General features: G+C 73.4%; 71 protein-coding genes (1 of these 71 cut by a window edge). 45 read left to right on the plus strand and 26 right to left on the minus strand.

Going from position 1 to position 81,731, the window contains the following annotated elements; all coding sequences use genetic code 11:
* The 5 genes from ABT403_RS07315 to ABT403_RS07335 all read left to right on the plus strand — a co-directional run.
* On the plus strand, nt 1-39 hold the 3' portion of the coding sequence (locus ABT403_RS07315; RefSeq protein ID WP_344163541.1) for an NAD(P)H-hydrate dehydratase. The gene continues 1,377 nt to the left of window position 1, outside the view; 39 of the gene's 1,416 nt are visible here — the last part of the coding sequence; its start codon lies off the left edge, out of view; the stop codon is at nt 37-39.
* 103 nt (nt 40-142) lie between these two features.
* Nucleotides 143-1,279, plus strand: a complete 1,137-nt coding sequence (alr, locus tag ABT403_RS07320; protein WP_344163544.1) for an alanine racemase — start codon at nt 143-145, stop codon at nt 1,277-1,279.
* Nucleotides 1,280-1,318: 39 nt separating this feature from the next.
* The gene (locus tag ABT403_RS07325) at nt 1,319-2,497 is read left to right on the plus strand and encodes an alpha/beta fold hydrolase (protein ID WP_344163547.1); all 1,179 of its coding nucleotides are present in this window, start codon (nt 1,319-1,321) and stop codon (nt 2,495-2,497) included.
* Nucleotides 2,454-3,017: a tRNA (adenosine(37)-N6)-threonylcarbamoyltransferase complex ATPase subunit type 1 TsaE gene (tsaE, locus tag ABT403_RS07330; protein ID WP_344163550.1), complete on the plus strand. Its 564-nt coding sequence runs from the start codon at nt 2,454-2,456 to the stop codon at nt 3,015-3,017. Before ABT403_RS07325 ends, tsaE begins: the two co-directional genes overlap by 44 nt.
* A gap of 167 nt (nt 3,018-3,184) precedes the next feature.
* Entirely contained in the window at nt 3,185-3,367 is a 183-nt protein-coding gene (locus ABT403_RS07335) for a hypothetical protein (protein WP_344163553.1), read from the plus strand.
* A gap of 75 nt (nt 3,368-3,442) precedes the next feature.
* On the opposite strand, the gene ABT403_RS07340 is transcribed toward ABT403_RS07335, so the two are convergent.
* Complete coding sequence (locus tag ABT403_RS07340; RefSeq protein WP_344163556.1) at nt 3,443-4,003, minus strand: hypothetical protein; 561 nt, start codon at nt 4,001-4,003, stop codon at nt 3,443-3,445.
* A 158-nt stretch (nt 4,004-4,161) separates the two neighbouring features.
* On the opposite strand from ABT403_RS07340, the gene tsaB reads away from it, so the two are divergent.
* Genes tsaB through ABT403_RS07365 form a run of 5 tightly spaced genes read left to right on the plus strand, consistent with a single transcriptional unit; the run spans nt 4,162 to nt 7,598 of the window.
* On the plus strand, nt 4,162-4,839 hold the full coding sequence (gene tsaB, locus ABT403_RS07345; protein ID WP_344163559.1) for a tRNA (adenosine(37)-N6)-threonylcarbamoyltransferase complex dimerization subunit type 1 TsaB: 678 nt from the start codon (nt 4,162-4,164) through the stop codon (nt 4,837-4,839).
* Nucleotides 4,836-5,408, plus strand: a complete 573-nt coding sequence (rimI, locus tag ABT403_RS07350) for a ribosomal protein S18-alanine N-acetyltransferase (RefSeq protein WP_344163562.1) — start codon at nt 4,836-4,838, stop codon at nt 5,406-5,408. Before tsaB ends, rimI begins: the two co-directional genes overlap by 4 nt.
* A complete protein-coding gene (gene tsaD / locus ABT403_RS07355; protein WP_344163565.1) occupies nt 5,401-6,570 on the plus strand; it encodes a tRNA (adenosine(37)-N6)-threonylcarbamoyltransferase complex transferase subunit TsaD in 1,170 nt (389 codons plus the stop codon). The genes rimI and tsaD overlap by 8 nt, the downstream gene beginning before the upstream one ends.
* 17 nt (nt 6,571-6,587) lie before the next feature.
* Entirely contained in the window at nt 6,588-6,848 is a 261-nt protein-coding gene (locus ABT403_RS07360) for a hypothetical protein (protein ID WP_344165779.1), read from the plus strand.
* Nucleotides 6,849-6,905: 57 nt separating this feature from the next.
* Complete coding sequence (locus ABT403_RS07365; RefSeq protein ID WP_344163568.1) at nt 6,906-7,598, plus strand: hypothetical protein; 693 nt, start codon at nt 6,906-6,908, stop codon at nt 7,596-7,598.
* A 183-nt stretch (nt 7,599-7,781) separates the two neighbouring features.
* Here ABT403_RS07365 and ABT403_RS07370 read toward each other — a convergent pair whose 3' ends face one another.
* On the minus strand, nt 7,782-8,954 hold the full coding sequence (locus ABT403_RS07370; protein ID WP_425580241.1) for a THUMP-like domain-containing protein: 1,173 nt from the start codon (nt 8,952-8,954) through the stop codon (nt 7,782-7,784).
* 90 nt (nt 8,955-9,044) lie between these two features.
* Between ABT403_RS07370 and ABT403_RS07375 the strand changes: the two genes are divergently transcribed.
* Nucleotides 9,045-9,998, plus strand: a complete 954-nt coding sequence (locus ABT403_RS07375; RefSeq protein WP_425580242.1) for a polysaccharide deacetylase family protein — start codon at nt 9,045-9,047, stop codon at nt 9,996-9,998.
* Nucleotides 9,995-10,882 (plus strand): polysaccharide deacetylase family protein, encoded by an 888-nt coding sequence (locus ABT403_RS07380; protein ID WP_344163574.1) that lies wholly within the window; start codon nt 9,995-9,997, stop codon nt 10,880-10,882. The genes ABT403_RS07375 and ABT403_RS07380 overlap by 4 nt, the downstream gene beginning before the upstream one ends.
* 555 nt (nt 10,883-11,437) lie before the next feature.
* Here the strand turns inward: ABT403_RS07380 and ABT403_RS07385 are convergent.
* Nucleotides 11,438-12,184 carry a DUF2071 domain-containing protein gene (locus tag ABT403_RS07385; protein WP_344163577.1) on the minus strand — a complete coding sequence of 249 codons (747 nt, stop codon included), beginning with the start codon at nt 12,182-12,184 and terminating at the stop codon, nt 11,438-11,440.
* Nucleotides 12,181-12,513, minus strand: a complete 333-nt coding sequence (locus ABT403_RS07390) for a metalloregulator ArsR/SmtB family transcription factor (protein ID WP_344163580.1) — start codon at nt 12,511-12,513, stop codon at nt 12,181-12,183. Before ABT403_RS07390 ends, ABT403_RS07385 begins: the two co-directional genes overlap by 4 nt.
* Nucleotides 12,514-12,709: 196 nt before the next feature.
* Between ABT403_RS07390 and ABT403_RS07395 the strand changes: the two genes are divergently transcribed.
* Complete coding sequence (locus ABT403_RS07395; RefSeq protein WP_344165917.1) at nt 12,710-12,898, plus strand: hypothetical protein; 189 nt, start codon at nt 12,710-12,712, stop codon at nt 12,896-12,898.
* Nucleotides 12,899-13,457: 559 nt separating this feature from the next.
* On the opposite strand, the gene ABT403_RS07400 is transcribed toward ABT403_RS07395, so the two are convergent.
* Genes ABT403_RS07400 through ABT403_RS07415 form a run of 4 tightly spaced genes read right to left on the minus strand, consistent with a single transcriptional unit; the run spans nt 13,458 to nt 18,234 of the window.
* Nucleotides 13,458-14,858 carry an FtsW/RodA/SpoVE family cell cycle protein gene (locus ABT403_RS07400; RefSeq protein WP_344163583.1) on the minus strand — a complete coding sequence of 467 codons (1,401 nt, stop codon included), beginning with the start codon at nt 14,856-14,858 and terminating at the stop codon, nt 13,458-13,460.
* Nucleotides 14,846-16,120: an LCP family protein gene (locus tag ABT403_RS07405; RefSeq protein ID WP_344163586.1), complete on the minus strand. Its 1,275-nt coding sequence runs from the start codon at nt 16,118-16,120 to the stop codon at nt 14,846-14,848. The genes ABT403_RS07400 and ABT403_RS07405 overlap by 13 nt, the downstream gene beginning before the upstream one ends.
* Nucleotides 16,121-16,171: 51 nt before the next feature.
* Nucleotides 16,172-17,545, minus strand: coding sequence for a sensor histidine kinase (locus ABT403_RS07410; RefSeq protein WP_344163589.1), 1,374 nt, complete (start codon nt 17,543-17,545; stop codon nt 16,172-16,174).
* A 2-nt stretch (nt 17,546-17,547) separates the two neighbouring features.
* Nucleotides 17,548-18,234 (minus strand): response regulator transcription factor, encoded by a 687-nt coding sequence (locus ABT403_RS07415; RefSeq protein ID WP_344163592.1) that lies wholly within the window; start codon nt 18,232-18,234, stop codon nt 17,548-17,550.
* Between the two features lie 268 nt (nt 18,235-18,502).
* Here ABT403_RS07415 and groES point away from each other — a divergent pair, with 268 nt between their 5' ends.
* Together groES and groL are read left to right on the plus strand one after the other, a co-directional pair.
* A complete protein-coding gene (gene groES / locus ABT403_RS07420; RefSeq protein ID WP_030230757.1) occupies nt 18,503-18,811 on the plus strand; it encodes a co-chaperone GroES in 309 nt (102 codons plus the stop codon).
* A 111-nt stretch (nt 18,812-18,922) separates the two neighbouring features.
* Nucleotides 18,923-20,551: a chaperonin GroEL gene (groL, locus tag ABT403_RS07425; protein ID WP_344163596.1), complete on the plus strand. Its 1,629-nt coding sequence runs from the start codon at nt 18,923-18,925 to the stop codon at nt 20,549-20,551.
* Nucleotides 20,552-20,637: 86 nt separating this feature from the next.
* Here groL and ABT403_RS07430 read toward each other — a convergent pair whose 3' ends face one another.
* Together ABT403_RS07430 and ABT403_RS07435 are read right to left on the minus strand one after the other, a co-directional pair.
* Nucleotides 20,638-21,336 (minus strand): ester cyclase, encoded by a 699-nt coding sequence (locus tag ABT403_RS07430; protein WP_344163599.1) that lies wholly within the window; start codon nt 21,334-21,336, stop codon nt 20,638-20,640.
* 64 nt (nt 21,337-21,400) lie between these two features.
* The gene (locus tag ABT403_RS07435; RefSeq protein WP_344163602.1) at nt 21,401-22,174 is read right to left on the minus strand and encodes an SDR family NAD(P)-dependent oxidoreductase; all 774 of its coding nucleotides are present in this window, start codon (nt 22,172-22,174) and stop codon (nt 21,401-21,403) included.
* 109 nt (nt 22,175-22,283) lie between these two features.
* Here ABT403_RS07435 and ABT403_RS07440 point away from each other — a divergent pair, with 109 nt between their 5' ends.
* Entirely contained in the window at nt 22,284-23,180 is an 897-nt protein-coding gene (locus tag ABT403_RS07440) for a LysR family transcriptional regulator (RefSeq protein WP_344163605.1), read from the plus strand.
* Nucleotides 23,181-23,206: 26 nt separating this feature from the next.
* Here the strand turns inward: ABT403_RS07440 and ABT403_RS07445 are convergent, their stop codons facing one another.
* Nucleotides 23,207-23,533, minus strand: a complete 327-nt coding sequence (locus tag ABT403_RS07445; protein WP_344163607.1) for a WhiB family transcriptional regulator — start codon at nt 23,531-23,533, stop codon at nt 23,207-23,209.
* Between the two features lie 379 nt (nt 23,534-23,912).
* Between ABT403_RS07445 and ABT403_RS07450 the strand changes: the two genes are divergently transcribed.
* From ABT403_RS07450 to ABT403_RS07465, 4 genes are all read left to right on the plus strand, one after another.
* Complete coding sequence (locus ABT403_RS07450) at nt 23,913-24,524, plus strand: response regulator transcription factor (RefSeq protein WP_003948568.1); 612 nt, start codon at nt 23,913-23,915, stop codon at nt 24,522-24,524.
* Between the two features lie 343 nt (nt 24,525-24,867).
* Nucleotides 24,868-25,497: a sigma-70 family RNA polymerase sigma factor gene (locus ABT403_RS07455; RefSeq protein ID WP_344163610.1), complete on the plus strand. Its 630-nt coding sequence runs from the start codon at nt 24,868-24,870 to the stop codon at nt 25,495-25,497.
* Nucleotides 25,498-25,620: 123 nt separating this feature from the next.
* Complete coding sequence (gene guaB / locus ABT403_RS07460; RefSeq protein ID WP_344163613.1) at nt 25,621-27,120, plus strand: IMP dehydrogenase; 1,500 nt, start codon at nt 25,621-25,623, stop codon at nt 27,118-27,120.
* 156 nt (nt 27,121-27,276) lie between these two features.
* A complete protein-coding gene (locus ABT403_RS07465; RefSeq protein ID WP_344163616.1) occupies nt 27,277-28,401 on the plus strand; it encodes a GuaB3 family IMP dehydrogenase-related protein in 1,125 nt (374 codons plus the stop codon).
* A 70-nt stretch (nt 28,402-28,471) separates the two neighbouring features.
* Here the strand turns inward: ABT403_RS07465 and ABT403_RS07470 are convergent, their stop codons facing one another.
* Together ABT403_RS07470 and ABT403_RS07475 are read right to left on the minus strand one after the other, a co-directional pair.
* Entirely contained in the window at nt 28,472-28,948 is a 477-nt protein-coding gene (locus tag ABT403_RS07470) for a hypothetical protein (RefSeq protein ID WP_344163619.1), read from the minus strand.
* Nucleotides 28,949-29,107: 159 nt separating this feature from the next.
* The gene (locus ABT403_RS07475; RefSeq protein WP_344163622.1) at nt 29,108-30,337 is read right to left on the minus strand and encodes a nucleotide sugar dehydrogenase; all 1,230 of its coding nucleotides are present in this window, start codon (nt 30,335-30,337) and stop codon (nt 29,108-29,110) included.
* Nucleotides 30,338-30,591: 254 nt separating this feature from the next.
* Here ABT403_RS07475 and ABT403_RS07480 point away from each other — a divergent pair, with 254 nt between their 5' ends.
* The 7 genes from ABT403_RS07480 (at nt 30,592) to ABT403_RS07510 (ending at nt 44,738) form a co-directional block, all read left to right on the plus strand.
* Nucleotides 30,592-32,298, plus strand: coding sequence for a glycerol-3-phosphate dehydrogenase/oxidase (locus ABT403_RS07480; RefSeq protein WP_344163625.1), 1,707 nt, complete (start codon nt 30,592-30,594; stop codon nt 32,296-32,298).
* Between the two features lie 150 nt (nt 32,299-32,448).
* Nucleotides 32,449-34,806: a serine/threonine-protein kinase gene (locus ABT403_RS07485; RefSeq protein ID WP_344163628.1), complete on the plus strand. Its 2,358-nt coding sequence runs from the start codon at nt 32,449-32,451 to the stop codon at nt 34,804-34,806.
* Between the two features lie 92 nt (nt 34,807-34,898).
* Complete coding sequence (locus ABT403_RS07490; protein WP_344163631.1) at nt 34,899-37,586, plus strand: serine/threonine kinase C-terminal domain-containing protein; 2,688 nt, start codon at nt 34,899-34,901, stop codon at nt 37,584-37,586.
* 114 nt (nt 37,587-37,700) lie between these two features.
* Nucleotides 37,701-39,314 (plus strand): serine/threonine-protein kinase, encoded by a 1,614-nt coding sequence (locus ABT403_RS07495; protein ID WP_344163634.1) that lies wholly within the window; start codon nt 37,701-37,703, stop codon nt 39,312-39,314.
* Between the two features lie 92 nt (nt 39,315-39,406).
* On the plus strand, nt 39,407-41,032 hold the full coding sequence (locus ABT403_RS07500; RefSeq protein ID WP_344163637.1) for a succinic semialdehyde dehydrogenase: 1,626 nt from the start codon (nt 39,407-39,409) through the stop codon (nt 41,030-41,032).
* A gap of 81 nt (nt 41,033-41,113) precedes the next feature.
* Nucleotides 41,114-42,907, plus strand: coding sequence for a GMC oxidoreductase (locus ABT403_RS07505; protein WP_344163640.1), 1,794 nt, complete (start codon nt 41,114-41,116; stop codon nt 42,905-42,907).
* A 181-nt stretch (nt 42,908-43,088) separates the two neighbouring features.
* Nucleotides 43,089-44,738: a COG1361 family protein gene (locus ABT403_RS07510; RefSeq protein WP_344163643.1), complete on the plus strand. Its 1,650-nt coding sequence runs from the start codon at nt 43,089-43,091 to the stop codon at nt 44,736-44,738.
* Nucleotides 44,739-44,984: 246 nt separating this feature from the next.
* Here ABT403_RS07510 and ABT403_RS07515 read toward each other — a convergent pair whose 3' ends face one another.
* Nucleotides 44,985-45,257 (minus strand): chorismate mutase, encoded by a 273-nt coding sequence (locus ABT403_RS07515; RefSeq protein WP_344163646.1) that lies wholly within the window; start codon nt 45,255-45,257, stop codon nt 44,985-44,987.
* Nucleotides 45,258-45,586: 329 nt separating this feature from the next.
* Here ABT403_RS07515 and guaA point away from each other — a divergent pair, with 329 nt between their 5' ends.
* From guaA to ABT403_RS07535, 4 genes are all read left to right on the plus strand, one after another.
* Nucleotides 45,587-47,179: a glutamine-hydrolyzing GMP synthase gene (guaA, locus tag ABT403_RS07520; protein WP_344163649.1), complete on the plus strand. Its 1,593-nt coding sequence runs from the start codon at nt 45,587-45,589 to the stop codon at nt 47,177-47,179.
* 128 nt (nt 47,180-47,307) lie between these two features.
* Nucleotides 47,308-48,090 carry a class II aldolase/adducin family protein gene (locus ABT403_RS07525; RefSeq protein ID WP_344163652.1) on the plus strand — a complete coding sequence of 261 codons (783 nt, stop codon included), beginning with the start codon at nt 47,308-47,310 and terminating at the stop codon, nt 48,088-48,090.
* Nucleotides 48,091-48,192: 102 nt separating this feature from the next.
* Entirely contained in the window at nt 48,193-49,449 is a 1,257-nt protein-coding gene (locus ABT403_RS07530) for a hypothetical protein (protein ID WP_344163655.1), read from the plus strand.
* A gap of 19 nt (nt 49,450-49,468) precedes the next feature.
* Nucleotides 49,469-49,975: a DoxX family protein gene (locus ABT403_RS07535; protein ID WP_344163658.1), complete on the plus strand. Its 507-nt coding sequence runs from the start codon at nt 49,469-49,471 to the stop codon at nt 49,973-49,975.
* Here the strand turns inward: ABT403_RS07535 and ABT403_RS07540 are convergent.
* Together ABT403_RS07540 and ABT403_RS07545 are read right to left on the minus strand one after the other, a co-directional pair.
* On the minus strand, nt 49,921-50,145 hold the full coding sequence (locus ABT403_RS07540) for a hypothetical protein (RefSeq protein ID WP_344163661.1): 225 nt from the start codon (nt 50,143-50,145) through the stop codon (nt 49,921-49,923). The genes ABT403_RS07535 and ABT403_RS07540 overlap by 55 nt on opposite strands.
* Entirely contained in the window at nt 50,132-51,430 is a 1,299-nt protein-coding gene (locus ABT403_RS07545; protein ID WP_344163664.1) for a PspC domain-containing protein, read from the minus strand. The genes ABT403_RS07540 and ABT403_RS07545 overlap by 14 nt, the downstream gene beginning before the upstream one ends.
* A gap of 131 nt (nt 51,431-51,561) precedes the next feature.
* On the opposite strand from ABT403_RS07545, the gene ABT403_RS07550 reads away from it, so the two are divergent.
* The 3 genes from ABT403_RS07550 to ABT403_RS07560 all read left to right on the plus strand — a co-directional run bounded on the left by ABT403_RS07550 (nt 51,562) and on the right by ABT403_RS07560 (nt 54,787).
* Nucleotides 51,562-52,857, plus strand: a complete 1,296-nt coding sequence (locus tag ABT403_RS07550) for a PspC domain-containing protein (protein WP_344163667.1) — start codon at nt 51,562-51,564, stop codon at nt 52,855-52,857.
* Nucleotides 52,854-53,564: a LuxR C-terminal-related transcriptional regulator gene (locus ABT403_RS07555; protein WP_344163670.1), complete on the plus strand. Its 711-nt coding sequence runs from the start codon at nt 52,854-52,856 to the stop codon at nt 53,562-53,564. Before ABT403_RS07550 ends, ABT403_RS07555 begins: the two co-directional genes overlap by 4 nt.
* Nucleotides 53,565-53,674: 110 nt before the next feature.
* A complete protein-coding gene (locus ABT403_RS07560; RefSeq protein ID WP_344163673.1) occupies nt 53,675-54,787 on the plus strand; it encodes an alpha/beta hydrolase in 1,113 nt (370 codons plus the stop codon).
* Between the two features lie 36 nt (nt 54,788-54,823).
* Here the strand turns inward: ABT403_RS07560 and ABT403_RS07565 are convergent, their stop codons facing one another.
* On the minus strand, nt 54,824-55,894 hold the full coding sequence (locus ABT403_RS07565) for a C40 family peptidase (RefSeq protein WP_344163676.1): 1,071 nt from the start codon (nt 55,892-55,894) through the stop codon (nt 54,824-54,826).
* 118 nt (nt 55,895-56,012) lie between these two features.
* On the minus strand, nt 56,013-56,369 hold the full coding sequence (locus tag ABT403_RS07570; RefSeq protein WP_344163679.1) for a hypothetical protein: 357 nt from the start codon (nt 56,367-56,369) through the stop codon (nt 56,013-56,015).
* 95 nt (nt 56,370-56,464) lie between these two features.
* On the opposite strand from ABT403_RS07570, the gene pcrA reads away from it, so the two are divergent.
* Nucleotides 56,465-58,954: a DNA helicase PcrA gene (pcrA, locus tag ABT403_RS07575; RefSeq protein WP_344163682.1), complete on the plus strand. Its 2,490-nt coding sequence runs from the start codon at nt 56,465-56,467 to the stop codon at nt 58,952-58,954.
* 63 nt (nt 58,955-59,017) lie between these two features.
* Here the strand turns inward: pcrA and ABT403_RS07580 are convergent, their stop codons facing one another.
* The 3 genes from ABT403_RS07580 to ABT403_RS07590 all read right to left on the minus strand — a co-directional run bounded on the left by ABT403_RS07580 (nt 59,018) and on the right by ABT403_RS07590 (nt 61,984).
* Nucleotides 59,018-60,514, minus strand: a complete 1,497-nt coding sequence (locus tag ABT403_RS07580) for a M23 family metallopeptidase (RefSeq protein ID WP_425580243.1) — start codon at nt 60,512-60,514, stop codon at nt 59,018-59,020.
* A gap of 212 nt (nt 60,515-60,726) precedes the next feature.
* The gene (locus ABT403_RS07585; protein ID WP_344163685.1) at nt 60,727-61,098 is read right to left on the minus strand and encodes a hypothetical protein; all 372 of its coding nucleotides are present in this window, start codon (nt 61,096-61,098) and stop codon (nt 60,727-60,729) included.
* Nucleotides 61,099-61,129: 31 nt separating this feature from the next.
* Nucleotides 61,130-61,984, minus strand: a complete 855-nt coding sequence (locus ABT403_RS07590) for an alpha/beta fold hydrolase (RefSeq protein WP_344163688.1) — start codon at nt 61,982-61,984, stop codon at nt 61,130-61,132.
* Nucleotides 61,985-62,196: 212 nt separating this feature from the next.
* On the opposite strand from ABT403_RS07590, the gene icmB reads away from it, so the two are divergent.
* Complete coding sequence (gene icmB, locus ABT403_RS07595; RefSeq protein ID WP_344163691.1) at nt 62,197-62,601, plus strand: coenzyme B12-dependent isobutyryl CoA mutase small subunit; 405 nt, start codon at nt 62,197-62,199, stop codon at nt 62,599-62,601.
* Between the two features lie 100 nt (nt 62,602-62,701).
* Here icmB and ABT403_RS07600 read toward each other — a convergent pair whose 3' ends face one another.
* Entirely contained in the window at nt 62,702-64,267 is a 1,566-nt protein-coding gene (locus tag ABT403_RS07600; RefSeq protein ID WP_344163694.1) for a DUF5691 domain-containing protein, read from the minus strand.
* A gap of 276 nt (nt 64,268-64,543) precedes the next feature.
* Nucleotides 64,544-65,884: an SWIM zinc finger family protein gene (locus tag ABT403_RS07605; RefSeq protein ID WP_344163697.1), complete on the minus strand. Its 1,341-nt coding sequence runs from the start codon at nt 65,882-65,884 to the stop codon at nt 64,544-64,546.
* A 134-nt stretch (nt 65,885-66,018) separates the two neighbouring features.
* Here ABT403_RS07605 and ABT403_RS07610 point away from each other — a divergent pair, with 134 nt between their 5' ends.
* The 5 genes from ABT403_RS07610 (at nt 66,019) to sucD (ending at nt 73,005) form a co-directional block, all read left to right on the plus strand.
* Entirely contained in the window at nt 66,019-67,125 is a 1,107-nt protein-coding gene (locus ABT403_RS07610) for an ATP-binding protein (protein WP_344163700.1), read from the plus strand.
* Nucleotides 67,122-69,416: a DUF5682 family protein gene (locus ABT403_RS07615; protein WP_344163703.1), complete on the plus strand. Its 2,295-nt coding sequence runs from the start codon at nt 67,122-67,124 to the stop codon at nt 69,414-69,416. Before ABT403_RS07610 ends, ABT403_RS07615 begins: the two co-directional genes overlap by 4 nt.
* A gap of 92 nt (nt 69,417-69,508) precedes the next feature.
* Nucleotides 69,509-70,648 (plus strand): VWA domain-containing protein, encoded by a 1,140-nt coding sequence (locus ABT403_RS07620; protein ID WP_344163706.1) that lies wholly within the window; start codon nt 69,509-69,511, stop codon nt 70,646-70,648.
* 266 nt (nt 70,649-70,914) lie between these two features.
* Nucleotides 70,915-72,093: an ADP-forming succinate--CoA ligase subunit beta gene (sucC, locus tag ABT403_RS07625; RefSeq protein WP_344163709.1), complete on the plus strand. Its 1,179-nt coding sequence runs from the start codon at nt 70,915-70,917 to the stop codon at nt 72,091-72,093.
* 21 nt (nt 72,094-72,114) lie between these two features.
* Nucleotides 72,115-73,005, plus strand: coding sequence for a succinate--CoA ligase subunit alpha (gene sucD, locus ABT403_RS07630; RefSeq protein ID WP_045952187.1), 891 nt, complete (start codon nt 72,115-72,117; stop codon nt 73,003-73,005).
* Nucleotides 73,006-73,098: 93 nt separating this feature from the next.
* Here sucD and ABT403_RS07635 read toward each other — a convergent pair whose 3' ends face one another.
* Nucleotides 73,099-74,805, minus strand: a complete 1,707-nt coding sequence (locus ABT403_RS07635; protein ID WP_344163728.1) for a helix-turn-helix domain-containing protein — start codon at nt 74,803-74,805, stop codon at nt 73,099-73,101.
* Between the two features lie 124 nt (nt 74,806-74,929).
* On the opposite strand from ABT403_RS07635, the gene ABT403_RS07640 reads away from it, so the two are divergent.
* Nucleotides 74,930-76,507, plus strand: a complete 1,578-nt coding sequence (locus tag ABT403_RS07640) for a cell division protein PerM (RefSeq protein ID WP_344163731.1) — start codon at nt 74,930-74,932, stop codon at nt 76,505-76,507.
* Nucleotides 76,508-76,620: 113 nt separating this feature from the next.
* Here the strand turns inward: ABT403_RS07640 and ABT403_RS07645 are convergent, their stop codons facing one another.
* Entirely contained in the window at nt 76,621-77,232 is a 612-nt protein-coding gene (locus ABT403_RS07645) for a hypothetical protein (RefSeq protein WP_344163734.1), read from the minus strand.
* A 249-nt stretch (nt 77,233-77,481) separates the two neighbouring features.
* On the opposite strand from ABT403_RS07645, the gene purN reads away from it, so the two are divergent.
* Both purN and purH read left to right on the plus strand, forming a co-directional pair.
* Complete coding sequence (gene purN, locus ABT403_RS07650; protein ID WP_344163737.1) at nt 77,482-78,105, plus strand: phosphoribosylglycinamide formyltransferase; 624 nt, start codon at nt 77,482-77,484, stop codon at nt 78,103-78,105.
* On the plus strand, nt 78,102-79,682 hold the full coding sequence (purH, locus tag ABT403_RS07655; protein ID WP_344163740.1) for a bifunctional phosphoribosylaminoimidazolecarboxamide formyltransferase/IMP cyclohydrolase: 1,581 nt from the start codon (nt 78,102-78,104) through the stop codon (nt 79,680-79,682). The genes purN and purH overlap by 4 nt, the downstream gene beginning before the upstream one ends.
* Nucleotides 79,683-79,775: 93 nt before the next feature.
* On the opposite strand, the gene ABT403_RS07660 is transcribed toward purH, so the two are convergent.
* A complete protein-coding gene (locus tag ABT403_RS07660) occupies nt 79,776-80,507 on the minus strand; it encodes an RDD family protein (RefSeq protein ID WP_344163743.1) in 732 nt (243 codons plus the stop codon).
* Nucleotides 80,508-80,759: 252 nt separating this feature from the next.
* Between ABT403_RS07660 and ABT403_RS07665 the strand changes: the two genes are divergently transcribed.
* A complete protein-coding gene (locus ABT403_RS07665; RefSeq protein WP_344163746.1) occupies nt 80,760-81,620 on the plus strand; it encodes a bifunctional methylenetetrahydrofolate dehydrogenase/methenyltetrahydrofolate cyclohydrolase in 861 nt (286 codons plus the stop codon).
* Nucleotides 81,621-81,731 lie beyond the last annotated feature (111 nt).

Here is an 81,731-nt window from a genome sequence, read left to right on the forward strand (position 1 = left end):
GCCGCACTGCCGCGGGCCTGGCGGTCGGTGCGGGACTAGCCCGTCGGGGTGGGGGCGCCGCCCGCTGCCGCCAGGGGTGCCACCGGCCGCCTCGGACGCCGCCGGGGCGGCAACCGGCACGGGTTCTGAGAGACTGTGGGCGATGAACGAGACACCGACGCGCGTGTACGCCGAGATCGATCTTGACGCGGTACGGGCGAACGTGCGCGCACTGCGCGCACGGGCGCCGCGGTCCGCGCTGATGGCCGTCGTCAAGTCGAACGCCTACGGGCACGGCGCCGTCCCGTGCGCCCGCGCGGCCCAGGAGGCCGGGGCCGCCTGGCTGGGCACCGCCACCCCCGAGGAAGCGCTGGAGCTGCGCGCCGCCGGGATCCAGGGGCGGATCATGTGCTGGCTGTGGACCCCCGGCGGGCCCTGGCGGGAGGCCATCGAGGCCGACATCGACGTCTCCGTCAGCGGGATGTGGGCGCTGGAGGAGGTCCGCGCGGCCGCCCGCGCGGCCGGCCGTACCGCCCGGATCCAGCTCAAGGCCGACACCGGCCTCGGCCGCAACGGCTGCCAGCCCGCCGACTGGGCCGAGCTCGTCGGCGCGGCCGTCGCCGCGCAGGCCGAGGGCACCGTCCAGGTCACCGGCGTCTGGTCGCACTTCGCCTGCGCCGACGAGCCGGGCCACCCCTCCATCCGGCTCCAGCTCGACGCCTTCCGCGACATGCTGGCCTACGCGGAGAAGGAGGGCGTCGACCCCGAGGTCCGGCACATCGCCAACTCGCCCGCGACCCTCACCCTCCCCGAAACCCACTTCGACCTGGTCCGCACCGGCCTGGCCGTCTACGGCGTCTCGCCGTCGCCCGAGCTCGGCACCCCCGCCCAGCTCGGCCTGCGGCCCGCGATGACCCTCAGGGCCTCCCTCGCGCTGGTCAAGACCGTCCCCGCCGGCCACGGCGTGAGCTACGGCCACCACTACGTCACCGAGTCCGAGACGCACCTCGCGCTCGTGCCCGCCGGCTACGCCGACGGCATCCCGCGCAACGCCTCCGGCCGCGGGCCCGTGCTCGTCGCCGGGAAGATCCGGCGGGCCGCCGGGCGGATCGCCATGGACCAGTTCGTCGTGGACCTCGGCGAGGACCTCGCCGAGGCGGGCGACGAGGCCGTCATCCTCGGCGACGCCGAGCGAGGCGAGCCGACCGCCGAGGACTGGGCTCAAGCGGCGCATACGATCGCGTATGAGATCGTCACCCGTATCGGAGGTCGGGTGCCCCGGGTCTACCTCGGCGGCTGAGCTGAGTGAGGACGGCGACGTCGTGAGCGGGAACGGGTCGTGAGCGAGAACTGGCGCAAGGCCGGCTGGGCCGGCGCCGCCATCGGCGTCATAGCGGCGGGCGCCGCGGCCGGTGTCGCCGTCGAACGGATCACCGTGGGCCGGGGCATCCGCCGCAAGGCCCGCCTCGCGCTGGACGCCGCCGGGGACTACGGCTCCCTGCGCGGCACCGAGGGCACCTGCCGGGCCGAGGACGGCACCGAGCTCTACTACGAGGTCGACGACCTCGACCCGCCCTCCCCGGGCGGCAAGCGCAGACCGCGCCGCAAGGGCCCCGCCCCGGCCACCGTCGTCTTCTGCCACGGCTACTGCCTCAGCCAGGACTCCTGGCACTTCCAGCGCGCGGCCCTGCGCGGAGTCGTCCGCTCCGTCTACTGGGACCAGCGCAGCCACGGCCGCAGCGCCCGGGGCCTGGCCCAGGCCGACGGCGAGCCCGTCACCATCGACCAGCTCGGCCGCGACCTCAAGGCCGTCATCGACGCCGCCGCGCCCGAGGGCCCGCTCGTCCTCGTCGGCCACTCCATGGGCGGCATGACCGTCATGGCCCTCGCCGAGCAGTTCCCGGAGCTGGTGCGCGAGCGCGTGCTCGGGGTGGCCCTGGTCGGCACGTCCAGCGGGCGGCTCGACGAGGTCACGTACGGGCTGCCGTCCATCGGTCAGGGCGCCGTGCGCCGCCTGCTGCCGGGCGTGCTCAAGGCCCTCGGCTCCCAGGTGGAGCTGGTGGAGAGGGGCCGCCGTGCCACCGCCGACCTCTTCGCCGGCATGATCAAGCTCTACTCGTTCGGCTCCCGCGAGGTGGACCCGGGCGTCGCGCGCTTCGCCGAGCGGCTGATCGAGGCCACCCCGATCGACGTGGTCGCCGAGTTCTACCCGGCCTTCCAGACCCACGACAAGAGCGCCGCCCTCCAGCGGTTCGCGGAGCTGCCGGTCACCGTCGTCGCCGGGGACCGCGACATGATCACCCCGGCCGCCCACAGCGTGGCGATCAAGGAGGAACTCCCGGCCGCCGAGCTGGTGGTCCTGGAGGAGACCGGGCACCTGATGATGCTGGAGCGCCCCGAGATCGTGACGGGGCTGCTCACCGGCCTGCTGGCCCGCGCCGGAGCCGTCCCCGCACCGACTAACGTTGGGGCGCATGGAAGACGTACAGCGGGAAGCGCCGCGCAGCCCGGCCGCTGAGGCCCTGGCCGAGGCCGCCGCCGAGACCCTGATCACCGTCGACTCGCCCGCCTCCATGCAGGAGCTGGGCCGCCGGATCGCCGGACTGCTGCGCCCCGGCGACCTGGTCCTGCTGACCGGTGAGCTCGGCGCGGGCAAGACCACCCTGACCCGGGGGCTGGGGGAGGGGCTGGGCGTGCGCGGGGCCGTGACCTCGCCGACCTTCGTGATCGCCCGGGTGCACCCGTCCCTGGGCGACGGGCCGCCGCTGGTGCACGTGGACGCGTACCGGCTCGGCGGCGGGCTGGACGAGATGGAGGACCTGGACCTCGACGTCTCGCTGCCCGAGTCCGTCGTCGTCGTGGAGTGGGGCGACGGCAAGGTGGAGGAGCTCTCCGACGACCGGCTGCACGTGGTCATCGGCCGGGCCGTCGGCCACGAGGAGGTCCTGGACGACGTCCGCGAGGTCGCGCTGCGCGGCGTCGGCGCGCGGTGGGCGCAGGCCGGGCCGGAGCTGGCACGGCTGTCAGCGGGCGCGTAACGGCCGCGGGCGCGTAACGGCCGCGGTGCGCGGCAGGTCCGGCCGCCACGAGGTACCGACAACTCGTCGGGAAACCGTTGCGCCGGTGCGGGCCCGCGTGATGACATGGTACCGAGCGCTGGTTAGGTGTGCCTAAGTACGGCGTCCCGGGGTCTCAGGAGGCAGCCATGTCGGCAGCAGGAGCAGAGCGAGCGCCCGTCGTGTCCATGCGGGCCCTGCTCGCGGCGGGCGTGGCCGCCACCGCGGTGTCCACACCGCCCGTACGTTCGGAGCCGGGCCCGCGGGATCCCGCGGCCGAGGACGCGGCGGACACGGAACAGGCCGCCTCCGCTGAGCCGGAAGCGGCCTGACGCCCTGCGGGACCCCGCGCGCCGTCCTCCGTACGGATGAAGGACCCGACCGGACGGCCCGGTCCCCCGGACGGCCTACGGGACGACGACGACCTTCGAGTTGTAGAGCGCGAACGCCCACATGGCGTCCCCGTCCGCACGCGACATCCGGATGCCGCCCGTCTTCTTCGCCGGGTCCGGCTGCGGCAGCGCGCCGTCCGCGCGGGCGCTGAACCCGATCGCGATGCCCTCGGCGCTGCTGGCGAACCGGACGACGTGCTCGATCGGCACCCCGTCCGAGCCGGTGACCGTACCCGCCCGCGAGTTGACGAGGTAACTGCCGGGCGCCGGGTGCACCGTGCTCGGCACCACCGTGAACGTCTTCGGCTCCTTGCCGTCCTCCGCGACCAGCCACACCCGCTTCTGCGACACCGAGTACACCACCCGCTGCCCGCTGCCCGACTCCGCCGGCAGCACCGCCGGCTTCGCCGCGTCCTGCTGCGCCGGAGCCTGGTTCTGCGGGTTCGCCGGGGCCTGCGCGGCCGGCTTCGCGGGGTGCGCGGGAGCGGTCGCGTGCGCCTGGTAGCCGAGGAAGCCGATGGCGGCGATCGCCGCGACGGTGAGCCCGGCCACGATTCCCGAGCTGCTGCGTGCCACCTTGCTCCACCTCTCCGCGCCTGCGCGTTCCGGATCCCGCTGCCTCGCCGCGCCGTTGCTGCCCGCCGCCGCGTCGTACTCCCGGTCGAAAGGTAGCAGCCGGGCCCCGCTGCGACCGGCCGCAAGGCCCGGGGGCCCGGGAGTCGTAGGCTGTTCGCGTGCTCTTGCTCGCCGTAGATACCGCCACGCCCGCCGTCACCGTCGCCCTGCACGACGGGGAGTCCGTCCTGGCCCGGTCCCACCAGGTCGACGCCCGCCGCCACGGGGAGCTGCTGCTCCCGTCCGTGGACCGGGTCCTCGCCGAGGCCGGGGTGAAGCTCGAAGCCGTCACCGGCATCGTCGTCGGCGTCGGGCCCGGCCCGTACACGGGGCTGCGCGTCGGCCTCGTCACCGCCGCCTCCTTCGCCGCCGTCCTCGGCGTCCCCGTGCACGGCCTGTGCACCCTCGACGGGCTCGCGTACGCCGCGGGCGCCGCCGGGATCGAGGGCCCCTTCACCGTCGCCACCGACGCGCGGCGCAAGGAGGTCTACTGGGCCCGCTACGAGGACCCGCGCACCCGCGTCGGCGAGCCCGCCGTCGACCGCCCGGCCGACATCGCCGAGCAGGTCGCCGGCCTTCCCGCGGTCGGCCAGGGCGCCCGGCTCTACCCCGAGGTCTTCCCCGACGCCCGCGACCCCGAGCACCAGTCGGCCGCCGCCCTGGCCGCCCTGGCCGCGGAACGCCTCGCGGCGGGCATCCCGTTCGAGAACGCCGACGGCGTGCCCCCGGCCCCCCTCTACCTGCGCCGGCCCGACGCCCAGGTGCCGAAGAACTACAAGGTGGTCACCCCGCAGTGACGGCCCCGACCGCAGTGCTCCGCGAGATGCGCTGGTGGGACATCGCACCGGTGCTGGAACTGGAGCACGAGCTCTTCCCCGAGGACGCCTGGTCGGCCGGGATGTTCTGGTCGGAACTCGCCCACGCGCGCGGCCCGCACGCCAGCCGCCGCTACGTCGTCGCCGAGCTTCCTCCCGACAGCGGCTCCGCCCCGGGCGCCTCCGGCCGCCTGGTCGGCTACGCGGGGCTCGCGGCCTCCGGCGACCTGGGCGACGTACAGACCATCGCGGCGGCCAAGGACCAGTGGGGCACCGGACTCGGCGCCCGGCTGCTCACCGAGCTGCTGCGCGCCGCGACCGACTTCGAATGCGCGGAGGTGCTGCTGGAGGTCCGGGTCGACAACACCCGCGCCCAGCGGCTCTACGAGCGCTTCGGCTTCGAGCCGATCGGCTTCCGGCGCGGCTACTACCAGCCGGGGAACGTCGACGCGCTGGTGATGCGCCTGACGGACCCGGCCCGGACGGCCGCCCCCGCCACCCCGACCACAGAGAACCCCGAACACCCTGAGAGCAGTGAGACCCATGGCTGACGAACCGCTCGTCCTCGGCATCGAGACCTCCTGCGACGAGACCGGCGTCGGCATCGTCCGCGGCACCACCCTGCTCGCCGACGCGGTCGCCTCCAGTGTCGACGAGCACGCCCGCTTCGGCGGCGTCGTCCCCGAGGTCGCCTCCCGGGCCCACCTGGAGGCGATGGTCCCGACCATCGAGCGCGCCCTGAAGGAAGCCGGCGTCAGCGCCCGCGACCTCGACGGCATCGCCGTCACCGCCGGACCCGGCCTCGCGGGCGCGCTGCTCGTCGGCGTCTCGGCGGCCAAGGCGTACGCCTACGCGCTGGGCAAGCCGCTCTACGGGGTCAACCACCTCGCCTCGCACATCTGCGTCGACCAGCTGGAACACGGCCCGCTGCCCGAGCCGACCATGGCCCTGCTGGTCTCCGGCGGCCACTCCTCGCTGCTCCTCGCCCCCGACATCACCAGCGACGTACGGCCGCTCGGCGCGACCATCGACGACGCGGCCGGCGAGGCCTTCGACAAGATCGCCCGTGTGCTCCAGCTGGGCTTCCCCGGCGGCCCGGTCATCGACCGGCTGGCGAGGGAGGGCGACCCCAAGGCCATCCACTTCCCGCGCGGGCTCACCGGCTCGCGCGACCCGGCGTACGACTTCTCCTTCTCCGGCCTCAAGACGGCCGTGGCCCGCTGGATCGAGGCGAAGCGGAACGCGGGCGAGGAGGTGCCGGTGCGCGATGTGGCGGCGTCCTTCCAGGAGGCCGTGGTGGACGTGCTGACGCGCAAGGCGATCCGCGCCTGCAAGGACGAGGGCGTGGACCACCTGATGATCGGCGGCGGCGTGGCGGCCAACTCCCGGCTGCGCTCGCTGGCGCAGGAGCGGTGCGACGACGCGGGCATCATCCTGCGCGTGCCCCGGCCCAAGCTGTGCACCGACAACGGCGCCATGGTCGCGGCCCTCGGCGCGGAGATGGTCAAGCGGAACCGTCCGGCTTCGGACTGGGACCTCTCGGCGGACTCCTCCCTCCCGGTCACGGACCCCCACGTCCCGGGTACGTCCCAGGGCCACGGCGAGGGAGAGGGGCACGGCGAGGGCCACGCCCACTCCCACTCCCACGGGCACGCGCACACGCACTCGCACGACCACGTGCACGAGCTGAGCAAGGACAACCTCTACTCGTGAGCACCGTCGTCGCGCTGATGTGGGAGGCCCGGGCCGTCGAAGGCCGGGGCAACGAACTGCTGGAGTGGGCGCGCGCCCAGGTCCTGGCCCGCGAGCCGCTGCGCCGCGAGGTGCTGCGGGCCGCGCAGGACCGGGTGCTCGTGATCACCTGGTGGCAGACCCCGGAGGGCGGCCCTGCGGCGGACCTGCCCGAGCTGCCGGAGCCGGCGGCGGACCTGATCACCCGGGCCGTGCACCGCTGGCGTTTCGAGTCCGTCGAGGTCACGCCGGGCGGCTGAGCGAGGGTCGAGGAGCGCTGCGGTGATGCTCCACGGGCCGCCGCTAGGGTCATGCGCATGCCTAGCCGCCGTGACCTGCCGCCCCCGCCGCCGCCCGCGCACCTGCGCGAGTGGCTGGACGAGAGCGCCGTACGGGCCGACCGCGCGCGCTTCCTCGCGGACCTGAGCCGCCGCACCCTGGGCCTGGGGCGGCTGGTCCTGCTCTGGCTGACCGCGGCGGTCTTCGCGCTCGGCTGGACCTTCGTCAGCACGGCTGTGATGACCTTCGAGTCCGGCGAGGGCGTGGAGTACCTCTTCGGGGCCGTCTTCGCCCTGATGGGGCTCGCGGTGCTGGTACCGGCCGGGCGGTACTTCGTCCGGGGCGCCCGGCAGGAGCGCCGGGTGCACCGGCTGCTGTGCGCGTGGGCCGTCGAGGACCGGGACCCCGGGGCGGACACGGGGCTGCGGGCCCCGGTACGCAGCCTGGTCTGGCTGGTGGCCTCGCTGGCCCTGGGCGCCCTCGGCCTCTGGACGGCCTTCACCTCGGCGGCGGGGGCCCGTCCGGGCACGGAGACGGTGGGGCAGATCGCCTACTTCATGGGCCTCGGCATGATCCTGTGGATCACCGCCCTCCTGGGCCTGGCCAAGGCCGCCACCCACTACAGCTGGTCCCTCCGGGCGCGCAGGCCCCACCCGAAGCGGGCCCAGGCCGTCGCCACCACCACCCCGATCCACTCCCGCCCGGCGAAATCCAGCCTCGCCGGCGTGTGAGGTGCGAGGGCGTGGCACTTGGCCGCCGAGGCCGGCCAGAATCCAGCCCCGCCGGCGTTTGAGGCGCGGGGTCCGGGGCGGAGCCCCGGAAGCCCGGGCGCAGCCCGGGGCCGCTCGCGCGACGGCGCCACCCTGCACCCTGCCCACCCCGCAGGGTGCGGGGCGGCGGCGCCCCGCACCCCCTCAGGCCGCCGGCGAGCCGATCAGCATCGCCGGCGCCCCCGCGACCCGGGTGAGGAACACCGTCGCGGAATTCGGCCCCGACGGCTTCACCTTCCGCCGCAGCTCCTCCGGCTCGATCGCCGACCCCCGCTTCTTCACCGTCAGCACCCCCACCTCCCGCTCGCGCAGCAGCGCCTTCAGCTTCTTCAGCCCGAACGGCAGCACGTCCGTGATCTCGTAGGCCGTCGCGTACGGGGTGTCCCGCAGCTCGTCGGCCGTGATGTACGCGATCGTCGGGTCGATCAGCCGCCCGTCCAGCCGCTCCGCCACCTCCGCGACCAGGTGCGCCCGGATCACCGCCCCGTCCGGCTCGTACAGCCAGCGCCCCACCGGCCCCGCCTGCGGATCCGGCAGCGGCTCGGCGGTGTGCAGCCCGACCGGCCCCGGCAGCAGGGTGGCCCGTACCGTCCCGGGGGCGGTGCCGAACCACAGCACGGCCTCCTTCACGTCCCCGTGGTCCGAGATCCACTCCGCCTCGGCCTCCGCCGGCACCGCCTCGTGCGGGATCCCCGGCGCGATCTTGATGGCCGCGTACTTCGCCGTCCGCGCAGCCCCCACCGCCCACGACAGCGGCGGCGAGTACGACTCCGGGTCGAAGATCCGCCCGCGCCCGCCGCGTCGCGCCGGGTCGATGAAGACGGCCTCGTACGAGGAGACGTCGACGGTCGTCACGTCCGCCTCCCGGACCTCGATCAGGTCCGCCAGCCCCAGCGCCTGCGCGTTGGCCCGCGCGACGGCCACCGTCAGCGGGTCGAGGTCCACCGCCAGCACCCGGATCCCGCGCCGCGCCAGCGCCAGGGCGTCGCCGCCGATGCCGCAGCACAGGTCCGCGACGCTCCGTACGCCCAGGCCGGCGAGGCGCTCGGCCCGGTACGAGGCCACGGACGCGCGGGTGGCCATCTCCCCGCCGCCGGGGGTGAAGAACATCCGGAACGCGTCCTCGGCCCCGAACTTCGCCACCGCCCGCTGCCGCAGCCGGGCCTGCCCCAGCGCCGCCGACACCAGAGCGGCGGGGTGCTCGCGGCGCAGCCGGGTGGCCACGGCCAGCTCCTGGGCGGGGTCGTAGTCGCGGAGCGAGTCGAGGAGCGCGCGGCCCTCGGGGGTGAGGAGCGCGGCGAAGTCTTCGGGAGTCACGGCTCCATTGTCGGCCAGTCGGTGGAAGGGAGGGCTCCGGCCGTGGTGTCGACCGGGGCGCCGGGCTGGGTGGTGCAAAGATCCGCTGCTATGCAGCTAGTACGACAAAAGGGAAATCCCACGCAGTTTGGTCACCGGTCCGCGGCACGCCCGCGCGGCCGGTACGGGGTGGCCGCGGCCGCGCTGCTGGTCGCCGCCCTGGGTACGGGGTGCGGCGCCGCGGATTCGGCCGCGCCGGTCAAGGGCAAGCCGGACCGTCCCGCCGCCGAGGCCGGCCCCGGCGCGGCCGGCGCCCTCGCCAACTCCGCCGAGAAGCTCAAGGCCGCCCAGGCGGCACGCGCCGTCATGGCGAAGAAGTGGGGACTGGCCAAGACCCCGCTGATGGCCCCGGCCGGGCCCAGGACCAAGCCCGAGATCACCACCCGCGAGGGCTTCGAGGTCGAGGGCCAGGACGAGCTGCCCCCGGTCTTCACCACCGTCCCCACCGAGGACAAGGTGGTCTTCCTGACCGTCGACGACGGCGCCGAGAAGGACCCCGAGTTCATCCGGATGATGCAGGAGCTGAAGATCCCGTACACGGCGTTCCTCAGCGACTACCTGGTACGGGACAACTACCCGTACTTCAAGGAGATGCAGGCCGCCGGCGTCACCCTGAACAACCACACCCTCAACCACCGCTACATGCCCGGCCTCAACTACGAGCAGCAGCGCGAGGAGATCTGCGGGCAGCAGGACACCATCCAGAAGCAGTTCGGCGCGCGGCCCCGGCTCTTCCGGCCCCCGTACGGCAACTACAACCAGGACACCCTGCGCGCGGCGAAGTCCTGCGGCATCAAGGCGGTCCCCCTGTGGAACGCGGAGGCCTTCCCGAACCGGATGGACTACCGTGAATGGGACAGGGACCTGCACCCCGGGGACATCATCCTCACGCACTTCCGGGGTCGCGAGGACTGGAAGGGCACCATGCCTGACATGATCCGTCATGTCATGAAGACCGTCACGGACAAGGGGTATGCCGTGGCCCGCCTGGAGGATTACCTGTGAAGTACGCGCGTCGGCTGGTAGCCGGGACGCTGACGGCCGGCGCGCTCGCGCTGTCCCTGTCGGGATGCGGGAACAGCGTGGATCCCATCGAGCGGCTGGGCCGCAAGGCCGGACAGTCGGGGAGCCCGTCGGCCTCCCCGTCCGCCCGGCCCTCCGCGGCCCCCTCCGCGCAGGCGGGCACCCCGGGCGACGAGGCGTACCGCAAGTGGGGGCTGACCGCCCCGCTCCAGTACGCCCCGAAGCCCGCGCAGAAGCCCCAGCTCCCCAAGGCGGCGGGGCCGGGCAAGCCGGTGGTGGTGGACCGAATACCCGTGGCCCCGAACGACAAGGTCGTCTTCCTGACCTTCGACGACGGCGCGGAGAAGGACCCCGAGTTCCTGAAGATGGCGGCCGACCTCAAGCTGCCGATCAGCATGTTCCTGACGGACAACGTGGCGTCGTCGGACTACGGCTACTTCGAGAAGCTCCGCGACAACGGCTCCAACAGCACGGTGAACAACCACACGCTGACGCACCCCAACATGCGCACGCTGGCGTTCGCGGCGCAGAAGCAGGAGATATGCGGCCAGCAGGAGCGCCTGGAGAAGCGCTTCGGCAAGCGGCCCGTTCTGTTCCGCCCGCCGTTCGGCAACTACAACGACGACACCCTGAAGGCCGCCTCGGAGTGCGGCATCAACACGGTCGTGCTGTGGCGGGCGTCGATGCAGATAAACGACTTCCAGTACGCCGAGGGCTCGGCCCTCAAGCCCGGCGACATCATCCTGGCCCACTTCCGCGGCCCGTCGGAACTCAAGGGCGCGACGGAGATCCACATGGTGACCCGGATGCTCCAGCACATACAGGAGCAGGGGTACAAGGTGGGCCGGCTGGAGGACTACCTGTAGGGGTAGGGGGCCCGGGGCCTGGGGCCCGGGGGAGGGCGGGGTCTCGGCCGGGCGGTCTCAGGGAGGGTTGGGGGTTTCCCGTCAGTCTCATCGTCCTTCCGCGTCGGGCCGGCCTGTCAAGGGCGCTCCCTTCGGTCGCGTCGCTTCGCGATGTCGCTGCGCTCCACCCTTGACAGACCGCCCCGCCACGAAAAGCCGAAGACTGCCGGGAACCCCCCAAAGGAACGGGACGGACGTTCCTTGGACATGAGCCGGGATCAGCGCCCAGCCGGGCAGACCGGGACACGGCAGACCAGCCATCCGGCCCCGTCAACCAGCAAGCCATGCCACCCCACGCACCAGATCACTACGCGCTCCTCATTTCTCAGCGTCCGGCCGCCGTCCGGGGCCGCTACCCGCCCCAAAAGCCGACGAGATCGGCATCCGGGACCGGCGGGCGCATCAGATCGCTACGCGCTGCCCACATTTCAGCGTCTCGCCGCCGTCTTGGGTTGCTACCCGCACCCCATGACGAACAGGGCCCCATCGGGCGCGTGAGGACGGTGGTCGGGGTCGTCAACCGGCGAGTCGGGCGTCCTGCCGGGAAGCCATGACAGGCAGTGGCTGCCAGGTGGCGGGGACGTTGCGCATGACCAGGGCACAGTCCAGGGTGGCCGTTCCCGGCGGGAAGAGGTCCGGGTCATCGAAGAACGACGAGGTGGCGGAGACGGCGCGGCCCGCTTCCACCCGCCAGGCGTTCGTGCTCAGTCGCATGCCCTCCAGGTGGCGGCCGTTGCTGGTGGGGGAGAGGCCCTTCGACCCCTGCTGGAAGAAGCGGGAGGCCTCGGCGAGGTCGGCGAACAGCTCGCTGCCCCGCAGTTCGTCGGACAGGTCGACGGTCACGTCGACCTGGGTGTCGCCGTCGCGTGTCGCCAGTGCGACGCGCACCCGGTCGGGGGTCTCGTCCACCTCGAAGTCCGCGCGGCCGTGTTCACCGGGGAAGAGGCGGCCCCCGGCCCAGGCGTTGAGCCGGGAGGCGGTGTCGCGCCGGGGGATGTAGACACCGGTTTCGACGCCTTCCGGTCCGTCCCATTCGACGGCGATGCGGTGTGCCACGTTCTCGCTGCGCATGCCGACCGCCGCGGGTGCCCAGGTGGGCCGGACGCTGCCCAGGCGCAGCAGGCAGATGCCCGCGACGGCGTAGCCGTTCACCAGCTGCGGGCGCAGCGGCTCGGGCAGCAGACGGGCCGCCGCCTCCGGTGCGACCCGGTAGTTCACCAGGAGGCGCCGCTCGATGACGCTGGACATGGCCGGCTGCTTCATGATCCCTCGCTCTGCGCCCCGGGGCGCCATTTGGTGTGGCGGAGCACGATCTGTTCAGGGCATACGGCGCTCAGGAACCGGCCGATCGAGGTGGCCAGCCGGTCCTCGGCGAGCGAGTAGAGGATCCGGTTCCCCTCCCGCCGCTCGGTGACCAGCCCGGCGCCCTTGAGCACGCCGAGATGCCGTGAGATGGAGGGCGCGCTGATCGAGAACCTGGCCGCGATCTCCCCGGCGGCGAGCTCGCCGCCCCTGAGGTCCTCCAGGATCTGTCGCCTCGTCGGATCGGCGAGGGCGCGGAAGGCCCCCGCCTCGTCATGAGCTTCCGTCATGCTCGCAACTTAGCTCATTAGCTAAACAGCTAACAAGGTTGAGGTCGGGTCTCGTTCTGTGACTAGGCTGCCCGCATGTCGATTCGCGCTGTGGTCTTCGACGTGGGCGAGTGCCTGGTGGACGAGACGCGCGACTCGCCATCGCTCGATCGTGCCCGGCCGGTGGGGTGAACCCGAGGGCCTCGACGATCCGGGGGTGACGCCGGCTATCCCGGCACACCACCGGGGTCGCGTCCGCGACATCGCCTGCGGCGTCTCGGACACCGGCATTGAGCACTGGACGGAGCTGGCCTACATCCGGAACGCGTCCGGCCGGGAATTCACCACCGCCGTCGCCAACGTCCACCCCGCCTATGACCAGCCCCAGACGGCCGCGAGACGCTGAGATGAGAGAAGCGCGTAGCGATCTGATGCGCCCGCCGGTCCCGGATGCCGATCTCGTCGGCTTTTGGGGCGGGTAGCGGCCCCGGACGGCGGCCGGACGCTGAGGCGGGAGGAGCGCGTAGCGATCTGATGCGTGGGGTGGCGCCGATTGCCTATTGCGGGGGCCGGACGTGTGGTCTGCCGTGGCCCGGTCTGCCCGGCTGGGCGCTGATTCCGGCTCATGTCCAAGGAACGTCCGTCCCGTTCCTTTGGGGGGTTCCCGGCAGTCTTCGGCTTTTCGTGGCGGGGCGGGCTGTCAAGAGTGGAGCGCAGCGACATCGCGTAGCGACGCGACGAAGGAGCGCTCTTGACTGGCCGGCCCGACGCGGAAGGACGATGGGACTGACGGGAAACCCCCAGCCCTCCCTGAGACCGCCCGGCTCAGGCCCCGCCCTCCCCCGGCCCCGCCGCACCGTGCCACCCCCGCCCCGCCCACACCCCGGTCGGGCGGGTGGGCAGCCACCGCCCGGCCCCCGGCGCCTCGCGGGGGTGATGGCTGGCCCCCACCGAGCCCCGTGCCCCTACCGCACCGCCCCCACCACCGGGGTGATCGTCGTCTCCACCGGGCCCCGGGCGTCCGCCTCCCGCTGGCGTTCCGCGCTGTCGCTGATGCGGAGCAGCAGGGCGATCATGATCCAGTTGGCCAGCAGGGACGAGCCGCCCTTCGCCAGGAAGGGGAGGGCCTTGCCGGTGAGGGGGATCAGGCCCGTGACGCCGCCCGCGACCACGAAGACCTGGAGGGCCAGCGCCGACGCCAGGCCCACCGCCAGCAGCTTGCCGAACGGGTCCCGCGCGGCCAGTGCCATCCGCAGGCCCCGCTGCACGAGGAGGGCGTAGAGCAGCAGTACGGCCATGACCCCGGCCAGGCCGAGCTCCTCGCCCACCGTCGTCAGGATGAAGTCGCTGCGCCCCGCGAACTTGATCAGCTCGGGGTGGCCCATCCCCAGGCCCGTACCCGAGACGCCGCCCGTGCCGAAGCTGAACAGGGCCTGTGCCGACTGGTCGGAGGTGACGCCGGGCGGGCGGTTCTCCCAGTAGTAGGACAGCGGGTTGAGCCAGGCCGCGACGCGCGCCTTGACGTGCGGCTCGGTCGAGCCGACCACGAAGGCGCCGCCCGCCGCCATGACCAGGCCGCAGGCGATCCAGCTGGTGCGCTCGGTGGCCACGTACAGCATCACCACGAACACGCCGAAGAAGATCAGCGAGGTGCCCAGGTCGCGCTCGAAGACCAGCACCAGCAGCGAGATGATCCACACCGTGATGATCGGCCCGAGCTGGCGCATCGGCGGCAGCCGCATGCCCAGGAACTTCCGGCCGGTCAGTGCCAGCGAGTCGCGGTGGATGACCAGGTATCCCGCGAAGAAGATCGCGATCATGATCTTCACGAACTCGCCGGGCTGGAGCGAGAACCCGAACAGGATGATCCAGCGCTTCGCGCCGTAGGTGTCCGCGCCGAAGAACGCCGGCGCGATCAGCAGCACCAGCGCGACGGCCATCGTGATGTAGATGAACCGCTGGAGCAGCCGGTGGTCCCGCAGCAGTGCCACCACCAGCAGGCAGGCGGCGACCCCGACCACCGTCCACATCAGCTGGCCGGGCGCGTTCGCGTCGGAGCCGTAGCGCTCGATGTACCCCTGGTCGAGCCGGTGGATCAGGACCAGTCCCAGCCCCGTCAGCAGCATGGCGAGCGGGAAGATCAGCGGGTCCGCGTATGCCGCGAAGCGGCGGATGCCCAGGTGTCCCACCAGCGAGAGCAGGGTCATGCTGATCACGAAGCTGGTCAGGTGCTGCGGCAGCTCGCCGTTCATGGCCAGGCCCGCGCTCACGTGTCCGAACACGGCGATGCCGACGACGAAGACCAGCAGGAGCGCTTCGGTACGGCGGCGGGCCCCCGCCGCCGTCAGCGGCCTCAGTCCACGCACGGAACGCCGCCGCCGTCGATGGTGTCCGGCTCGGACTCGGGCGACGGCTGCGCCCCCGGCGGCGACGGCGGAGGGGCTGACGGCGATGAGGGGAGGGAGGAAGGAGATGCGGCGCCCGGTGCACTCGGGGTCGCAGCGGCGGTCTGGGGACCGATCTGCTCGGCAATGAGGCGCTTTATCTTCATATCATCTACGACGTTGATGTCCTCCCCATGGTTCCTTGCGAAGCCCTCGATGGGGAGTGTCGAAAATTGCACTTTTCCGCCGGACAGGTTTTTCGCCTGCTTCACGAACGACAGCAGATCCCACCCGGCGTCCGTCACGACGTCCTGTTTCGCCGTGTCGATCAGCTTGATCAGCTTTACCGGATCGGTGAAGGTCCCGGCCGAATTCAGCTTCTGCGTGGCCCCCGCCAGGAATGCCTGCTGCCGCTTCGTCCGGTCCAGGTCGCCCCCGTCCAGGCCGTGCCGCTGCCGTACGAACGCCAGCGACTGCCTGCCGTTCAGCGTCTGCCGGCCGGCCGGGAAGTCCGCCCCCGAGTACCGGTCCTTCACCGGCTTCCGCAGGCACACCGGTACGCCGCCCAGCGCGTCCGCGAGGTGGTGGAAGCCGGCCAGGTTCAGCTCGGCGAAATGATCGACCGGCACGCCCAGGAAGTTCCGCACCGTTTCGATCTGCGCCTTGCGCCCCGCCTCGCGGCCCTCTCGTTCCAGCTGCCGCCGGTCCTTGACCCCCTGCGCGGAGAGCCGTTCCTCCTCGGCCGACTTCGCCAGCCCGTACGCCTTCTTGATCTTGTCCTTGTGGCCCGCGCCGGCCCCCGCCCCCGCTATCTCGACGAAATCGTCCCGGGGTATCGAGAAGGCCTTCGCGCGACCGCCGTCACCGGGCACGTGCAGCAAGATCATGGTGTTGGCGTTGTAGCCCCCGATGTCGGAGCTCCCCGCGTGCAGCTGGTCCAGCACCGCCTCCGGCAGCGGGTCGCCGTTCTGGTCGCGGCGGCTGTCCAGGCCGATGAGCAGGACGTTCACATCGCCGTGCGCCGACTTCCGCGCACCCTCCAGCGCCTTCGAGCTGCCGATGCTCGACGCCAGGTCCCGGTAGACGTACCAGACGGTGCCGGCGGCCGACAGCGCCAGCGCGCAGCCCGTGACCAGCAGCGTGCGGCCGATCCGCCGGGGAGCCTGCCTGCGGTGACCGGTGCCGGTGCCAGGGCCGGTGCTGGTGCCGCTGCCGGTGCCGGGTTTCCTCCGTCGCGCGCTCATGCCGCCCGATCCTGACGCAGGGGCGCTGAAGGAAACCTGAGAGCCGGCCGCTCAGCCGCCCCCCGACGGGATCCGCAGCTCCAGCAGCGCGCCCCCGCCCGGCGCGCCCAGCGCGCGTACGCCGCCGCCGTGCGCCCGCGCGATCTCACGGGCGATCGCCAGGCCCAGCCCGGTGCCGCCGCTGGCCCGGCCCCGGTCCGCGTCCAGCCGTACGAACCGCTCGAAGACCCGGTCCCGGTCCGCCTCCGGGATCCCCGGGCCGTCGTCGGCCACCTCCAGCACCGCCCACCCGTCCCGCGCGGCGGCCCGCACCACGACCCCGCCCCGCGCGTACCGCAGGGCGTTGTCCACCAGGTTGGCCAGGGCCCGCTCCAGCCGCGCCGCGTCCCCGTACGCCGGCACCGGCTCCGGCGCCTCCACCCGCAGCGGCACCCGGGGCGCGGGCCGGCGCGCCGCGTCCTCCGCCGCCAGCAGGGCCAGGTCCACCGGCTCGGGGCGCGGCGCGGGCCCGCCGTCGAGGCGGGCCAGGAGCAGCAGGTCGGCGGCGATCCGCTGGAGCCGCTCGGTGTCGGCCAGCGCGGCGGCCACCGACGCCCGGTCGGGCCGCTCCATGGCCAGGGCCACCTCCAGCCGGGAGCGGACGGCGGCCAGCGGGTTGCGCAGCTCGTGCGAGGCGTCGGCGGTGAACTGGCGCTGCCGGGCGTCGGAGCGCTCCAGCCGGTCGAGGGTGTCGTTGACGGTCCGCGCCAGCTGGGCGATCTCGTCGGCGCCGCCCGGGTCGGGGACGCGGCGGTCCAGTTCGCTCGCGGTGACGGCGGCCAGCCCGGAGCGGATGGCGGTGACGGGGCGCAGCGCGTGCCCGGTGGCCCACCAGGCGAGGGCCGCCGCGAAGGCGATCATCGGGGGTGCCCCGCCGAGCAGCCCGACGGCGACGGCGCGGGTGGCGTCGTCGACGTCGCCGAGCACGGTCATCGCGTACACGGTGTGCGGGGCGGCCGGGTCGTGCGCCCCGGGCGGCCCGGGGGCCCCGACGGCCACGACCACGCGCCGCTGCGCGCCGGGGTGCGCGGGCGCGAGCACGGCCGAGCGGGAGTCCTGCCCGGGGCCGGGGCGCAGCCCGTCGAGGCGGGGGATGTCCCGGGGCTCCCCGCCGGCGGCGGTGCTCGCGACGGTCCGGCCCCGCGCGTCGCGTACGAGGACCAGGTCGACCCCGCTCTCGGGGGCGGGCAGCCGGCCGCCGGGCGGCAGGGTCCGGGTGTCGACCTGGGCGGCGACCTTCCGCGCGGCGAGCTCGGTGCGGCCGGTGGTGTTGTCGAGGAGGTTGCCGCGCATGAGGGTGTACAGCCACAGGCCGCCGGTGGCGAGCACGGCGGCCATCGCGAGCGCGGCGGCGAGCGCGGTCCGGGCGCGCAGGCTGCTGACCACGGTCAGCCGCCGTCGGGGGCCATGCGGTAGCCGGTGCCGTGGACGGTGAGGATGGAGCGGCGGCCGAAGGGCGCGTCGATCTTCTTGCGCAGGGAGGAGACGTAGACCTCGACGATGTTGGGGTCGATGCCGTGCGGGGAGTCCCAGACCTCGTCGAGGATGTCCTGCTTGGCGACGGCCCGGCCGGGGCGCTCCATCAGGCAGGCGAGGACGCCGAGCTCGCGCGCGGTGAGCTCGATGTCCTGCGGGCCGCGGCGGCAGCGGCGGTCGTGGGGGTCGAGGACCAGGTCCCCGGCGCGGAGCACGGCGGGCGCGGGCCCGGGGCCGGCGGCGCGTCGGGCGAGGGCGCGCAGGCGGGCGCCGAGCACGACGAAGGAGAAGGGCTTGGTGAGGTAGTCGTCGGCTCCGGCGTCGAGGCCTTCGGCCTCGTCGTACTCGCCGTCCTTGGCGGTGAGGACCAGGACGGGGGTGGGGTCGCCGTGGGCGCGCATCCGGGCGCAGATCTCGGCGCCGCCGGGGCCGGGGAGCATGAGGTCCAGCAGGACGACGTCGTACGGTCCGCCGGTGAGGGCCAGTTCCAGCCCGCGGTGTCCGTCGTGGGCGACCTCGACGCGGTGGCCCTCGGCGGACAGGCCCTGCCGGAGGGACTCGGCCAGGTTCTCTTCGTCTTCGACGACCAGGATGCGCACCCGTCCAGCCTCACACACCGCGCGCCGAACCCCGTGGGGCCGGGTTTGGGCCAAACGGGGGCAGCCGCGGCCGGAATACGTGGATCCGGCGGACCGTGTTGGCACTCCGCTTGACCGAGTGCTAATCGCCGGAATAGTGTCACACCTGGCACTCGCCACCGGTGAGTGCCAACACAGCGACAGGCAGGTCCGGCACCCGCGACGACGGATCGACCTGGTCGCCACCTCAGACAGTTAACCCCGGATCTCCGAAGGGGGAGGTCGGATCGTGACGACCGCCAGCTCCAAGGTTGCCATCAAGCCGCTTGAGGACCGCATCGTGGTCCAGCCGCTCGACGCCGAGCAGACCACGGCCTCCGGCCTGGTCATCCCGGACACCGCGAAGGAGAAGCCCCAGGAGGGCGTCGTCCTCGCGGTCGGCCCGGGCCGCTTCGAGGACGGCCAGCGTCTCCCGCTGGACGTCTCCGTCGGCGACATCGTGCTGTACAGCAAGTACGGCGGCACCGAAGTGAAGTACAGCGGCGAGGAGTACCTCGTCCTCTCGGCCCGCGACGTGCTCGCGATCGTCGAGAAGTAATCACTTCTCACGCATTGCTTTGAACTGCGCCCCTGGTCACCCCGCTGATTGCCGGGCGGCGAGGGGCGCGGTTCGTTAAACCCGAGTTTTCGAGAGGGCTGAACCGCTCCCATGGCGAAGATCCTGAAGTTCGACGAGGACGCCCGTCGCGCCCTCGAGCGCGGCGTCAACAAGCTTGCCGACACGGTCAAGGTGACGATCGGCCCCAAGGGCCGCAACGTCGTCATCGACAAGAAGTTCGGCGCCCCCACCATCACCAACGACGGTGTCACCATCGCCCGCGAGGTCGAGCTGGACGACCCGTACGAGAACCTCGGCGCGCAGCTGGTGAAGGAGGTGGCGACCAAGACCAACGACATCGCGGGTGACGGCACCACCACCGCGACCGTGCTCGCCCAGGCGCTCGTCCGCGAGGGTCTGCGCAACGTCGCCGCCGGTGCCTCCCCGGCCGCCCTGAAGAAGGGCATCGACGCCGCGGTCAAGGCCGTGTCCGAGGAGCTCCTCGCGACCGCCCGCCCGATCGAGGACAAGTCCGACATCGCCGCCGTGGCCGCGCTCTCCGCGCAGGACTCGCAGGTCGGCGAGCTCATCGCCGAGGCGATGGACAAGGTCGGCAAGGACGGTGTCATCACCGTCGAGGAGTCCAACGCCTTCGGCCTGGAGCTGGAGTTCACCGAGGGCATGGCCTTCGACAAGGGCTACCTCTCCCCGTACATGGTCACCGACCAGGAGCGTATGGAGGCCGTCCTCGACGACCCGTACATCCTGATCAACCAGGGCAAGATCTCCTCCATCCAGGACCTCCTGCCGCTGCTGGAGAAGGTCATCCAGGCGGGTGGCTCCAAGCCGCTGCTGATCATCGCCGAGGACGTCGAGGGCGAGGCGCTCTCCACCCTCGTCGTCAACAAGATCCGCGGCACCTTCAACGCGGTCGCCGTCAAGGCCCCGGGCTTCGGCGACCGTCGCAAGGCGATGCTCCAGGACATGGCCACCCTCACCGGTGCCACCGTCATCGCCGAGGAGGTCGGCCTCAAGCTCGACCAGGCCGGTCTGGACGTCCTCGGTTCCGCGCGCCGCGTGACCATTTCCAAGGACGACACGACCATCGTCGACGGTGGCGGCAACGCCGCTGACGTCGCGGGCCGCGTCAACCAGATCAAGGCCGAGATCGAGTCCACGGACTCCGACTGGGACCGCGAGAAGCTGCAGGAGCGCCTGGCGAAGCTCGCCGGCGGCGTCTGCGTCATCAAGGTCGGCGCCGCCACCGAGGTGGAGCTCAAGGAGAAGAAGCACCGTCTCGAGGACGCCATCTCCGCGACCCGCGCCGCGGTCGAGGAGGGCATCGTCTCCGGCGGTGGCTCCGCGCTCGTCCACGCCGTCAAGGTCCTCGAGGGCAACCTCGGCCTGACCGGCGACGAGGGCACGGGCGTGTCGGTCGTCCGCCGCGCCGCCGTCGAGCCGCTGCGCTGGATCGCCGAGAACGCCGGCCTCGAGGGCTACGTCATCACCTCGAAGGTGGCGGAGCTGGAGAAGGGCAACGGCTTCAACGCCGCCTCCGGCGAGTACGGCGACCTGGTCAAGGCCGGCGTCATCGACCCGGTCAAGGTCACCCGCTCCGCGCTGGAGAACGCCGCTTCCATCGCCTCCCTGCTGCTCACGACCGAGACCCTGGTCGTCGAGAAGCCGGCCGAGGAAGAGGCCGACGCCGGTCACGGCCACGGTCACGGCCACAGCCACTGAGGCACGCGCCTCTGAGCGCTAGCTGAACGAGAAGGCCCTGGTCACCGCTGCGAAGCGGTGGTGACCAGGGCCTCTCGCGTGCCGCTCTAGCCGGGCATCATGCCCATCTGGCGCATCAGGCTCGGGGCGTCGTAGTACCACCAGCCCTCGGCGATCCGGCCGTTCTCGATACGGAAGGTCGTACACCCCGACATCGTGACGTCCTTGCCGGTCGGGGCGACGCCCATGAACTCGCCCTTCTGGGCGCCCTTCCAGTTCCACAGGGTCGTGACGCAGTCGCCTTCGGCGATCTGCCGGGTCTTCTCGAAGGAGAAGTCGAAGGCGTCCCGCCACATGGTGATGGTCTGCCGCATGCCGTCGCGGCCGTCGCTCTGGCCCTCGCTCTCCATGATGTCGTGGTCCTTGTAGTCCATCGCCAGGCACTCGTCCAGGACGGCGAAGTCGCCCTTGAGGATGCACTCCTCGAACATCCGGTTCACGACCAGCTTGTTGAGGTACTCGTCGCGCACCACGTCGAGGTTCATGAACTTCGGCATTCCCTCGCAGAGGGCGACCATCTCCTGGAACATCCGGTCGGTCTCGGGGAGGTGAGAGTTCTTCATCGCCTCCTCGTACGAGGGGAACTCGACGAGGTCCACGTAGTGGGTCCGGGAGTCGCGGTCCTGGCCGATCATCGTGTGGGTGACCGTGCGCTTCCCGCTGGTCTGTTCCGCGTAGCGGTCGATGAGGGCGTTCATCTCGTCGAACCGCTTGGTCTCGTAATCGATTACCTGTACGAACGTCATCGCGTCGCCTCCCACGGTGGATGAGACACGTCCAGTTTAGGGAGATTTCACCCGTTCGGCCGGTTTATTGGGGCCCGTACTTGCGCCCCGTCCGGGAGGACACCCCGCCGAGCAGCCCGCGCGGCGTCAGCTTCACCACGCCCATCAGCGCCTTGTACCGCGGGTCCGGGATCGACACCGTCTTCCCGCGCGCCAGGTCGGCCAGCGCGGCGGCCACCAGCTTGTCGGCGTCCAGCCACAGCCAGCCCGGGATGTTGTCGGTGCCCATGCCGGCCCGCTGGTGGAACTCCGTCCGCACGAACCCCGGGCACAGCGCCATCAGTCGCACCCCGGACCCGGCCAGGTCCCGGGCCGCGCCCTGGGTGAACTGGACGACCCAGGCCTTGCTGGCGCCGTAGGTGCCGCGCGGGACGAAGGCGGCGACCGAGGCCACGTTGACGACCCCGCCGCGGCCGCGCGAGCGCATCGACTCCGTCGCCGCCGAGGTCAGCCGCAGCACCGCCTCGACGTGCACCTTCAGCATGGCCAGCTCGTCGGCCATGGAGACCTCGAGGTAGCGGCCCTTGTTGCCGAAGCCGGCGTTGTTGACCAGCAGGTCCACCGGGTGGGTGCGGTCGCCGAGGCGGGTCTCGACCGACGCGATGCCCTCCTCGGTGGAGAGGTCGGCGGCCAGCACCTCGGCCTCGATGCCGTGCCGGTCGTGCAGTTCGGTGGCCTGCTCGGCCAGCCGCTTCGTGTCCCGGGCCACCAGTACGAGGTTGTGCCCCTGGGCGGCGAGCCGCCGGGCGAAGGCGGCGCCGATGCCCGCCGTGGATCCAGTGATCAACGCAGTCGTCATGTGCGCAAAATAGCCGCCCGCGCCCGCTCCCGTACCCCCCGAGGGCCGCATTCTCAAAGTCGGGGCTGGACACGGCCGACGAGGCAAAAGGCGGGCTTATGCTCGAAGGGTGATTGAGGCACGCCACCTGCGGATCCTGCGCGCTGTCGCCGGGACCGGTTCCTTCTCCGCCGCCGCCCGTGAACTCGGCTGCACCCAGCCCGCCGTCTCCCAGCAGATGAAGGCCCTGGAGCAGTCGGCCGGCACCCCCCTGCTGGTCCGCACGGGCCGCGAGATGCGGCTGACCCAGGCGGGGGAGGCCCTCGTGCGCCACGCCGCCGGGATCCTGGCCGGGCTGACGGCCGCCGAGGAGGAGGTCGCGGCCATCGCCGGGCTGCGCGCGGGCCGGGTGCGCCTGGTGTCCTTCCCCAGCGGCAGTTCCACGCTGGTGCCGACCGCGCTCGCGGCGATGCGCGCCGGGCACCCGGGCACCCGTATCTCCCTGGTGGAGGCGGAGCCGCCGCGTTCGGTGGAGATGCTGCGCGAGGGCGACTGCGACCTGGCGCTGGCCTTCCGCTACGCCGGGGCGTCGGCGGCGGCCGAGTGGGAGGACCTCGTGGTCACCCCGCTGCTGACCGACCGGCTCGTCGGGCTCGTACCCGAGGGGCACCGGCTGGCCGGGGCCGGACGGGTGGGCATGGCGGAACTGGCCGACGAGCCCTGGATCGCGGGCTGCCCGCGCTGCCGCCGCCACCTGGTGGAGGTGTGCGAGGGGGCGGGCTTCACCCCGCGCATCGACTTCGCCACCGACGACTACCCGGCCGTGGTCGGGCTGGTCGGCGCCGGGCTGGGCGTGGCGGTGCTGCCGGAGCTGGCGGTGGAGTCCGTACGGGCGAAGGGCGTGAGCGCCCTGGCGGTGGAGCCGGCGGTGGAGCGGGAGGTCGTGGCGCTGACGCTGCCCGACCTGGCGCGCGTGCCGGCGGTGGCGGCGACCCTGGGGGAGCTGGTGCGGGCCGCCGCCCGCTGACGCCGGGGGGTCGTGGTCGGTTCGAGTCAGTGCGGTGTGCTGGGGCCGATCGTGCTGGAGGCGGGGATCAGGCGGTGGCGGGCGCGGCCCATCAGTTCCTCACGCTCGTCCTCGGTGAGGCCGCCCCACACCCCGTAGGGCTCGCGGACGGCTAGAGCGTGTGCGGCGCATTCCGAGCGCACCGGGCAGCGCATGCAGACCTCTTTAGCCGAGGCCTCGCGCGCACTCCTGGCCGCGCCCCGCTCGCCCTCCGGGTGGAAGAAGAGGGAGCTGTCGACCCCTCGGCAGGCTGCCAGCAGCTGCCAGTCCCAGAGATCGGCGTTCGGTCCGGGGAGGCGGGAGAAATCTGCCATGGGTAGTCCTCTTGGTGCCGGTACTGAGGCGGATACGGTCCATGTCTCCACACCTACTGTCGTAGTAGATGTAAATATGACTCATTGGGAATCTAGCCTCAGACACATGCCAAACGGAAGGAAAGCCGCCAAATAGGGCATAGCTCCAGATGGAGGACGCGCCGTGGGTGGCTCCAGCGTCGTGATCGCTTCCTCACGTAGAGTGCCGAAGGTGTCCGTCCGACCCGTAACTCTTTCGAGTGACCGTCGTTGAGAGAGCGAGTGCGGTTGAAACGACAGGTTCCCGGACAGGTGTCCGAGAGCATCGACCGCACAGGTGACGATACGTACCAGCCTGGAGGCTCAAGGTGACGCGCATCAGCAGCTGCGGAGGGCGGTCATGACTTCCGTCCTCGTCTGCGACGACTCCCCGCTTGCCCGAGAGGCGCTCCGGCGCGCGGTTGCCACCGTGCCCGGCGTCGAGCGTGTGACGACGGCTGCCAACGGCGAGGAAGTCCTCCGCCGCTGGGGTGCCGACCGGTCCGACCTGATTCTGATGGACGTCCGGATGCCCGGCCTCGGCGGCGTCGAGACCGTCCGCCGGCTCCTGTCCGCCGACCCGGGTGCCCGCATCATCATGCTGACGGTCGCCGAGGACCTCGACGGAGTGGCCCTCGCGGTCGCCGCCGGCGCCCGCGGCTACCTGCACAAGGACGCCTCGCGCGCCGAACTGCGGGCCACCGTCACCCAGGCCCTCGCCGACCCGACGTGGAGGCTGGCCCCCCGCCGGCTGCGCTCGGCCGAGATGGGCGCCGCGCCCACCCTCACCGCGCGCGAGATCCAGGTGCTGGAGGGCATGAGCCACGGCCGGTCCAACGCGGAGATCGGGCGCGAGCTCTTCCTCTCCGAGGACACGGTCAAGACGCACGCCCGCAGGCTGTTCAAGAAGCTCGGCGCCTCGGACCGGGCCCACGCCGTGGCGCTCGGCTTCCGCTGGGGTCTCGTCCGCTGACCGCGGGAGCGGCGTCCGGTTTTCCGGAGCGGTCCCGTCCGCCGACGGCGGGCGGGGCGGCAGGCCCCCTCCGGGAGACGGGGCTGCGAAAGTCCCGTCCCGACCGGTGTCCCGTCGGGGATTGACGGGGCACAATCCGGGGGACGTGTCGCTTCGGGCGCGATGCCGCATCCTTGATGGTGTGCCGCATTCTTGGAGAGGTCGAGTCCTCGGGGACGACGATTCGGGCCGAGCGGAGGGGAGGGCGCAGAAGATGGGTTCCGGCGCACCCGCTCATAACGCTTCGACGCACAACACGGACCGCGATGCCACGAACGCTCCGGCGCCAAGGCACCATGGATCGATGCGCGACGACGAGGCCCTGGGGTCATCCCCGGCCACAGGCCCCACCGGCGCCGCCAAAGGCGGCAACGCCGGGGCCGTCAGCGCGCTCGTACGCCGCGCGGTCGACGGTGACGAGCAGGCCACGCACGATCTGCTGGCCTTCGTGCACCCCCTCGCCATCCGCTACTGCCGCACCCGGCTGTCGCGGCTCCCGGGTGACGCCCGCCACTTCGTCGAGGACCTCGCGCAGGAGGTGTGCGTCGCCGTCCTGATGGCGCTGCCGCGCTACCGGGACACCGGGCGCCCCTTCGAGGCCTTCGTCTTCGCCATCGCCGCGCACAAGGTCGCCGACCTCCAGAGGGCCGCCATGCGGCACCCGGGGAGCACCGCCGTCCCGTCCGACGAGATGCCGGAGCGGCCGGACGACTCGCTGGGCCCCGAGGAGAGAGCGCTGCTCAGCAGTGACGCGGCCTGGGCCAAGAAGCTGCTGGCCAATCTGCCGGAGAACCAGCGCGAGCTGCTCGTCCTGCGGGTGGCCGTCGGGCTGACCGCGGAGGAGACCGGCCAGATGCTCGGGATGTCCCCGGGTGCGGTGCGGGTCGCGCAGCACCGCGCGCTGAGCCGGCTGCGCGCGCTCGCGGAGCAGTGAGCCCGGACGATTTCCTCGTAGGAAGCTACGAATCTTCCGGTTGACCTTGGTCGTGGAATGAGACGCCTCGGGATCCCGTTAGCATGGACATCCGCGCTGAGCAAGACCATTTGGGAAGGTGTCATGACCGCCGACGGAGTACCCGACAAATTCGCCGCGCTCGGACTGACCTACGACGACGTGCTGCTGCTGCCGGGCGCGTCGGACATGGCTCCGGACGAGATCGACACTTCCTCGCTCATCTCGCGCAACGTCCGCGTGAACGTTCCGCTGCTGTCCGCGGCCATGGACAAGGTCACCGAGTCCCGGATGGCCATCGCGATGGCCCGCCAGGGCGGCGTGGGCGTCCTGCACCGCAACCTCTCCATCGCCGACCAGGCCAACCAGGTCGACCTGGTCAAGCGCTCCGAGTCCGGCATGGTCACCGACCCGATCACGGTGCACCCGGACGCGACGCTGCGCGAGGCCGACGAGCTCTGCGCGAAGTTCCGCATCTCCGGCGTCCCGGTCACCGACCCGGCCGGCAAGCTCCTCGGCATCGTGACCAACCGCGACATGGCCTTCGAGTCGGACCGCAGCCGCCAGGTGCGCGAGGTCATGACCCCGATGCCGCTGGTCACGGGCAAGGTCGGCATCTCCGGTGTGGACGCCATGGAGCTGCTGCGCCGCCACAAGATCGAGAAGCTCCCGCTGGTCGACGAGGCGGGCATCCTCAAGGGCCTCATCACGGTCAAGGACTTCGTCAAGGCCGAGAAGTACCCGAACGCCGCCAAGGACAAGGACGGCCGCCTGCTGGTCGGCGCCGCCGTCGGCGTCGCCGGTGACGCCTACGAGCGCGCCCAGGCCCTCATCGAGGCGGGCGCCGACTTCATCGTCGTCGACACCGCGCACGGCCACTCCCGCCTGGTCGGCGACATGGTCGCCAAGATCAAGTCGAACGCCTCCGTCGACGTCATCGGCGGCAACGTCGCCACCCGCGACGGCGCCCAGGCCCTGATCGACTCGGGCGTCGACGGCATCAAGGTCGGCGTCGGCCCCGGCTCCATCTGCACCACCCGCGTCGTCGCCGGCATCGGCGTCCCGCAGGTCACCGCGATCTACGAGGCCTCGCTGGCCGCCAAGGCCGCGGGCGTCCCCGTCATCGGCGACGGCGGCCTCCAGTACTCCGGCGACATCGCCAAGGCCCTCGTCGCGGGTGCTGACACGGTGATGCTCGGCTCGCTGCTCGCGGGCTGCGAGGAGTCCCCGGGCGAGCTGCTCTTCATCAACGGCAAGCAGTTCAAGTCCTACCGCGGCATGGGCTCGCTGGGCGCGATGCAGTCCCGGGGCGACCGCAAGTCGTTCTCCAAGGACCGCTACTTCCAGGAGGGCGTCGGCGGCGACGACAAGCTGATCCCCGAGGGCATCGAGGGCCAGGTGCCCTACCGCGGCCCGCTGTCCGCGGTGGTCCACCAGCTGGTCGGCGGCCTGCGCCAGTCGATGTTCTACGTCGGCGGCCGCACGGTGCCGGAGCTCCAGGACCGCGGCCGGTTCGTCCGGATCACCTCGGCGGGCCTCAAGGAGAGCCACCCGCACGACATCCAGATGACGGTCGAGGCGCCGAACTACTCCCGCAAGGGCTGAACACGATGACCGCCCGGAGGGGCGGGCCCACCCGGGCCCGCCCCTCCGGCGCGTCCGCGGGCGCGCGGGAGTGCGTCCGTACAGCGGTCACCGGAACGCGCGTCCCCGGCGTTCGGGGATACTGGACGGGCAGACCCAGAGGAAAGGCCACCACACGTGACTGAGATCGAGATCGGGCGCGGCAAGCGCGGCCGCCGGGCGTACGCCTTCGACGACATCGCCATCGTCCCGAGCCGGCGTACGCGGGACCCGAAGGAGGTCTCGATCGCCTGGCAGATCGACGCGTACCGCTTCGAGCTCCCCTTCCTGGCCGCCCCCATGGACTCCGTGGTCTCCCCGCAGACCGCCATCCGCATCGGCGAGCTCGGCGGCCTGGGCGTGCTGAACCTCGAGGGCCTGTGGACCCGCTACGAGGACCCGCAGCCGCTGCTCGACGAGATCGCGGAGCTGGACGAGGAGGCCGCGACCCGCCGCCTCCAGGAGATCTACTCCGCGCCGATCCAGGCGGACCTGATCCGGCAGCGCATCAAGGAGGTCCGCGACTCCGGCGTCGTCACCGCCGCCGCGCTCTCCCCGCAGCGCACGGCCGAGTTCTCCAAGGCCGTGGTCGACGCGGGCGTGGACATCTTCGTGATCCGAGGCACCACCGTCTCGGCCGAGCACGTCTCGGGCGCGGCCGAGCCGCTGAACCTCAAGCAGTTCATCTACGAGCTCGACGTCCCGGTCATCGTCGGCGGCTGCGCCACCTACACGGCGGCCCTGCACCTGATGCGCACCGGCGCGGCGGGTGTCCTCGTCGGCTTCGGCGGCGGCGCCGCGCACACCACGCGCAACGTCCTCGGCATCCAGGTCCCGATGGCCACGGCCGTCGCGGACGTGGCCGCGGCGCGCCGCGACTACATGGACGAGTCCGGCGGCCGCTACGTGCACGTCATCGCCGACGGCGGCGTGGGCTGGTCCGGCGACCTGCCCAAGGCCATCGCCTGCGGCGCGGACGCCGTGATGATGGGCTCCCCGCTGGCCCGCGCCACCGACGCGCCCGGCAAGGGCCACCACTGGGGCATGGAGGCCGTCCACGAGGACGTGCCGCGCGGCAAGAAGGTCAACCTCGGCACGGTCGGCACGACCGAGGAGATCCTCACCGGCCCGTCGCACACCCCGGACGGTTCGATGAACCTCTTCGGCGCCCTGCGCCGCTCGATGGCCACGACCGGCTACAGCGAGCTCAAGGAGTTCCAGCGGGTCGAGGTCACGGTCGCGGACTCCCAGCACCGCCGCTGACCCGTCTTTCCGTACGTACGCCGGAGGGCCGGCACCCCGAGCGGGGTGCCGGCCCTCCGGCGTGTGCGGATCAGGCGGCGGTTTTGCGCGCCGTCTGGAAGGCGGCGTAGGCGCCGAGGGCGAAGAAGAGGATCGTCAGCGGGCCGAGTTCCTCGGTCCAGGCCTCCTGGACCAGTGAGAAGTGGTCGAAGACGATCTCGCTGAGGGTGGCCTTGTCGCCGGCGGCCTTGCTGATGAGGAGGGCGGTGCCGAAGATCTCGCCGGCGTAGACCGCACCCAGGGCCAGGAGGCCGCTCAGGACGGGGAGGACCGGGTTCGCACCGCCGAAGCGGCCGGCGGCCAGGCCAATGAGGAAGCCCACGCCGACGGCGGCGTAGCCGATCTGGTGCTCGGTGGCGCCGATGATGCCGCCGTAGGCGGCGGCGGTGACCACGGCGGCGAGGACCGCCAGGACGAGGCCGAGGCCGATGTTGCCGCCGCGGGCCGGGGCCGGGGCGGGTGCCTCGGTGTAGGACGAGGGCGCGGGCGGCTGGAAGTTCTGGCTCATGCGGGAAATCCCCCCCAGGGATTCGGGCGCACGTGTGCCCCGGGGGCATAAGTGCGAGATAAGTGACGCCGCAGGCTAGCAGGGGACTGCGGCATTCCTGGAGGGGTTTTCGGTCGGACGATCGAACCGGAATCGGCCTGTGACCTGCGGCGGGGCTGGTCAGAGGCGGTGGGCCGCGCCGGCCGGGCTGGCGCCGCGGGTGTCGAGGAGCAGCTGGGCCTTCACCGCCAGGCCCTGCATGTCGTACGTGCGGTGGTGCTGGAGCAGGATCGTCAGGTCGGCGTTGGCGGCGGCCTCGTAGAGGGAGTCGGCGCGCGGGACGGGCTGGTCGCGGACCCGCCAGCCCGCGATGTACGGGTCGTGGTAGCTGATCAGGGCGCCGAGGTCGAGGAGGCGGCTGGCGATCTCGCGGGCGGGGGAGCCCTCCTGGTCGGCGAGGTCGGGCTTGTAGGTGACGCCCAGGAGGAGGACGCGGGCGCCGCGGGCGGATTTGCCGTGCTCGTTCAGCAGGGTGGCGCAGCGCTGGATGACGTACTGCGGCATCCGGTCGTTGATCTCCTGCGCCAGGCCGACCATGCGCAGGGGGTGGCCGGGGGTGCGGGTGGGGTGGGGGAGGTAGTTCGGGTCGAGGGGGACTCCGTGGCCGCCCACGCCGGGGCCGGGGCGGAAGGCCTGGAACCCGTACGGCTTGGTCTCGGCGCAGCGGATGACGTCCCACAGGTCGACGCCGAGGTCGTGGCAGAGGACCGCCATTTCGTTCATGAGGGCGATGTTCACGTGCCGGTAGTTGGTTTCGAGGAGCTGGACGGTCTCGGCCTCGCGCAGGCCGCGGGCGCGGACGACCTTCTCGGTGAGGCGGGCGTAGAAGGCGTGCGCGGACTCGGTGCAGGCGGGGGTGAGGCCGCCGATGACCTTGGGGGTGTTGGCGATGGTGTGGGTCCGGTTGCCGGGGTCGAGGCGGCTGGGGGAGTAGGCCAGGTGGAAGTCGCGCCCGGCGCGCAGTCCGGAGCCCTCTTCCAGGACGGGCCGCAGGTAGTCCTCGGTGACCCCGGGGTGGGCGGCGGACTCCAGGATCACGGTGGTGTGCGGGCGCAGCCGTGCGGCGAGGGTGCGGCCGGCCGCGCCGACGGCGGTGAGGTCGAGGGCCCGGTCGGCGCCGAGCTGGGTGGGGGCGCAGATGACGGCGGTGCGCACCCGGCCGAGCTCGGCGGGGTTGGTGGTGACGCGGAAGCCGGCCGCCGACATGCGGCGGATCTCGGCGGCGGTGAGGGGGCTGTCCGTGGCGGGGCCGCTGTCGTAGCCGACGGTCTCGATCCCGGCGGCGACGGCCGCCTGGGCGAGGGGGAGGCCGAGGTGGCCGAGTCCGATGACGGCGAGGTCTGCGGGCATGGGGGGCCGTCCCTTCCCTTCCCTGGCATGCATGAGGAGGCGGTGCGCGCAAGTCCTGTGGACGAATGGAGCTGGCGCAATGTCAGACTAGGCGTATATATGACAGATATGTCGCATTCTGGGGCCTTGGTCATCCCTGTGTTGTCCACAGCCGGTGGCTGATGTCGGCGCGGCCGGTCAGAATCGGAAAACGGGAGATGTGAGCGGGATCACCCGCACCGAGCGGGTTCGGCCCGCACCAACGGGAGGCAGCCGTGAGGACAGCGACACTGGGGCCCGCGCAGCGCGCGGAGGCCCTCGCCGGAATGGCCGAGCGGGAACTGGACGTGCTGGTCGTCGGCGCGGGGGTGGTCGGCGCGGGCACCGCGCTCGACGCGGTGACCAGGGGTCTGTCGACCGGGCTGGTGGAGGCGCGCGACTGGGCGTCGGGGACGTCGAGCCGCTCCAGCAAGCTCATCCACGGCGGCCTGCGCTACCTGGAGATGCTCGACTTCGCCCTCGTCCGCGAGGCGCTCAAGGAGCGCGGGCTGCTGCTGGAGCGGCTCGCCCCGCACCTGGTGAAGCCGGTGCCGTTCCTCTACCCGCTCCAGCACAAGGTCTGGGAGCGGTTCTACGCGGGCTCCGGCGTGGCGCTGTACGACGCGATGTCGGTCTCCAGCGGGCACGGCCGGGGCCTGCCCACCCACCGGCACCTCTCGCGCCGCCGGGCGCTGCGGATCGCCCCGGCCCTGCGCAAGGACGCCCTGGTGGGCGCCCTCCAGTACTACGACGCCCAGATGGACGACGCGCGCTACGTGACCACGCTGGTCCGGACGGCCGCCGCCTACGGGGCGCACTGCGCCAACCGCGCGAGGGTGATCGGCTTCCTCCGCGAGGGCGAACGGGTGGTCGGGGCCCGCGTGCGGGACGTGGAGGGCGGCGGGGAGTACGAGATCCGCGCGAAGCAGGTGGTCAACGCGACCGGGGTGTGGACGGACGACACGCAGGCGCTGATCGGGGAGCGCGGACAGTTCCACGTCCGGGCCTCCAAGGGCATCCACCTGGTGGTCCCCAAGGACCGGATCCACTCGAACAGCGGACTGATCCTGCGGACGGAGAAGTCGGTGCTGTTCGTCATCCCCTGGGGGCGGCACTGGATCGTGGGCACCACGGACACCGACTGGGACCTGGACAAGGCGCACCCGGCGGCGTCCAGCGCCGACATCGACTACCTGCTGGAGCACGTGAACTCGGTCCTGGCGGTGCCGCTGACCCGGGACGACGTCCAGGGGGTCTACGCGGGCCTGCGGCCCCTGCTGGCGGGGGAGTCGGACGCCACGAGCAAGCTCTCCCGCGAGCACACGGTGGCCCATCCGGTGCCGGGGCTGGTGGTGGTGGCCGGCGGCAAGTACACGACGTACCGGGTGATGGCGAAGGACGCCGTCGACGAGGCGGTGCACGGGCTGGACCAGCGGGTGGCCCAGTGCGTCACGGAGGACGTGCCGCTGGTCGGCGCGGAGGGCTACCGGGCCCTGTGGAACGGCCGGGCCCGCATGGCGGCGCGGACCGGGCTGCACGTGGTGCGGGTGGAGCACCTGCTGAACCGGTACGGATCCCTGACGGAGGAACTGCTCGCCCTGATCGCGGACGACCCGGCGCTGGGCGAACCGGTGACCGGCGCGGACGACTACCTCCGGGCGGAGGTCGTCTACGCCGCCTCGCACGAGGGGGCCCGTCACCTGGACGACGTACTGACCCGGCGGACCCGGATCTCGATCGAGACCTTCGACCGGGGGACGCGCTCGGCGCGCGAGTGCGCGGAACTGATGGCTTCGGTGCTGGGCTGGAACAAGCGGCAGATCGAGAACGAGGTGGAGCACTACGAGAAGCGGGTGCAGGCGGAGCGGGAATCGCAGCGCCAGCCCGACGACCAGACCGCCGACGCGGCACGGCTGGGGGCGCCCGACATCGTGCCGTTCTGACTCCGTGATCCGCATGGGGGAACCGCTGGACCCGGGGCTCCCGTCCGATGCGGAGTGAGCAACAATGAGGTTTCTGCCGGGGTGGGTTACCTTGCCCCCGGCGGCTGCCGGGGGCAGCCGGGGCAGGCTGCACGATCGCAGAGGGGACGCATGTCGAAGCCGGAGCACACCGAGCCGCCTGGCGACGGCGCGGTGAAGTCGGGCGCCCAGCCCGAATCTGACGTCGCGCAGGCCGGAACCGCCGGGGCGGAGGGCGCCGGATCCGCGGCGGAACCGGCCGTCGTTCCCCGCCCGAGGTCGGGCGCGTCGAAGGCGACGGAGGACGCGGAGTCCGCCGCCGACCCGGCTGCCGGAACGGTTCCTGACGCCCCGGCGGACGAGGACCCCGCCGAGAAGGCCGGACCCGGCACCGCCGACGCGCGCCAGTCCGCGCCCGAGGCACAGGCCAAGCCCCCGGCCCCGAAGGGCGTTTCGACGGCGAAGCCCGTCGCCGCCACGGCGGCAGGTTCCGGGGCCGAGGCCGCGAAGCCCGCCACGGGCAAGGCAGCTGACGCCGCACCCGAGGACGCCAAGCCGGTGGCGGGGAAGGCCGCCGGTGCGGGCGGGGGGCGGGAGCGGGAAGGGCGGTTGCTCGCCGGGCGGTACCGGCTCGGGGCCGTGCTCGGCAAGGGCGGCATGGGCACCGTCTGGCGGGCCGAGGACGAGGTGCTCGGCCGGACCGTCGCCGTCAAGGAGCTCCGCTTCGGCGGCGGCGTCGACGAGGACGAGAAGCGCCGCCTCATCACCCGCACCCTCCGCGAGGCCAAGGCCATCGCGCGCATCCGCAACGAGGGCGCCGTCACCGTCTACGACGTCGTCGACGAGGACGCGCGCCCCTGGATCGTCATGGAGCTCATCGAGGGCCCCTCCCTCGCCGAGTTCGTCCGCGAGAACGGCCCGCTGACCCCGCACCGCGCCGCCGAGGTCGGTCTCGCCGTGCTCGACGTCCTGCGTGCCGCGCACCGTCAGGGCATCCTGCACCGCGACGTGAAGCCGTCCAACGTGCTCATCGCCGGCAGCGGCCGCGTCGTCCTCACCGACTTCGGCATCGCCCAGGTCGAGGGCGACCCCTCCATCACCTCCACCGGCATGCTCGTCGGCGCCCCCTCCTACATCTCGCCCGAGCGCGCCCGCGGCTACAAGCCGGGCCCGCCCGCCGACATGTGGTCCCTCGGCGGGCTCCTGTACGCCGCCGTCGAGGGCGTGCCCCCCTACGACAAGGGCTCCGCGCTCGCCACCCTCACCGCGGTGATGACCGAGGCCGTGGACCCGCCCAAGAACGCCGGTCCGGCGCTGACCGAGGTCATCTACGGGCTGCTGGTCAAGGACCCGGCGATGCGGCTCGACGAGGACCGCGCCCGGTCGATGCTGAAGGCCGTGATCGACGCGCCCGAGCCCGGGCCCGCTCCCGCACCCGTCCCCGCGGTCGAGGAGACCCGCCCGATCTCCCTGAGTAAGGCGGAGGCGGAGGCGGAGAGGGCGGCCGAGAAGGCGGCGAAGAAGGAGCGCGAGCGCCGCGAGCGCGAGCAGCGCGACCGCACCCGCGCCGCGCTGAAGGCGGCCCGCAAGGCGGCGGCCGCCGAAGCCGCGGCCGCCTCCGCCGCCGAGGCCGCGCCCAAGCGCCCCTCCACGGTGGCCCCCGCGTCCCTCACCGACGTGATGCCGCGCCGCACCATCGCCCTCGCGATAGCCGGCGTCCTCGTGGTCCTGGCGGTCATCGGCTCGCTCATCGCGTACGCGGTCAGCGGCGACGACGACAAGGGCGGCCGCAAGAACGAGGGCCAGGGCACCCCCGCCCCGGTCGCCTCCGCAGCCCACTCCCCGGGCAACGCCCCGGCCGCGTCGGAGGCCTCCTCGCCGAGCCCGACCCCCAGCCCCGGCGCGTCCGCGGGCGGCAGTCCGAGCCCGGCCGCGCCCGGTGCGAGCCCGGGCACGGACCCCGCCCAGAACCAGGGGCAGAGCAGCCAGGGCCAGGGCGCCAGCCCGGGCGGCTCCGGCGGTGGGGCGGGCGTCCCGGCCGGCTTCGCCACGGTGACGGACCTGAACTTCCGGTTCGCCATGGCGATGCCCGAGGGCTTCCACCAGACCGGTACGGCCGGCAGGAACTCGGGCGCGATATACAGCCGCTCCGGCGGCTTCCCCCGTATCCAGGTCGACCACACCGACAGCCCGGGCACCGACGCCCTCGCCGCCTGGAGCGAGATGGCCCCGGGCACGGCGGCCAGCAGCAGGAACTACCGGCAGATCCGCCTCGAAACCGTCAACTACCGCGGCTACCCCACCGTCGCGGACCTGGAGTTCGAGCGCGAAGAGCAGGGCACGAAGGTCCGCGTCCTCGACCGCGGCTTCCGGGCGGACGCCAAGAACGGCTACGCCATCATGATCACCTGTGCGGCCGACCAGTGGGACGGCCCCGAGTGCACGCAGATGCGCAACACCGCCTTCGACACCTTCCAGCAGTTGGGCTGACGGCCCGCGCAAGCCCGGGACGCGGGCGGCCCGGGGCACGTATCGTGTCAGCGGGGCCATATGGGGGACCCACCGCACTCGGGGGAGGCGATGTGGAGGACTACGCCGGCCGGACCCTGGCCGACCGCTACCGTCTGCCGTTGCCGCCGTCCGACGAGTACGAGCTGATAGAGACCCGCGCCTTCGACACCCGCAGCGGGCAGGAAGTCCTCGTCCGGCACGTCCCGCTGCCGGAGGTGGTGGACGCCGAACTGCTCGACGGGACCCGTGCGCGCCCGGCCGCGACCGGGGAACTCCCCGCGGTGCGCAGGGCGATCGCCGCCGCGCAGGCCGCCGCCTCCGTACCGGACCACCCCCGGCTCGACCAGGTCTTCGACGTGTTCGCCGAGGACGGTTCGCTGTGGATAGTGAGCGAACTCGTCCCCGCCCGGCCGCTGGCCGCGCTCATCGCCGACGAACCGCTGACCCCCTACCGGGCGGCGGAGGTCGCCTCTGACGTGCTGACCGCCCTGCGCGTGCTGCACGCGCACGGCTGGACCCACCGCAACATCACCGTCCGCACGGTCCTGATATGCGAGGACGGACGCGTCGTCCTCACCGGGCTCGCGGCCGGCGCCGCCGAGGACGCCCTGTGCGGCTACGACCCGGTGCCGGCGGGGGAGTCGGAGCAGCCGGACGGTGCCTGGGACGCGCCGCCGCCACCGGCCGGCGGGCCGACGTACGCCCCCCTGGTGGCCCCCGGCTACGACACCGGGCCGCGCTACACCGACCACATCGTCCCCGCGCCCGCCGAGCCGGCCGGGCCCCCGCAGGCCGTCGAGCCGCAGGAGCCCGCGCCAGCGCCCCGGCCCGGGCCCCCGGCCCGCGACCGCGACGACTCCCTGGCCGCCGCCCGCGCCGCGACCATCGCCGCCTACCGGGCCGGCTCCCGCGCCGCCGCCGAGCAGGCGGCGCAGGAGCGCGGGGCCCGGGGGCCGGTGGTCGTCCCGCAGTTGCCGCCGACCGGGGCCAACCTGCCGCAGGAGTACGCGTACCCGTACGGCGGCCCGGACACCGCCGCCCCCACTCCCTGGCACGGGGTCGCCCCCCGCCGCCCGGCGGACCAGGAGCAACGGCCGGATCCGCAGCCGCAGCCGGATCCGCAGCCGCAGCCGGATCCGCAGCGGGAGCCGGAACCGGAGCAGAGCCCCTACGCGCAGCCGGAGCAGAGCCCCTACGCGCAGCCGGAGCAGGCCCCGGACCAGGGGTCGCAGTGGCCCGAGCCCTTCCCCGAGCCGCCCCGCCCCGCGCTCCCGGCGTCGCTCGCGCTCCCGCAGGGCTACCACCAGGCCGACCCCCCGCCGCATGCCGCCGGCCCGGGCGAGGGCCGGCCGCGCCCGGGGGGCGGGGCCTCGCAGGAGGACCCGTCCGAAGCCACCGCCGTCCTGCCCGTCATCCCGGCGAGCCGCGCCGCCGGAGCACCCGGGGCACACGTCCCCGGAGCCCGGACGCCCGCGCACCCCGCCGCCCCGGCCCGCGCGGCCGGACCCGCCCCCGGACCCGCCCGGTCCGCCGGGGCCTGGGGCGGCGCCCCCTTAGCCGCCGGAGGCCCCCGTACCGGGCTCGACGCCGAGCGGGCCCGGCAGACCCGGATGGCCGTCGTCGGCCCCGTCACCGAGCGCTGGGCCCCCGAACAGGCCGGCCCCGTCCACGGCGGCCCCTGGCAGCTGGCCGCGCCCATCGGCCCGGCCACCGACCTCTGGGCCCTCGGCGCCCTGCTGTACCGGGCCGTCCAGGGGCACGCCCCGTACCCGGAGGAGAGCGTCGCGGAGCTCGTGGACATGGTCTGCGCGGAGCCCCCCGCCTTCGCCGAGGAGTGCGGCCCGCTGCGCCCCGTCGTGGAGTCCCTGCTGCGCCAGGACCCCACCGAGCGCCCCGACTTCGAGGAGCTGCGCGGCTGGCTGCGCTCGCTCGTCCGCTCCGCCCCGGAGCCCGACGGCGACTTCGTCCTCCCGCTGCCCGAGCCCGACCCGGCCCGCCTGCCCGAGGTGCGCCGGCGCGGTGAGCTGCACGGCCGCCACCGCCACGCCGACGCCCCCCGGGGGCCCCGTTCCCTCGGCCGGACCCTGCTGGTCGCCGTCCTGGCGCTGCTCGTGGGCGGGGTGGCGTACGCGATGCTGTTCCTGCCGGGCTCCGACGACCAGGACGCCGGCCGGGCCCAGCAGCCCACGGCCGCGCAGAGCCCGGCGCCCCCCTCCCCGGCGCCGCAGAAGACGCAGAAGCCCCCGCAGCAGTCGCCGCCGCCGGCCTCCGCGTCCTCCGGCGCGCAGCCGCCCGCCCAGCAGGCCCCCGACGGCTACACCCTCCAGCAGGACCCGGCGCACTTCACGATCGCCGTCCCCAACGGCTGGGAGCGGCAGTCGATCAACGAGGCCGGTCAGGTCCGTTACACCCAGGGCCAGTTCACCCTGATCGTGGTCCCGGGCCGGGACCGGGTCGAGGGCGGCTCCCCGGACCCGATGGGCTACCAGAAGGACAAGGAGGCGGAGCTGGCCCCGTACCGCAACTCCACCTGGGCCTCCGGGGGCGACGTGAAGTCGACGAAGGTGGGCCAGCAGCTGCGGGTGACCGGCCGTTACACCTGGATCGACGCGGCGGGCCGCTCCCTGTTCGCCCGCAACTTCGTCGTCGCGCTGGGCGGCGGCTACCACGTGGTCATGGTCACGGGACCGGAGGACAACCAGGACAAGGTCACCGACGTCTTCGACAAGGCCACGGCCAGCTACCAGGCCGGAGGCTGACGGCCGATCAGTACGGCGATTGCGTCACAGTGCTGTCTCACGGGCCCCGCCCGGTTCCGGCACCGCCCGCATGCTCCGTAATCTGGCCCGGAGTGCACAGAGCGGCGGGAATTCGTGGAACAGCAGACAGGCGCGGGCGCGGTGCTCGCGGGCCGGTACCGGCTCGTGGAGCCCATCGGCAGCGGCGGCATGGGCAAGGTGTGGCGCGCCCATGACGAGTTGCTGCACAGGACGGTCGCGGTCAAGGAACTGACGGCGGTCCTGTACGTGTCCCAGGCCGACCGGGAGGTGCTGCACGCCCGGACCCAGAAGGAGGCCCGGGCGGCGGCCCGGATCCAGCACCCGGCGGTCGTCACCGTGCACGACGTCCTGGACCACGACGACCGGCCGTGGATCGTCATGGAGTACATCGACGGCCCCTCCCTCGCGGAGGCCGCGAAGGCGGCCGGGCGGATCGAGCCCCGCGAGGCGGCCCGGATCGGCCTGCACGTGCTGGGCGCGCTGCGCGCCGCGCACGCGGTCGGCGTCATGCACCGGGACGTGAAGCCGGGCAACGTGCTGCTGGCCAAGGACGGCCGGGTGCTGCTCACCGACTTCGGGATCGCGGCGATCGAGGGGGACTCCTCCATCACGCGTACGGGTGAACTCGTCGGCTCCATCGACTACCTGGCCCCGGAGCGGGTCACCGGCGGGGCCCCGGACCCCTCCTCCGACCTGTGGTCCCTGGGCGCGACCCTGTACACGGCGGTCGAGGCCCGTTCGCCGTTCCGCCGGACCTCGCCGATCTCCAGCCTCCAGGCCGTCGTCAACGACGAGCCGCCCGTCCCGAGCCAGTCCGGCCCCCTCGGCCCGGTCATCACCGCGCTGCTGCGCAAGGATCCGGCCGAGCGCCCCTCGGCGGCCGAGGCCGAGCGGATGCTGATCGAGGCCATGGAGGGCCGCGAGCCCAAGGCGGCGCACGCGTACGTGCCCACCCGCGCGGTGACCGCCGAGGAGCGGGCCCCCGCCCGGGAGGCCGTGCCCCCGGCGCCGGAGCCCACGTCCGGCCCGGCGACGGCCACCGCCCCCACCGAGCGCACCCCGGCACCCGCCGGGGGTACGCCGGGCCGGCTGCGGCGGATCGCGGTGGTGGCCCTCGTCGCGGCGCTGCTCGGCGGCGGCGGGGTCTTCGGCGTGCTGAAGCTGACCGGCGGCGACGCCGCGGACAACGCCGGCCCGGACGACAAGAACGTCTCCGCCCCCGACGGGCAGGACGAGGGTGCCGACGCCCCGCCGCAGGGCTACACCGAGGTCACCGACCCGGCGGGCTTCACCCTGTTCGTCCCGGAGGGCTGGAGCCGCCAGGTGGACGGCAACCAGATCGACTACACCGGGGACAACGGCAAGCACTACATCCGGATCGCCGCCGACCCCACCCCGGACTACCCGAACCCGTACGCGCACCTGCTCGACCTGGAGAAGCAGGTGGCGAAGCGGACGGACTACAAGCGGCAGAAGCTCAACCCGAACACCTTCCGGGACACCACCCAGGCCGTGCTGTGGGACTTCACGTGGACCGAGAAGGGGGTGCACGCCGGACCGCGCCGGGCCATCGAGCAGATGTACGTCGACAAGAACGGCACCGAGTACGCGATCTACATGACGGGCCCCGCCGAGGACTGGGCGACGACCCGCCAGCGGTTCGACACCGTCCTCAGCGGCTGGGAACCGGCACCGAAGAAGGGCTGACGGGCCACCGTGCCAGCGATTACTGGCACACTTGGCAAAATCCGGTTACCCACGGGTACCCAAAGGCCCCCCGGCGGAATACGCTCACCGCCATGACGGACTCGAAGGCTGCTGCCGCCCCCCTCCGCTCCGCACCCACCAACCCGGTCGCCCCGGCCCCGGCGGGCGCCCGCACCGCCGCCGACGTGGTGACGCCCGCCCTGATCGCCCGGCTGACCCGCGGAGTGACCGGCTCCGGCAGCACCGCCAACCACACCCCCTTCACGGGGGCCAAGCTGGCGGACCTCCCCGAGGCCACCCCCGAGGACGTGGCCGAGGCCTTCGCCAAGGCCCGCGCCGCCCAGCCCGCCTGGGCCGCCGTCCCGGTGCGGCGGCGCGCCGCCGTCCTGCTGCGCTTCCACGACCTGGTCCTCGCCCGCCAGTCCGAGGTCCTCGACCTCATCCAGCTGGAGACCGGCAAGGCCCGCCTGCACGCCCACGAAGAGGTCCAGGCCGTCGCGGTCGCCGCCCGCCACTACGGCCGCAAGGCCCCCTCCTACCTGCGCCCCAAGGGCCACACGGGCGCCATGCCCACCCTCACCAAGGTCACCGAGCTGCGCCAGCCGCGCGGGGTCGTCGGCCAGATAGCCCCCTGGAACTACCCCCTCGAACTGTCCGTCGGCGACGCCCTGCCCGCCTTCGTCTCGGGCAACGCCGTCGTCATGAAGCCCGACACCGAGACCGCGCTGACCGCCCTGTGGGCGCGCGACCTGCTGATCGAGGCCGGGCTGCCCGCCGAGGTCTTCCAGGTCGTCCTCGGCGAGGGCCCCGTCGTCGGCCCCGAGGTGGTCCGGCACGCCGACTACGTCTCCTTCACCGGCTCCACCCGTACCGGCCGCGAGGTCGCCCAGGGCGCCGCCGCCCGCCTCGTCGGCGTCTCCCTCGAACTCGGCGGCAAGAACGCCATGCTCGTCCTGCACGACGCCGACGTGGAGAAGGCCGCCGCCGGAGCCGTCCGCGCCTGCTTCTCCTCCGCCGGACAGCTGTGCATCTCCATCGAGCGGCTCTACGTCCACGCCTCCATCGCCGACGCCTTCGTCGAGCGCTTCGCCGCCCGCACCAAGGCCATGCGGCTCGGCGCCGCCCTCGCCTACGGCGCCGACATGGGCTCCCTGGTCGGGGAACGCCAGCTGGAGACCGTGCGCCGGCACGTGGACGAGGCCGTGGCCAAGGGCGCCACCCTCGTCGCCGGCGGCGTCGCCCGCCCCGACATCGGCCCCCTCTTCTACGAGCCCACCATCCTCGACGGCGTCGAGACCCCCATGGCCGTCTGCGCCGAGGAGACCTTCGGCCCCGTCGTCTCGATCTACCGCTTCACCGACGAGGACGAGGCCGTCGCCCAGGCCAACGCCACCGCCTACGGCCTCAACTCCAGCGTCTGGACCAAGGACGCCCGCCGCGGCCACGCCGTCGCCGCCCGCCTGCGCACCGGCACCGTCAACATCAACGACGGCTACGCCCCGGCCTACGGCAGCGCCCAGGCCCCCATGGGCGGCATGAAGGACTCCGGGCTCGGCCGCCGGCACGGCTCCGAGGGCATCCTCAAGTACACCGAGGCCCAGACGGTGGCCCACCAGCGGCTGCTGCCGATGGCCCCCTCGCTGGGCATGGACGACGCCAAGTACGCCGAGTTCATGACCCGCAGCCTCAAGGTCCTCAAGGCCCTCCGCTTCCGCTAGGCCGCACCGGTCACACCAGCACCCCGCACCCCGCACCCCCAGGGCAACAGGCACGAACCGACCGCCGGGAGGCACCGCGCAGTGTCGTACGACCACGCATACGACTACGACGTCATCGTCATCGGATCGGGCTTCGGAGGTTCGGTCTCGGCACTGCGGCTCACCGAGAAGGGCTACCGGGTCGGCGTCCTGGAGGCAGGACGCCGCTTCACCCGCGAGAGCCTGCCCCGCAACAGCTGGGACCTGCGCAACTACCTGTGGGCCCCCGCCCTCGGGCTGTACGGGATCCAGCGCATCCACCTGCTCGGCAACGTGATGGTGCTCGCGGGCGCCGGCGTGGGCGGCGGCTCCCTCAACTACGCCAACACCCTCTACGTGCCGCCCGCCGCCTTCTTCGAGGACCGCCAGTGGGCCTCCATCACCGACTGGCAGGCGGAACTCGCCCCGTACTACGAGCAGGCCAAGCGGATGCTCGGCGTACGGCTCAACCCGACGATGACCCCCTCCGACGTCCACCTCAAGGCGGCCGCGGAGAAGATGGGCGTCGGCGACTCCTTCCACATGGCCCCCGTCGGCGTCTTCTTCGGTGACGGGCGGGACGCCGAGGGGCAGAAGAAGGTCCGCCCGGGCCAGGAGGTCCCCGACCCCTACTTCGGCGGCGCCGGGCCCGCCCGCAGGGCCTGCACGGAATGCGGCGAGTGCATGACCGGCTGCCGGCACGGCGCGAAGAACACCCTGAACGAGAACTACCTGCACCTCGCCGAGCGGGCGGGCGCCGTCATCCACCCCATGACCACCGTCACCGCCCTCGCCGAACACCCCGACGGCGGCTACCGGATCCGCACCGTGCCCACCGACCACCGCCGCTCCGGCCGCGCCAAGGTGCTGCGCGCCCGGTACGTGGTCGTCGCGGCGGGCACCTACGGCACCCAGACCCTGCTGCACACCATGAAGGACCGCGGCGAACTGCCCCGCCTCTCGGACCGGCTCGGCGATCTGACCCGCACCAACTCCGAGGGCCTGGTCGGCGCCCAGACCGACGACCGCCGCTACCGCAGGCGCCACCCCGCCGAACGCCGGGCGGACTTCACCCGGGGCGTGGCCATCACCTCGTCCGTGCACCCCAACGCCGACACCCACATCGAGCCCGTCCGCTACGGCAAGGGCTCCAACGCCATGGGGTTCCTGACCGTCCTCCAGGTGCCCCACAGCACGCACCGGGTGCGCGCCTGGTTCGCGCGCACCGCCCGCCACCCCGTGCAGCTGGCGCGCTCCCTGTCGAACCGGCGCTGGTCGGAGCGGACCATCATCGGCCTGGTCATGCAGTCCCTGGACAACTCCCTGACGACCTACCGCAAGCCCCGCGGCCCCGGCAAGGGACTCCTGACGGCCCGCCAGGGCCACGGCGCGCCCAACCCGGTGCAGATCGCCGAGGCCACCGAGGCCGCGACCCTGCTGGCCGAGGAGATCAACGGCTTCCCCGGCAGCAACGTCGGCGAGCTCATGGGCACCCCGCTCACCGCGCACTTCCTCGGCGGCTGCCCGATCGGCGCCACCCCCGAGGAAGGGGTGGTCGACCCGTACCACCGGCTGTACGGCCACCCGGGCATCTCGGTGGTCGACGGTGCGGCGGTCTCCGCCAACCTCGGCGTCAACCCGTCCCTGACCATCACGGCCCAGGCCGAGCGGGCCATGTCGTACTGGCCGAACAAGGGCGAGGCGGACCCGCGGCCCGCGCAGGGGGAGGCGTACGAACGCCTCGCGGCGGTGGAACCCGTCCGTCCGGCCGTTCCGAAGGAGGCCTTCGGGGCACTGCGGCTGCCCTTCCTGCCCGTCCCGGAAATTCCCCGCGGACAAGCGGAACCGCAGGACTGATACCCCGGACACGACCGCGGCGGGCACCGCGCTCCCCCTCCGAGCGCGGTACCCGCCGCAGTACAGAAGTGGACAGGCGGTCGCCGGAAAAGGTTGTACCGGAATGCTTTGGGTGAAGCTGTGGTGTCGGTCACACGGCCGACCGTGCAACCGAGGTGCGCGTCCGGCGGTCACACGGGGCATGAGACAGCGCATCTCCCTGCTGGCCGCGTGCGGCCTGGCTGCCGCGGGACTCGTCACCGTCCCCGCCGCCGCGGCCCACGCCGCGGAACCCGTCTTCCGGCTGACCGGAACGCCCGGCCTCACCCTTCCGCCCGCCCCCGCGACGGGCTCCCCGACGCCGGTGGCCCTGAACTACCGGCTGGAGGGACCGGCCGGGGTCGACACCTTCGACGGCGAGTTCACCCTGACCGTCGACCTCTCCCGGTTGGCCGGGGTGGCGACCGTACGGGAGAACCCCCGCGCGGCGGCCAAGAAGTGCGCCCCCGCCGGCAACACGCTCGTCTGCAAGCAGCAGGGCCTGCGCCCCGGTGTCCCGGCCGGCCTGGACCTGGAGGTCACCGCCGGCAAGACCACCGGCGTCGGCGTGGTCACCGTGACGGGCACGGCCGCCGGCGCCACCGTCGAGCGCGCCGTCACCGGCATCAAGGTCGGCGCGCCCGACCTCGTCATGGGCGAGATGAACCTCAAGAAGGACCCCAAGCCGGGGGAGAGCCAGTCCCTGCCGCTCACCTTCAGGAACACGGGCAACGAGCCGGCCAAGGGCATCGTCCTGGAACTGGAGGCCAGCCGCGGCCTGGAGCTCCCGGAGCGGTACGACAACTGCACCTACCGCACCACCCGCACCTCCACCACCGCCGTCTGCACCGTCGAGGGCGACTTCGACCCCAAGGCCTCCTACGAGCTGGCCGGCGACAGCCCGCTCCACCTGAAGGCCGGCGCGAACGCCCTCAACGAGCGGTTCGGCTACGGCGTCTACCCGGCGCCCGTCCCGCCGAAGGCCCAGGCGGAGCCGGACAAGACCGGCACCGACCAGCCGAAGACCGGCGACGCGGCCGGCAAGGCGGCGCGCAGGCTGACCGCCCGCAAGGCGGCGGCGCCCGCCCCGCTCGCCCAGCACGGCCCGGACGCCAACCCGGCCGACAACAAGCGCGAGGCCGTCCTCACCGTCTCGAACACCGCGGACTTCGAAGCCGAGCCGCTGACCGTCAAGGGCGAGGCCGGCACCACCGCCAAGGCCGTCGTCGCCATCCGCAACAACGGCCCGGCCTGGATCGCCGGCCGGGGCGACGGCACCCCCGCGGCCGTCGTCGACGTGGAGCTCCCCCAGGGCCTGAAGGCCGTCACGGCGCCCGCCGCCTGCCACCCCGTGAACGCGGCGCTGTACCGCTGCGCCACCGCGCCCTCCGTGCTGGAGAGCGAGAACGTCGAGTTCCCCTTCGAGCTGAAGATCGAGAAGGCGGTCAAGGACGCCAAGGGCGCCATCCGGGTCGGCGCGCCCGGCCCGAAGGGCGAGCCCCAGCGGCACGCCTTCGACCCGGTCCTGGCCAACAACCTCGCCGCCTTCACGGCGAACCCGACGTCCACGGGTCCCAGCCCGAGCCCGTCCGGCAGCCCCTCGCCCAGCGCCTCCGCGAGCACCTCGGCCTCGCCGAGCGCGAGCTCCTCGGCGAGCGCCGGCACCACCGCGAACGGCGGCAAGAGCGGCGGTCCGCTGGCCTCCACCGGCAGCCAGGCCGGCCTGGTCGGTCTCGGCGCGGCCGCGCTGGTCGCCGTCGGCGGCGCGCTGTTCCTCTCGGCCCGCCGCCGCAAGGGCGGCGCGCACGCGTGACGGCCTGAGCGCCTGACGGCCTGACCGCCCGAACACGACGAACGGCCGGCCCGGGGCGTCCCCCGGACCGGCCGTTCCTCTTGTGACCGGGCCGCTGTCCCCTGCCGCCCGGTCACGAGGGGGAGCGGGGTCCCACGACGTACGCCGTCGGGCGTCACGTCTCACCGCTCCCGCGGACACCCCCCTCAACGAAGCCGCCCGGGGCCGGACACGGTCCGGACGGGTGACGAACACCCGGCCGCGCGGTCAGACGCGGCCCCGGCACAGCTCCAGCAAGGTCATCGCGAGGGCGGTCCCGGGCTTGCCGAGGGCGTCGCTGAAGTGCGACAGCACCTCCATCTCCCGTGAGAGGTGCACGCGGCGGCCGCCCGCGCCGATCCGGGCCTCCTGGATGACGGCCGAGACGGCCATCCGCTCCTGGATCAGCCCGATGATCCGGTCGTCGAGGGCGTCGATGCGCTCCCGGCAGTCGGCGATCAGCTGCTCGGGGGTGGCGGCGGTGGTGGTCACGGTGCTCATGGGTCTCTCCTGTGGTCGTGGCCGACAGGAGCGGGAACGCGGAGCGCCCCGGTCCTGTCGGACCGGGGCGCTCTGGGAAGTCAGCGGCTCAAGCGAGCATCACGATGACCCATGGCGACCGGACCGGCCGGTGCCATAGGTAAAGAGGAAGCTCAGCTGCTTGCGCATGGTGTGGATTATGGCCCCCCGCCGGCGCCGCGGCCAACCGGGCCCGGATGCTGAGACGCGCCCGCCACGTGACGTGGGCCTCGGATGGTGCGACAAAAGCGCGCCCGGCGCCACCGGTAGAATCGACAAAACAGCCACCTCTTCCGCCGGAAGGCCGTCCCGTGCCAGAAGCACCCTCCGCCGCCCACGACAGCGCCCCGGACACGGTCCTCGTCGTCGACTTCGGCGCGCAGTACGCCCAGCTCATCGCCCGCCGCGTCCGCGAGGCCCGCGTCTACAGCGAGATCGTGCCCAGCACGATGCCCGTGGCCGAGATGCTCGCCAAGGACCCGAAGGCGATCATCCTCTCCGGCGGCCCGTCCTCCGTCTACGAGGAGGGCGCCCCGCGCCTGGACGACGGCCGCGCCCTGTTCGAGTCCGGCGTGCCCGTCTTCGGCATGTGCTACGGCTTCCAGCTGATGGCGACCACCCTCGGCGGCACCGTCGACAACACCGGCGCCCGCGAGTACGGCCGCACCCCGCTGGCCGTCTCGAAGCCCGGCTCGACCCTGTTCGAGGGCACCCCCGAGCACCAGTCGGTGTGGATGTCCCACGGCGACGCCTGCTCCGCCGCCCCCGAGGGCTTCACCGTCACCGCGTCGACGAACGTCGTCCCGGTCGCGGCCTTCGAGAACGACGAGAAGAAGCTGTACGGCGTGCAGTACCACCCCGAGGTGATGCACTCCACGCACGGCCAGCAGGTCCTGGAGCACTTCCTCTACCGGGGCGCGGGCCTGAAGCCCACCTGGACCACCGGCAACATCGTCGAGGAGCAGATCGCGGCGATCCGCGAGCAGGTCGGCGACAAGCGCGCCATCTGCGGCCTCTCCGGCGGCGTGGACTCCGCGGTCGCCGCGGCCCTCGTCCAGAAGGCCATCGGCTCCCAGCTGACCTGCGTCTACGTCGACCACGGCCTGATGCGCAAGGGCGAGACCGAGCAGGTCGAGAAGGACTTCGTCGCGGCCACCGGCGTCCAGCTGAAGGTCGTCGACGCCCAGGAGCGCTTCCTGAACGCCCTGGCCGGCGTCTCCGACCCGGAGACCAAGCGCAAGATCATCGGCCGCGAGTTCATCCGCGTCTTCGAGCAGGCCCAGCTGGAGATCCTCCAGGAGGACGGCCCGGCGGTCTCCTTCCTGGTCCAGGGCACCCTGTACCCGGACGTCGTCGAGTCCGGCGGCGGCACGGGCACGGCCAACATCAAGTCCCACCACAACGTGGGCGGCCTCCCCGACGACATCGAGTTCGAGCTCGTCGAGCCGCTGCGCCAGCTGTTCAAGGACGAGGTCCGGATGGTCGGCCAGGAGCTCGGCCTGCCGGAGGAGATCGTCCAGCGCCAGCCGTTCCCCGGCCCCGGCCTCGGCATCCGCATCGTCGGCGAGGTCACCAAGGAGCGCCTGGACCTGCTGCGCGAGGCCGACGCCATCGCCCGCCACGAGCTGACCGCCGCCGGCCTGGACCGGGAGATCTGGCAGTGCCCGGTCGTCCTGCTCGCCGACGTCCGCAGCGTGGGCGTCCAGGGTGACGGCCGCACCTACGGCCACCCGATCGTGCTGCGCCCCGTCTCGTCCGAGGACGCGATGACGGCCGACTGGACCCGGATGCCCTACGAGGTGCTGGCCCGGATCTCGACCCGGATCACCAACGAGGTCAAGGACGTCAACCGCGTGGTCCTGGACTGCACGAGCAAGCCCCCGGGCACCATCGAGTGGGAGTAGTCCCCCGCCGTCGCGCCTGAGCCGAAGCCGCCGTTCCCCCCGGGGAGCGGCGGCTTCGCCGCGTCGTGGGTCTGGCCTCCTCGCCCCCGCGCCGGTACCTTGCGCCGCGACCAGGAGGAGGGACGGCCATGCCGGAGCAGCCCGTACCCGTGCCGGCGGAGCGGCTGGCGTTCGAGATGCCGCCCGTGCACCGGGACCCCGCCGAGGAGCGGGCGCACCGCAAGGAGCGGCTCGCCGGCGCGCTGCGGCTGCTGGGCCGGCTGGGGTACGAGGACGGGGTCACGGGGCACGTCACCGCCCGGGACCCGGAGTTCGGGGACTGCTACTGGGTCAACCCCTTCGGCCGGGCCTTCGCCGCCCTGCGCCCCGACGACCTGCTGCTCGTCGACGGGGACGGACGGGTGGTCCGGGGCGGGCGCCGGGTGAACCAGCTGGCCTTCGCCGTGCACGCGGCCGTGCACCGGGCGCGGCCCGAGGTGGTGTCCGTGGTCCGCACACAGGCCCCGTACGGCAGGGCGCTGGCCTGCCTCGGCGAGCTGCTGGCCCCGGTCAGCCAGGAGGCCTGCGCCTTCTACGAGGACCACGCGCTCATGGACGAGTACCTGGGGGCGGAGGACCCCGCCCGGGTCGCGCGGGCGCTGGGCCCGTACAAGGCGCTGATCCTGCGCAACCGGGGGCTGCTGACGGTCGGCGGGTCGGTGGACGCGGCGGTGTGGTGGTTCGTGGCGGCGGAGCGGGCGGCGCAGGTGCAGCTGATCGCGCGGGCCGCCGGGAAGCCGGTGCTCATCGACCACCACGGGGCGGTCGCCACGCGGGAGCGGTTCGGGGGTGACCTGGCCGCGTGGGCGAGCTACCAGCCGCTGTGGCAGACGGTCGCGGACGGCGGCGGGCCGATGGCGTCAACATCATGAACCGTTAATCACCTGCTCTGACATCGTGCGCAATCCGGAGCACTGCCCCAGTGGTGCACAATTCGCTGGCATCGCACCGTAGTTCAGAGAGGCGGCACGCACGTGGCTGTCCAAGAGATGTCCCGGGGTACCCATACCGCCGTCTGCGCCTGCGACGACTGCGCGCGGGAGGGGCACCGCCGCGCGGTCGCCGCGTTCCTGGAGAAGCGCGACGAGTTCGCGGCCGGGCAGGGGGTGCCGTCCGCCGTGGCCCACTCCCTCGGCGCCTCCCGTCAGTGGGTCTCCGACGAGTTGACCCTGTCCGCCCGCACGGTCGCCGAGCGGGGCCGGGAGGCCGGGAACTCCTGGCTGTACCTGTTCTCCCGGCGGGCCGTCCTCACCCTGTGGATCGCCGCCGGGGTGCTGCTGCTGGTGCAGGTCGGCACCGCACTCGGCACCGGCTGGTCCACCGCCCGCACCGCCGGGCTGCTGGCCGCGCTGGCGCTGGCCGGGCTGCTGACCGTCGCGGCCCGCGCGCAGTCGCTGCGGGGCGGGCTGCTGGCCCCGGTGGTCGGCGAGGACAACCGGCTGTCCACCTCGAAGGCGGTGCCGAGCGCCTGGGTGGTGCTGACCGCCTTCGCGGCGCTGCTGCCCGCGCTGCGGCTGGCCGCCTCCTCGCCCGGGCCGGAGCGCGACTCCCTGTACCAGGGGTTCGCGCTGGGGCGGGCGCTGCCGCTGCTGGCGGTGGTCGCGCTGACGTCGGGGGTGGCGGTGCTGGTGCGCCGGGTGGTCTCCGTACGGATCGCGGGGCAGCGGCTGCAGAAGCTGCCGGCGGACCGGCCGCGCGGGGTGGACCTGCTGACGGACGACGACGGGCGCGGGAGCTTCCCGGACGCGCAGTACGTGCTGCTCTCCACGGTGGTGCTGGCCTACGCGGCGGTGACGCTGGCCCGGTTCCCCGACCGGCTGCCGCAGCTGCCGTGGGCGCTGGCCCTGCTGATGGCCCTGTCGGCGGCGGTGTACCTGGCGGCGAAGTACGCCGAGGGGAGCCGTCCGCTGGTGCTGTCGGTGGTGCGCAGGCGCGAGCCGGGGGACATCGACGCGGCGGTCCGGCCCGGGGACGACATCGAGATCCGGGGCGTCGGCTTCGTCCCGCCAGGGGCGCGTACGCCGGAGATGCTGGCCCGGCTGGTGGTCCGGGTCGGCGCGGTCCACGTGCACGTCCCGCTGGTCCCCGTCGCCGGGGGTTTCGTGAACCCGTCCGACACGGTGCTGACCGTGCCGGTCCCCGCCGAGGTGGAACCGGGGCGGGTCGACGTCCAGGTGGTGACCGCCGCAGGGGTGGAATCCAACCGGTGCATCATCGACGTGGCCGAGTGAAGCGGGTAGACATGGCCGCGTGAACCGAACTGACGTCCCCTCCGGTGTGCGGTCCACACCGTGGAGAGAACTCGCCTCCCGCCATGCCCTCCTCCCGCTGCGGATCTTCCTCGGCGTGACCTTCGTCTACGCGGGCCTCGACAAACTGACCACCTCGGGTTTCCTCGCCGCCTCCGGCTCCGGCTCGATCGGCGAGCAGATGCGCGGCGTGCGCGACACCGCCGCGATCCCGGCCCTGGTGGACCTCGCCCTGACGGCACCCGCCGGGTTCGGCCTGGCCATCGCCCTCGGAGAGCTCCTCGTCGGCCTCGGCGTCCTGGCCGGGCTGCTGACCCGGCTCGCGGCCGCCGGCGGCGCGCTGATCTCGCTGAGCCTGTGGCTGACGGTGTCCTGGGCCGTGACCCCGTACTACTACGGCAACGACCTGGTCTACCTGATGGCCTGGCTCCCGCTGGTCCTGGCCGGGGCGCCCTACTGGTCCCTCGACTCGCTGATCCGGTCGCGCCGGTCCCGCCGTACCGCGTAGGTCACCAGACCGACCAGGGCGGCCAGGACCAGTCCGCCGAAGGCCATCGGGACCACCAGGAACCACGGCAGGTCGGTCTTCCCGGCCGCGTCGAGCAGGTACAGCACGCCCGCCGCGGTCAGGACCAGGCCGGCCAGCAGCCTTCCCGGCTGGAACTCATGACGCCGCACGGGCCACCTCCACCTGTCCCACACCCGCGTCCAGGTGCAGCTCGATCGTCCCGCCGGCCTCGGTGCCGGCGGTGGGGGGCAGGGTCGCCTGCCGGTTCTCCCCGCCGCTCTTGATCCGTACGGAGCGGTCGCCGGGGAGCTGGATGTCGCCGAGCCGGATCGTGACGTCGGCCTTCGCGGTGACCTCCCGGGGGACGACCACCTTCAGCCGGCCCGCCTCGATGGAGGCGCGGACGGAGACGGTGGTGCCCTTCGGGACGTCCAGCCGGCTCAGGTCCAGCGTGGCCAGGCCGGTGCCGGACGAGTAGGCGGGCCGGACGTCGGCCACGGCGGCCGGCCGCCAGTCGACGTCGTGCCACTCCGTGCTCACCTCGCGCGGCAGGGCGGTCGCCGCCGCGAGCAGCCCGGCGGTGACCAGGCCCAGCAGGATCGTGCCGAAGCCGGTGCGGCCCTTGAGGGAGCTGACGGCCAGGCCCAGCCCGAAGACGGCCAGCGCGCAGGCCAGGCCGACCTGGAGGGCGTGCCCCAGCGGGCTGCCGTGCCATACGGAAGCGGTGCCGGCGCCGCCGGCGAGCAGGGCCAGGACGAACACCCGGCCGCCGATCCCGCCGCGTCCCTGCCCGCGGGCGGGCGCGGCCTGCGGCTTCGCCGGCGATCCGGCGGGCGCCTCGTCCGCGCGGCCCCCGGCGGCGTCGTCCGGGCCCCACAGGTAGCCGGTGGAGCCGACGGGGCCGGTGGTGCCGTCCTTCACCAGCGGATCGCGCCACCACGACGGGCTGCTCGGCACGGGCGGCGCCTGCGTCTCCGGCGGCGCCGGACGGTGCGAGCCCGGGGCCTCCGCCTCGGGGGCGGGGGCGTGCCGGTGGCGGCGCGACCAGTACGCGGCCCCGCCGAGGGCCAGGATGACCAGGACGGAGAACCCGCCCATCACCCCGTTGTCGAGCATCGACAGGAACAGCGCGCAGCCCACCAGGGCGCTGAACACGGCGGCCAGGGTGGTCCCCTCGATCCGGCCGGTCAGCAGCTTGCGGCCCTCGGCCTCCTCCTCGCCCTCCAGGGGCAGCAGCAGCCAGGCGAAGCCGTAGAAGACCAGGCCGACGCCGCCGGTGACGGCGAGCACCCCGAGCACGATCCGGAAGACCACCGGGTCCAGGTCGAAATACCGGCCCAGGCCGCCACAGACGCCCGCGAGGACCTTGTCGCGCTTGCTGCGGCGCAGGGTCGGCCGTTCGGCGGGTGCCGGTGCCCCCGGATCAGCGGGCGGGGCGTCGTGTACGTCGGTCATGGATCCATGGTGACCGCCCGTCCGGCCGCCCGGCACCGGGCCCGACCCTGGCGCAACCCTGATATCCCCCCGACGGAAGTGGGGGGATGCCCTGATGCCCCCGTGCGTCCGGGCGTGTGACCCTTGGTGACATGCCCGCAGCAGCCGCCGCCCGTACCCCGCACGCAGCCGACCCCGACGAGACCCCGCAGCGCAAGCTCTACCGCAGCGCCGACGGACGGATGCTCGGCGGAGTCGCGCGCGGTCTCGCCGGGCACCTCGGGCTGCCCGTCCTGTGGATCCGGCTGGCCTTCCTCGCCATGTTCATGTGGGGCGACGGGCTGGGCGTGCTGCTCTACGCCGCGTTCTGGGTGTTCGTCCCGCTCGGCGTCGGCGGCAGCAGCGGCCACCACTCCTTCTTCGAGACCCTCACCGACGGCACCCGGCGCCTGCGCAAGCCCGACAAGGGCGCGGTCTCCGGCCTGATCGCCCTGGCCGTCGGCGCCGGCATCTTCTTCTCGCAGCTGCGCGTCGGCGGGGCTAACGGCCGCTACATCTGGCCCACCCTGCTCGTCGGGGCCGGCGTCGTCCTCGTCTGGCGGCAGGCCGACAACGCCCGCCGCGCCAACTGGGGCCCCGCCGGGGACAAGCGCAAGCGGCTGCTCCAGCTGGCCCGGGCGCTCGCCGGAGTGGTGCTCGTCGGCGTCGGCCTGACCGTCTTCATCGTCGTACGGGGCTCGGCCGCCCAGCTCGGCAACCTCCTCACCGCCGTCCTCGCCGTCCTCGTCGGCATCGCCCTGCTCGCCGGGCCCTGGCTGATCCGGATGACCCAGGACCTCTCCGAGGAGCGGCTGATGCGCATCCGCGCCCAGGAGCGCGCCGAGGTCGCCGCCCACGTCCACGACTCCGTGCTGCACACCCTCACCCTGATCCAGCGCAACGCCGAGGACGTCGGCGAGGTCCGCCGCCTCGCCCGCGCCCAGGAGCGGGAGCTGCGCAACTGGCTGTACAAGCCCGAGGGCACCGGCAAGGACGAGGCCGAGGAGCCGGCCACCCTCGCCGAGGCCGTCAAGAAGGCCGCCGCCGAGGTCGAGGACCACCACGGCGTCCCGATCGAGGTGGTCGTCGTCGGCGACTGCCCGCTGGACGAGAAGCTGGGCGCGCAGATGCAGGCCGCGCGCGAGGCGATGGTCAACGCCGCCAAGTACGGTGGCGAGGGCGGCCCCGTCCAGGTGTACGCGGAGGTCGAGGGGCGCACCGTGTTCGTGTCCGTCCGCGACCGGGGGCCGGGCTTCGACATCGACGCGGTACCGGGCGACCGCATGGGCGTACGAGAATCGATCATCGGCCGGATGCAGCGCAACGGCGGGACCGCCCGGCTGCGCTCCGCGCCCGACGGCGGCACGGAAGTGGAACTGGAGATGGAGAGGGTGGCGAACGCGGCATGACGGGCACGACGGGTACGACCGGGGGCAGCGCTGTGAACGACGGGGCCAGGAGGGTCCGGGTGGTGCTCGTCGACGACCACCGCATGTTCCGCACGGGCGTGCAGGCGGAGATCGGGGAGACGGCCCGCACCGGCGTCGAGGTCGTCGGGGAGGCCGCCGACGTGGACCAGGCCGTCACCGTCATCACCGCCACCCGGCCCGAGGTGGTCCTCCTCGACGTCCACCTGCCCGGCGGCGGCGGGGTCGAGGTGCTGCGGCGCTGCGCCCCGCTGATGGCGGCCGCCGAGAACCCCGTACGGTTCCTGGCGCTGTCGGTGTCGGACGCCGCCGAGGACGTCATCGGGGTGATCCGGGGCGGTGCCCGCGGCTACGTCACCAAGACCATCACCGGCACCGACCTGGTGGACTCCGTCTTCCGGGTCCAGGACGGGGACGCGGTGTTCTCGCCGCGGCTGGCCGGCTTCGTGCTCGACGCCTTCGCCTCCACGGACGCCCCGCCGGTCGACGAGGACCTGGACCGGCTCACCCAGCGCGAGCGGGAGGTGCTGCGGCTGATCGCGCGCGGGTACGCGTACAAGGAGATCGCCAAGCAGCTGTTCATCTCGGTGAAGACGGTCGAGTCGCACGTCTCGGCCGTACTGCGCAAGCTCCAGCTCTCCAACCGGCACGAGCTGACCCGCTGGGCCACCGCCCGGCGCCTGGTCTGACCTGCGGGTGAACCGGGAGTGACACCCCGGGGCCCGGCCCCGGGGTGTGATCCACGACGCAGTGCGGGAGGGCAACCGGACGGCGTCGCGGCGGCCTCTTGGGTGGCGTGATGAGCCTGACGGGGACCCCTCTCTTCGCGACGGTGATCGGCCTGGCGCTGATCGCCGTCGTCCTGCCGCTGACCGTGTGGGGCAAGGTGCGCGGCCCCGCCGCCGCACGGGTGGCCGTCCGCGCGCTGATGGTGGTCTTCGCGCAGGTCACCGCCGTCGCCCTGGTGTTCGTCGCGGTCAACCGGGACATGAACTTCTACGCCTCCTGGGGCGACCTGATGGGCACCGGCAGCTACGTCCAGGCCGCCCCCGACCTCGGCCCCGACGGCATGGGCGGCAAGAAGGCCGAGCAGGTCAGGCAGGAGCCCAAGGTCCGCCAGGACTTCCAGCCCGTCGAGGGCCTCGGCGGGCGCGTGCGGAAGACCGAGCTCGACGGGAAGATCTCCGGGGTCAAGGGTGACGTCATGGTGTGGCTGCCGCCGCAGTACGACGAGCCGGCCTACAAGGACAAGAAGTTCCCCGTCGTCGAGCTGATCCCGGGCATACCCGGCACGGGCAAGTCCTGGTTCCAGGGGCTCAAGGCGCACGAGGTGCTGGAGCCGCTGATGAAGGAGGGCAAGGTCCAGCCCTTCATCCTGGTCTCCCCGCGCGCCATGCTGCTCGGCAACGCCGACACCGGCTGCGCCAACATCCCCGGCAAGGTCAACGCCGACAGCTGGTTCAGCGTCGACGTCCGCAAGATGGTCACCGACAACTTCCGCGTCTCGGACGAGCCCCGCACCTGGGGCGTCGCCGGCTACTCGGCGGGCGCCTACTGCGCCGCCAAGCTGGCCATCCTGCACCCCGACCGCTACGGCGCGGCCGTCTCCCTGTCCGGCTACAACGACCCCGGCCAGGAGCCCACCTCGCTGGTCGCCAAGGACCCGGAGCTGCGCCGGACCCACAACCTGAAGGAACTGCTCAAGACCCAGCCCGCGCCGCCCGCCGTCGCGCTGTGGATGTCGGGGGCCGAGCAGGACGGCTACCTGTCCGGTATGGACCTCAAGGGGCTCGCCCAGAACCCGACCACCGTGCACGCGGAGAAGGTCACCGGCGGCCACAACCTGGAGTCCTGGTCCAAGCAGCTGCCGCAGACCTTCGGCTGGCTGAGCCAGACCGTCAAGGCGCCGTAGCCCCCGTCACGGCTCTATACCGGGTCTATGCCGGGTCTATGCCGGGCGGGAGGCTCCGGCCCAGGGCATCGAGTCGACCGGCGCCAGCCGGACCGTGGAGCCGGGGCGCGGGGCGTGGATGATCTGGCCGCCGCCGACGTACAGGCCCACGTGCGTGACGCCGGAGTAGTAGAAGACCAGGTCGCCGGGGGCCAGCTGGTCGCGGGAGATCCGCCGGCCGGCGTTGATCTGGGTGTAGGTGGTGCGGGGCAGGGAGACCCCGGCCGCGCGCCAGGCCGCCTGGGTCAGCCCCGAGCAGTCGAACGAGCCCGGGCCGGTCGCCCCCCAGATGTACGGCTTGCCGATCGCCCCGTACGCGAACGCCACCGCGTGGGCCGCGCGCGAACCGTCGGCGGGGGCCGGTGCCGGGGCGCCCGCCTGCCCGGCCGGAGCCATGCCCGCGGGCCGGGCCGCCGGATCCGCCCCGCCGCCGTGCCGCGCCTCGTACGCCGCCCGCTCCTCGGCGCTGAGCCGGGCCAGCAGCCGCTGGGCGGTGGCCAGCCGGTCCTCGATGACGGACTTCTGCCGGGCGAGCTCGTCCCGCCGGGCACGCACCTCCGTCAGGCGCCCGTCGGCCTGCGCGCGCAGCCGGCCGACCTCGTCGAGCCCGCGCCGTACGGAGGCCACCTCGGCCGCGGTCCGGTCGCCGGCCCGGGTGAGGAGGGAGGCCCGCTCCAGGTAGTCCTGGGGGTCGGAGGCGAGCGCCAGCTGGACGGCGGGGCCCAGGCCGCCGCTGCGGTACTGGCCCGCGGCGACCGAGGCGAGCGCGCTGCGGGCCGCGCCGAGCCGGTCCGCCTTGCGCGCGGCCTCCTCCTGGAGCCCGGTCAGCGCCCGCTCGGCCTCGTCGGCCCGGACCTTCGCCCCGTTGTAGCTCTCCGTCGCCGCCTCGGCCTCCTCGTAGAGCCGGTCGACCTCCGCCTTGACCTGGGCGGGGGTCTGCTGCGGCTCGGCGTGCGAGGTGCCTTCGAAGGCGGTGGCGGTGGCAGCGCCCGCGAGGGCGAGGGTGGCGGCCGTCCGGACGGTGCCGCCGGAGAACGGGCGCTGCCTGGGCTTTCGATGACTGGCCACGGGGGCCTCACGTCCTTCCGTCGGTCCCGCAGGTCTCGGGGGAGGACGCTAAACCTGGAGGTCACGGGGAAAGGGCGAGATGATCAGAACTGGCCGCGTCTTGTCCGCGGCTGTCCGCTCAGTGCCAGAGCAGGGCGATGAAGATGTTGGCCACGGTCAGCCCGCCGACCGCGCCGAAGAGCCCCTTCTCGACGTGCTCCTCGTCACGCTTGACGTAGACGAGCGCCAGGATCACGAAGAGGACCGCCAGCTTCACGCCGATCTTGATGTTGTTGAGGGGGGCGCCGTCGCCCATCTCGTGGAAGCCGACCAGCAGCACGCCGGTGACGAGCATGGTCAGCGCGCCGTGCAGCATCGCGGGCACGAAGCGCGCGGTGCCGGCGCCCATCGCCTTCATCTGGGTCAGGAAGCCGCCCAGGAGGGAGGCTATGCCGATGATGTGCAGGCCGACGAAGACGTTGGTGAGGACAGTCATGGCGCCGAGCCTACGGGGTGCCCCTCCGGCTCCCGACGGCGGATTTCCCCGGGGCGGGGCCGCCTGTCGGTCCCGGCCTCTAGACTCGGATGGCGATGAGCAGCCTCTTTGACGACAGCTTCCTGGCCGACCTCACCCCCTCCGACGAGGTCCCGCCGCCGCCCGAGGAGCACCACGCCCCCGAGGAGGGCACGGACGACCTCTTCGGCGGCCGCTTCGACCTGCCCGCGAGCGCCGACGCGTACTACCGCGACGGTGCCCCCCGGCCCGTCATCGACCCCGCCACCCTCCTGGACGGGCTGAACGAGCAGCAGGCCGCGGCCGTGGTGCACGCGGGCTCCCCGCTGCTCATCGTCGCCGGCGCCGGCTCCGGCAAGACCCGCGTGCTGACCCACCGCATCGGCCACCTGCTGTCCGCGCGGCACGTCCACCCCGGCCAGATCCTGGCGATCACCTTCACCAACAAGGCCGCGGCCGAGATGAAGGAGCGCGTCGAGAACCTCGTCGGCCCGCGCGCCAACGCCATGTGGGTCTCCACCTTCCACAGCGCGTGCGTACGCATCCTGCGCCGCGAGTCCAAGCGGCTCGGGTTCACCTCCTCGTTCTCGATCTACGACGCCGCCGACTCCAAGCGGCTCATGGCGCTGGTCTGCCGCGACCTCGACCTGGACCCGAAGAAGTTCCCGCCCAAGTCCTTCAACGCCAAGATCTCGAACCTCAAGAACGAGCTCATCGACGAGGACGCCTTCGCCGCCCAGGCCGCCGACGGTTTCGAGAAGACCCTCGCCCAGGCCTACGCGATGTACCAGGGGCGGCTGCGCGAGGCCAACGCCCTCGACTTCGACGACATCATCATGACCACGGTCCACCTCCTCCAGGCCTTCCCGGACGTGGCCGAGCACTACCGGCGCCGCTTCCGCCACGTCCTGGTCGACGAGTACCAGGACACCAACCACGCCCAGTACACGCTGGTGCGCGAACTGGTCGGCCCCGGATACCCGGACCTGCCGCCCGCCGAACTGTGCGTGGTGGGCGACGCCGACCAGTCGATCTACGCCTTCCGCGGCGCGACCATCCGCAACATCCTCCAGTTCGAGGAGGACTACAAGGACGCGACGACGATCCTGCTGGAGCAGAACTACCGCTCCACGCAGACGATCCTGTCCGCCGCCAACGCCGTCATCGAGCGCAACGAGAACCGCCGCGCCAAGAACCTGTGGACCCAGGCCGGCAGCGGCGCCGTCATCACCGGCTACGTCGCCGACACCGAGCACGACGAGGCCCAGTTCGTCGCCGACGAGATCGACCGGCTGACGGACGCGGGCGACGCCAAGGCCGGAGACGTCGCGATCTTCTACCGGACCAACGCCCAGTCCCGCGTGTTCGAGGAGATCTTCATCCGCGTCGGACTGCCCTACAAGGTCGTCGGCGGCGTCCGCTTCTACGAGCGCAAGGAGGTCCGGGACGTCCTGGCCTACCTGCGCGTCCTGGCCAACCCCGAGGACAACGTCCCGCTGCGCCGCATCCTCAACGTGCCCAAGCGCGGCATTGGCGAGCGCGCCGAGGCGATGATCGACGCCCTCGCGCTCCGCGAGAAGATCACCTTCCCGCAGGCCCTGCGCCGGGTGGACGAGGCCTTCGGCATGGCCGCCCGCTCCACCAACGCCGTCAAGCGGTTCAACACCCTGATGGAGGAGCTGCGCACGATCGTCGACTCCGGCGCCGGCCCGGCCGTGGTGCTGGAGGCGGTACTGGAGCGCACGGGCTACCTCGCCGAGCTCCAGGCCTCCACCGACCCGCAGGACGAGACCCGGATCGAGAACCTCCAGGAGCTCGCGGCGGTCGCCCTCGAATTCGAGCAGGCGAGGGACGAGGAGAGCCCGGGCACCCTGGCCGAGTTCCTGGAGCAGGTCGCGCTCGTCGCCGACTCCGACCAGATCCCGGACGAGGACCCGGACGGCTCGGGCGTCATCACGCTGATGACCCTGCACACCGCCAAGGGCCTGGAGTTCCCGGTGGTCTTCCTGACGGGCATGGAGGACGGGGTCTTCCCGCACATGCGCGCGCTGGGCCAGACCAAGGAGCTGGAGGAGGAGCGCCGCCTCGCCTACGTCGGCATCACCCGCGCCCGCGAGCGGCTGTACCTGACCCGCTCCAGCATGCGCAGCGCCTGGGGCACCCCCTCGTACAACCCGCCCTCGCGGTTCCTGGAGGAGATCCCGGCCGAGTACCTCCAGTGGAAGCGGACGGGAGCCGCGCAGAAGCCGGCCGGTCCGATGCGCGGCTCCGGCTACGGGTCCTCGTCCTCCGGTTCGGGCAAGGCCTCGTTCGGGACCTCGCCCGAGGCGTTCCTGTCCTCGTCGCGCTCCCGCTCCTCGGGCCCGTCCGGGTTCGCGACGCGCCGCGCCGCCGACAAGCCGGTCATCGCGCTGGCCGTCGGGGACCGCGTGACGCACGACCAGTTCGGGCTGGGCACCGTCATGGAGGTCCGGGGGGCCGGCGCGGACGCGCAGGCCACCATCGACTTCGGGGACGACAAGCCGAAGCGGCTGCTCCTGCGCTACGCGCCGGTGCAGAAGCTGTAGGCCCCAGGGGCCCCAGGGGGCGGCGCCTCCTGGGGGCCCGGGCTTCCTGGGGGCCCGGGCTTCCTACGTGGGGTCCAGGCCGTGGTTGCGCAGCCAGGCCAGGGGGTCCACCGCGGAGCCGCCGCCGGGCCGGACCTCGAAGTGGAGGTGCGGTCCGGTGGAGTTGCCGGAGTTGCCGGAGTACGCGATGACGTCGCCGGCCTTGACCGGACCGGACCGGATCTTGGTGCTGCTGAGGTGGCAGTACCAGGTCTCGGTGCCGTCGGGGGAGGTCAGGATGGCCATGTTCCCGTAGGCGCTGTTCCACTGGGTGCGCATGGTGCCGTCGGTGGCGGCCATGACCGGGGTGCCGTAGGAGACGGGGAAGTCGATGCCGGTGTGCACGGACATCCACATGCCGCCGGCCTGCCCGAACATGGCGCTCAGGCCGTGCTGGGTCACGGGGATCGCGAACTTCGGGCGGGCCGCCTCCTTGGCCGCCGCCTCCTCGGCCCGCTTCTTCTTGTCCGCTTCCTGACGCTGCTTGAGGTCGATCCGCTCTTGGGTGCGGCTCGCGCGGTCGGCGAAGTCGCCGGCGTCGGCGCTGAGGGCGGCCAGCTGCGTGTCGAGCTTGTTGTTCGCCGCGACCGGCTTCACCGACGCCGGGTCGGGGGCGGCCATCGTGGTCGTGTCCTCGGACGGCTTGTCACCGCCGGTCAGACCGCCGACGGAGGCGGCCGCGACTCCCGCGACGCCCATCACGCAGACGGAGGGCACCGCCACGGTCAGCAGGGCGGACCGCTTGGCCGGCGTACGGCGCCGGGCGCTGCCCGCCTTGTCCTTGCCGCCGCCCTTGGCCCCGCCCCGGCCGCCGGCCCGGCGCGCGGAGCGCGGCTCGGCGGCGGCGGAGGTGAGGGGCGTCGCCTGCGTGGGCAGGTCGTGCGCGGCGTCGGTGAACTGCGGCTCCTCGTCCTCGTACCCGAACTCGTACCCGCTCTCGTCGGAGGCGGCGAGGCCGTGGCCGAGGGGCTCGAAGACGGAGGTCTCGTCGTCGGCGTACGCGTCGGCGGTGGCCTCCGCGGAGGTGGTGTCGGTGAACACCGTGCCGTCGGCGCTGTTCCAGGCGGTGGCGTCGTAGGCGCCGGTGTCCTGGCCGTGGCCCTGCCCGTAGCCGGAGAAGTCCCACTGGCCGGTCTGCTCGGAGCCCGCGGCCTCGTAGCCGAACCCGGCCGAAGCGTGGCCGGCGCCTTCGGAGTGCGCGGAGTTCCAGGCGCTCGCGTCCCAGGAGCCGGTCGTGTCCTCGGGGACGGTCTGGGCCGGGACGCTGGAGAGGTAGGCCTGCTGCGAGGTCCAGGCGGTGGCGTCGTAGGCGCCGGTGTCGGCGGACGAGGGGTACGCGCCGTAGGAGTCGTAGGAGTCGTAGGTCCCGTAACTGCCCGAGGAGGCGTAGTCCGTGACGTACTGATAGCCCTGGCCCTGCGTTTCGTAGGAAACCTGGGTCTGGTCACCAGCGAAAGTGGTGGTGGAAAGGCCGTCGTGCCCCATTCCGGGGTACTGGCCCGACGTCGGGCGGTCGTTCACCAACTTCTCTTTCGCCTCGGCAGTGGGGGGCCTGGGTGGCCGGGGAACTCGAGGTTCACCGGAGGAGAGCAGTGGCGTGACTGTACCCGGCGGTTACTCGCCTCGACAATCTTCGGCGGGTTTCGTCCTCGCGGGAACCGGGCATTCGGCCGCCTTTCGGTCGCCGAAACACCGAGCCTTGGCCTTGAGTTCGAAATTCGTTCGACTGGGAATCATCCGGTGTTGTAGGCGAACGCGAGGAGCAGCGCGAACGGCACCGGCACCAGCGCGGCCGACCGCAGCCAGGCTCCTCGGCGCGCCTTCGCAGGCAGGACGGCGTCGACGACGAACACCGCGCCGACCAGCAGCACACCCGTCACGACCAGCAGGAACAGCACCGCCGTGGAGTGGTCGAGGGTGTGGAAGTCGCAGTTGGCCAGGTCCGGTCTCGCGAGGTCGGACGTGCTGTGGCAGTCCATGGGCAGGTACTCGGTCAGGACCCACCACCCCAGGTGGAGCGGCACGACGGCGGGCACGCCGAGGGCCAGGTTCGCCAGCACCGGCGCGAGCACTCCGCGCCGCGCCGCAGCGCCCTCCCCGGCCATCCGTCCCCCCGTCTCACAAACCTCCGGGGGCTCAGACGACCATGCCCTCCCCTCCGGTTCCGGTGGACGGGAGTTTTCTCGCCGGCCCCGTGGAAGCTCCCGCCCCTCCTTCGGCCCCGGCGCCGGCGTCGCGCACCGGGCCGTCGAGGGCGCGGCGCACGGCGGTGATGACGGCGGGGTGCACGGGCAGGGCGAGGTGCCCGATCCCGGTGACCTCGACGTTCACCGCGTCCAGGTCCGGGTGCTCGATCCGGGCCGTCCCGGTGGGGGCCATCAGGGCGTCGTACGCGCTCCAGAAGGCCACGCACCGGGTCCGGCAGCCGGGCGCGGGCGCGCGCAGCTCGGCCATCACCGGGGAGTCGGGGCGCATCTGGCGGACCAGGGGGTGGGCGTCCATGAAGGGGGCGACCCGAGTCCCGCCGTGCGGGGTGCCGAGGGTGACCAGCGTCCGCACGCGGGCGTCACCGCCGAGCCGCTGGACGTAGTACCGCCCGACCAGACCGCCCAGGCTGTGCCCCACGAGGTCCACCCGCTCCTGGCCGCTGCGCTCGCACAGCTCCTCGACGCGCCGGGCGAGATGGCGGGCGGTGGCGCGCAGGTCGACGGTGAAGGGGGAGTAGTTGTACGTCTCCACGCGCCGCCGGCCCCCTGCGCCGAGGGCGCGGCGCAGCAGCACGAACACGGACCGGTTGTCGGTGAACCCGTGCAGCAGCAGCACGGGCGGCATCTGTCCCCCGGTCCCGGAGGTCCTCGCCGCCCTGCGCTCCTCCCGGACTCCACTCGGGTAGAGGAGCATGTGCCCGGCGAGCACCACCGCCTCCAGGACCGCGGCCCGCAGGGCGGCCCCCGAGCGCGGGACGGGCAGCGGTGCGATCGTCAGCCCCATCGACGGCCTCCCCTGGACCTCTTGGGTACGGGGCCGTGCCGGCTGCCGACGTGGCCCCGCCACCGTGCCGTGCGGCTGTCGGCGCGGTGGCGGGGCGACTGGGCGAGGTGAATCAACGGCGTCCCACGTGTGATTTCCCCCTCCCGCTTGACCGTGAAACGGTGCGGTGCGCAATGCTGTACTTAACGTTCGTTCACTCGGGAGGCAGTGCGATGGGTGTGACCGGTCCGATCCGTGTGGTGGTGGCCAAGCCGGGTCTTGACGGCCACGACCGCGGGGCCAAGGTGATCGCGCGGGCGCTGCGGGACGCGGGCATGGAGGTCATCTACACGGGCCTGCACCAGACCCCCGAGCAGATCGTGGACACCGCGATCCAGGAGGACGCCGACGCCATCGGCCTCTCGATCCTCTCGGGCGCGCACAACACCCTGTTCGTCCGGGTGCTGGAGCTCCTGAAGGAGCGGGACGCGGAGGACATCAAGGTCTTCGGCGGCGGGATCATCCCGGAGGACGACATCGCCCCCCTGAAGGAGAAGGGCGTGGCCGAGATCTTCACGCCGGGCGCGACGACGACGGCGATCGTCGACTGGGTCAACACCCACGTCCGCCAGGCCTAGCCCGTCTCTTCCGGATCTTCCTCCCCCAGCGGCGGCCGGGGGAGGAACCGGTGAGGGGCGGGGCGGGGTTACGGCCCCGCGCAGCCCCCGGCCGGCGGCGTCAGGCCTCCGGCGCCAGCTCCGCGAGCATCGCGGCCCGCATCCGCAGCGTCGCCACCAGCCGCTGGAACGCCTCCGCCCAGTACGCGGCGGCCCCGCCTTCCTCGTCCGCGACCTCGACGGCGTCCACGAGCCCTTCCAGCCGCTCCGCCTCGGCGGGATCGAGGCAGCGCTCCGCCAGCCCCATCACCCCGCTGAAGCTCCACGGGTAGCCCCCCGCGACCCGCGCGGCGTCCAGCGCGTCCACCACCGCCCGGCCCAGCGGCCCGGCCCACGGCACCCGGCAGACCCCCAGCAGCTGGAACGCCTCCGACAGCCCGTGCGCCCGTACGAACTCCGCGACCCACTCGGCCCGTTCCCCCTCCGGCAGGGTCTCCAGCAGTTTGGCCCGCTCCGCGAGTGACGCCGTGCCCGGCCCCGCCGCCGGCGGCGCCGACGCCGCGCCGAGCAGGGCCTTCGACCACCGCGCGTCCCGCTGCCGCACCGCCGCCCGGCACCAGGCGGCGTGTATCTCCTCCGCCCAGCCCCCGGGCACCGGCAGCGCCACGATCTCCGCCGGGCCCAGCCCCCCGAACCGCTCGCGCCAGCGGGACAGCGGGGCCGCCTCCACCACCTGGCCGAGCCACCACGCCCGCTCGCCGCGCCCCGCGGGCGGCCGCTTGACCACCCCGTCGCGCAGCATTCCCGCGTCGCACTCCGCCGGCGGCTCCACGGCCTCCGGGCCCACGCAGGCCAGCGCCCGCTCCGCCATCCGGCCCGCCAGCGCCGACTCCGGCAGCGCCGAGAGCAGCTCGGCGGCCGTCGCCCGGACGTTGCGGCTGCGGTCGCCCAGCGCCGCCTCCAGGAAGGGTTCGTCCGCCATCGACAGCCCGGTCCGCAGCGAGTCGAGGAACATCAGCCGGTCCTCGGCCCGCTCGGTGGCCCAGGTGCTGGCCAGCAGCCGGGTCGCGGCCGCCCCGTCGTGGGCCCGTACGGTGCCCAGCAGGGCGACCCGTTCCGCGAAGAGCCCCTCCTCCCAGAGCCGGGCCACCCCCTCCCCGTCGGCGGGGTCGGGCAGTTCGCCGGCGCCGCCCGCCGCCCCGCGCAGCGCGAACCGCCACTCCGGATTCAGCCGGGCCAGCCACAGCCCCCGCGCCCCGGCCAGGGCCAGTGCCTGCGGGCGCAGGTCGGTGCGGGCCCGGGCCGCGTCCAGCAGCGCCGGGACCAGGGCCGACGGTGCCCGGTAGCCGTGCCGTCCGGCGGCGGCCAGCCACTGCGGGAGCAGCTCCGTCAGATCCGGGGCGGCCCCCCGTCGCCCGGTCCCGCCCCCGCTCGTACGGTCCGCGAGCAGGTGCGCGAGCCGCCGCCGGGCGGCCTCCGGCGGCGCCGGGCGCGGATCCCGTGGCGCGGGGTCCGGCCGCCGGGCCGCCGGCGCGGGCCGCAGCCCGGCGCGGCGGCACAGCGTCCGCACGGCCGCGGCGTCGAGCAGTGCCTCCGGTGTGCCGCCCCGCCGCTCGGTGCCCAGCAGCGCGGCGGTGACCAGCTCCTCCCAGTCCGCGTCCGCGTATCCCTCGCCGGCCCGGCCCATCAGGCCCCTCCCTCGTCAGTACCCATCGGTCGTCGGTCGTCGGTCTTCGGGCGTCCTTCGCGCCCGCGCGGGCTCCGGTCCCGCCCCCTCCGCGGGACCGGAGCCGCGGGCGTGCCGCGTGAACCTCGTTCAGCTGGCGTGGTTGTCGTTCATGAAAGCCCCCCGGCTTCTCGTCAGCGCGTCGGCGCCCCCGCGCCTCCGCGTCCTCCATGTCGGTCTGCGAGACGGCATGGATCCCCCCAGGCCCCCTGCGTTGTCGGTTGGTCGCGCCCTTCGTCAGATCAGCGGCACCGGCTCGGAGGAGCCGGGCTGCCAGGCGGTCAGCGGAGTGAAGCCGCGGTGGCCGCACTCGCCGAACACCGTGACCGGACCGCCGCCCGAGAGGGCGGCCAGCTGCCACAGCGCGGGCCGCGAACGGCCCCCGCCGGACGCCACCGGCAGTGCGGACGCCCCCTCCGCGTCCGCGAGCTGCCAGGGCCCGTCACCCGCCTCACCCGGTATCGGGATCACCGGGCCCAGCACCACCGGCCAGGAGTCCAGCCACGGGTCCTCCCGCAGCGCGCCCCCGTAGGCCTCCAGGGCCTCGCCGGTGCTCACCCCGGCCGGAGCCCGGACGAGGTCCGCGGCCGCGGCCGCGGTACGGTCCCCCAGGTCCGCCCGGAGCCCCGCCGATCCGGGCCGGAAGCGGGCTTCCGCCTCCAGCACCAGTCCGACGGGCAGCGCCAGCCCCGGCGCCCTCCCGGGCGGCCCGAAGTCCAGCACCAGTGCCGGCCGTCCGCTCTCCAGCCCGCGCAGCCATATCCGGCGGGTGGTGAGACGGCCGTCCGGGGACACCGAGTCGTACTGGGCGAGTACGAGCCAGCGGTCCCGGACGGTCTCCCCCTCCGCCGAGGACGGCAGCCCCACCCGGTTCCGGACGGTCGCGGCCAGCGGCTCCGGCAGACCGGACACCCCCGCCCAGGCCCGGTCCAGCAGGTGCAGCAGCGCGAACTCCTCAAGCATCCGGGCGGGCCAGCCGGGGCCGCAACCGGGTATTGTCCCCAACTCCCTTACCCGGGCGGCCAGTCCGGGCGCCTGGGCGTCGACCATCCGGGCCGCTGTCTCATCCCACGGGGCGTACCCCGCCTGACCCTGCCCGGCTATGCCGCCGCGCAGCAGGTCTTCGAGCCGCCGCTCCAGCTCGGAGACCCCCGCCCCGACCCGCTCGGCGCGCCGCTCGGCGCGCTTGCGGGCCGCCTCGGCGTCCACCGGAGCGGACGCCGGCCGCGCGGCCTTCACCGCGCGCTCCGCCAGCCACTCCGCCGCCCAGTCCGGCGCCGCGGCCGGATCGCCCAGCCCCTGCGCCGACCAGAGCAGCAGCAGCCCCAGCGCGTGCTTGCACGGGAACTTCCTGCTGGGACACGAGCACTTGTACGCGGGCCCCGTCAGGTCGACGACCGTCCGGTACGGCGTACGGCCGCTGCCCTTGCACAATCCCCACACCGAACCGGAAGCGGAACCTCCGGTCTGCGACCACGGACCCGCCCCGCCGAGCCTGCCCCCCGCCTTCCGCGACGCTTCGTCAGGAGCCAGAGCCAGTACCTGTTCCGCCGTCCAGCGGACCCCCTGCTCAGTCATGGGAACCACCGTAGAGACCCCCACTGACAATCGCTCTGACCTGCAACGACGCCTCAAGCGAAGGGTGTTGTCAGTGGCATGGTGCACGGTGGGTGCAGCAGTCGGGAGCGGCTGCCGAGCACTGGAGGGGGACCATGAGCACGCACGGGAACGGCACCGGAACCGAGGCACTGCGCCCGCACGCCGAGGACGCCTTCGCGCACGAACTGAAAGCCCTGGAAGCCGCCGACGACCGGCCCCGCCCGGCCCGCTGGAAACTCTCCCCCTGGGCCGTGGCCACCTACCTCCAGGGCGGCACCCTCGCCGACGGCACCGTCATCACGCCCAAGTACGTCGGCCCGCGCCGGATCGTCGAGGTCGCCGTCACCACCCTCGCCACCGACCGCGCCCTCCTCCTGCTCGGCGTCCCCGGCACCGCCAAGACCTGGGTCTCCGAGCACCTCGCCGCCGCCGTCAGCGGGGACTCCACCCTGCTCGTCCAGGGCACGGCCGGCACCCCCGAGGAGGCCATCCGCTACGGCTGGAACTACGCCCGCCTCCTCGCCGAAGGCCCGAGCCGCGCGGCCCTCGTGCCCAGCCCCGTCATGCGGGCCATGGCCCAGGGCATGACCGCCCGCGTCGAGGAGCTCACCCGCATCCCCGCCGACGTCCAGGACACCCTCATCACCGTCCTGTCCGAGAAGACCCTCCCGATACCGGAGCTCGGCGAGGAGGTGCAGGCCGTGCGCGGCTTCAACCTCATCGCCACCGCCAACGACCGCGACCGGGGGGTCAACGAACTGTCCAGCGCGCTGCGCAGGCGCTTCAACACCGTCGTCCTGCCGCTGCCCGCCACCGCCGACGCCGAGGTGGACATCGTCGCCCGCCGCGTCGACCAGATGGGCCGCGCGCTGGACCTGCCGGCCGTGCCCGAGGGACTGGAGGAGATCCGCCGGATCGTCACCGTCTTCCGCGAGCTGCGCGACGGGGTCACCGGGGACGGCCGCACCAAGGTGAAGTCGCCCAGCGGCACGCTGTCCACCGCCGAGGCCATCTCCGTGGTCACCGGCGGCCTCGCCCTCGCCGCGCACTTCGGGGACGGCGTCCTGCGCCCCTCCGACGTGGCCGCCGGGATCCTCGGCGCCGTGGTCCGCGACCCGGCCGCCGACCGGGTGGTCTGGCAGGAGTACCTGGAGACGGTCGTCCGCGAGCGCGACGGCTGGAAGGACTTCTACCGCGCCTGCCGGGAGGTGACGGCATGAGCCCGCGGGGCGCGGGGCCGCTGCTCCTCGGGGTCCGCCACCACGGGCCGGGCTCGGCGCGGGCGGTGAGGGCCGCGCTGGACCGGGCGCAGCCGCGGGCCGTGCTGATCGAGGGGCCGCCCGAGGGGGACGCCCTGCTGGAGCTGGCCGCCGATCCGGGGATGCGGCCGCCGGTCGCGCTGCTCGCGCACGCGGCGGACGATCCGGCCCGGGCCGCGTTCTGGCCGCTGGCCGGCTTCTCCCCGGAGTGGGTCGCCATCCGCTGGGCCCAGGCCCGGGACGTCCCGGTGCGCTTCATCGACCTCCCCGCCGCGCACACGCTGGCCGCGCCGGAGGCGGAAGAGGACGCCGCGCCGGAGGCGGAAGAGGACGCCGCGCCGGGCGGCGCCGGTGGGCTGCCGGTGGATCCGCTGGCGGTGCTCGCGGAGGCCGCCGGATACGAGGACGCGGAGCACTGGTGGGAGGACGTGGTCGAGCACCGGGGCGGCGGGGCGGCGCGGGATCCGCTGGCCGCCTTCGATGCCCTCGCCGAGGCCATGGGGGCCCTGCGCGAGACCTACGGGGACGGCGGCCGGCCCCGTGACCTGGTCCGCGAGGCGTACATGCGGCAGCGGATGCGGGCCGCCCGCCGGGAGTTCGGCGACGACTACGCGGTGGTGTGCGGCGCCTGGCACGTTCCGGCGCTGCGGGCCGGGGCGACGGTCGCCGCGGACAGGGCGCTGCTCACCGGGCTGCCCCGGACCAGGGTGGAGACCACCTGGGTGCCCTGGACCCACCGCAGGCTCGCCCGGGCCGGCGGATACGGCGCGGGCATCACCTCGCCGGGCTGGTACGCGCACCTGTTCGCCGCCCGGGACCGGCCGGTCGAGCGGTGGCTGACCAAGGTGGCCGGGCTGCTGCGGGAGGAGGACCGGCAGGTCTCCCCGTCCCATGTGATCGAGGCGGTCCGGCTGGCCGAGACCCTGGCGGCCGTCCGGGGCCGGCCGGTGCCCGGGCTCGCCGAGACCCTGGAGGCGGTGCGGGCCGTGATGTGCGACGGCTCCGACATACCGCTCGCGCTGGTCGAGGACCGGCTCGTCGTCGGGGACGTGCTCGGCGAGGTCCCGGACGCGGCGCCCGCCGTACCGCTCCAGCGGGACCTCACCCGCCGGCAGCGCTCGCTGCGGCTGAAGGCGGAGGCCCGGGAGCGGGAGCTGGAGCTGGACCTGCGCAAGGAGGCGGACGCGGCCAAGTCCCTGCTGCTGCACCGGCTGCGGATGCTCGGGGTCGACTGGGGCGTGCCCACGGCCTCCCGGGGCGGGACGGGCACCTTCCGGGAGACCTGGCGGCTGCGCTGGGAGCCGGAGCTTTCGGTGCGGGTCGCCGAGGCGGGGATCTGGGGCACCACCGTGCCGGGGGCGGCGGTGGCCAAGGCGGAGGCGGAGGCGGCGGGCGCCGGGGAGCTGGGGGAGGTCACGGCGCTGGCCGAGCGGTGCCTGCTGGCCGGGCTGTCGCAGGCCCTGCCCGCCGTGCTGCGGGCGCTGGCCGACCTGGCGGCGCTGGACACCGATGTGGCGCGGCTGGCGAAGGCGCTGCCGGCGCTGGCCCGTTCGCTGCGGTACGGGGACGTGCGGGGTACGGACTCGGCGGCGCTCGGCACGGTCGCCGCCGGGCTGGCGGAGCGGATCTGCGTGGCCCTGCCGCCGGCCTGCGCGGCCGGGCTGGACGCCGACGGGGCGGCGGAGCTGCGGAGCCATCTGGACGGGGTGCACGGGGCGGTCGCCCTGCTGGCCGACGCGGGCGGGGGGCTGCGGGAGCGCTGGGCGGACGTCCTGCGGAAGCTGGCCGGGCGGGACACCGTGCCCGGGCTCATACGCGGCCGGGCGGTACGGCTGCTGCTGGACGACGGGCGGCTCCCGCCCGGGGAGACGGCCCGCCTGATGGGGCTCGCCCTGTCCCCGGCGGTCCCGCCGGGTGACGCGGCGGGCTGGATCGAGGGGTTCGCCGGCGGCGGCTCCGGCGGCGGGACGCTGCTGGTCCACGACGAGCGGCTGCTGGGCCTGATCGACGCCTGGCTGGTGGCGGTCCCCGAGCGGGCCTTCGTCGACGTACTGCCGCTGCTGCGGCGGACGTTCGGGGCGTACGAGCCGGGGGTGCGGCGGACCCTGGGCGAGCTGGCCCGGCGCGGCCCGGGCACCCGGCGGACACCGGCCGGCGCCGGCCCGGCGCCCGAGGGCTTCGCCCCGGACCTGGACCCGGCCCGCGCGGCCGCGGTGACGGAGGTGGTCCGCCTCCTCCTGGGTGCGGCATGACCCTGCCCGGGCGGGGCGGGGCGGGGACGGTGGGGGCGGCGTCCTCCCGAGGGCAACGAGTCAAAGGGGATCGGCAGATGACGGAGAGCGGCATGGAAACCGCCGGAGGCGAGCGGCTGCGGCGCTGGCGGATGGTGCTCGGCGGGGGAGAGGGCGACGGGACGGGCCGGGCCCTGGGCGGGGCCGACGCCGCGATGGACGGGGCGCTGGCGGCGCTCTACGGAGGCGGGGACGGCAAGGGCCCGGGCGAGCGGACGGCGGGCCTCGGCGGGTCCGCGCCGCGCGTGGCGCGCTGGCTCGGGGACATCCGTACGTACTTCCCCGCCCCCGTGGTCCAGGTCATGCAGCGGGACGCCATCGAGCGGCTCGGCCTGTCCACTCTGCTGCTGGAGCCGGAGATGCTGGAGGCCGTCGAGCCGGACGTGCACCTGGTCGGGACCCTGCTGTCACTGAACAAGGCCATGCCCGACACCACGAGGGAGACGGCGCGGGCCGTGGTCCGCACGGTGGTCGGCCGACTGGAGGAGCGCCTCGCGAGCCGGACCCGGGCCACCCTCACGGGCGCCCTCGACCGGTCGGCCCGGATCAGCCGCCCCCGCCACCGGGACATCGACTGGGACCGGACGATCCGCGCGAACCTCAGGAACTACCTCCCCGAGCACCGCACCGTCGTGCCCGAGCGGCTCGTCGGATACGGCCGCGCCTCCCAGGCGGTGAAGAAGGAGGTGGTCCTCTGCATCGACCAGTCGGGCTCGATGGCGGCCTCCGTCGTCTACGCCTCCGTCTTCGGGGCGGTCCTGGCGTCGATGCGGTCGATCGCCACCCGCCTGGTCGTGTTCGACACGGCGGTGGTCGACCTCACCGACCGGCTCGACGACCCGGTGGACGTCCTCTTCGGCACCCAGCTCGGCGGCGGCACCGACATCAACCGCGCCCTCGCCTACTGCCAGTCCAGGATCACCCGTCCTGCCGACACGGTCGTGGTCCTGATCAGTGATCTCTACGAGGGCGGGATACGCGACGAGATGCTGAAGCGGGTCGCCGCGATGAAGGCGGCGGGCGTGGAGTTCGTGGCCCTGCTCGCGCTGTCCGACGAGGGCGCCCCCGCCTACGACCACGAGCACGCGGCGGCCCTCGCCGCGCTGGGCGCCCCGGCCTTCGCCTGCACGCCCGACCTGTTCCCGGAGGTGATGGCGGCCGCTCTGGAGAAGCGCCCGCTGCCGGTCCCGTGAGGGGCCGCCGGGAATCGGCGGATCGCACGAAGACGCAGTTCCGCAGTGAGGCGATCTGTGACAGGTATCACCGCTCAGGTGTGATCTGTGATTTAGGGTCCTACGGCCCTCGGGGATAACCTGCGAGACGGACATGCCGCGTCCACGGTCACCGTGTGCGCCTCCCCAGTGACAGCGCCGTCACGTTGCCCTCCGCGGCACGCCCACGCAGATAGCAGACAAACCGCGAATCACTGCGAATCTTTGAAGACAAGGGACGGACGCGCGTGGACCTGTTCGAGTACCAGGCGAGGGACCTCTTCGCCAAGCACGGTGTACCGGTGCTGGCCGGTGAAGTGATCGACACGCCTGAGGCGGCTCGCGAGGCCACCGAGAAGCTGGGCGGCAAGTCGGTCGTCAAGGCCCAGGTGAAGGTCGGCGGCCGTGGCAAGGCCGGCGGCGTCAAGCTCGCCGCCACCCCGGACGAGGCCGTCGCCCGCGCGACGGACATCCTGGGCATGGACATCAAGGGCCACACGGTCCACAAGGTGATGATCGCCGAGACGGCTCCCGAGATCCTCGAGGAGTACTACGTCTCGTACCTGCTCGACCGCACCAACCGCACCTTCCTGGCCATGGCCTCGGTCGCGGGCGGCATGGACATCGAGCAGGTCGCCGAGGAGACCCCGGAGAAGCTCGCGAAGGTCCCGGTCAACGCCAACGAGGGCGTCACGATCGAGAAGGCCCGCGAGATCGTCGCCCTGGCGAAGTTCCCGGCCGAGGTCGCCGAGAAGGTCGCCGAGGTCCTCGTGACCCTGTGGCAGACCTTCATCGCCGAGGACGCGCTCCTCGTCGAGGTCAACCCGCTGGCGAAGGTCGCCTCCGGCGACGTCATCGCCCTCGACGGCAAGGTCTCCCTGGACGAGAACGCCGAGTTCCGCCAGCCGGGTCACGAGGAGTTCGTGGACCACGCGGCCGCGAACCCGCTCGAGGCCGCCGCCAAGGAGAAGGGCCTCAACTACGTCAAGCTCGACGGTGAGGTCGGCATCATCGGCAACGGCGCGGGTCTCGTCATGAGCACCCTCGACGTCGTCGCCTACGCCGGTGAGAACCACGGTGGCGTCAAGCCCGCCAACTTCCTGGACATCGGCGGTGGCGCCTCCGCCGCCGTCATGGCCAACGGCCTGGAGATCATCCTCGGCGACCCGGACGTCAAGTCCGTGTTCGTCAACGTCTTCGGTGGCATCACCGCCTGTGACGAGGTCGCCAACGGCATCGTCCAGGCGCTGCAGCTGCTCGAGGACCGGGGCGAGGCGGTCACCAAGCCGCTGGTCGTCCGCCTCGACGGCAACAACGCCGAGCTGGGTCGCAAGATCCTCTCGGACGCCAACCACCCGCTGGTGCAGCGCGTGGACACCATGGACGGCGCGGCCGACAAGGCCGCCGAGCTCGCGGCTGCGAAGTAAGGGCAGAGGTCACAGACTCACATGGCTATCTTCCTCAACAAGGACAGCAAGGTCATCGTCCAGGGCATGACCGGTGCCACGGGCATGAAGCACACCAAGCTGATGCTGGCTGACGGCACCAACATCGTCGGTGGCGTGAACCCGCGCAAGGCCGGCACGACCGTCGACTTCGACGGCACCGAGGTCCCGGTCTTCGGCTCCGTCGCCGAGGCGATGGAGAAGACGGGCGCCAACGTCTCCGTCCTCTTCGTCCCGCCGGCGTTCGCCAAGGCCGCCGTCGTCGAGGCCATCGACGCCGAGATCCCGCTGGCCGTCGTCATCACCGAGGGCATCGCGGTGCACGACTCCGCCGCCTTCTGGGCGTACGCGACCGCCAAGGGCAACAAGACCCGCATCATCGGCCCGAACTGCCCGGGTCTGATCACCCCCGGCCAGTCCAACGCCGGCATCATCCCGGGCGACATCACCAAGCCCGGCAAGATCGGCCTCGTGTCCAAGTCCGGCACGCTGACCTACCAGATGATGTACGAGCTGCGCGACATCGGCTTCACCTCCGCCGTCGGCATCGGTGGCGACCCGGTCATCGGCACCACGCACATCGACGCCCTGGAGGCCTTCGAGGCCGACCCGGAGACCGAGCTCATCGTCATGATCGGCGAGATCGGCGGCGACGCCGAGGAGCGTGCGGCGGACTTCATCGCGAAGAACGTCACCAAGCCGGTCGTCGGCTACGTCGCGGGCTTCACCGCCCCCGAGGGCAAGACCATGGGCCACGCCGGCGCCATCGTCTCCGGCTCCTCCGGCACCGCGCAGGCCAAGAAGGAGGCCCTTGAGGCCGCCGGCGTCAAGGTCGGCAAGACGCCGACCGAGACGGCCAAGCTCGCGCGCGAGATCCTCGAAGGCGCCAAGTAAGCGCTGAGGTCCTCCCCGCGCTACGGCTGCACGGGCGTGGCCCGCACCCCCCGGGGTGCGGGCCACGCCCGTTTCGCGTTTCGCGCCGGCCGTTCACTCCAGCGACGGGTGGATCCGGTGGGGGCCGGCGGCCGGGTCGGCGCGGAGCTTGTCCTGGAGGGCCCGGCTCGTCTCGGTCAGCCGCGGCGGGCCGGCCAGCGCCGGGACCCCGGAAACACTGGCGCCCGGCGCGACCGGCGCCTCGTAGTGGTCGGGCGCGGTGACGGTGGTGTAGCCGGTCGCGACGGCGATCACCGCCGTCAGGACGAGCGCGGCCCGCGCCCAGCGGCGCGCGCGGAGTTCGCTGACCGTGCGGACGGTGGCCGCCGGGGGCGGATCCAGCGGCACGGCGGGCCGCACCGCGCCGAGCCACGCGCGCAGCACGGCCGACTGCTGCTCCGGGGGGACGCCGGCCAGGCCGGGGAGCCGGGCGGCGAGGTCGGCGTGGGCGTGGAGCAGCCGGTTGCCGGTGGTGGGGGTGCTGGCCTCGGTCTCGGCGGCCGTGTCCGGCAGGTCGAGGCCGACGCCGTCGTAGAGCAGCACGGTCCGGCGGTGCGCGGCCGGCAGGGCGAGCAGGGCGCCCAGCAGGATGCGGTCGTTGGGGTCGGCGGGGGCCTTGTCGGGGCGGCCGAGGGTGCGGTGGGCCCGGCGGAGCCGGCGCCAGGGGGAGAGCGCGTACTCGTACGCGGCCGCGCGCACCCAGCCCACGGGGTCGGGGTCGGTGGCCACCTCGGGCCACTGCGCCCAGGCCTGACGGAACGCCGTCTCCACGGCCTCCTGCGCGAGGCCGCGACGGCCCGTCAGGAGGTAGACCTGGCGCACCAGTGCGGGAGCGGAGTAGCCGTAGAGCGCGTCGAACGCCTCGGCGGGCCGCCTCGGCCGCCGGGCCGCTCGGGGGGCGCCGGCCCGCTCGCCGCCGTCCTGCGGCGTGGACGCGGGTGCGGGCGCGGGGGCAGGGGCAGGGGCCTGCGGCCCGGGCGCGGGGGCATCCGCCGGGGCGTGGCCGTCCGCGCCTGCGGCGGGTCGGGTGTCCGCCGTGGTGAGGCCCGGGGCGGCGGTGGCCGGCGGTGCGTCCGCCGGGGGACGGCCCGGGGCGGCGGGGGCCTGGGCGTGGGCCGGTGACGTGCCGTCGGCCGGGGGGCCGGCCGGTGAGGTGACGGCCGGGCCCACCGCACCCTCGGGCGTGCCGTGGTGCGGTGGGGCGGGGGGCCGGGTGAGGTCGTCCGGCAGGGCCCAGGCCGGGGTGTGGGCGGGAGGCGGGGGGAGGGGATCCGCCGTGGCGCGGGCGGCCGGGGAGGCCGGTACGGGTGTGGGCGCGCCCGCCGGGGTGGGGCGTGGTGCGGCCGGGCCCGGTGTGCCGACGGGTGGTGACGGGGCGTCCGCCGGGGGGTGGGGCTGGGGGGCGGCCGCCGCCGGGGCGGTGGCGGGTCGTTCCGGGTGGGCGGGGGAGTGGCGGGGCGGGGTGGAAGGGGGCTTCGGGGCGCGTTTCGCGGCGCGTCTGGGGCGGGTGTTCGGGCCGGCCGCCGGCCGGCCCGCGCCCGCGCGCGCGAGGCGGTCCAGGAGGTCCGCGTACGCCTCGCGCGTGCGCGCGCCCGGTTCCGTACGGCCCGTCTCCCACGAGCGGACCGTGCCGGCGGTGACCCCCAGCTCCGAAGCGACCTGTTCGTGCGTCAGTTCGCCCGACTCGCGCAGCCGGCGGCGCTCCTTGGGCGGCGGCAGGCCCCGCTCCGAGTGAGAGCCCGTCTCGACGTCTGGTGTCATGTCACACTCCCCGCGACCTGGCAGCACAGCACTGGGCGATAAAGTACATAAACGTATATTGGGCGACACAACGGGCAAACGCCTGTTACCCACCCATAGCGCGTGTCGTTGGCACCATGACGGTGTGACCCAAGTGATCGAACGCGGGGCCCCGTTGCCGGCGGCCCCGCAAGCCCGGGCGCCGCGCCGTTCACCGGCGGCCGCCGCCTGCGTGCTGGGCGGCGCCGTGGCCGCCGGACTGGGGCTCGGCTTCCTGGCCGTGCTCGTGATCGTGCTGTGGATCAGCTCCCCGTACCCCGACAGCGGTCCCGGCGGGGCGCTGCACCTCGCCGCCGGGCTGTGGCTGATGGCCCACGGGACCGAACTCGTCCGCTACGACACCCTCTCCGGGGTGCCCGCGCCCGTCGGTGTGACCCCGCTGCTGCTGGTGGCCCTGCCGGTGCTGCTGATGCGGCGGGCCGCCCGGCTGGGCAGCGCGTCCGGGGTCGGCGCGGCGACGGACGCGGAGGCGGAGGAGGTGCTGCCGGCGAGCGCGGTGTTCTCCGCCGTGCTCTGCGGCTACCTGGCCGTGGGCGCGCTCGCCACCCTGTACGCGGCCGGCGGGCCGATGCCGGCGGACCCGATCAGCGCCGCCTGGCACCTGCCGCTGGTGGCGGTGTTCGCCGCGGCGGGCGGGGTGTGGACGGCGAAGGGGCGTCCGGCGGGGCCGCTGCCGGGCTGGATCCCGGGGAGCGTACGCAGGGCGGTGGCCCGGCCCCGGTACGCGCTGGCGCTGCGCTCGGGGGCGGCGGGGGCGCTTGTCCTGCTGTGCGGCGGCGCGGTGCTGGTCGGGGCCTCGCTGGTGTGGCACGCGGGGGAGGTGCAGTCCTCGTTCCTGACGCTGACCGGCGTGTGGTCGGGACGGTTCGCGGTGCTGCTGCTGGCGGTGACGCTGGTGCCGAACGCGGTGGTGTGGGGTGCCGCGTACGGGCTGGGGCCCGGGTTCGCGGTGGGGACGGGGGCCACGGCGACGCCGCTCGGCTTCGAGGGGGCGGCGGCCCTGCCGAGGTTCCCGCTGCTGGCGGCGCTGCCGCCGGAGGGGGCGGGGACGCCGCTGACCTGGGCGGCGGCCGGGGTGCCGGTGGCGGCGGGGCTGGTGGTGGGGTGGTTCGCGGTGCGGCGGGCGCGTGAGGTCTCGTACGGGGAGACCGCGCTGACGGCGGCGCTGGGGGCGGTGGTGTGCGGGCTGGCGATGGCCGGGCTGGCGGCGGCGTCGGCGGGGGCGCTGGGGACGCGGGCGCTGGCGGCGTTCGGGCCGGTGTGGTGGGCGGTGGGCGCGGCTGCGGCGGGGTGGGTGGTGGTGCTGGCGGTGCCGGTGGCGGTGGCGGTGCACGGGCTGCGGAACCGGCCGGCCGGCTCAGCCGGGGGTGCGGGTGGCGGGGACACCTGGCATGACTCGGGGGTGCGGGAGCTCAGGTGGGCGGTGTTGCGGGAGGCGGCGTTGCCGATCGTCGCGCCCGCCGCCATGGATCCCCCGGTTCCGGAGCCGGACCCCGTTCCGGTCGCCGAGGCGCCTGCGGAGACCCCGCCTGGGGAGGGCCCGGCCGGGGAGGGTGCGCCGGCGGCGGATGTGGCGGGGGATCAGGGTGGGGTGGAGGCGGCGCCGTTGGTGCCGGGGGTGGTGGGGGCGCGGGTGCTCGCGCGGCGGCGGCCGGAAGCCTGACGGGGCCGGGGGCCCGCTGCGCGGAGCCGTCTCCCCGCCCCGCCCTTCCTCCGTTCCCCAGGGCTCCGCCCCGGACCCCGCGCCTCAAACGCCGGCGGGGCTGTAAGGAGCGGTCAGCGCTGGACCTTCAGGACGTTGCCGATCACGTTGTCCGGGAGGAGCGTGTTGCACTGGAGTTCCGCCGTCTGGGTCAGGGCGTCGTCGCGGCAGACGTAGAAGTCCTTGTACGCCAGCTGCAGCCCGTACGAGGTGCCCGCCAGGAGCAGGGCCAGCGTCGCCGAGACCATGCCGCTGATCGCGGCCGCCCGCTGCGGCCGGGCCGCCGGGCCGAGGGCGGAGAGGCCGCCGGGCCGGGCCGGGGTGCCCTTCTCCGGGTCGGCCGGGGTCGCCGCGCGGCCGCGCAGCGCGCTGATGCCCCAGTACATGGCCAGGGCCCCCAGCAGCAGCCCCACCGACGGGATCCCGAAGATCCCGAAGAAGAACCCCCACATGCCCGCGAGCATCGCGTACCGCGCGCGCCGCTGGACCGGGTCCATCGGGTCCCAGCGGGCCGGCCCCCCGGGTTCCTGGCCCGGGTTCGGGCCGGACGGGCCCGACGGGCCGCCGCCGTCGCGCGGGCGCTGCGGCTGCTGCCGGGGCTGCCAGGGCTGGTCGGGCCGGCCCTCCGGGGGCGCCGCGAAGGGGTTGTCGTCGGTGGAGGGGTCGGGCTGACGGCGGTCCGGCATCGAGTGGCTTACTTCCCCTGTGTCGTGGACGGTGTCGTGGACGTCGTGGACCCGGTGTGCGCCGGGTTGTGCGGCTTGTACGCCAGACGCTACCGCCCGCCCGTCCCCCCGTCCCTCGGGGGCGGTCCCGTGTGCCGGTATCGTTGCAGGCGGTCGGTGGCTTCGTATGGTTCCCCGTATATCGGTACCCCGAAGTTTCGTATGACCACACAAGACCAACGTCGCAAATCCTGTGAGAAAGGGCCTCCCATGGCCGCCTCCCGCCTGGTCGTGCTGGTTTCCGGCTCCGGCACCAACCTCCAGGCCCTGCTCGACGCCATCGACGCCCACCCCGGCGGAGCCGAGGGTTTCGGTGCCGAGGTCGTCGCCGTCGGGGCCGACCGCGAGAACATCGCCGGTCTGGAACGGGCCGAGAAGGCCGGGATCCCGACCTTCGTGTGCCCGGTCAAGGCCTACGGGAGCCGTGAGGAGTGGGACGCCGCCCTCACCGAGGCCACCGACGCGTACGCGCCGGACCTCGTGGTCTCCGCGGGATTCATGAAGATCGTCGGCAAGAGCTTCATCGACCGCTTCGGCGGCCGGTTCATCAACACCCACCCCGCCCTCCTCCCCGCATTCCCCGGCGCGCACGGGGTGCGGGACGCCCTCGCGTACGGGGCCAAGGTCACCGGCTGCACGGTCCACTTCGTGGACAGCGGCGTCGACACCGGTCCGATCATCGCCCAGGGTGTCGTGGAGATCGGGGACGGGGAGGACGAAGCCGCGCTCCATGAGCGCATCAAGGAAGTCGAGCGCAAGCTGCTCGTCGACGTCGTGGGGCGCCTGGCCCGGCACGGCTACCGCATTGAGGGACGAAAGGTAACAATCCAGTGACCGCCAACGAAACGACGACGGCTACCACCCAGCGGCCGATCCGCCGTGCGCTCGTCAGTGTCTACGACAAGACGGGACTGGAAGACCTGGCCCGCGGCCTGCACGAGGCGGGCGTCGCGCTCGTCTCGACCGGCTCCACCGCGTCGAAGATCGCCGCGGCCGGCGTGCCCGTCACCAAGGTCGAGGAGCTGACCGGCTTCCCCGAGTGCCTCGACGGCCGGGTCAAGACCCTCCACCCGCGCGTGCACGCCGGCATCCTCGCCGACCTGCGCCTGGAGGACCACCGGAGCCAGCTCGCCGAGCTGGGCGTCGAGCCCTTCGACCTGGTGATCGTCAACCTGTACCCCTTCAAGGAGACCGTCGCCTCCGGCGCCACGCCCGACGAGTGCGTCGAGCAGATCGACATCGGCGGCCCGTCGATGGTCCGCGCCGCCGCCAAGAACCACCCGTCGGTCGCCGTGGTCACCAGCCCGGCCCGCTACGCCGACGTCCTCGCCGCGGCCCAGGGCGGCGGCTTCGACCTCACCGCCCGCAAGCGGCTCGCGGCCGAGGCCTTCCAGCACACCGCCGCCTACGACGTCGCCGTGGCCTCCTGGTTCACGAACGTGTACGCACCGGAGGCCGAGGAGGGCGCCCTGCCCGAGTTCCTCGCCGGCGCGTGGGAGCGCAAGTCGACGCTGCGTTACGGCGAGAACCCGCACCAGGCCGCCGCGCTCTACGTCGACGGCACCGGCGGCCTGGCCGAGGCGGAGCAGCTGCACGGCAAGGAGATGTCGTACAACAACTACACGGACACCGACGCCGCGCGCCGGGCCGCGTACGACCACGCCGACCCCTGCGTCGCGATCATCAAGCACGCCAACCCGTGCGGCATCGCGACCGGTGCCGACGTCGCCGAGGCGCACCGTAAGGCGCACGCCTGTGACCCGCTCTCCGCGTTCGGCGGCGTCATCGCCGTCAACCGCCCGGTGACGGTGGAGCTGGCCGAGCAGGTCGCCGAGATCTTCACCGAGGTCATCGTGGCTCCGGCGTACGAGGACGGTGCCGTCGAGGTGCTGGCCCGGAAGAAGAACATCCGCGTGCTGCGGGCCGAGGGCGCTCCGTCCAACCCGGCCGAGGTCAAGCCGATCGACGGCGGTGCCCTGCTCGAGGTCACCGACCGGCTCCAGGCCGAGGGCGACGACCCGGCGAACTGGACCCTGGCCACCGGCGACGCGCTGTCCGCCGAGGAGCTCGCCGAGCTCGCCTTCGCCTGGCGGGCCTGCCGCGCCGTGAAGTCCAACGCGATCCTGCTGGCCAAGGACGGCGCCTCGGTCGGCGTCGGCATGGGCCAGGTCAACCGCGTCGACTCGGCGAAGCTGGCCGTCGAGCGGGCGGGCGCCGAGCGCGCGCAGGGCTCGTACGCGGCCTCGGACGCCTTCTTCCCCTTCCCGGACGGGCTGGAGATCCTGACCGCCGCCGGTGTCAAGGCCGTCGTCCAGCCGGGCGGTTCGGTCCGTGACGAGCAGGTCGTCGAGGCCGCGCAGAAGGCCGGCGTGACCATGTACTTCACCGGTACGCGCCACTTCTTCCACTGAGCCGCGCAGCCGGCTCCGGATACGGCGAAGGCCGCCACCCGCTGGTGCGGGTGGCGGCCTTCGCCGCGTGCGAGCGGTGGGTGCGCGGAGCGGTTACTTCACCTTGACGACGATGGTGCCGGCGGCGCGGTCGTGCCAGCCCTGGAGCTTGCCCGAGTTGTCGAAGAACGGGGAGAGGTAGACCAGGAGCTGGCCGATGCCGCACAGGACGGAGCCGACCATGGGGATGATCCAGCGGATGAAGCCGCCGCCGATGCCGGGGGCCTGACCGGTGTTCTCCTTGACGACCTTCAGGCCGAGCGCCATCTTGCCGAGGGTCGCGCCGACGAAGGCGATCATCAGCCATTCGTAGAGCAGCGTGATGAGGAAGAACACGAAGATGGCGCCGAAGAACGCGGCGACGATGCCGCCGGCCTGGGCGGCCGCGTCGTTGACGCAGGTCTGGTACTGCGGCGACAGCGGGTCGATGCCGGAGCAGTCGTCGATGGACTTCGACGCGCCGAACACGCCGGCGAGGCCGATCGCGCTGAAGACCGCGTACAGGATGCCGATGGCCAGACCGTCGATCAGACGGGCGCCGAAGCGGCGGCCCATCGTGGCGACCTGGACGGTGCCGAGGCCCGCGACGTTGATGTAGCCGTTGTTGGCCTGCAGCGTGCCGGGAGCCTGCGGCGGGACGCCGTACGGCTGCTGGCCCTGCTGCGGGTAGCCGTAGCCGGCCTGCGGCGGGACGCCCTGCGGGGCCTGCTGCGGGTAGCCGTAGCCGGGCTGTCCCTGCGGCGGCTGCTGCTGCCCGTAAGGGTTGTTCGGGTCGCCGAAGCTCATCTGGGTGTTTCCTCCGTGAAGTGCGGGGACGCACGGCACGCTGGAGGACACTTGCTTCTGCGGTACGCCCCCCGGCACTGCCCGCGGCACTCATTGCGTTCGTCTTGCTGCCCGTCATCGTGGTGGGCCCGCACCGGGCTTGTCCAGTTGGTTGCAGAGCCGGGCCAGACTTGTTGTGCAAGTGCAATCAAGAGCACGTTCCGGCCCCCGCCCGACTGGAAGCGGGGCCGCCCCATCCGGAAGGATGCCCCCATGAGCGCCCAGATTCTCGATGGAAAGGCCACCGCGGCCGCGATCAAATCCGAACTGACCTCCCGCGTGGCGGCGCTGAAGGAGCGGGGCATCACCCCGGGCCTCGGCACCCTCCTCGTCGGCGACGACCCGGGCAGCCGCTGGTACGTCAACGGCAAGCACAAGGACTGCGCCGAGGTCGGCATCACGTCCATCCGCCGCGAACTGCCCGCCACGGCCTCCCAGGAGGAGATCGAGGCGGTCGTGCGCGAGCTGAACGACAACCCGGAGTGCACCGGGTACATCGTGCAACTGCCGCTCCCCAAGGGCATCGACACCAACCGCGTCCTGGAACTGATGGACCCGGCCAAGGACGCCGACGGCCTGCACCCGACCTCGCTGGGCCGGCTGGTGCTGGGCGTCGAGGGCCCGCTGCCCTGCACCCCGTACGGGATCGTCGAGCTGCTGCGTCACCACGGGGTCGAGATCAACGGCGCGCACGTGGTCGTCCTCGGGCGCGGCATCACCGTGGGGCGCTCGATCGGGCTGCTGCTCACCCGCAAGTCCGAGAACGCCACCGTGACCCTGTGCCACACCGGTACGCGCGACCTCGCCGGGCTGCTGCGCCAGGCGGACATCGTCGTCGCGGCGGCGGGCGTCCCGCACCTGGTGAAGCCGGGGGACGTCAAGCCGGGCGCGGCCGTCCTCGACGTCGGCGTCAGCCGCGACGAGAACGGCAAGATTGTCGGGGACGTCCACCCGGGCGTCGCCGAGGTGGCGGGCTGGATCTCCCCGAACCCGGGCGGTGTCGGTCCGATGACCCGCGCGCAGCTGCTGGTGAACGTGGTCGAGGCGGCGGAGCGGACCGGCAGTGCGGGCTGAGCACGACACGAGCGGGACGCCCGGCACCAGCGGCACTGACGGGACCGGCGGCACAAGCGCGCCCGGCGGCACGGGCGCGCCCGGCGGTACGGGCGCGGCCGGCGGCACGGG

Origin of the sequence: Streptomyces sp. NPDC000075 (assembly GCF_040301925.1) — a bacterium.
Classification (GTDB): Bacteria; Actinomycetota; Actinomycetes; order Streptomycetales; family Streptomycetaceae; genus Streptomyces; species Streptomyces polychromogenes.

What these genes read in the sequence shown, in the direction of transcription:
- ABT403_RS07560 (WP_344163673.1), top strand. Translation starts at nt 53,675, where the DNA reads ATGAGCCTGACGGGGACCCCTCTCTTCGCGACGGTGATCGGCCTGGCG.
- ABT403_RS07555 (WP_344163670.1), top strand. Translation starts at nt 52,854, where the DNA reads ATGACGGGCACGACGGGTACGACCGGGGGCAGCGCTGTGAACGACGGG.
- ABT403_RS07385 (WP_344163577.1), bottom strand. Translation starts at nt 12,184, where the DNA reads ATGAAGCAGCCGGCCATGTCCAGCGTCATCGAGCGGCGCCTCCTGGTG.
- pcrA (WP_344163682.1), top strand. Translation starts at nt 56,465, where the DNA reads ATGAGCAGCCTCTTTGACGACAGCTTCCTGGCCGACCTCACCCCCTCC.
- ABT403_RS07485 (WP_344163628.1), top strand. Translation starts at nt 32,449, where the DNA reads ATGTCGAAGCCGGAGCACACCGAGCCGCCTGGCGACGGCGCGGTGAAG.
- icmB (WP_344163691.1), top strand. Translation starts at nt 62,197, where the DNA reads ATGGGTGTGACCGGTCCGATCCGTGTGGTGGTGGCCAAGCCGGGTCTT.
- ABT403_RS07585 (WP_344163685.1), bottom strand. Translation starts at nt 61,098, where the DNA reads ATGGCCGGGGAGGGCGCTGCGGCGCGGCGCGGAGTGCTCGCGCCGGTG.
- ABT403_RS07500 (WP_344163637.1), top strand. Translation starts at nt 39,407, where the DNA reads ATGACGGACTCGAAGGCTGCTGCCGCCCCCCTCCGCTCCGCACCCACC.
- ABT403_RS07470 (WP_344163619.1), bottom strand. Translation starts at nt 28,948, where the DNA reads ATGAGCCAGAACTTCCAGCCGCCCGCGCCCTCGTCCTACACCGAGGCA.
- ABT403_RS07550 (WP_344163667.1), top strand. Translation starts at nt 51,562, where the DNA reads ATGCCCGCAGCAGCCGCCGCCCGTACCCCGCACGCAGCCGACCCCGAC.
- ABT403_RS07335 (WP_344163553.1), top strand. Translation starts at nt 3,185, where the DNA reads ATGTCGGCAGCAGGAGCAGAGCGAGCGCCCGTCGTGTCCATGCGGGCC.
- ABT403_RS07610 (WP_344163700.1), top strand. Translation starts at nt 66,019, where the DNA reads ATGAGCACGCACGGGAACGGCACCGGAACCGAGGCACTGCGCCCGCAC.
- ABT403_RS07545 (WP_344163664.1), bottom strand. Translation starts at nt 51,430, where the DNA reads ATGACCGACGTACACGACGCCCCGCCCGCTGATCCGGGGGCACCGGCA.
- ABT403_RS07660 (WP_344163743.1), bottom strand. Translation starts at nt 80,507, where the DNA reads ATGAGCTTCGGCGACCCGAACAACCCTTACGGGCAGCAGCAGCCGCCG.
- ABT403_RS07515 (WP_344163646.1), bottom strand. Translation starts at nt 45,257, where the DNA reads ATGAGCACCGTGACCACCACCGCCGCCACCCCCGAGCAGCTGATCGCC.
- ABT403_RS07525 (WP_344163652.1), top strand. Translation starts at nt 47,308, where the DNA reads ATGCCGGAGCAGCCCGTACCCGTGCCGGCGGAGCGGCTGGCGTTCGAG.
- ABT403_RS07665 (WP_344163746.1), top strand. Translation starts at nt 80,760, where the DNA reads ATGAGCGCCCAGATTCTCGATGGAAAGGCCACCGCGGCCGCGATCAAA.
- ABT403_RS07375 (WP_425580242.1), top strand. Translation starts at nt 9,045, where the DNA reads ATGCAGCTAGTACGACAAAAGGGAAATCCCACGCAGTTTGGTCACCGG.
- ABT403_RS07590 (WP_344163688.1), bottom strand. Translation starts at nt 61,984, where the DNA reads ATGGGGCTGACGATCGCACCGCTGCCCGTCCCGCGCTCGGGGGCCGCC.
- ABT403_RS07475 (WP_344163622.1), bottom strand. Translation starts at nt 30,337, where the DNA reads ATGCCCGCAGACCTCGCCGTCATCGGACTCGGCCACCTCGGCCTCCCC.
- ABT403_RS07445 (WP_344163607.1), bottom strand. Translation starts at nt 23,533, where the DNA reads ATGGCAGATTTCTCCCGCCTCCCCGGACCGAACGCCGATCTCTGGGAC.
- ABT403_RS07455 (WP_344163610.1), top strand. Translation starts at nt 24,868, where the DNA reads ATGCGCGACGACGAGGCCCTGGGGTCATCCCCGGCCACAGGCCCCACC.
- sucD (WP_045952187.1), top strand. Translation starts at nt 72,115, where the DNA reads ATGGCTATCTTCCTCAACAAGGACAGCAAGGTCATCGTCCAGGGCATG.
- ABT403_RS07605 (WP_344163697.1), bottom strand. Translation starts at nt 65,884, where the DNA reads ATGACTGAGCAGGGGGTCCGCTGGACGGCGGAACAGGTACTGGCTCTG.
- ABT403_RS07405 (WP_344163586.1), bottom strand. Translation starts at nt 16,120, where the DNA reads ATGAGCGCGCGACGGAGGAAACCCGGCACCGGCAGCGGCACCAGCACC.
- ABT403_RS07365 (WP_344163568.1), top strand. Translation starts at nt 6,906, where the DNA reads ATGCCTAGCCGCCGTGACCTGCCGCCCCCGCCGCCGCCCGCGCACCTG.
- alr (WP_344163544.1), top strand. Translation starts at nt 143, where the DNA reads ATGAACGAGACACCGACGCGCGTGTACGCCGAGATCGATCTTGACGCG.
- tsaE (WP_344163550.1), top strand. Translation starts at nt 2,454, where the DNA reads ATGGAAGACGTACAGCGGGAAGCGCCGCGCAGCCCGGCCGCTGAGGCC.
- ABT403_RS07510 (WP_344163643.1), top strand. Translation starts at nt 43,089, where the DNA reads ATGAGACAGCGCATCTCCCTGCTGGCCGCGTGCGGCCTGGCTGCCGCG.
- ABT403_RS07360 (WP_344165779.1), top strand. Translation starts at nt 6,588, where the DNA reads ATGTGGGAGGCCCGGGCCGTCGAAGGCCGGGGCAACGAACTGCTGGAG.
- ABT403_RS07430 (WP_344163599.1), bottom strand. Translation starts at nt 21,336, where the DNA reads ATGACGTTCGTACAGGTAATCGATTACGAGACCAAGCGGTTCGACGAG.
- ABT403_RS07635 (WP_344163728.1), bottom strand. Translation starts at nt 74,805, where the DNA reads ATGACACCAGACGTCGAGACGGGCTCTCACTCGGAGCGGGGCCTGCCG.
- tsaD (WP_344163565.1), top strand. Translation starts at nt 5,401, where the DNA reads ATGGCTGACGAACCGCTCGTCCTCGGCATCGAGACCTCCTGCGACGAG.
- ABT403_RS07390 (WP_344163580.1), bottom strand. Translation starts at nt 12,513, where the DNA reads ATGACGGAAGCTCATGACGAGGCGGGGGCCTTCCGCGCCCTCGCCGAT.
- guaB (WP_344163613.1), top strand. Translation starts at nt 25,621, where the DNA reads ATGACCGCCGACGGAGTACCCGACAAATTCGCCGCGCTCGGACTGACC.
- ABT403_RS07600 (WP_344163694.1), bottom strand. Translation starts at nt 64,267, where the DNA reads ATGGGCCGGGCCGGCGAGGGATACGCGGACGCGGACTGGGAGGAGCTG.
- ABT403_RS07450 (WP_003948568.1), top strand. Translation starts at nt 23,913, where the DNA reads ATGACTTCCGTCCTCGTCTGCGACGACTCCCCGCTTGCCCGAGAGGCG.
- groL (WP_344163596.1), top strand. Translation starts at nt 18,923, where the DNA reads ATGGCGAAGATCCTGAAGTTCGACGAGGACGCCCGTCGCGCCCTCGAG.
- purN (WP_344163737.1), top strand. Translation starts at nt 77,482, where the DNA reads ATGGCCGCCTCCCGCCTGGTCGTGCTGGTTTCCGGCTCCGGCACCAAC.
- ABT403_RS07435 (WP_344163602.1), bottom strand. Translation starts at nt 22,174, where the DNA reads ATGACGACTGCGTTGATCACTGGATCCACGGCGGGCATCGGCGCCGCC.
- ABT403_RS07645 (WP_344163734.1), bottom strand. Translation starts at nt 77,232, where the DNA reads ATGCCGGACCGCCGTCAGCCCGACCCCTCCACCGACGACAACCCCTTC.
- ABT403_RS07620 (WP_344163706.1), top strand. Translation starts at nt 69,509, where the DNA reads ATGGAAACCGCCGGAGGCGAGCGGCTGCGGCGCTGGCGGATGGTGCTC.
- ABT403_RS07615 (WP_344163703.1), top strand. Translation starts at nt 67,122, where the DNA reads ATGAGCCCGCGGGGCGCGGGGCCGCTGCTCCTCGGGGTCCGCCACCAC.
- ABT403_RS07570 (WP_344163679.1), bottom strand. Translation starts at nt 56,369, where the DNA reads ATGACTGTCCTCACCAACGTCTTCGTCGGCCTGCACATCATCGGCATA.